Raw genomic sequence first — 115,343 nt, forward strand, 5'->3', positions numbered from 1 at the left:
GACATACCAGCCATAGCCCCAGCCATAGTCGAGCGACCAGCCATATCCGACATACCAGCCGTAGTCCCAGCCATACCCGGTGGTCCAGCCATAGTCGGTGTACCAGCCGTAGTCCCAGCCGATGTTCCAGCCGTAGCTCCAGCCATATTGCCAGCCGAAGTTCCAGTACCAGCCGTAGTCCCAGCCGTAGTACCAGCCGTAATCCCAGCCATAGAACCAGCCCCAATCCCAGGTCCAGCCCCAGCCATAGTTCCAGCCATACATCCAGCCGTAGTCGTAATCCCAGCCATAGCCATAGTACCAGCCGTACTGCCAACCATAGTCATAGGTCCAGCCGTAGCTGTAGTTCCAGCCATAGAGCCAGCCGTAGTCGTATGACCAGCCATAGCCGTAATACCAGCCATATTGCCAGCCATAGTCATATATCCAGCCGGACTGATAGTGCCAGCCGTACTGCCAGCCCCAGTCATAGGTCCACCCGTAGGTGTAGTTCCAGCCATAAAGCCAGCTGTAGTCGTAGACCCAGCCATAGGTCCACCCGTACTGCCAGCCATAGTCGTAGACCCAGCCATAGTCATAATACCAGCCATAATCCCAATGGCCGCCGTAATCCCAATGCCAACCGTATGCCACTTCTTGTTCCTCCCGCAGAGTTCGCACGCCCATGCACAGCGATCATATCAGGTATTCGCAATTTTAACCATGTTTCGGCTTGTCGCGGATACCGGGTTTATTGCGAAAATACCCATGTTTTCATGTCTGATTTGGCCTTTGGGGGTGGTCCGGGCGCCGCGCGGCAGAAATGTTGGATATCTCCGCATCCGTAGGGCGATTCCCTCAGTGAAGACATCGCTCTGAAAGCGACCCTTCCGGACCCGGATTCGGGCCTATTCGGCGGCCATCGCCAGTTGGCGCGGGCCGGCAGCGAACCTGCGAGCGGCGCCGTGGCCCAGATAGGTCAGCACACCGCCCGAGATCGTCATCTCGATGGCCCGTGTCTCTTCGTTGACGGCGATCATATCTGCACGGCGGCCGAAATCGAGGTTGCCACGGTCATACAGGCGGAGGATCTCGGCCGGCCCGGCGGAAATCATCGCCCAGGCGCGGGGCAGGTCGCAGATGCCGCGATCCACCAGCGTCCAGGCCGCCCGGGCGAGGGCCGGGTAATAGTAATCGGAAGCCAACGCGTCGCAGAGCCTTTGCGAGACCAGGTCCGTTGCGCGCATTTCGCCCGACTGGCTGCCGCCGTGCAGGACATTGGGCGCGCCCAGGATCACCGGGTCGTTCGTCGCCTTGGCGGCAGCGGCGGCGGGGCGCGTGGTGGGGAATTCGGCGATGGAGGCGCCGATCATCGAAAAGGTCTCGCGCGTCTCGCCATCGGGGTCGCCATGGCTGCCGTAGCACAGGCCCAACATGTCGAACGCTTCGGCCAGCCGGCACAGGTGGCGCGGCACCTGGTGACGGCGCGATAGCATCTCTTCGACCACCACCATGTGCTGCTCCGGGGTGCGCCCCTCGCGCCGGGCCCGGTGGGCGAATTCTTCGGGCCTGCTCCGGGCCTGCTCCAGCGCTTCGTCGAGGTGGTTGTTGAAGACCACGTAATCCACGCCATGGCGCCGGATCGCGGCGAGCATCCGCTCCGCGCTGTCGATCATGTGGGTTTCGCAGCGCAATTGCACATGCAGGTCCGTGCCCATGTGCGGGCGATAGGCGCTCAGGGCCTCCAGGATACGTTCGGCGGAATCGGGCCCGCGGAAGCCGCCCTCCCACGACCATGAGACGGCCAGCCAGGCGGTGGTCACCCCGTTGACGCCGGCGTCGCGATCGACCGAACCCAGGCCGATGGATGGATCGAAACACGCGTTCGGGCGGGGGGCGATATGGCGCTCTAGGGCGTCGCCATGCAGGTCGATGATCCCCGGCAGCAGCAGGTAGCCGCGCATGTCCACCGCGGGCAGGGGGCCTTTGGTGATCCGGCCGTCTGCAACCGCCAGGGAGCGGCGCTGAAGCTCGCCGTCACGGAGGATTTGTGCGCCGGTGAAGCGCACAGGGGGAAGAGCCGCCTGCATGGATATACTCGGGGTAACTGCCGCTGTCTGTCCGGTGGGGATACAAAAACTCTGTATCGCGCATATGACATCGACTGCGGTTTTCCGGATTTATTCTCGATTGACGGTATGTGGTGCGCGACGGACCGGCCGCTCACGCGCCGTCGTCGTGCAGCGTCCGTGTCAGGCGGTCGCCGGCAAACCGGGCGTGGCCATAGTCTACCGGCGTGCCGGCCGGGGCGACATTGACCGAGCGACCGATTGCGACCCGGTGCGGGACTGGGGGAGTACGATCCTGGGGCGGCAGCGCGGAGCGCGGAATTCGTACTTGCCCAGGCCGACAATCAAAGGTGGGAGAGGTTCGCGGCTCAGTCGCGCGTGTCGATCAGCCAGCCGCCGGGGCCGGCGATCTCGTCCGGCAGGACGATCACGAGGGTTTCGTGGATCAGGCAGCAGGCGAGAAAAGACAGGATCACCTCGCCGACCGTGATCTGGGAAAACCATTCCATGGAAACCTCCTTGACCGCTTGCGCCCGAAGAACTCGCATCGAATTGGGGCAGACTCATGACGAGTGAAGGTCAAAAAGATTACCATTTTCCTTATCAGCACGAGCAGACGCAGCGGATGATCCGCCAGGCGCTGCTCGACGGTCTGGCCATTCCAGCGCGAAGGCTGCGTCTTTCCTGGAGAAAATCGCAAAATCGGTGCGTATCAGGAGCCGGGCGCGTTTACAGCAAGTTCCGAGGGAATTGAGTCCTGACGCCGCTGTGGTCTGTTCGAAAGATCGACAAGCGGTACGGCGCGCGGATCGGCTGCACCGTGGTGTTCTTTGATCTCCATACCGGCGAGGTTCTGTTCGACACACGCGCCGAGGGATTGCGCGACACGGTGAGCCTGCCGGAGCGGAAGCGGCAGGTGCTGGCGTTTCGGTCGATGGTGATGAAGCAAGGGCGCGTTGGAGAGGCGGGTTTGACAGATCAGGTGCTTGACGATCCGCAGCATGGTTATACGCACATACGGGTATCTTCCGTTCTGCAGGTCTGACCCATGTTGCATGCCTTCCGCCTTTCGCAAAACGACATCCTTGCCCTCGACTCCCCGCCGGAGGGGCTCGATGAGGCCATCTGGATCGATCTTTTCGTTCCGAGCCCGGCAGAGGTCGAGACGGTGGAGGCGTTGGGCATGGCGGTGCCGGCGCAGGAGGACATGGAGGAGCTGCAGCTCTCCAGCCGGCTCTATCGGATCGGGGCAACCAAATACATGACGGTGGTCCTGCCGGGGCTGTCGAGCGATGGGCGTCGCCTCTCGCGGCCGCTCTGCCTGGTGCTGGCGCCCGAGCGGCTGCTGACGGTGCGCTACCATGCGCCGGAGGCGTTGGCGGTCTTCCCCGAACGCGCCGCGCGCAGCGGTGCTGGCTGCGGCTCGCCGCTCCGGCTCTGTCTGGGGCTGATCGAGGAGATGGTCGACGAGCTGTCCGATACGATGGAGGAGATCGGCCGCTCGCTAGATGCCACCTCGGTGGAGGTTTTCGATGGAGGGCGGCTGAACCGCAGCGTGACATTGCAGCGCGCTCTGGAGGTGACGGGGCGTTTCGGGGTGCGCATCGCCGCGGTGCGCCAGTCGCTCCTGACCCTCGCACGGGCACTGAACTATCTCGAACAATTTCCCACCGAGGCAGAGGATGCCAAGGAAATAAAACGACTGGTGGCCGGTCAGGCGCGCGATGTCGCCGCGCTGGAGGTGCACGCCGATCACCTTGCGTCGCGGGCCTCGGTGGTGACCGACGCGACCCTCGGCATGATCAGCCTGGAGCAGAACAAGTCGGTCTCGATGCTCTCGGCGCTGGTCGCCCTCTTCGCCCCGGCCATGCTGATCTCCTCGATCTACGGGATGAATTTCACATGGATGCCGGAGCTTGACAGCAAATGGGGCTTTGCCCTCGCGCTAGGGGGCATGGGGGTCTCGGGTATCGCGACGTTTCTCTTCTTCAAGAAACGCGGCTGGATGTGAGGCCGGACGCGGGAAGCCGGGAATGATCGAACTTAAGAACGTGGCCGTAGGCTTCACGCTTCGCAACCGAGGCGCGGCAGTGGTCCCGGTGGCGCGCTTGAAACCTCGGGGTGAGCTTGAATATCGTTTGTTAGTAATTTGATATAAATAAATTTTTTGTTTTTGGGTTGTGTGCCTCTGAGCACGCGTTGGCCGAGTGGCTAGCAGCGAGTGACGGCAGCCGCAACAGCGCGACGCGCGCCTTTCCGTGCGGGGGTCAGCCGGAGAGCGTGTAGCGATGCAGGTGATGGAAACGCCCGTCCTGCCCTTCGCCGAAGAGGCAGATTTCGCGGATGCGGAAGGGGCGCGGCAGCAGCGGCTCTACGACGGGACGCAGGCGCTCGGCCACGGCGTCGGTCAGTGTCTCGGGCAGATTGCCCGAGAGCGTCAGGTGAAAGAGGAATTCTTCCATGACATAGGGGTAGCCCCATTGCTGCAGCAGCACTTCCTGCCGCGCAGAGAGGCCGGGTTTGCGGCGACGGGCGAGCTCGTCTTCCTCGGGGGCGGCGCGGAAGCCGTCCAGCGCCTCGACCAGGCGGGCGGCCAGAAGCGCGAGCTGGGTTGTGTCGCCTTCGGGCACAAGGGCAAGGAAGCCGCCGATGCGGGCGAGTTTCAGCCCGTCGAGCAGAACCGGCGGCAGAGTCGTCGCGAGCGCCTCGGTAGCGTTGTGCAGTTCAGCGACGTCGAAGCCGGGCTTGAGCGTAAAGGGTGGCTTGAGCGTGCCGTGAAAGCCGTATTTGCGCGGCGTCTCGGTGATTTCGGCAACCGGCAGCGGCAGGCCGGGCAGGGCGGGATGCGCCACGCGTTTCCCGTTGCGGGGATCCCATCCAAGCCAGGCGGCGCCAAAATCGGCCAGCGGCCCGGCCGGCGGCGCGTAAAAGAGTGCGTAACGCGTGAATCCATCCATGACATGCCTCCTCATGCGCGCCTAGCATAGAGCGGCCCGCACGGCGAGAGCAGACAGACCGGAGACGGCAGATGAACGAGACTATCCTGGCCAATGCAGAGCTGGTTCTGCCCGACGAGGTGGTGACCGGCAGCCTGCGGATCGCCGGCGGGCGGATTGTCGAGATCGGGCAGGGCGCGGCAGTGCCGGCAGGTGCGCTGGACTGCGAGGGCGACATGGTGATGCCCGGTCTGATCGAGTTGCACACCGATAACCTTGAGCGCCACATCCAGCCCCGGCCAAAGGTCGACTGGCCGCATGCAGCCGCGATGATCGCGCATGATGGCGAATTGGCCAGTGTCGGTATCACCACCGTCTTCGACGCGATGCGGGTTGGCTCGGTGCTGGGCGCGCGCACGGATTACCGGGCCTATGCGCGCCAGTTGGCGACCGAGATGCTGCAGCTGCGCGCCTCGGGGGCGCTCAGGATCAGCCATTTCCTGCATTTGCGGGCCGAGGTCTGTTCACAGACGCTGGTGCAGGAAATGGCAGAGTTCGGGCCGCAGGACCGGGTTGGGATCGTCAGCCTGATGGACCACACCCCGGGCCAGCGGCAGTTCCGGGACCTGTCCAAGCTGAAGGCCTATGTTCAGGGCAAGCACGGGCTTTCGGACGACGGGTTCGAAGAGCATGTCGTGCATATGAAGGGTCTGCGAGAGAAATACGGCGCGCTGCATGAACGCGTCGCCGTGGAGGAAGCGCGCCGCTACGTCGCGGTGCTGGCCAGCCATGACGACACGCTCGCGGATCATGTCGAGACCTCGGCCGCGCAAGGCGTGCGGCTGGCGGAGTTTCCGACCACGCGGGCGGCGGCGGCTGCCTGCCACGAGCGGGGAATCGCGGTGATGATGGGGGCACCGAACCTCATCAGGGGCGGCAGCCATTCCGGCAACGTCGCCGCGCAGGACCTCGCGGAGGCCGATCTGCTCGATATCCTGAGTTCCGATTACGTCCCTTCGGCGCTGCTGACGGCGGCGTTGATACTGGGGGATCTGTGGGGCGATGTCGCGCGCGCTGTGCGCACCGTCACCCGTGCGCCGGCGGACGTGGTCGACCTGCACGATCGTGGGCGGATCGAGATCGGCGCACGGGCGGACGTAATCCGGGTTCACCGTGTGGCTGGGGCCGGCGCCGTTCGCGGCAATTGGGTTGCAGGCCGCCGGGTCGGTTGATCCCAGCGGCCCGTGGCAGAAGACATGACGGGATTAGAGACCGAACTGAACCTCCGTGCGGCTGCTGGGGGAGAGCGCCTGCATGCAGTCCGGCGCGTCGCCCTGGGCGGCGGAGCATTCGGCGATGTCATTGACCAGCAGGCGTGAAATCTCGCTGCAGTCCTGTCCGGCGAGGTCGAATTGCACGACCTTGGTCTTGCCGTCGCGCAGCGCGCCGAATTCAAGGATCAGCAGGCGGCCGACCGCGCCTTCGCCATCGAACACGGCAACTTCGAATGAGGCCGCTTGCAGGTCTGTACCGGTGGCGTTGCGGGCAACGTAGGTCAGCCTGCAGCCGGTCTCGACCGGTTTCAGACTGTTGAGTTCGAGCTCGAACTGCGGTTGCTGGGCGCTGGCCGGCGCTGTGGCAATTCCCGTGGCCATCGCCAGCCCAAGCGCAATTGCAGGTATCGATTTCATCGGACACGCCCCTTCCTTCGGCAAGTCGTTACGACAAATGGCTAACATGCGCATCGCCGGGCGCAAAGCCTCCCTTTTGCAAGCCCTGCGGCACGCCGCGGTGCGGCATTTTCGCCCGAGCGGCCAAAGCCCGCCGCTCACGCCGTTTTCGTTGCGTCGCGCAGGCTTTCCTTCAATTCCCCGACATGCAAAGTCCATATTGGGGAGAAATGTCGAATGGGCGGATAACCGGATGCCGCCCTGTACCTGTTTCGGCACCCGCAATTCGGTAGGGATGGGATGATGACCACATTGAGCAATACGCCGTGGGACAAGTTGGAAATCGGCATGGAAGCCGAGGTTCGACGGGTCTGCCGCGCGGATGATTTCTTCGTTTTTGCCAATATCACCGGCAATATGAACCCCAAGCATTTTCCCCGCATGAAGGAGCTGGAGGGAACCGACGCGTTGCACGAGCCGGTTGCGCCGGCAATGTGGGTTTCGACACTGATTTCCTCGGCGCTCGGCAACAAGTTGCCCGGCCCGGGGACGCTCTACAAATCGCACAAGGTCGAATTCTTCGAGCGGGCCCATGACGGGGACGAACTGATCGTCAAGGTGGTGCTGACCGAGAAGCTCGACAACAACGTCGCGAAATTCGCCTGCCGGGTGGACACGACAAGCGGCAAGAAGCTGCTCGAGGGGTTCGTCGAGGTCTTCGCGCCGCTGGAGCAGATGGATTACAATGTCGACGATATTCCCGGCATGATCGTCCAGCGCCATGTGCATTTCGACAAGCTGCTCAGGGAGGCGGAGCCGCTGCCGCCGATGAAGACATCCGTGGTGGCGCCCGAGTCCGAGGATTCGTTGCTTGGCGCGCTTCTGGGGGCCGATCACACGATCATCGACCCGATCCTGATCGGGGACGAGGTCAAGATCCGGGCAGCCGCCAAGGCCATTGGCCGCGATATTTCCAGCTTCGAGCTGATCCACGAGCCCAACCACAAGCTGGCCGCCGCGATCGGCGTACGCCTTGTCCACGAGGGCAGGGCACAGGCGGTGATGAAGGGCCAGCTGCATACCGACGAGCTGCTCGGCCAGGTGGTCAAGCGCGATGGCGGTCTGCGGACGGGGCGTCGTCTCTCGCATGTCTTCGTGATGGACGTGCCGGGGTTGACCCATCTGCTGCTGATCTCGGATGCGGCGATCAATATCGCGCCGGACCTGGAGACCAAGGTCGACATCACCCAGAACGCGATCGACCTGGCGCATACGCTGGGAATGGAAGTACCCAAGGTGGGCATCCTGTCGGCGGTGGAGACGGTGACCCCCAAGATCCCCTCGACGCTCGATGCCGCCGCCATTTCCAAGATGGCCGAGCGCGGCCAGATCCGCGGCGCGCTGGTCGATGGCCCGCTGGCCATGGACAACGCCATCGATATCGAGGCGGCCCGCACCAAGGGGATCCATTCCATGGTGGCCGGTCAGGCCGAAATCTTGATCGCGCCGAATCTGGAAAGCGCCAACATGCTCGCCAAGGAGTTGACTTTCATCGCCCATGCCGAGGCCGGCGGAGTCGTGATCGGCGCGAAATGCCCGATCATCCTGACCAGCCGGGCCGATGACGAGAAGGCGCGCCTCGTCTCCTGCGCCTGCGCTGCGCTCTATGCCTACAAGAAGCCGCCGGCGTAGGGCCGAAAGGCCGATGGACCGATGAAATGGAAGGGGCGCCTTGCGGGCGCCTCTTTCGTTTTCGGCATCCCGATTGCCGGGAACCCTCCCGCCCGTCGTTGCCCCATCGGTGATGGGACGTCTCTCGTTGGGCCACGCCGCGCACCTGCGGCGCGCGGACGCGTCGATTGACCTCGGCGCTGCGCAGGCAGATAAGGCCTGCGAATTCCGGTTGCCGCCGTCGCGGGCGACCTCATTGGAAAGGATATCCCATGAAGACGAGAATGCTCGGATCAAAAGGTTTCGAAGTAAGCGAAATCGGACTTGGCTGCTGGCAGATCGGTGCCGACTGGGGACAGGGCGTGAACCGCGAGATCGCGCTGGAGATCCTGACCACGGCTGCCGGACAAGGCGTGCGCTTCTTCGACACCGCCGATGTCTATGGATCGGGCCGCAGCGAGGACCTGATCGGTCAGTTCTTCAAGCATTATGAGGGCCCGGAGATCCGGGTGGCGACCAAGTTCGGACGGGGCGCGGATGTCTACCCCGATGGCTACTGCGAGGACGCGCTGCGCCGGGGCGTCGACGCCTCGCGCGAGCGCCTCGGGGTCGAGGCGCTGGACCTGGTTCAGCTGCACTGCATCCCGACGGAAGTGATGCGGCAGGGTGAGATCTTCGACTGGTTGCGCAAGTTGCAGCAGGAGGGGGCGATCCGTCATTTCGGCGCATCTGTCGAGACCGTTGAGGAAGGGCTTCTTTGCCTGGAGCAGGAGGGGTTGCTGTCCTTGCAGGTGATCTTCAACCTCTTCCGGCAGAAACTGGTCAGCGAACTGCTGCCGCAAGCGGAGGCCAAGGGGGTGGGGATCATCGTGCGCCTGCCGCTGGCGAGTGGTCTGCTGAGTGGTCGCTACACGCTGGAGACGGAGTTCGCCGAAGGCGATCACCGCAACTTCAACCGCGACGGCGCGGCCTTCAACGTGGGCGAGACCTTTGCCGGGCTGCCCTATGAAAAGGGGGTCGAGCTGGCCGACCGGCTCAAGGAAATGCTGCCCGAAGGCATGACGCTGGCCAAGATGGCGCAGCGCTGGATTCTCGATCACCCAGCCGTCTCCACGATCATCCCGGGCGCAAGTGCTCCGGATCAGATCCTGCGCAATGCGGGCGCGTCTGACGTGGCACCGTTGCCGAAAGCGCTGCATGACGAGCTGACGGCTTTCTACGAAGCGGAAGTGAAAGATCACATTCGCGGCGCTTATTGAGGGCGGAATCTGCTTGCTTCGCTCGACTGAATGGTCTTGACCCATGAGCGGGCTCAGGGTTCCGTCTGGAGCCGTTGTCTGATCGCGACGGGGGGCTTTGCCCCCCTCGTAGTCTTGCGAGCGTTCCCCCAAGGATATTTCTGGTCAGAAGAAGCATGGTTGGCAGCAACGACTTCTCCTGGTGAAAATACTCATGCCGATGGCACGATCCGGAGGATCGTTTTCGTGCGCGAAGCGCGCGCCGCCTAATAGCTGCAATGCCCGAGGTTGGAAGGTAGTCCTGATCGAGATGATCGCGTGCTTTTGCAACCAGCACGGGACCAGGATTGAGACTAGAGAGTCGCAAATCCCTGGATGAGTTGGCGCAGGCCGAGCCATGCGCCGATTGCGATAGCGCCGAGTGTCAGCGGGGCCGAAAAGGCCAGCAGGGAGAAGGCCGAGAGGCCCTGGCCGACGGAGCAGCCGATTGCGATTGCGCCACCGAAGCCCATCAGGGTCGCGCCGCCGATTTGTCGACGCAATTCGCGCGGGTCTTCGCAGGCTTCCCAGCGGAAATGGCCACGACGGAGGGAGCCGATGCAGGCACCGCAGAGCACGCCGGCCACGGAGCCGACGCCGAAATTGAGCTTCATGCCCGAGGCCAGCATCACGTAGAGCACCGTGTCGCCGAGAGGGGCGGAGAACGTGTGGCTTTCAACCGGGACGGCGCCGAGACTTCTGTCAGCGACGAAGGCGGTCGCCGCCCAGCCGGCGGTGATCGACAGGCCGACCACGACGGCCCAGAACACGGCCCCGCCCTCGCTGCGCATGCGCGCGGGGGCGAGAGACGCGACGAGGATCATTGCGCCGAAGCCCATGCCGATGGGGATTGGGGAGAGGCCGGTTGTCTCCGCGAGCAGATGGGCGAATCCGGCCGGCGCGCCGCTGGCCCACAGACCATCAGGAAAGATCTGTACCCGCAGTGCGGCAAAGGGGCCGGAGATGACGGAATAGGCGGCGATGGCCATCACGAGCACGATGACGAAGGCCCGCAGGTCGCCTCCGCCGACACGTGCCAGCACCCCGTAGCCGCAATTGCCCGCCAGCGCCATGCCGTAGCCAAAGATCAACCCGCCCGCGATATGCGCGACCGGGTTCCAGCCATTGTTGAGATAGAAACTGTCCTGAAGATCCAGCAAGCCGGCGCTGGCCAACCCGAAACTGCCCAGTACGGCCGTGCCGATCGCGATGCCCCACATGCGCAAGCGGATGTCGGAATCGCCATAAAGCGCGTCCTCTATGGCGCCAAGCGTGCAGAAACGGCCCAGCCGAGCCGCGAGCCCCAAGCCAAGGCCGCCGATGAAACCGAGAATGGCCACCAGCGCGGTATCTCCCAGGGTCTCGCCCATTCACAGCCCTCCCCAGCTAGCTGGCCGGGGTCGGGCGCACCCTCTAAAACCGGCCTAGCAGGCGTCGCTGTCCTTGCAGAACAACTCGTAAACGACCTCAAGTATCTTGCGCGGCCGATCATCGGTCAAGCTGTAGTAGATCGTCTTGCCATCACGACGGGGCTGCACGAGCCCTTCGAGGCGCAGCCGGGAAAGTTGCTGGGACACCGCCGCCTGGCGGGCCGAGAGCAGCTGTTCAAGCTCCGTCACCGATTTCTCGCCCGATACCAGATGGCACAGGATCATCAGCCGGCCTTCATGGCTGATGGCCTTTAGAAAGTTCGACGCCTTCGTCGCATTGGTGACGATCCGGTCGATCTCCTCGTCACTGGTAAGGCTATTGATGACCGGGAGCACCGATTCAAGGTTTTGGGGTGTCAGGTCTTCCATGTCGTTTCCATCCCGTTCGCAATCGTCCGATTACATCCGGAGGGCCGCCAGTTCACTTGCGGTCCCTGATTGTCGGCCCTTCGGGCGCGGTTAGAGGCGTTATTGCCCACAAAAAGGCAAAACACCCCGCGAATCTCCCCCTCTCGTCCGATCTCAACTGCCGTCCGTGGACGGCGCGCTGTAATCGGTCTTTTCCAGAAGCATCCGTTCCAGAAGCCCCCAGAAGAAGTCCTCCCCCGGATATCCCTCAAGCCGGGAGATTTCCACACCCGCCGTGTCGACGAGCACGAAAGTCGGGGTGAAGTTCACCCGTCTTTGCAGCGTGAGCTTTTTCATCTCTTTGCCGCCAAGTTCCACGCGACGCAGGGGCGCATGGGCGCCTTCTGCCGTTTTTGGATAGATCGGCCCGATCTCGGCATTCCAGCGGGCGCAGTAATGGCATCCCGCCTGTTGCACCATGACAAGCTCTAACGCCCATGCCGGCAACGCGGCAAAGGCAAATACGATCCCGGCAACGGCCGGGCGCAGGAGCTTGGCGATCTGTGGCATTCTCGTCCAATTGACTGTCGCGCTAACACCAACATAATCTGAATGTGTGAATGGGACAAGGGAGAGGATTCATGCCCGAGGTAACCTGGGCTGGGGCGCTGTTGGCCGGGCTGTTGTCATTCCTGTCTCCCTGCATCCTGCCCATCGTGCCGTTCTATCTGTCCTACATGGCCGGAACGAGCATGAATCAGATCACCGCCGAAGGCGCGATCCCGCCGGATGTGCGGCGACGCGCGGTGATCTCGGCGATCTTCTTTTCGCTAGGTATCCTGACGATCTTCATGGCGCTCGGAGCGTCGGCCTCCGCCTTCGGGCAGTTGGTCGGGCAATACATGGACATCCTGCGCATTGTCGCCGCGGTCATCATCATCGTCATGGGGATGCATTTCCTCGGCGTGGTCCGAATCGGCTTTCTCTATCGGCAGTTCCGGGCCGAGGCGGGCGATACGTCGAACGTCTCCTGGCTGGGCGCCTATGTGATCGGGCTCGCCTTCGCCTTTGGCTGGACGCCTTGCGTCGGCCCGGTGCTGGCGGCGATCCTGATGACGGTGGCCATGGATGGCGGCGGAGCGGGGCAGGGAGCTGGCATGTTGCTGGTCTACGGGATTGGCATGACGGCACCTTTCGTGCTGGCGGCGTTCTTCATCGGCCCCTTCATGCGCTGGATGAAAGGGTTTCGGAAATATCTGCCCGTTGTCGAAAAGGCGATGGGCGTGTTGCTGATCCTGTTCGGCCTGCTGATCGGAACCAACTCGGTCAACCTGATCGCCGAATGGATGCTGAATTTCATGCCGACGATCGGGTGATCGCGGTCCATTTCAAGGGGAGGATGACATGTTGAAGAGGATTCTGGGCGCTCTTGCGGCGCTGATGCTGGCTGCGCCGATGGCGTTGGCCGAGATTGGCGAGGACGGTCTGCACAAGGCGGACTGGATGCGCGATACGTTCAAGGATCTCTCGGAGGATCTCGACGAGGCCAATGCCGAAGGCAAGCGCCTGATGCTGATCTTCGAACAGCGCGGCTGCATCTATTGCAAGCAGATGCATGAAGAGGTTTTCCCGCGCCCTGAGATCGCCTCCTATATCGAGGAGAATTACTTCGTCGTGCAGATGAACCTTTTCGGCGATGTCGAAGTGACCGATTTCGACGGCGACACGCGGACCGAAAAGCAGATGGCGCGCAAATGGGGCATCATGTTCACGCCGACGATCCTGTTCCTGCCCGAGGAAGTGGGTGATGACGCGACTGCGCCGCAGGCCGCCGTGGCGATGATGCCGGGCGCCTTCAAGGGCGGCACCACGCTCGACATGCTCACATGGGTCCGCGAGAAGCTCTATGACGCGGAGGGCGAGGACGCGGAGTTCCAGCGGTATCACGCTCGCAAGATCGAGGAGCGCGCCGCGCAGAAATAACCTGTCCCTGGCGTAGGAGCGGCGCTTGTCCGCTCCGCGCAGCGATTCCCCCAAGCCCTGTGACAAGCCCCGGAGCTAGCGCTTTCATACGGCGGTGTGCGACCCGATCGGCGAGCCTTTCAATCGGGCTTTCCCGGTGCGTCTCCCCGCAATGGGAGAATACAGTTCGAACAGTCTTTGCGCCGTGAAACGCAGCATAACTTCGTGGTTCAGCAAGATATTTTCCGGGAGGCGCAACTTTCGATCATGTTTTCGGGCTCAGTTTGAAATCATTCTTATTGTAGAAGGTAATTCAGATAGTTGAATTTGTTGTTGCCTCGGGGGATTTCGGTGCGCTACGGTGTCCCGAGCGAACGGAGGATAATCGCAGCCATCGCGAGAGCGTCGCTACGGGAGGTACTATGAAACGCGCTATTTCTGCGGCTATTGCCGCTACTATTCTGGCAGCCCCTGCCATCGCCGAGACCGTCGCCCCTGGCGACGTTGCTTATGACGAAGCGGGAGCGGTTGCCGCGTCCCTGTCGGGGATGCCCGGCAACGCCGAAGAGGGCGCGAACGTGTTCGGCTCCAAGTCCATCGGCAATTGCGTCTCGTGCCACGAGGTGACGGCGCTGGCGGACGTGCCGTTCCCCGGAAATGTGGGCCCGTCGCTGGACGGCGTCGCGGACCGTTGGTCCGAGGGCGAAATCCGCGGCATCGTTGCCAATGCCAAGATGACCTATGACGGCACCATCATGCCGTCCTTCTACAAGGTCGAAGGCTTTACCCGTCCGGGTGACGCCTACACCGGCAAGGGCATCGCGCTGGACAAGATCGAGCCGCTTCTGACGGCGCAGCAGATCGAAGACCTCGTCGCGTTTCTCGTGACGCTGAAAGAGTAATCAACGAAATCGGCTCCAGGAATGGGGCTGGCAACCAAGGAGAAAGAGATGAATTTCTCACGACGCGAGACGCTGGCCCTTGGCCTTGGCGCCGCCGCGATGGGCTTCATGCCCTTCCGCGTGAACGCCGCCGTCGACGATGCAATCGCTGCCTTCACCGGTGGTGCTGAAATGGGCGAGGGTGGCCTCACGCTGACCGCCCCCGAGATCGCAGAGAACGGCAACACGGTTCCGATCGGTGTGGACGCCCCTGGCGCCGCCGCGATCATGGTTCTGGCCTCCGGCAACCCGACCCCGGGCGTCGCCACCTTCAACTTCGGCGAACTGGCAGGCAGCCAGGCCGCTTCGACCCGTATTCGCCTGGCAGGCACGCAGGACGTCGTCGCGATTGCGAAGATGGCCGATGGCAGCTTCGTCAAGACTTCCTCGACCGTGAAGGTCACCATCGGCGGCTGCGGCGGCTGATCCTGGCAAGAGATTAGGAGAACAAAGCAATGGCAGATGGTGTCAAACCCCGCGTCAAGGTGCCGAAAAAGGCCGCCGCTGGCGATACGATCACGATCAAGACCCTGATTTCGCACAACATGGAATCGGGTCAGCGCAAGGGCAAGGACGGTGAGCTGATCCCGCGCTCGATCATCAATCGATTCACTTGCGAGTTCAACGGCAAGTCCGTCATCGACATGACGATGGAGCCGGCGATCTCGACCAACCCGTATGTGGAATTCGACGCGCTCGTGCCGGAGGAAGGTGAGTTCAAGTTCACCTGGTACGACGATGACGGGTCCGTCTACGAGGACAGCAAGGCAATCGCGATCGGCTAAGCCCTTTGGGCAACTGCAGGAAACCCGCCCCGGCAAGCAAAGACCGGGGCGGGATGACCCACTGGGAGGACATGACCATGAAATTCAAGGCAATGACGGCGCTCAGCCTGACCCTTGCCGTGGCCGCGGCAGGTAGCGCGAACGCCGACCCGGTCGAAGACGAGCTGATCATCAACGATGAGACAGAGATCGTCACCAAGACGGCGGCACCCGCGCATATGGAAAATATCGACGAGGTGATGTCTGGCTGGCTGTTCCGGGAAAATGACACCCGCGACATGCAGCGCGACGACTTCGACAACCCGGGGATGCTCGCTGTCGAGTCGGCCATGGAAGCCTGGGAAACCGCCGAAGGTTCCGAGGGCAAGTCCTGCGCCGATTGCCATGAGAGCGCCGAGGACAGCATGAAGGGCGTTCGCGCGGTCTATCCGAAGTGGAACGACAACGCGGAAGCCGTCTGGACACTGGAAACGGCGATCAATGGCTGCCGCACCGAGCGCATGGGCGCGGATGCCTGGAAATACGATGGCGATGACATCACCAACATGGTGGCGCTCATCTCGTCCGTTTCCCGCGGAATGCCGATGAATGTGGCCACTGATGGTCCGGCTGCGGCCACCTGGGAGCAGGGCAAAGAGCTCTACTACACCCGCACGGGTCAGTTGGAGTTGTCCTGTGCCAATTGTCACGAAGACAATTACGGCAACATGATCCGGGCCGACCACCTGAGCCAGGGCCAGACCAACGGCTTCCCGGCCTATCGCTTGAAGAACGCCAAGCTGAACTCGGTTCATGCCCGCTTCAAGGGTTGCGTGCGCGACACCCGCGCCGAGACCTATGCGCCGGGCAGCCCGGAATTCGTGGCGCTTGAACTTTACGTCGCCTCGCGCGGCAACGGCCTGTCCGTCGAAGGACCGTCCGTCCGGAACTAACCAAGTCGATCGGAATGGCCCGCAGCGGGGGAGCTCGCTGCGGGTTTTTTCCGGTTAATTATATTCAAAAACGCGCATGTTTGTCGCATTGACACGGCAGGCCGCGCTCTATCGAGGACAAGAATCGCATGATTTCGCGCCGTGACTTCCTCCAGGTCTCCATGGCCGCATCGGCCATCGTCGGCGGCTCCGGATTTGGCAACTGGGCCCGGCTGGCCGCGCAGCAGGCGCTGACGCAGGACCAGCTGCTGGAATTCGACACTTTCGGCAATGTGACGCTGATTCATGTCACCGATATTCACGCGCAGCTCAAGCCGATCTATTTCCGCGAGCCTGAGATCAACCTTGGCGTGGGCGATGCCCGCGGCCAGATCCCGCATGTCACCGGCGCCGATTTCCGCAAGATGTACGGCATCGAGGATGGCTCGCCCTCCGCTTACGCCCTGACCTACAATGACTTTGCCGCCCTCGGGAAGGAATACGGCAAGGTTGGCGGGCTGGATCGCGTGGCCACCGTGGTCAACTCCATCCGCGCCGCGCGCCCCGACGCGCTGCTGCTCGATGGCGGCGACACCTGGCACGGCTCCTACACCTGTTATCACACGCAAGGCCAGGACATGGTCAACGTGATGAACAAGCTCGCGCCCGACGCGATGACCTTCCACTGGGAGTTCACGCTCGGCTCCGACCGCGTGCACGAGATCCTCGAGGATCTGCCCTTTGCCGCGCTCGGCCAGAACATCTTCGACAAGGAATGGGAAGAGCCCTCGGAAAACTTCGAGAGCTACAAGGTGTTCGAGCGGGGCGGCACCAAGGTCGCTGTCATCGGCCAGGCCTTCCCCTATATGCCCATCGCCAACCCCGGCTGGATGTTCCCGGAATACTCCTTCGGTATCCGCGACGAACGTATGCAGGAGATGGTGGACGAGGCGCGCGGCGAGGGTGCCGAGCTGATCGTCGTGCTGTCGCATAACGGTTTCGACGTGGACAAGAAGATGGCCTCCCGCGTGCAAGGCATCGACGTCATCCTCAGCGGCCACACCCATGACGCCGTGCCGGAACCGGTTCTGGTGGGCGAGACGATCATCATCGCCTCGGGTTCCAACGGCAAGTTCGTCTCCCGCATCGACCTCGACGTGCGCGACGGTAAGATGATGGGCTTCAAGCACAAGCTGATCCCGATCTTCGCCGACGTGATCGAGCCGGACAAGGAAATGACCGCGCTCATCGACGAGCAGCGCGCGCCCTATCTCGACCAGCTTTCCGAAGTGATCGGCCAGCTCGACATGGACTCGGTCCTTTTCCGCCGCGGGAACTTCAACGGCTCCTGGGATGACCTGATCTGTGACGCGCTGCTTTCCGAGCGCGAGGCCGACATTGCCATGTCGCCGGGCGTCCGCTGGGGACCGTCGCTGATGCCGGGCCAGGAGATTACCCGCGAGGATATCTGGAACGTCACCTCCATGACATATCCCAACGCCTATCGCACGGAAATGACGGGTGAATTCATCCATGTCATCCTCGAGGACGTGGCCGACAACCTGTTCAACACCGATCCCTATTACCAGCAGGGCGGCGACATGGTGCGTATCGGCGGCATGGGCTACGAGATCGACATCACCAAGCCGCAGGGCTCGCGCATCTCCAACATGACGCTGCTCAAGACCGGAGAGGCGATCGACCCGGCCAAGACCTACATGGTTGCCGGCTGGGCGAGCGTGAACGAGGGCACCGAAGGCCCCGAGATCTGGAACGTTGTCGAGAGCCATATCGGCAAGCTCGGCACCGTGAGTTCAAAACCCAACACCTCCGTGAAGGTGGTTGGCGCCTGATAATCCGACATGTGCCGCCCCGCGAGGGGCGGCGTTTCCACAACAAGGAGGGACATCCCCGATGACCACCAAGCAAAAGGGCAATGGCGCCTCGCGTCGCCAGTTCCTGACCGGGGCCGCGGCTGCCGGGGCCGGTGCCGTGGCTGCCGCCGCCGCCAAGGCCAGCGGACCCGACCCGCTTATCACCGAAATGCAGGACTGGGCTTCGAGCACCGGCGCGGGCGTGGATGCCACCCCCTACGGCCTGCCGATCCAGTTCGAGAGCGACGTTGTGCGCCGCAACGTGGAATGGCTGACCGCCGACACGATCTCCTCGATCAACTTCACGCCGATCCATGCGCTTGACGGCACGATCACGCCGCAGGGCTGCGCTTTCGAGCGCCACCATTCCGGCGCCATCGAGCTGCGCAAGGAAGACTACCGGCTGATGATCAACGGCCTTGTCGATCAGGAGCTGGTTTTCACCTACGAGGACCTGGAGCGTTTCCCGCGCGAAAACCGCATCTGTTTCTGCGAATGCGCGGCCAATACCGGCATGGAATGGGCTGGCGCCCAGCTCAATGGCGCCCAGTTCACCCACGGCATGATCCACAACATGGAATATTCCGGCGTGAGCTTGCGCACGCTTCTGAACGAGGCCGGTGTGAAGCCCGAGGGCAAGTGGGTCTATGTCGAGGGCGCGGATGCCTCCTCCAACGGACGTTCGATCCCGCTCGAAAAGGCGCTCGATGACTGCCTCGTGGCCTTCAAGGCCAATGGCGAAGCGCTGCGCATGGAGCATGGCTACCCGGCCCGCCTTGTCGTTCCCGGTTGGGAAGGCAACATGTGGGTCAAGTGGCTGCGCCGCATCGAGGTAACGGAAGTTGCCGTGGAGAGCCGCGAAGAGACCTCCAAATATACCGATACGCTGGAAAATGGCGTTTCGCGCAAATGGACCTGGGAGATGGATGCGAAATCCGTCGTCACCTCGCCCAGCCCGCAAGCGCCGATCAAGCACGGCCCGGGCCCGCTGGTCATTACCGGCCTGGCCTGGTCGGGCCGTGGCGCGATCACCGGCGTGGATGTGACCATCGATGGTGGCAAGACATGGACCAAGGCGCGTCTGGCAGCGCCCGGCCAGTCCAAGGCGCTGACCCGCTTCTATCTCGATATCGAGTGGAACGGCGAGGAGATGTTCCTGCAGAGCCGCGCCCGCGACGAGACCGGCTATGTCCAGCCGACCAAGAACCAGCTGCGCGACGTGCGTGGCCTGAACTCGATCTATCACAACAACGGCATCCAGACCTGGTGGGTCAAGGCGAACGGGGAGGCCGAAAATGTCGAAATTTCCTAATCAACTTGCGCTGGTGAGCGTGGTCGGCGTTTCGGTCATTGCGCTCTCGGTCGGTCTCTCCGAACGCGCTGCGAACAAGGCCGCAATGGCCGCGCACGAGGCTGGGATGGCTGCCGTACAACATGCCGCCGCCACCCATGACGCGCCTGTCGAACAGGTGGCCGAGGATGTGGAACCGGCAGCGGAAGCCGCTCCCGTCGAGGTGGCTGAAGCCGAGGCCGCACCGGCCGCAGAAGAGGTTGCCGAAGCCGCTCCGGAAGCGGCGGCGCCCGCGGCGGCTGCTGCGGTGGCCGTTGTCGATGGCTCCACGGATACTCTCGAAGGGCAGGGCGATACCGACGTCATGGCCGGCGACGATACCGCAGCGCCCATGGGAAAGCTCGGCCTCGGCCGTCCGGCCCTGCCTGAAGAGGTTGCCGCCTGGAATCACGACATCCTGCCCGATGGCACCGGCCTTCCCAATGGTGAGGGCGATGTCTGGACCGGCGAGGAGGTCTTTGCCGATAATTGCGCCGTCTGCCATGGCGACTTTGCCGAAGGCGTCGACAACTGGCCGAAGCTGGCCGGCGGCATGGACACGCTCGACCGCGAGGATCCGCTCAAGACGGTCGGCTCCTACTGGCCGTATCTTTCGACCGCTTTCGACTATGTCCGCCGCTCCATGCCCTTTGGCGCCGCGCAGACCATGTCGGATGACGATGTCTATGCCATCGTGGCCTATATCCTCTACTCGAACGACCTCGTGGATGAAGATTTCGTCCTGTCGAAGGATACCTTCCTCGATGTCGAGATGCCCAATGCCGATGGCTTCATCATCGACGACCGGGCCGAGACCGAACTGGGTCTGTTCAGTGCGGAACCCTGCATGGAAAACTGCAAGGAAAGCGTAGAGATCACGATGCGCGCCGCGGTTCTCGATGTGACCCCGGATCACGGTGGCGACGAAGACGCCGCCTCCGACGAGGCCCCGGCGGAAACCGAGATGGCAGCTGCGGAAACCGCGCCTGCTGCCGAGGCTCCGGCCGAGGAAGCCGCAGCCACCGAAGAGACCGCTGCCATCGATCCGGCGCTGGTTGCTGATGGCGAAAAGGTCTTCAAGAAGTGCAAGGCCTGTCACCAGGTGGGCGAGGATGCCAAGAACAAGGTCGGTCCGATCCTCAACGGTATTGTCGGGCGCGCGGCCGGCACCGGCGAAGGGTTCAAGTATTCCAAGGCCATGATCGAAGCGGGCGAGGGCGGGCTTGTCTGGAATGACGAGACGCTGGCGGGATACCTCGAAGCCCCCAAGAAGTACATCAAGGGGAACAAGATGTCCTTTGCCGGTCTCAAGAAGGCCGACGATGTCGCGGCGATCACCGCCTATCTCAAGGCCCATCCGTAATGGAGGCGCCGCGGATTATCGCGGCGCTGGCCGTGACGCTGCTTGCCCCGACCTTTTCGGCCGGGGCGAGCGAATTCGGTGATGTGGAACGCGGCGCCGAATACTGGAAACAGTGCCGGACCTGTCACCGCATCGGGCCCAACGCCTCCAACAAGGTTGGCCCCAATCTCAATTTCATCTTCGGCAGACCCTTCGGCGCGGCCGAGGGGTTTCGCTATTCCAAGGCGATGCTGGCCGCTGGCGAGCAGGGACGTGTCTGGGATCTCGATCAACTCGATGCGTATATCACCGATCCGCGTGGCTTCCTGAAGGGCACCAAGATGACCTTCAAGGGCATCACGGACCCACAGGAACGCGCCGACGTGCTGGCCTGGCTGCGGGAAAATTCCGACAATCCGCAGGATATCCCGGAAGCCGCGCCGACAGCGACAGGGACCGATCACAGCGTCGATCCTGCCATTCTCGCCATCGTCGGCGACCCGGAATATGGCGAATACCTTTCCAGCGAATGCCTGACCTGCCACCGCGCAGATGGCGAGATGGAAGGCATCCCCTCGGTCACAGGCTGGCCCGAGGAGGACTTCGTCATCGCCATGCATGCCTACAAGGACAAGGTGCGCGAACATCCCGTAATGCAGATGATGGCCGGACGGCTGTCGAATGACGAGATCGCATCTCTGGCCACCTATTTCAGGGCGCTCGGAGAATAGCCCCGTTTTGGGGCAACCGGTTGGGGAGCCGGTCACATAAAGGGAGGACAATTCATGAAACTGAACAGACGGCATTTCATCGGCAGTTCCGCAGCCATGACGGCAGCGCTTGCAGCGCCAACGGTCTGGGGGGAAAGCCACGGCAAACCCAGGGTCGTCGTGATCGGCGGCGGGGCCGGGGGCGCGACGGTTGCACGTTATCTGGCCAAGGACAGCAAGGGCGGCATCGAGGTCACGCTGGTTGAGCCCAGCCGCAAATACTACACCTGCTTCTTCTCCAACCTCTATATAGCCGGCTTCCGGGATCTGGCCTCCATCGGCCACAGCTACGGCACGCTGGCCTCCGATTACGGCATCAATGTCATCCACGAATTCGCCATCGGCATCGATCGCGACACGAAGACGGTGACGCTCTCCGGCGGATCGGTCCTGTCCTATGACCGCCTGGTGCTGGCGCCGGGCATCGATTTCGTCGACGGCGCCGTGCCGGGATGGGATGTGACCGCCCAGAACGCCATGCCGCATGCCTACAAGGGCGGCTCGCAAACGGAACTGCTCAAGCGCCAGATCGAAGCCATGCCCGAGGGCGGGCTGTTCTGCATGATCGCGCCGCCCAACCCGTTCCGCTGCCCGCCGGGACCCTACGAGCGCATCTCGATGATCGCCCACAAGCTCAGCGAGGTGAACCCGACTGCCAAGATCCTCATCGCGGATCCGAAGGAGAAATTCTCCAAGCAGGCGCTGTTCGAGGAGGGCTGGCAGGCCCACTATGCCGGCATGATCGACCGGCTCGGTCCCGATTTTGGCGGTGGCAATGTCAGCGTGAACCCGCATGACATGACGGTCGATATCGACGGCGAGGTGAACAAGGTCGATGTCTGCAATGTCATCCCGGCGCAGAAGGCGGGGCGGGTCTGCGAGATGGCCGGCGTCACCGAGGGCAATTGGGCCCCGGTTGTTCCGGCAACGATGCAAAGCCGGATCGACGAGAACGTCCATGTGCTCGGCGATGCCACCGATCAGGGCGATATGCCGAAATCGGGCTTTGCCGCCAACAGCCAGGCCAAGGTGGCCGCGATGGCGATCCGTGGAGCGCTGACCGGCTCCAAGGTCTTCCCGGCCAAGTTCACCAATACCTGCTGGTCGCTGATCTCGACCGATAACGGCGTGAAGGTCGGCGCGACCTACGAGGCGACCGAGGAGAAGATCGCCAAGGTGGACGGGTTCATCTCCCAGACGGGTGAGGATGCCGATCTGCGCAAGGCGACCTTCGAGGAGTCTGTCGGTTGGTATTCTGGCATCACCACCGACATGTTCGGCTGATCCGGCAGGATAAAACCGCCGGGGGCGAAGGAGTCGCCCTCGTGCAATCCAGGGGAACACGTAAATTCAGGGGAATGACAGATGAAAAAACTTCTCGCCGCCGCAGTGCTGGTTTCGTCGCCGGCTTTCGCGCAGGACATGGTCCTGACCGAGTTCGATGGAAGCTTTGATGACGCGACCTTTGCGGTCGAAAGCGCGATTGTCGGGCAGGGGCTCGTCATCGACTATGTCAGCCATACCGGCGAAATGCTCGCCCGTACCGCCGCAGATGTCGGCAGCGATGTGAAAATCTTCGAGGCCGCGGATATCTTCCTTTTCTGCTCCGCCAAGGTCTCGCGCGAGGTCATGGAAGCGGACCCGATGAACATCGTGCATTGCCCCTACACGGTCTATGTCATCGAGAAGGACGGCAAGGTCGAGGTCGGGCATCGCAGCTATCCCGATGGCCCGATGCAGCAGGTCGAGGAACTCCTTTCCGGAATCGTCGCCGAGGCCGCTGGCGAGTAACCGTTTCCTTCTGACGCCGCCGGCCCCAAACCCAGGCCGGCGGTGCTTCCCGGCGGTCGCAGCCTTTTGACCAGGAAGGATCGACTGCTCTGAAATTGCATTCGCTTAGGCGATGTTGCACAAGGTGGGCTGAACGGTGAGTTCGCCCTTTCTCCCTCGAATTCAGGTGACAGATTCGATTTCGGCCCTTCAAAGGGCCGAGAAGCGGATCATGATGGAAATGCGGATCTGGATTTCGGCGGTCTGGCGGTCGGGATCTCGTGACATGATCCGTTCGCGGAAGAGTTTCAGACAGTTCATTCTTGCCGCGACCCGACTTCGGACGTGGTAGCCTGCCATCGTTTCCAGAGCGCCCGGCCCAGATGGCGCGTGGCCCGCAGGATCTCGTTTCGTGCAATGGCGGCAGTGCAGTCCTCTTTCCGGGCCCGGTCGTTGCGACGGATCGGTATGACCGCATCGGCTCCGCGCTCGTTGATCGCGCGATGGCATCGCCGCGTGTCATCGGCGCCGTCCGCCGCCCGACAGGTGATTGCATCGCAATCACCGCAAGGGGCGATGATCGTGCCGATCTTTTCCTCCGGCGGGATCTGCGCGAGCAACTCCGGAAGCAACGGGCTGTCGCCCTGGCGGCTCGAGGTGAACTCGACCGCGCGCACATCGACGGTGTCCGCGTCCATTGCGATGTGGACCTTTCGCCATTGCCTGCGCCGCGATGCTCCATGCTTGCGGGCCAGCCATTCGCCATCGCCGCGAAACTTGATGCTGGTGCTATCGACAAGCAGGTTCAGGGGCTGCCCCGATGCACGATACTGGACTTGCACCGCGATCCGCGCCTGTCGGCGGCAAAGCGTCGAATGGTCCGGTACCGGCCAGTCGAGCACCGCCATCCGGATCAGGCTCTCGACCAGCCCGGTTCGCCAGTGGGCTCGAACCAGTGGTGCCTTCACTGGCTCACTCTGCCGAAGAGGCAGGCCGAACAGAACCTTCAGCGTCAGGCAAGTTTGGATTGCAGCATCAGAGAAGATTTCTTGCCGTCCGCGCTTGCAAGTCTTCTCCGCATGCCAGACCATGTTCGGATCGAACCAGACCGACAACGAGCCTCGGCGGCGCAACGACGCGTTATAGTCTGACCAGTTCATCGTGCGGTAGCGGGGTGGTGCAGGCTTCTACATGCGCTTGATCTAACCGACAGGATTCACTCAGTGAATCCCTCTCACGACTTTGTGCAACAAGGTCCCCGGCGCGGTTCAAAGTCCTGAATGCCGAATGGTTCAAAACAACCAAGGAGGCCCGGATCGTAATCAATTACTGGCTCAAGCAGTGCAATCATACCCGCCCGCATCAGGCGCTCGGAATGCGTCCTCCAGTGCCTGAACCTTTACTAAGAAGTGGCCCACAGAAATGGGGCTGGACACTAGCGCTGATAAAAAGGCGTAATCGGATCGAAACCATGTTCGGCAGGCTAAAGGGTTGGCGGCCTGTCGCGATAAGATATGACCGCTGCCCGAAAGTCCTCTTCTTAGCCCTCACGCTCGCAGAAACTGTCATGTTTTAGATATAAGGCTGGAACGCGTCCTGACCCTAGGTGTTTGATCATATGGTTTGATGGTGCGATCCATTCGATGGAATGGAAGGACGCCTTATAGGAAAGGTTCGTCATGGCAGCGCCACGACCACGCACGCCGTCCGAGCAGCAATACAGCGATCGCAAGCTTCGATCGCGGAGTTGAGCCGCGAGCTGGGTATCAATCCCAAGACAGTCGCGAAGTGACGAAAACGACAGACTGTCGAGGATCGGAAGACCGGCCCGACAGAACCGCGCTTAACCGTTTTGAGCGAAGAAGAGGAAGCGATGATCGTTGCGTTCAGGCGGCACACGCTGCTGCCGCTGGACGATTGTCTGTACGCAATGCAGCCGTCGATCCCGCACCTGACGCGCTCTTCTTTGCATCGATGTCTGCAGCGCCACGGTATCTCCCGCCTGCCGGACATGGATGGCGACAAGCCGAAACGGCAGAAATTCAAGCGCTACCCAATCGGTCTCTTTCACCTCTACATTGCCGAGGTGAGGACAGAAGAAGGTAAGCTCCATCTCTTTGTCGCCATTGACCGAACCAGCAAGTTTGCGATGGCGCAACTGGTGGAGAAGGCCAATCGAAAGACGGCCTGGGAGTTCTTGGACTTGCTTCTCGAGGCTGTGCCGTACCAGATTCACACAATCCTGACGGACAATGGCGTCCAGTTCGCTGAGCAACCGCGAAACAGGAATGTAATCGTCTCACGACCAATGCGTTTTGACATGATCTGTGAAGCCAACGGGATCGAGCACCGACTGACCAAACCGAACCATCCTTGGACCAACGGTCAGGTTGAACGCATGAAACGGACGATCAAAGAGGCCACTGTCAAAAGGTATCACCACGAAAGTCACGACCAGCTTCGCATCCATCTGTTCGATTTTCTCGATGCATACAATTTCGCTCGGCGCCTCAAGAAACTCAGCGGCCTGACGCCATATGAATACAAATGCAAAATCTGGACGTCAGAGCCAGAGCGATTCATCCTAAATCCGATCCACCAGATACCGGGACTGAACACCTAGAATAGGTTAACATCTCCCTCGATAGCACTGTCATCGGTTCTTTCGGATACCTCTTCCCTGAAGAGTCTGTATTTAACTCCGCCCAGCCGCAACTGGCTGTTCAAAATCTGAAACGTGGCGGATTTTCCCGCTTGCGATTCGCACGCGATGATACGCGCCGCTTGCGCCAAGTCGTCCAGTGTTTGGGTGGTGTAGTCTAGAGTTTGTAAACGTCGAACCTGACTCGGCGAAATATGAGCGGACTTCAAAATGAGCGACAGATCATTCTGGAATCCGCTCAATGCAACTTCGCATTTTTTTATCTCGTCGGCTAAGCGTTCTAAAAAAACTCGTGTCCAGTTGTCGTTATGTGAACCCTTTGCCCAATCCTGAGTGCCCGACATTACAGACGTCCAACAACTGACTCGATGCATTTTTGAAGATCCGTTGGAGAGAATGGTTTTTTTATAAAGTTGTTCATTCCCAAACGTTGCCCCGCCTCGATTAGAGACTTCTCAGCCTTTCCCGTAATCAGAATAAAACCGGTCCCTTTCAATTGCGGATGTTGACGGAGAGTTTGGAGAAGTTGGAGTCCATCCATTCCCGGCATATTGAAGTCAGAGATAACAAGGTGCGCGGGTTGTGTCTCCAGTGCTTTCAATGCCGAGTTGGCATCCGCTGCGTGCCTCACGTTGCGGATCCCGAAAGCATCGAGAGCTTGTAGGATCAAGCCTCTGCTTGTGGACATGTCATCTACCACAAAAACATGCAAAAGATCTCGAAGGGCCACGGCACTAGTCCTTTCTGCGGCAGTTTGTCATTGCGCGTCGATACGTTGTTGTGCCGCAGGCGTGGAAGTCACCTGTATACAACTCGTCGAGGCGCTCGGAATGGCCAAGAAACAAAAGTCCGCCAGGAAGGCAGGAGTTTTCGAAGCGTGGCCACAAATCGTGTTGAGTGATCTTGTCGAAATATATTACGACATTTCGGCAGAAGATCGCATCAAAGCCACGCCTCATGGGCCATTCGTCAAGAAGGTTCAGGTTTCTGAACGTTACAAGATTCCGTAGTTCTTTGTTGACTTGAAAAGTTGTAGAATTGGTGGAGTCATCGTGGTTCTTACTGAAGAATCGATTTCTACGATTGGGTGAGATCAAGTCGGTTTGTGAGTCATCGAAAATGCCTTCTCTGGCGGTATTCAGGACATTTGAGTCAATGTCAGTCGCGAGTATGCGGATATCGAGATTCGAGGCGTCGGGAATTTTCTCAAGTACAACCATGGCAATGGAGTACGCCTCTGGGCCGGTTGAACATCCTGCAGACCAGAAACGCAGCCCCTCACCCGATCTGACTTTTGGGGCTAAATTAGTCTCGAGCTCCCGGATAAGGGTCTCAAAGTGATGGTTCTCACGGAAGAAACTGGTTACATTAGTCGTCAATGTGCTGATTAGTTCTTTTCGTTCTGATTTTCCGTTGGGTGATGAAACAAGTCTACAATACTCGGATCTTGACGTGATGCCGAGAGCTCTGAGTCTTTTGTTAAGGCGAGCGAAAAGCATCGGTGCTTTTTCAACTGGAATGACAAGGCCGGCATCCGACTTGGCAATTCCTGAAAGAACAGAGAATTGCTTTAGATCTTCTCTTGTCAATGTCGTTGAAGGAGGGAGGCTCATCGCCTCAGATACGTTCATACTGCTTCTACCGATTGTTCCGGAAGGACGGTCTCAAGGTCCAAGACACGCAGCATTCGGCCGTCTACTATTGTCAGTGCTTTGACGAATCCGCGGTCCTTTTCTTCGGTCATTTCAGGAGGCGGCTGCATTTCGGAATCTGGAATGGCTAAAATGTCGGACACTGCGTCAACGAGCAAACCTACCGTTTGGTGGCGAATTTTCGAAACGATTATCACATTTCTTTCGCACGCTTCTTCGACAGACAAGTCCAAGCGTCGCGCAAGGTCCACTATCGGGAGAACCGTTCCCCGCAAGTTGATAACACCACGCACGTAGTCGGCTGAATGGGGAATCGGTGTTGGTCGGGTCCATCCGCGTATTTCTCGGACTGACATGATATCGACCGAGTATTCCTGCTCGCCGACCCGAAATGAAAGCAATTCACGATCGGTGGCTTCGTTTTGAAGGGCAGTTTGTTCGTTCATATCTTTCATCCTGCTATTTGCAGGTCCGCAGAGCGGTACCTCGTTTTTCCATTTGCACTCGACAACAGGTCGACCGGGTCCAGAATGAGGGCAACTTGTCCATCCCCCAGGATAGTTGCAGCCGCGATTCCCGGTACGTAGCCGTAACTCTCCTGAAGGCCTTTGATTACGACCTGTCGTTGCTCGTGGATTCGATCGACGATCAATGCTGAACGCGTGCCGTCTTCCAGTGTGATCAGTAGAACGACACTTCCGTGATAGTCGGACCGTGGCTCGCGGAATCCAAGTTCGACGCCGAGATCCAACAAGGGAACAAAGCTTTGCCGCACCTGCAGAACCTGACTGTCGGCGCCTAGGGCGCGCATGTTTTCGTGTCGTGCCGTCAGTGTTTCGACGATCGAGCCAAGAGGTACGACGAGTGTCTCTCCAGCGGCTTCGACAACCATTCCGTCGAGTACGGCAAGCGTGAGTGGCAAGGAAATGGAAAAGGAGGTACCTTTTCCTGGTGTTGAAGTGATATGGACTTGTCCCCCGAGATCCTGAATGGATTTTCTGACGACATCCATGCCCACGCCACGTCCTGACAGGTTGGAAACTGTTTTTGCGGTGGAAAAGCCTGGTAGGAACAGCAAGGCGTCGGTGTCGCTTTCGGACAGTGACTGGCCGGCTTGAACCAATCCTTTTTCTTCTGCGATGGCCCGAACCTTTTCTCGGTCGATCCCTCCACCGTCATCGCTCACTTCGATGACGACGCGGCCCGAACGATGAGCGGCAGAAAGCGTTATGCAACCTTCCTCCGACTTTCCGGCTTCAATACGAGACTCTGCGGATTCAAGGCCGTGATCGACTGCGTTGCGGATCATGTGGGTCAGAGGGTCTGCCAGTCTTTCGATGACGGTTTTGTCGACCTCAGTCGTTTCGCCGTCGGTTACCAGGCGAACGCGTTTTCCCAGAGAGGCCGAGGACTCTCGAACGATGCGGGCCATGCGTTGGAACAGCGACTTGACCGGCTGGGCGCGGATCATCATCACGCTGTCCTGGATGTCCCGTGTCAATTGCATGAATTCTTCGAGGTCTTGGGCGACAGGTGAGTTTGCAGGGATTCCTGCCTGTGCGACGCTTTGGGACAGCATTGCCTGGTTGATCACCAGTTCGCCCACGAGGTTCACAAGGCGCTCGATACGCTCCAGATCAACGCGGACCGTTGCTGGCGGAGCAGAAGGCGAGCCAGAGCTTCTTTGGGTCTGGCTTTTCGCCGAAGCATGGGCGGGGGCCGGTGTTTCAGAAACCGGTGCCGTTTTTGGTGTTTGGGTTTCCTGTGCTCCCGGAAGAGTCAGGTTCAGGCGTGATATGGGCGGAGCGGAATTGGCGTCCTCGCTTTCGATGCTCTCAGCGGAGTCACCGGGAACTTCTGAGATTTCGGGGAGATCAGGGAGCGGCGGAAGTGAAAAACCTGACAATTCCTCGATCTCCAGGGTGCAGAGGCCTTCGACGAATTCGAAGACTTCCTCGATCTCGTTTCGAGCCCTATTGGTCTCCAGAATTATCTTCCAACTCAGCAAGGCCCCTTCGGCTTCCAGCTTGGAAAGGTCGGGGATGGCGCCGAGCGTGCATTCCGTTTCGGTGTGCCCCAATTCGCCGAGGGCACGAAGAATAAAGAGGGGTTCATTTCCGGAAGCAAACAGCTCCCGTTCCGGTCGAAACCGGATCTCGTAGCGCGTATCGCCTGTATCAACCGCGCCAAGCCCGAGGTCGAGCGACAGGGTCATCGGTTGGAAATCGGCAACTTCCTCTTCTTCCTCCCCCTCGGAGCCTCCGGTGAGCGACTCCAGCTCGCGCAAGGTGGGCTCGACGGCCGTCGCATCGGTCTCTACGTCGTCGCGGCAGTTCCGGACGATATCGAACAGGATGTCGGCGGCGCGCATGAACAGGAGAACGGCGTCGTGATCCAGCGCAAGGCGCCCGCCGCGCACTTCGTCCAGAACCGTCTCGTATCGGTGGGCGAAACGCACCAGATCGTCCAACCCGAATGCTCCCGCGCCCCCTTTGATGGAGTGAACGGCCCTGAAGCAGACATTGACCGTCTCGTCATCGGCCGCACCTTCATCGATCTGGGTCAACCCATCTTGAAGCGCTTCCAGCAGTTCGTCGCATTCAATGAAGAAGGAGGCGCGGATTTCGGCCATCGGGTCCGGACTGGTCATGCTGTCGCTCCCGGCCCGGCAACCATGTGCAGTGCGCGCACGAGTTTCGCCGGGTCGAATGGCTTGACGATCCAGCCGGTGGCGCCCGCGGCGCGGGCCCTTGCCTTGAGTTCGGGAGCGCTTTCGGTCGTCAGAACGAGGATCGGTGTTGCGCGATGGGCGTCTTGCCCGCGCACGGCCTCGATAAAGCCGAAACCATCCAGGCGCGGCATGTTGATGTCGGTAATTATCGCGTCGGGTTGCAGCCCGTCGAGGACCTCGAGCCCGTGCACGCCGTCTTCGGCAAGTTGCGGCTCGAAGCCGGCCTGCGTCAACGCGAGCTTCAGCATGTCCCGGATCGTGCGGCTGTCATCTACGGCCAGAATGCTCAAACTCATGTCTCAAACCTCCCGGCCCGGCGCCGACAGTGCGGCCGAGTCGATCCCAAAAATAGAAAGTTGTTCGGTAAACGCTTCGGAACATGGCTGAAGCGAGAAACTCTTGCCGTCGGCCGCCCAGCTGCGTGCTGCAGACAGCAAGACCTGCAGCCCCGGCGTGCCGAGATGTGTAACGGCCTCGGCGGACATGCGGAGATCCTGGCCGCGTAACGCGGTGATGGCCTCGGCAAGAGGTGTGGCAGCGGGCAGATCGAGGCGGGCCGGCAGGGCGAGTTCGGCGCTCATATCCGGCACCGTGGGTGCTGCTTCGGGTCCGGCACTGGTTTTCCCCTAGGTGATTGTCGTCTTTCCCAAGCCCTAAGGGGTGCCGGTTAACATGCCGTTTCTCGCCGAGATTTTTTAGCCCAGTTCGAGCAGAGCCTGCAAATGAAGGGCCATTCCGATCAACGCGGCGTCGTCATCGGAAACAACCGTAACCGAAAACTGCTCCATGAAGCCGGAAAACCGGCCCTTGTCGCGCAGCGATTCCACGAATCCCATTTCGACCAGATAAGGCGCCATCGCCCGGCCGACACCGCCGATCAGGAACAAGCCGCCAAACGGCAGCTGGGTCAGGGCAAGATCGCCGGCAACCGCGCCGAGAAGGCGGGCGAAGAGACCAGCGGCCTCGCGGCAGAGCGTATCGCCCTCGGCCACAGCGGCCATGATCTGCTTGCCCTTCAGCGTGGCTTTCTCCGGCACGCCCGCCTCAGAGCAGACGAACTCATGCAGCGCCACCAGCCCGCGTCCGGAAAGCGCGTCTTCCACGGCGGCGAATCCATGTGCCTTTTCAAGGAACTGCGCCAGTCGAACGTCGCGCTCGTCGCGGAGCGGCAGAGCGACGTGACCGCTCTCCGAGGGTGGCACGAAGCGTCCCGCGCGGGTATCGAAAACCGGCGCCGCGTTGAACCCGGTGCCGATGCCGATCACCAGCTGCGTTGCCTGAAGGCGCGGCGGGGGGCCGGCGATCACCGGGAAAAGCGCCTCGGAGGGCAGGTGGCCGAGGGCATGGCCCTGCGCCTGCAGGTCGTTCAGCAGTGTCACCGTGCCCGCGCCGGTGGCGTGGGCGAGGGTCGCGGCGTCAAGCGTCCAGTCGAGATTGGTCAGCGTGCCGACGCCCTCGCGCACGGGGCCGGCCATCGCCAGGCAGGCGGCGGCTGGCGTTTCGGTGCCGGTTTCGGCGATGTAGCGGTGCAGGACCGGCTCCAGCGAGTCGAACTCGGCATTGGGGTAGTGGCGGACGGAGCCGTGGATCACCTTGCCGCCGCGCGCCAGCGCGACCCGGGTGTTGGTGCCGCCGATATCGGCGAGAAGGGAAGGGGCTGTCATTTGCGTTTCCTTAGCTTGCCAGCGCGGCTTTCAGGGCATGATAGGAGGCTTTCGGTGTACGCTCCAGCGTATCGAAATCGACATGGATCAGGCCGAAGCGTTTTTCGTAACCGAGGGCCCATTCATAATTGTCCATCAGCGACCACACGAAATAGCCCTCCAGCGGAACGCCCTCGGCGATAGCCTGCTTGGCGGCGTCGAAATGGCGGGCGAGATAGTCGATGCGCACCTGGTCGTCGACCTTGCCGTCGATGACGAGATCCGGATTGGCCATGCCGTTCTCGGTAACGTAGAGCGGCAGGTCGCCGGAGAAATCGGTGTGGCACCGGCGCAGGAAATGCAGCAACCCCTCCGGGTAGATCTCCCAGCCCATCTGCGTCTTGGGCAGCGGGCCTTCGAGGCTCTTGAGCGCGGGCCAGGGGCCGGGATCGGCAGCGATGATCTCGCGCGTGTAGTAGTTCACGCCGAGCCAGTCGACGGGGGTGCCGATGATCTCCATGTCATCCTGCCAGCCTTCGGGGAAGTAGCGGCCAAGCGCGTTCACGATCCGCTCGGGATATTCCTTTCGGAACAAGCCGGAGATGAAGAAATTATTGTAGTAATCGTCGAAGGTTGCGGCCGCCTCGATATCTTCCGGCTTGCCGGAGGCGGGTTGTGAGTAGGTGAAGTTGCACACCGCGCCGATTTCGCCGAAACCCTTCGCGCGCAACGCCTGCGTCGCGCTGCCATGCGCCAGAAGCACGTTGTGCATCGCGCGCGCAGCGCCGCGAATGTCGCGTTGGCCGGGAGCGTGCAGGCCGAGGAAATGGCTCAGGAAGCTCACGCACCACAGCTCGTTGATCGTCGCCGTCTTCCAGACCCGGTCGCCCACGCGGTCCATCAGGATCTCGGCGTAATCGGCGAACCACTTGGCAACGTCCTTGTTGCGCCAGCCGCCCAGATCGGTCAGCGCCGAGGGCATCTCCCAGTGATACAGCGTCAGCATCGGCTTGATGCCACGCTCCAGCATGCCGTCCACGAGACGTTCGTAGAAATCGAGCCCCTCCGGGTTCACCGTCCCGCGCCCCTCGGGCAGTACCCGCGCCCAGGACGCTGAGAATCGATAGGCGTCGAAACCGGCATCGCGGATCAGGTCGAGATCGGCTTCCCAGCGGTGATAGTGATCGCAGGCAATCGCGCCATTCTCGGCCCGGATCACGTTGCCGGGCGTGGCGGCGAAATCGTCCCAATGGGTGGGACCGGCGCCACCGAAGGAATGGCCTTCGATCTGGTAGGCGGCCGTCGAGGCGCCGAACTGAAATCCTTCGGGGAAGTCACTGCGCTTGTACATGGCAGATGTCCTTTAAAGGGTAGGGGCCGGTCCAGAAGAAGGGCCGACCACAAGGGAAGCCTTGAGCTTGGTCTGTATGGGCGGGGTCTTGTCCTGATCGATACGCTTCAGGAGCATTTCGGCGCAGATATTGCCATGCGAACGCACCGGCGACTGCGTGGCGGTAAAGATCGGGGCGTCCTCGGTGCCATTGGGCAAGTAGGAGAGCCCGTCATCATGGGTGACCACCGAGACATCCAGTCCCATCCGCAGCCCGCGCGCTTCGATCGCCCGGTGCGCGCCCATGGCAACCAGCAGCGAGGAGGTCAGAATGGCCGACGGCGGCTCGGGCAAGGCCAGCATCCGCATGGTTTCGTTATACCCGTATTGCTCGGTCATGGTGCTGCTGGCCATGATCTCTGGATCGGCGTTAAGTCCGCGCTCTGAAAGCGCATCAAGGAACCCGTCGCGCCGCCGGTGGGCGAAATCCATCGCCTCAATCCCGTTGAGCAGCGCAACCCGGACATGGCCGAGGTCGAGCAGGTGATCGGTGGCCTCGTGGAAGGCATGGCGGTTGTCCATGTCCATCCAGCAATACTCGTCATCGTGATCCGAAACCCGCCCATGCACGACGAATGGCATGCCGAGATCCTTCAGCAGCGCGATGCGCGGGTCTCCGGTCAGCGGCGCCTGCATGATCATACCGTCCACGCGCCCCTTGGAGAGCATGGAGCGATAGACATTCGTCTGTTCCTCCTCGCTGGCGAGCGAGAGCACGATGTCATAGCCGCGCATGGCGAGCGTCTCGGCGGCGCCGGCAACGAAATCGGCGAAGACCGGGTTCACGATCTCCTGTTTCGCCGTCATCGGCAGCACGAGGCCCACGGCCATGGCCTTGCCGGTGGCGAGCGATCGGGCACGGCTGTCGGGGCGGTATCCATGTGCGAGCGCGGCTGCGGATACCCGCTTGCGTGTTGCTTCGGAGACTTCGGGATAGCCGTTCAGAGCACGGCTGACAGTTGTCTGGCTCAGCCCGAGGCTGGCCGCCAGGTCCTTGAGGTTCATGGGCACAGGTCCGCTAGGTGATGGGCAAGTTACGACTACAGATCGAAACAGTCAAAGGGCTTTGGGCGGAAAATTCGTGCGCCATGATGATTATTTCCACACCGAATCGTAAAAATCGGGCGTAAGCTGAATCCGTTGACAGATCGCGGGGGTCGGTCTAGTGAACGATTGTCCAAAGCGCTTTGGCAGTGATTCCCTCTGCGCGGGCGAAACCGGTCGCAGGGGTATGGGGCCCCGCGATACATTCGGGAGGCTACTCAATGAAATTTCACCTTTTGGCCAGCGTTGCGGGGCTCGCACTTGTCGCGGGCGCAGCCAATGCCGAGCTCAAATTCCCGGTCGGCGAAGGTCCCTTCAGCTGGGACAGCTACACTGCGTGGGCCGACAACGCGCCTGACCTGAGCGGGCAGACGGTCACGGTGTCGGGCCCCTGGCTGAACCCGGAAGACGGCTTTTTCCGCGACGTGCTGGCCTATTTCGAAGAAGCGACCGGCGCCAAGGCCGTCTATACCGGCTCTGACGGTTTCGAGCAGCAGATCGTGATCGATGCCGAGGCGGGCTCTGCCCCCAACATCGCCGTATTCCCGCAGCCGGGCCTTGCCGCTGTGCTGGCCGCCAAGGGCCAGATGACGCCGCTGGGCGATGACATGCGCCAGTGGGTGACCGACAATTACGCCGCCGGCCAATCCTGGGTCGATCTGGGCACCTATCCCGACCAGAACGGCGATCCGCAATTCTACGGCTTCTTCTACAACGTGAACCTGAAGAGCCTCGTGTGGTATTCGCCCGACAATTTCGACGATGCCGGCTACGAAATTCCCGAAACCATGGAAGAGCTGAAGGCGCTGACCGAACAGATCGCCGCCGATGGCGATGTGCCGTGGTGCATCGGTCTGGGCTCCGGCGCCGCGACCGGCTGGCCGGCCACCGACTGGGTCGAGGACATGATGCTGCGCACGCAGTCGCCCGAAGTCTATGACCAATGGGTGACGAACGAGATTCCCTTCAACGACGAGCGCGTGATCGAGGCGATCGAGGAATACGGCTGGTTCGCCCGTAACGACGCCTTCGTCTCGGGTGGTTCTGGCGCGGTTGCCTCCACCGATTTCCGCGACAGCCCGAAGGGCATGTTCACCTCGCCGCCGCAATGCTACATGCATCGTCAGGCTTCCTTCGCCACGGCCTTCTTCCCGGAAGACGTGGTGCCGGGTGAGGATGCGGACTTCTTCTACCTGCCGGGCTTCGCCGAAAAGGATCTTGGCAACCCGGTCCTGGGTGGCGGCACGGTTCTTGCGATCACCGATCCCACGCCGGGTGCTGAGGCGCTCATGGATTTCCTGACGCTGCCGATTGCCAGCGAAGTCTTCATGCACCAGTCCGGCTTCCTTGCGCCGCATACAGGCGTGAATCTTGACGCCTATCGGGACGGCATCCTGCGCAAGCAGGGCGAGATCCTGCTGAACGCCACCACCTTCCGCTTTGACGGCTCCGACCTGATGCCAGCCGCCGTTGGCGCTGGTACGTTCTGGACCGGCATGGTGGATTACACCGGTGGCAAGGACGCCAAGGCCGTTGCCGATGACATCCAGAAATCCTGGGATGCGCTGAAGTAAGCGCAGGCCGGAATGACACGGCGCGGCCCGCCGCAATGGTGGGCCGCCTGAACGCCACCCCGTCAGGGGAACCCGCAGACGTTTGGGGGAGGGAGACCAAATGCATCCGGCCTTGCAAGGGCTTATCACGATCATCATCGGTGTCGGCGGCTGCGTCGGATACTTCTATTTCTCCAATTTCTTGCTCGACAAGTTCCTGCTGCCAGCGCGCGCGCTGAGCGCCGAACAAACGGCGACGCGGCGCCAGATGGGGACGATCTTCCTCTTCGGCATACCGGCCCTTCTGGTCGCGGCGCTCTATGTCATGGCCGTTGGTGTCGGAAGCATCGCAAGTATCGGCGGCATCTTCTGGCTGCTCGTGGCGGCCGGCGTGATCTACGGCCTGTGGCGGCTGAAGGATTTCGTCTTCGCCTCCGGCGCCACCACCGCCGGGCGCAACATCTCGCATGCCAACATGATCCGGCCCTGGCTGTTTCTTGCCCCGGCCATCCTCGCGCTCGGCCTCTACCTGACTTACCCGGTCTTCGAGACGCTCCGGATGTCGCTGGTCACCCGCAATGGCAGCGTCGGCTTCGGCAATTACACCTTCATGTTCGGCGAACAGAAGTTCTGGGAAGCCATGCGCAACAATATGCTCTGGCTGATCGTGGTGCCGGCCATGTCCACGGTGTTCGGCCTGCTGGTCGCGCAGTTGACGGACCGCATCGCCTGGGGCAATATCGCCAAGATGCTGATCTTCATGCCGATGGCGATCTCCATGGTCGGTGCCTCGGTGATCTGGAAACTGATCTACGAAGCGCGCCCCGTCGACGTCGGACAGATCGGCATTCTCAATGCCATCTGGGTCGGAATGGGCGGCGAGCCGCAACAATGGCTCCAATTGCCGGTCTGGAACAATTTCTTCCTGATGGTGGTGCTGATCTGGATCCAGACCGGCTTTGCCATGGTCATTCTCTCCGCCGCGTTGCGCGGTATCCCGGAGGAGACGGTCGAGGCGGCCATTGTCGATGGCGCGAACCCGTTCCAGATCTTCTTCAAGATCAAGGTGCCGCAGATCATGCCGACCATCGTGGTCGTCTGGACGACGATCACGCTGACCGTGCTCAAGGTCTTCGACATCGTCTTCACCATGACGAACGGGCAGTGGGGCACGCAGGTGCTGGCCAACTACATGTATGACAAGCTGTTCCGCGCCAATGACTGGGGCACGGGCTCTGCAGCGGCCATGATCATCATGCTGCTGGTGACGCCAATCCTGGTCTGGAACGTGCGCAATGCGCGCAAGGAAATGCGGTAAGGGGGCCGGCAAATGGACAATATCGCAGGACATAAATCCGGCCTGACATGGGCGGTCCATCTCTCGGTGGCCTTCCTCGTCATCCTCTGGCTCTTCCCGACCATGGGCCTTTTCGTTTCCTCCTTCCGCACGGCGGACCAGATCTCTTCCTCCGGTTGGTGGAATGCGCTGTTCCCGACCGAACAGAATATCGTCATCCGTGGCGCCTCGCCCTCCGATCAGGTTCAGATCGATGGCCTGTACGTCATCGAGGGCTCTGTCTTCGACGGCCGCGCCACGGGCGATATCTCCCATTGGGGCATCTCCTCGCGCGAGATCGACGCCTACAAGCCCGGAGACGTGGTCGAGTTGAACGGTGGCGGCACCATCACGCTGGGCGAGGACGGCCTCTACCGGATGGAGAACGCGGAAGAGTTCGAGGGCTCCCGCGGGCAGCGGATCTTCTTCACCGCCACCACACCACCCGAATTCACCACATCCAACTACGAGTTCATGCTGTTTGATCCGCGGAACTCCGAAGGCATGAGCAAGGCCTTCTTCTCGACCCTGACGGTCACGATCCCGGCCACGATCATCCCGATCCTGATCGCGGCCTTCGCGGCCTATGCGCTGGCCTGGATGGAGTTTCCGGGCCGCGCGATCCTGATTGCCTGTGTGGTCGGCCTGCTCGTGGTTCCACTTCAACTCGCGCTGATACCGCTATTGAAATTTCACAACAATATCGGCATCGGAAAAGGCTATCTCGGTGTCTGGCTCGCGCATACGGGCTTCGGCCTGCCATTGGCGATCTACCTGCTCAGGAACTACATGGTCGGTCTGCCACGCGACATCATCGAAAACGCCAAGGTCGATGGCGCGACCGATTTCCAGATCTTCATGAAGATCATCCTGCCGCTCTCCTTCCCGGCGCTGGCCTCCTTCGCCATCTTCCAGTTCCTGTGGACATGGAACGACCTTCTGGTGGCCATGGTGTTCCTGATCGACAGCTCAGGTGAGACCACGGTGATGACCAAGCAGATCGTCGAAATGCTCGGCACGCGCGGCGGCGACTGGGAAATCCTCGCCACGGCGGCCTTCATCTCCATGGCGGTGCCCATCGCGGTCTTCTTCGCCATGCAACGCTACCTCGTGCGCGGCCTGCTGGCCGGCTCTGTCAAGTAAGGCAGCTAAATGACTGATATCAAAAAAACATCCGCCATCGATACGGATTGGTGGCGGGGCGCGGTGATCTACCAGATCTATCCGCGCTCCTATCAGGACAGCAATGGCGATGGCGTCGGGGACATTCCCGGCATCATCCAGCGGCTGCCCTATATTGCCCGGCTCGGCGTGGATTGCATCTGGATCTCGCCCTTCTTCACCTCGCCGATGCTCGATTTCGGTTATGACGTCTCGAACTACCGCGACATCGACCCGATGTTCGGAACGCTCTCGGATTTCGACCGGCTGATTGCCGAGGCGCATGGGCGTGGCATCAAGGTGATGATCGACCTCGTGCTCTCGCACACGTCGGATCAACATCCGTGGTTCAAGGAAAGCCGCGCAAACCGTTCCAACTCCAAGGCAAACTGGTATGTCTGGGCGGATCCGAAGCCCGACGGCACGCCGCCCAACAACTGGCTCTCCATCTTCGGCGGCTCCGCCTGGGAATGGGATGGCGAACGGATGCAGTACTACCTGCACAACTTCCTGATCGAACAGCCGGACCTGAACTTCCACGAACCGGAAGTGCAGGAAGCACTGCTCGACGTCGCGCGCTTCTGGCTTGATCGCGGCGTGGACGGGTTCCGGCTCGATACTGTCAATTTCTACGTGCATGACAAGTATCTGCGCGACAATCCCCCGCTGGCCCCGGAGGAGATCAACGACAAGACCGCGCCGGCAGTGAACCCCTACAATTTCCAGAACCACCTGTTTGACAAGTCCCGCCCGGAAAACCTCGATTTCCTGCGCAAACTTCGCCGCGTGATGAACGACTACAAGGGCATCACATCGGTCGGCGAAGTGGGCGAAAGCCAGCGCGGCGCCGAAGTGCAGGCCGAATACACATCTGGCGGCGACAAGCTGCATATGTGTTACGATTTCGCACTTCTTTCCAACGAGATACCGAGTGGAGTTCACCTCAATTCGGTGATCGAGACCTTCGACGCCATGTCGTCGGATGGCTGGGCCTGCTGGGCGTTCTCCAACCATGACGTGGTACGCCACACGACCCGTTGGCACCTCAATGGAACGCTGCAGCGGCTCTATGCGGCGGTGCTCATGGCGCTCAAGGGCACGGTCTGCCTCTACCAGGGCGAGGAGCTTGGCCTTCCGGAGGCGGATGTCGCCTTCGAGGACCTTCAGGACCCCTATGGCAAGCGCTTCTGGCCCAAGTTCAAGGGTCGCGACGGGTGCCGGACGCCGATGAGCTGGACCTCTGGAAAGGCCAATGTTGGTTTCAGCGACGGCAAGCCATGGCTGCCGGTCGCGCCCGAGCATCGGCGCCTGTCCGTGGCCGCGCAGGAGGGCGATCCAAACGCGATTCTTGGGTTCTATCGCCGCATCATCGCGCTCAGGAAAGCGCTGCCGGCTCTGCAAAAGGGCAGCTACATCCCGCTTGTCGCCGAGGAAGATTTCCTGGTGTTCATCCGTGAGTATCAGGGCACACGCGTCTTCTGCGCCTTCAATCTCGCAGACGAGGCACGGCGGCTGGAGCTTCCTGCGGGCAATTGGGCGCATGTCCCGGATGCGCCATTCAACTCGACAATCGAAGCCGGCAGGGCCACCCTGCCGCCATATCAGGCGGTCTTCGCCACCGCCCGCGACGCCTGAGGAGGGGAAACATGGCTGGATTGAAACTCACGAATGTCGCCAAGAGCTATGGCGATGTAGATGTCCTCAAGGACATCAATCTCGACGTCGATGCGGGCGAGTTGATCGTTTTCGTCGGCCCCTCGGGCTGCGGGAAGTCCACGCTTCTGCGCATGATCGCGGGGCTGGAAAAGATCACAGGTGGCGAGTTGCAGATCGACGGGCAGGTGGTCAATGACGTGCCGCCCGCGCAACGCGGCATCGCGATGGTCTTCCAGAGCTACGCGCTCTACCCGCACATGACCGTCTACGACAACATGGCCTTCGCGTTGAAACTGGCGAAGATGAGCAAGGAAGAAATCGAGGCCGCCGTGAAAAAGGCTGCCGATATTCTCCAGCTCACCCCCTATCTTGACCGCCTGCCCAAGGCGCTCTCGGGTGGCCAGCGCCAACGCGTCGCCATCGGTCGTTGCATCGTGCGCGACCCGAAGGTCTTCCTCTTCGACGAGCCGCTCTCAAACCTCGACGCCGCCCTCCGAGTCGCCACCCGGCTTGAGATTGCGCAGCTCAAGGAGAGCATGCCGGACCGCACGATGATCTACGTCACCCACGACCAAGTTGAAGCCATGACTCTGGCAACCCGCATCGTGGTGCTGGCCAACAAGGGCATCAGCCAGGTCGGCACTCCGCTGGATCTCTATGAACGGCCACAGAACGAGTTCGTGGCGCAGTTCATCGGCTCGCCCGCCATGAACCTCTTCCCCGGCGAGATCGTGGGCACCGGCGAGCAGACCTCCATCGTGCTCGAAGGCGGCCACGGCACGGTTGTTTCGGCCTATCCCTCGCAGGAGGCGGATATGGGCGCGAAGGTCAATGTCGGGATCCGTCCCGAAGACATGACCGTTTCCGAAGATGAAACTGGCTATGCCGGGACCGTCGATGTACAGGAAAATCTCGGCGAAGTGACCCTGCTTTTCTTCAAACCCACCGAGCCCGGCAAGGACCCGGTCATTGCCAAGCTTCCCGGCATCCACCGTGGGCTCAAGGGACAGGTGCTGCACATGACGTCCGCGCCCGGCAAGGTCCACGTCTTCCTGAACGGCATTTCGCTGCTCTATCGCTAAGGCGACGGGGGAGAGCGGCGCCGCCCTCCCCATACATCATTCCGAAAAACCTCCGCCGGAGGCACGATCCGCAGGATTGTATGCCGTCCGCCCTTGGTGGGCGGCCCCCGACGTGTTTCTCCAGCGGTCCGGGGGGCGCGACCGTGCGACCAATGTCATCACCGCCATCCGCGCGCTAGACAACGCGGGAAGGGCGCGCCCTTCCGTTCCCTCATCCTCCTGCAACACCGCCTTCGAGCGGATGGAAAATGCTTATGCCTGCCCCCAAAAACACCATCAAACAAGCCCTTGCGGAAGATCGCCTGCAAATGGGCTGCTGGCTGAATCTCGGTCATCCCGCCATTGCCGCCATCGCTGCCAGCGCCGGTTTCGACTGGTGCCTCGTCGATGCCGAACACGGCCCCAACACGCTGGAAATGATCCACGCGCAGCTCAACGCGATGCAGGGCCATCCTGTCGCCACCGCCGCGCGGGTCCCCTGGGGCGAGGGCTGGATCCTCAAGCAGGTTCTCGATCTCGGCGTGCAGACCGTGGTTGTGCCCATGGTCGACACTCCCGAACAGGCAGCGCAGGTCGTGGCCGCGTGCAAATACCCGCCGGAGGGCATCCGTGGCCGGTCCGGCGGCTTGTCGCGCTGTTCGAACTGGGGACAGATCACCGATTACGAGCCGACGGCAAATGACGAAATCTGTGTCATCGTTCAGGCCGAGACCGAGACCGCGCTCAGCAACCTGACCGAGATCACCAAGGTGCCCGGCGTCGACTGCGTCTTTGTCGGCCCGGCGGATCTGTCGGCCGATATGGGGTTCCGCGACCGGATGGACGCGCCGGAGGTGAAGCAAGCCATCGAAGATGCGATCGTGACGATCCACAAGGCCGGTAAGCCGGCAGGCATCATCTCCTACGATGCTGCGGATTATCGGCGCTTCGTTGAGCTTGGCGTGCGCTTCATCGGCGTGGGCGCCGATGCCGCTATCTGTGCCAAGGCGATCCGCAGCCAAGCGGCCGCGATGCGCGAACTGCTCTCCTGAGGCCCAACCTCTGCAAACTGTCTCCGGCGCAAGCGATGACCCGTTTCCGCCGGGGCCACCCGCCTTACGGCAGGGAGACCTTGAGCACGTAAACCGGCACGTCCATGATCGCGACAATGCTCTCGGATCCGTCGAACATTTCTGCCAGCTCTGCGATGGAAACCGACACCGCCACGTCGCCAGACAGCGGCTTGCCAAGCGATGCGCTCGACAGCACTTCGATCAACCGATCATAGCGGTAGATCCTGTAGCTCTCCGGCTTGACGCTGGAGAACGGCTTCACCTCGCCGTTGACCCAGCCCGCCATACCGGGGGTGAAATCGAGCGATACCTCGAACGCGCCGCCATCCGGCACGACAGTTCGCCATGCCAGCGACTTCTTTTGTGCTCCGGCGGCATCTACGCTCATCATCCTTTCGAAGCCGGTTTCGGCCTGAACAGAGTTCCCGTAGGGTCCTTCGCCCGGTTTCGATGAATAGACCCGGAAAACCATGACGCGCGGCGGACCGCCATTGCTGGCCAGTGTCAACATGCCGACCGAACGGCTTTGGGGCGGATCCATCGGCTTGCCGTCGGCGTCTGTCTCCAGTTCCCGGTTGACGAGGGACACGACGCAATCGGCCCCGGCAAGCGGCCCTTTCGGGAAGGGAACGGATTTCCACCCTTCCGGCAGGAATTTCGCAAATGCGGTGTCCGGCACGTCAAATCCCAGAAGAACGCGGCTCTCGACGCTGGATGACTGCAACGTTTCACCCGACGCTGTCATAGTCGATGCCGCCAGGCTGATCGCCATTACGACGGGGGCGATCAGAAATCCCGTTGATCTGCGTTTCATCTTGTCCTCCCTCGAGATCCCGCCCGGGGCCGCGGGCGGACACCGGCGGGTGACCTAGGGTAACCTACGAGACGGAGGGGGGCGATGATGCAGATCAACCGCCTGAAATCCTCCGCGCGGGCGGCCGGCTGCAACAACATGTTCCACCCAAGCATCCGCTATGTCCAAATACGGGGTTTCATGCAGCGGATATCCGTGTATAGGGGATGCGCCAAACGACCCCCCTCTAGGAGAGTGTGATGGAGATTCGTGAGGCGCTGACCTTCGATGACGTTCTGCTTGTTCCTGCCGAGAGCTCCGTGCTGCCCTCGACTGCGGACACATCGACCTGGGTAACCAAGACGATCAGGATGAATATACCGCTGCTGAGTTCGGCGATGGACACCGTAACCGAAGCCAGGATGGCGATTGCCATGGCCCAGGCCGGCGGTATCGGGGTGATCCACCGCAACCTCGACATCGAGGAGCAGGCCAAGCAGATCCGCCGCGTGAAGCGGTTCGAGAGCGGGATCGTCTACAACCCGATCACCCTGACCCCTGATCAGACGCTGGCCGACGCCAAGGAGCTGCAGGAGCGCTACAATATTTCCGGCTTCCCGGTGGTGGATGCGAACGGCCTAGTGGTCGGGATCGTGACCAACCGCGACATGCGCTTTGCCAATGACGACGCGACCCCGGTCAAGGCGATGATGACCGCCGAGAAGCTTGCCGTTCTGACGGAACCGGCCGATCTGGGCGAGGCGCGTGCAATGATGCGCGAACGCCGGATCGAGAAACTGCTGGTGACCGACAGGAAGGGCAAGCTTACCGGTCTGCTGACGCTGCGCGATATCGACCAGGCGGTGCTCAACCCACAGGCTTGCAAGGACGATCTTGGCAGGCTGCGCGTGGCTGGCGCCTCGACCGTGGGCGATGCCGGCTATGAGCGCTCCCAGGCGCTCGTGGATGCCGGTGTGGACATGATCGTGATCGACACGGCGCATGGCCATTCCGCAGGCGTTGCCAAGGCCGTGGAGCGGGCCAAGATGCTCTCCAACAACGTCCAGATCGTGGCCGGCAACGTTGCCACGGGCGAGGCGACGCGGGCGCTGATCGGGGCAGGGGCCGACGCGATCAAGGTCGGTATCGGGCCGGGTTCGATCTGCACCACGCGGATGGTGGCCGGTGTCGGCGTGCCGCAGCTGACGGCGATTTCCGACAGTGCCATTGCCGCAGGCGAAAGCGGAACGCCGGTGATCGCCGATGGCGGCATCAAGTTCTCCGGAGATTTCGCCAAGGCCATCGCCGCCGGGGCCTCCTGTGCCATGGTCGGCTCCATGCTGGCGGGCACCGACGAATCCCCCGGCGAGGTGATCCTCTACCAGGGCCGCAGCTTCAAATCCTATCGCGGCATGGGCAGCCTCGGCGCCATGGCGCGCGGCTCGGCCGACCGCTACTTTCAGAAGGACGCGGCCAGCGACAAGCTGGTGCCGGAAGGGATCGAGGGGCAGGTGCCCTACAAGGGCTCTGCCGGCGCGGTGATCCACCAACTCGTCGGCGGCCTGCGCGCGGCCATGGGCTACACCGGTAATCCGACGGTCGAAGCGATGCGCGGTGGCTGCGAATTCGTGAAGATCACCGGGGCAGGCCTCAAGGAGAGCCATGTCCACGATGTCCAGATCACGCGCGAGAGCCCGAACTACCGGCTTGGATAATCAGCGGCCCGCAGCGCTTCCCTGAGGGATGTGCTGCGGTGCCTTCGCCTGCAAACGGCAAGACACCGGCGTCAACTGTGGTTCGCCAATCCTGCGAGCATGTCGAGGCAGCGTTCAAGCTGCGCAATCTCCAGGAATTCGTCCGGCTGGTGGGCCTGCGCGATCGATCCCGGACCGCAGATCACCACCGACATCCCCAAGCTCTGGAACAGCCCCGCCTCGGTGCCGAAGGCGACGAGATCGGCCGCGTATTCGCCGGTCAGCCGCGCAACGAGGTCGCGCGCCGCATTGTCCTTCATCGGGATCAGCCCCGCGATTTCGCCGATGATCTCGGTCTCGATAGCGGCGTCGGGCGCGATCCGGCGCATCTCTGGCAGTAGGACATCCTCGCAGAACTCCCGCACCGCCGCGCGCGCATGCTCGGCATCCGCCGCCACGACCGGCCGGGTCTCCCATTCGACCTCCGCTGCGCCGGCCAGCACATTGCGCGCCGTGCCGCCATGGATCTGTCCGACATTCAGCGTGCTCCAGGGCGGGTCGAACGTGCTGTCTCCCGGCACCCGTTCCCGCAATTCCTCCCGGAGCACCAGCAGGCGGCTCACAAAGCGCGCCGCGTATTCGGCGGCGTTCACGCCTTTCTCGGGCGCGGAACCGTGCCCCTGCGTGCCGGTGAAGCGGGTGGTGTATTCGTTGCAACCCTTGTGCCCGTCGATGATCCGCATTTCCGTCGGCTCGCCGATAATCGCCATGGCGGGGGCGATGTCTCGTGCCCGCAATTCCTCGACCAGTTGCTGCGCGCCGAGGCAGCCCACCTCCTCGTCATAGGTGAAGGCGAAATGCAGCGGGCGGCGCAGATCGGCGGCGGCAAAATCCGGCAGGCAGGCGAGGGTGGCGGCGATGAAGCCCTTCATGTCGCAGGTTCCGCGACCATAGAGCCGGCCGTTTTCCTGCCGCATCCGGAACGGGTTCCCGCTCCAGCCCGGCCCCTCCACCGGCACCACATCGGTGTGGCCGGAGAGCACGATCCCGCCGGGCGCGTCGGGCCCGAGCGTGGCGAAAAGGTTGGCCTTGCGGCCCGTGCTGTCATGGAACAGCTCGATCTGCGCGCCGACTTCCGACAGGAGCGAGGCAAGGTGGACGATTATCTCAAGGTTGGATTCCGAGGAGACCGTCGGATAGGCAATCAGATCGTCGAGGATCGCGATGGCGCGGGCGAGCCGGTCCATGCTCACGCCTTCACGAAGAGCTTGCGGGGCCGGTCGCAGAAACATTCCGCCGGACCGTCGGGGCGGATCAGGATGCTTTCGGTGATCTCCAACCCCCAATCCTCCATCCAGAGGCCGGGCATGAAGTGGAAGGTCATTCCCGGCTCCAGGATGGTCTCGTCCTCGGGCCGGAGCGAGATCGTGCGCTCGCCCCAGTCCGGCGGATAGCTCAGGCCGATCGGGTAGCCGCAGCGCGCGCCGCGCTCGATTCCGGCGCGTTCCAGCGGGGCGGCGAGCGCATTGGCGATGTCGCAAGCCCGATTGCCCGCGCGCGCCGCCTCCAGCCCGGCTTCCAGCCCCTCGACCAGCGCCGCCTCGGCCCGCCGCAAGGCGTCGGTCGGCGCGCCCAGAGAGACCGTTCGGCAGAAGGGCACGTGATAGCGCCGGTAGCAGCCGGCCAGCTCGAAAAACGTCGCCTCGCCGGTTCGGAAGGGTGCGCCATTCCATGTCAGATGGGCCGCGGAGGCGTCTGGCCCGCTCGGCAGGAGCGGCACTATAGCCGGGTAGTCACCCCAGTCCTCGCCATTTCCGAGCACTTGGTCGCGAAGGATCTCCGCCACCAGCACGTTCTTGCGCATCCCCGGTTCGATCCGTTCGATCACCCCGTCCATCACCCGCTCGGCGATCCCCGCCGCCTTGCGCAGGAAGGCGATCTCCTCGTCCGATTTTACCCCGCGCTGCCAGTTGACCAGCGCGGTGGCATCGACCAGTTCCGCCTCCGGCAGTTCGGCCAGCAACGTGGTATAGGCCTTTGCCGAGAAGTAGTAATTTTCCATCTCGACGCCGATCCGGCCGCGCCCGCCACCCGCCTCGCGGATGATCGCGGCGAGGTCCTGCATCGGGTGGCGCTCGGTCGTTTGCACGAAATGGTCGGCATAGCCGCGCACATGCTCTGCCGTCATCCAGACCGTGCGCAGCGCGCCATTGGCATCCATGCGCCGCCCCCACCAGAGCGGGTCGCGGTCGCCAGAGACCAGCACTCCCTGGTGGACATAGAAGGACCAGCCGTCATACCCGGTCAGCCAGGCCATGTTGGACGGATCCTCGACAAAGAGCATGTCGAGCCCGGCCGCCGTCATCGCGGCGCGGGTCTTGTCGAGGCGGCGGGCATATTCGGCCCGGCTGAAGGGAAGGTCCTGGGCGGTCATGCGGGGGGCTCCTTTCAGCCCCGGGGCGGAGCCTTGTCAATGGGGTGCGGAGAGCCGCGCTGCCCGGTCGCGGGAATGGGGCCAGGACAGGCGTGATCTGTCGGCCAGAATAGCGGGCGGCGCGCTCTGCCTGTCAAGCCAAAGCCAACGCGCGAGGCGACATGCAGCCGCAAATCTCCGAACATCATGCTGTTCGTGCCGTTTTGCGCGGCACGGTGAAAAATGCGGGAGCGGGCAGGGGATTGGGTGGGGCGGCAGGCTCGGGGCCGGCTGTGTGGCGGAGGCGCCGAAGCGCCTGCCGCCGTAATCTGCATCAACCTCGGCGCCAATACGGCGCAGCGGTGGAACGCTTGGCGCGCCGTGTGTGACGGCGCGCCGGGGCGAGGTCAGTCGGCGAGGGACCAGCGCTCCATCCAGCGCTCGCCATCTTGGTCGAAGTTCGAAGCCATATCGCCATGCACAACCCGCTTGCCGGTGGCGAAGACGAAATTGGCGAACATCGGAAGTACGGTGCCGCCATCGGTCGAGACGATTTCCTGCATCTCGTAATACATCGCCCGGCGCTTGTCTTCGTCGAGCTCGGCCCGTGCCATGACCAGCAACTCGTCGAAGCGGCCATTCGCCCACATGCTGTCGTTCCAGGCAGCGCCGCCCTCGAAGGCGGTGGTGAAGATCTGGTCCTCGGTCGGACGACCGCCCCAGTAGACCGCGCAGAACGGGTGCTTCAGCCAGACATCGGACCAGTAGCCATCATTCGGCACCCGCTTGACGTCAACGGTGATACCGGCGGCCGCAGCGGAGTTCTGGTACAGAACGGCGGCGTCCACGGCCCCCGGGAAGGCCGCATCGGCTGCCGAGAGCTGAACGGTCAGCGCGTCGAGCCCGGCCTCCTTGAGGTAGAACTTGGCCTTGTCCGGATCATAGGGCGTCTCCGCCAGGTCCGGGTTGTGGAAGCGGTAGCTCGGCCCGATGGGTTGGTCCTTGCCCACGGTGCCGTGGCCGAAGAGGATCTTGTCGACCAGTTCTTGCCGGTTGATCGCGTGTTTCAACGCCCGGCGCACATTCACATCGTCGAGCGGCGCGGTATCGGCACGCGCGGCGAAGCTGTAATACTGCGGACCGGCGACGGAATGGATCGCGATTCCGGGATTGCGGCCCAGCAGCGCGACGGTCTTGAGGTCCAGCTTGTCGATCGCGTCGACATCGCCGGAGACCAGCGCCGTGGTCCGCGCATTCAGGTCCACGATGGACAGCATCTCGATCGCGTCCATGAAGCCGCGTTCCTGGTTCCAGTCGTCCTGGAAACGCTCGAAGCGGGCCACGACGCCGGGATCGAACTCGACCAGCTTGTAGGCGCCGCACCCGTCGCCGGAGCGCCAGTCGATCGAGCCCGCGCCGTCGGAGGGGCAGATCGCCATGTGGTAGTCGGTGAAGACGAAGGGGAAATCGGCGCTGCCGGTCTCCAGTTCGAAGACGACCGTGTCTTCGCCTTCCTTGGTGATCGACACAATCGGGGCGACGAGCGGTTTGGCAACCGATTTGGAATCCTCGCCACGGTGGTAGTCGATCGAGGCGATCACATCGTCGAGCGTCACCGGCTTGCCGGAATGGAAGGTCATGCCGGAGCGGATCTTGAATCGCCAGGTCTTGGCGTCGGGGCTTGCCTCCCAGCTCTCCGCGACGTCCGGTTCCAGCGACCCGTCAACACCGACCTTGGTCAGGAAACCGTTCATCCCATAGGTCAGCGCCACGGTGAAACCGTTGGTCCAGGTCGCCGGGTCGAGTGTGTCGCCGGTATTGCCATGGCCCTTGGCGACGCGAATGGTGCCGCCGCGCGATTGCGCGCGGGCGCGCCCCGTGCCCAAAAGTGTACCGGTCGATGCGAGTCCTGCAAAAGCAGCCGTGGTGCCGAGAAATCTGCGGCGTGTCGGCTGTGCGAAGGTCGTTGTTTTCCTATTATCGCTCATGCGTCCCTGTCTTTCTTCCAAATGAGGCGGGCGGCACCCGTGGGTGTCCTTTTTGCGACATGCAAAGTCGCTTTCGTACATAGCTGTGCACAGTCCGGATAGATAGCCTCTCCCAATATCTTCCCGTTCTGACGCGGCCATCAAAGACCTCCTCCATCGTATCTTAACGTTTTCTAAAAGCAATTTTTTTCAGAAAATCGGCGCTTAAGTTGCATGGCGCAAAAGAAAAACGCAGCGAACCGCCCTGCGCCTCTGGCGGGTTGCCCTCGGGGAAGGTAAAGTTTCTCTTGTGCCGGGGTAGAACTCTGCTGCTGTTCGTGATTGTTTTACCGGATGTCGTTTTTGAGCATTTCTCCCCCGTCAGTGCAGGAACGCTCCGACTCTGAAGGCGCATCAACGTCGCCAGTCCAAAAAAACCAACAGGAGACACGAATGTCGAAGAAGGACGAAATCCTGATAAATCGTATCGCAAGGGCGGCCCGCACCGGTCGGATCTCGCGACGTGATTTCATTAATACCTCTATTGCCGCGGGCCTGACCGCGACCACGGCCACCGGGCTGTGGACGACGAAAGCAGCCGCGCAGCCCAAATCCGGCGGGAGCTTCCGCTGGGGCCTGCATGACGGCAATACCTCCGATACGCATGATCCGGGCACCTATGTGTCCCGCCAGATGATCTACCTGGCGCATACCCACCGGTCCTACCTGACGATGATCAATGGCGACGGCTCGCTTGGCCCGGACCTTGCCGACAGCTGGGAGGCCTCCGCCGACGCTTCCGAATGGACCTTCAAGCTCAGCGAGAACGCGTCTTTCCACAGCGGCAAGAAATGTACCGCCGATGACGTCATCGCCTCGTTGAACCACCATCGCGGCGAAGCATCGACTTCGGCGGCCAAGGCGCTGCTGAGCGACGTGGTCGATATCACCAAGGATGGCGACTACACGGTCAAGATCGCCCTGACGGGCGGAAATGCCGACCTGCCATGGCTGATGACCGATTATCACTTTGCCATCTGCCCGGCCAAGGATGACGGCACGATTGACTGGCAGTCCGGCGACGGCACCGGCCCTTACAAGATCGACGGCGGCGAGTTCGGCGTGAGCTGGCAGCTTTCCCGCCATGACGGCTGGCACCGCGAAGGCGCCTGGTTCGACAAGGTCGAGATCATCGTGCTGAACGATCCGAACGCGCGCCAGACCGCGCTGGTCACCGGCGATGTGGACGCGGTCTCGATCATCGAGCTCAAGACGATGGCGCTGCTGCAGCGGGACCGGAACATCAACATCCACAACATTCCCTCGGCAGGCGCCATCACCATGCCGATGCATTGCAACAAGGCGCCCTTCGACAATCCGGACGTGCGCAATGCGCTCAAGCTTGCGATGAACCGCGACGAGATCATCGAGAAGATCGCCTTCGGAGCGGCCACCAAGGGCAATGATTTCCACCATTCGCCGGCACAGCCCTATTGGCCCGCCGACATCCCGCAGCGCGACTACGATCCCGACCAGGCCAAGGCGCTGCTAAAGAAGGCCGGTGCCGAGGGGCTGGAAGTCAGCCTGAGCACGGCCGACAGCGTCTATGCCGGCGCGGTAGATATGTGCGTGCTCTATGCCGAGCAGGCCAAGGCTGCGGGCATCAAGGTCAACGTCGTGCGTGAACCGAATGACGGGTACTACTCCGATGTCTGGCTCAAGAAGCCGTTCACGCTCGTCTCCTGGGGCGCGCGCCCGACGCCGGACGTGATGTACACTCTGGCCTACAAGTCGGATGCGGCCTGGAACGAGAGCTACTGGGTCAATGAGCGCTTCAACGAACTGCTGTTGATGGGCAAGGCCGAACTCGATGACGCCAAGCGCGCCGAGATCTACCGCGAGATGGGAATGCTTGCCCGCGACGATGGCGGCACCATCATCCCGTTCTTCAATAATTTTGTCTATGCCAGCCGCTCAAATATCGGTACGCCCGATACTATGGCTGCGAGTTGGGAATGCGACGGGGCACGTGCGGCGAGCCGCTGGTGGTCCACAGCCTGATGTGAATGATTTCGGCCCCCGGCGTGGTTTCGTGCCGGGGGCTCTCGATCCGGCGGCACTGGGCGACCGAGCCGATGGCCATGCCCCGGAGGGCGTTCCCGGCGAAACGGGATGCACGCCATGACAACTAGGAACACGCATCCGGCTGCCGGTCGTCATGCGGAGCTTCGGAGGGACATATGGGCGACCTCACCAGGCTGGTCTTCAAAAGGCTGGGACTTGGCCTCCTCACCATTTTCGTGGTGTCGGTGCTGATCTTTTTCGCGGTGGAACTGCTTCCAGGCGACATTGCCGAAGCCGTGCTCGGACAGGGCGCGACAGAGGAAACCGTGGCCGCGATGCGCGAGCAGCTTGGGCTCGACCGGCCCGCGCCCGTGCGCTATTTCGAATGGCTCGCCGGCGCCGTAACCGGCGATTTCGGCGTGTCCCTGGTGTCCGGCGAACGGGTGAGCGAGGCAATTTCGGACCGTTTCGTCAACACGCTCTTCCTGGCCTCCTACGCGGCGGTGATCGCGGTGCCGATCTCGATCATGCTCGGCGTCTTCACGGCGCTGTACCGCAACACGATCTTCGACCGCGTCGCCAATGTCATGACGCTGACGACGATCTCCTCGCCGGAATTCTTTCTCGGCTACATCCTCATTCTCTTCCTGGCTGTCCGCACGACGATGTTTCCGGCCATTTCGAGCCTCAGCGGTGACATGAGCCTTTTCGATCTTCTCGAAAGGACATTTTTGCCAATGCTGACGCTGGTGCTCGTGGTGACCGCACACATGATGCGCATGACCCGTGCCGCGATCATCAACCTGCTGGCCTCGCCCTATATCGAGATGGCCCGCCTCAAGGGCACGCCGCCCTGGAAGGTGATCGTGAAACATGCCCTGCCGAATGCCTGGGCGCCGATCATCAACGTGGTGGCGCTGAACCTGGCCTATCTCATCACCGGCGTCGTGCTGGTCGAGGTGGTCTTCGTCTATCCGGGTATCGGTCAGCTGCTGGTCGACGCGGTTTCCAAACGCGACTTCCCGATCGTACAGGCATGCTGCCTGATCTTTGCAGCGACCTTCATTCTTCTCAACCTTGCTGCGGATGTCGGGGCGATCCTGACCAACCCGCGTTTGCGGCATCCGAAGTGAGGGCGGGAACATGAGTACCTTCGTCATTGTCTACTATTCCGCCCTGATCGGCGCTTCCTGCCTCGCGGCATACTACAAGCAACGATCGGTCTTCATGCTGATCTTCACGCTGACGCTGATCTCCTTCGTTCTGGGGATCATCGGCGGGGCGGGCGCGCTGCGTTTCGTGGCGACATCCGCCTTCGTGCTCGCGCTTGCGGCCGGCACCTCCTATGCCTTTCGGGAATTCCTTATCCTGATCTCGAAGCCCGGTCTGGCCAAGGAACTGCGCACCGCGCCGCTCACCGCGGCTTTCGGCATGTTCGTGATCTTCACCTATGCCATCGCCGGCATCTTCGCGCCCTGGATCGCGCCGCATGGCGAGGCCGAGATCATCGGCCAGGCCTTTGCGCCGGCGGACGAGAACATGCTTCTGGGCGCCGACCAGCTCGGCCGCGACATGTTCAGCCGCATCATCTATGGCGCGCGGAACTCGGTCGGCCTGGCGCTTGTCGCCACCTTGCTGGCCTTCCTGATGGGTGCGACGGCGGGGCTACTGGCGGCCGTGAAAGGCGGCTGGTTCGATCAGCTCATGGGCCGCACGGCGGATGTGATCATGTCGATCCCGTCGCTGATCTTCGCGCTGCTGATCCTGTCGATCTTCGGCACCGGTCTGCAGGTCATCGTGATCGTGGTGGCGGTGATCTATTCGCCACGCGTCTTCCGCCTGACACGTGCGGTTGCGGGCAATATCGTCGTTATGGACTTTATCGAGGCGGCGAAACTACGGGGCGAGGGGGACTGGTACCTGATCCGCAAGGAAATCCTGCCCAACGCCACAGCGCCGCTGATCGCCGAGTTCGGTCTGGAGTTCTGCTTCGTCTTCCTGCTCATCGCCGGCCTGAGCTTCCTTGGTCTCGGCATCCAGCCGCCCACGGCGGATTGGGGCTCGATGGTGCGCGAGAACGCAACGCTGATCTCCTTCGGTGACATCACGCCACTGATACCGGCGGCGGCAATTGCACTTCTGACGGTGGCGATCAATTTCGTCGTCGACTGGATGCTCTTCCGCACCTCCGGCCTGAAGGAGCAATAAGATGAATGACAAGTTCAAGAACGCCGAGGTCCTGCTCGAGATCAGGGATCTTAAGATTGAAGGCTACTCCGACGAGACCTGGGTGCCGATCATCAAGGGCGTGGACCTTACCTTGCATCGCGGCGAGGTGCTTGGCCTGATCGGAGAGAGCGGCGCGGGCAAATCCACGATCGGCGCCGCCGCCATGGGCTATGCCCGTGACGGAACCCGCATTTCCGACGGCTCGATCGAGTTCGACGGGATGGAACTGACGACGGCCACCGAAGCCGAGCGACGCGCCTTGCGGGGCTCGCGTATCGCCTATGTGGCGCAATCGGCCGCGGCGTCCTTCAACCCATCCCACAAGATCATCGACCAGCATACCGAAGCGCCGGTTCATTATCGGATCAAGAAGCGCATGGAGGCGCAGGAAGACGCGATGGAGCTCTATGAGCGCCTGCGCCTTCCGAACCCCAAGGAGATCGGCTTCCGCTATCCGCACCAGGTTTCGGGCGGCCAGCTTCAGCGGGCGATGACCGCGATGGCCATGTCCTGCCGGCCGGACCTGATCATCTTCGACGAGCCGACAACGGCGCTCGACGTGACCACCCAGATCGAGGTTCTGGCCGCGATCCGTGACATCGTCGATCAGTTCAACACCGCCGCCATCTACATCACCCACGACCTCGCGGTGGTGGCCCAGATGGCCGATACGATCAAGGTGTTGCTCAAGGGCGAGGAGGTCGAACAGGCGCCGACGCAAGTGATGCTCGACAACCCGCAGGAGGATTACACCAAGAGCCTCTGGGCGGTCCGCTCGTTTCATTCGCCGCAGCGCCACCGTCCGGCCGACGGAACCGAGCCGCTGATCTCGGTGCAGAACGTGGACGCGGCCTATACCGGCGGCGTCAAGGTGCTCGACGATGTCTCCTTCGATATCTACCCGGGTATGACCGTGGCGGTGGTGGGCGAGTCCGGTTCCGGCAAGTCGACCACGGCGCGCTGCATCACCGGGTTGTTGCCGCCGATGTCCGGCCAGATCCTGTGCAAGGGCGAGCCGCTTCCGCCGCGCTACAAGGACCGCACCCGCGACCAGCTCCGGCAGGCGCAGATGATCTACCAGATGGCCGATACGGCACTGAACCCGAAGGTTCGCATCAGCGAAATCATCGGCCGGCCCGCGCAGTTCTATGGCGGACTGCACGGCCCTGCGCTGAAACAACGGGTAGATGAGTTGCTGGACCTGATCGAGCTGGAACCGTCCAAGTATTACAGCCGCTATCCGCCGGAGCTGTCAGGCGGTCAGAAGCAGCGGATCGGCATCGCCCGGGCGCTGGCAGCCGAGCCGGAATTCATCATCTGCGACGAGGTCACCAGCGCGCTCGACCAGCTCGTGGCCGAGGGTATTCTCAAGCTACTCGACCGGTTGCAGGACGAGTTCGGCCTGGCCTACATGTTCATCACCCACGACCTGGCGACGGTGCGGTCGATTGCCGACGAGGTGGTGGTTATGCAGCACGGCAAGGTGGTGGAGCAGGGGCCCAAGGACGAGATGTTCACCCCGCCGCACCATCCCTACACGGACCTGCTGCTGTCCTCGGTGCCGGAGATGGACCCCGAATGGTTGACCACCGTGCTGGAAGAGCGCGGTGTCGACAATATCGGCGAGTCCGCAGGCAACTGAGCGCGGCCACGAGAAAACCGGCCGTTCCCATCGCGGGGACGGCCATCAATCAGAGATCCACAAACCAAAGCGCCGCTTGCGGTGACGCAGCGATTAACGGTCCGGGTCTGGGTGGTAATCTTGGGCGCTGGCGCTTCGCTCAGAGTATGGCGTTTGCTGACAACGCCAGCGTACTGACAATGGCGGCATAGATCAGCAGCAGCGCGGGCAGGGTGCCTGCACGGGAACGGTATTCGCGGATCATGTCGTCGCGTGTCAGCATCGCAACCTCCGGGGCCTCGGGTCTTACGGCAGCCATCAGGTGCCGCCATATGTCGGAAAGGGCGTCGTTCGCCGCCCGTACAGCACCGTATTCATCGATTGGTAGATATTTCTTTGATCTGCGTCACCGACAGGAAATTGGCCTGACCACTGTTGCAATCCCGCGACAAAACATGCCCCGAGGGGCTCTGACCTTGGCGTGGATCCAGGAAATACCAGGGGTACGAATGGGCGCACGCGGCTGAAGGGCCATAGATTCGGGGTTTGACCTGCCCGAAATGCCGAAAAACGCCCCCATTGCGACGCTGCATGGCACGGCTCTGTGCCTGCGGTGGATACTCTTTCTTGCAAAACAAACGCGCCGCCAACCAACGCGCCGCTGAAGGAACGACGATGACACAGCCGAATATACTGATCTTCATGGTCGACCAACTCAACGGAACGCTCTTTCCCGACGGGCCGGTGGAGTGGCTGCATGTCCCCAATCTCAGGCGGTTGTCGGAAAACGCAGTCCGCTTCGAGAATTGCTATACCGGCTCGCCGCTCTGCGCGCCGGGGCGGGCGGCCTTCATGTCGGGTCAACTGCCCTCGCGCAACGGGGTCTATGACAATGCCGCCGAGTTCCGCTCCGACATTCCGACATTCGCCCACCACCTGCGGCGCGCGGGCTATCAGACCTGCCTGTCCGGCAAGATGCATTTCGTCGGACCCGACCAGTTGCACGGTTTCGAAGAGCGCCTGACCACCGATATCTACCCTGCCGATTTCGGCTGGACGCCGGATTACCGCAAGCCCGGTGAGCGGATCGACTGGTGGTATCACAACATGGGTTCGGTCACCGGTGCGGGCGTGGCGGAGATCACCAACCAGTTGGAATATGACGACACTGTCGCCCATGAAGCGAAGATGAAAGTCTACGATCTGGCCCGTGCGCAGGACGACCGGCCATGGTTGCTGACCGTCAGTTTCACCCATCCCCACGACCCCTATGTCGCCCGCCGGGAATACTGGGATCTCTATGAAGACTGCGAACACCTTCTTCCGGATGTCCCTGCGTTTGACTACGAGGATCAGGACAATCACTCCAAGCGGATCTTCGGCGCCAATAACTGGCGCGATTTCGACATCACCGAGGAGCATATCCGTCGTGCGCGCCGCGCCTATTTCGCCAATATCTCCTATTGCGACGCCAAAATCGGGGAGGTTCTCGATGCACTGGAAAAGACTGGCCAGGAGGCCGTGATCCTGTTCGTCTCGGATCACGGCGACATGCTCGGCGAGCGCGGCTTGTGGTACAAGATGAGCTTCTTCGAGGGATCGGCGCGGGTGCCGCTGATGATCTCTGCGCCAAATCTCACACCCGGGCTGGTCTCCGGTCCCGTCTCGACCATCGACGTTACGCCCACCTTGTGCGATCTGGCCGGGGTGTCCATCGACGATATGGCGCCCTGGATCGACGGGCAGAGCCTGTTGCCGCTTGCAGCCGGCACGCCCCGGCAGGCGCCGGTTGCGATGGAATATGCGGCCGAGGCGTCCGAGGCGCCGCTGGTCTGCCTGCGCAAGGGGCGCTGGAAACTGACCTTATGCGCGCTGGACCCCGATCTGCTTTATGACATCGAGGCCGATCCGCTTGAACTGCACAACCGAGCGCAGGACCCGTCCTGTACCGCCACTCTGAAGGCGCTGAAGGAAGAAGCCCTTGCGCGCTGGAACCTCGACGTGTTCGACGCAGAGGTGCGCGCCAGCCAGGCCCGTCGCCTGCTGGTCTACGAGGCGTTGCGGAACGGCGGCTACTACCCCTGGGACTACCAGCCGCTCAAAAGGGCCAGTCAGCAATATATGCGGAACCACATGGACCTGAATGTCCTGGAAGAGACCAAACGCTACCCGCCGGGAGACTGAACCCGCGCCATCCACGGCTTGTCTGCCAGCGGCGGCTGCCGGGCGTCTCAACCGCTCCCTGCGATCCGCACTCAACAAATAACCGCAACACCGTTACGGGCGTTGCGGTCGCGTTGAAACAGGAAGTTGAATGCGGCTCCGGAGGCCGTCCCCGGCCTACAGAATGGCGCTCGCCGACAGCGCCAGCGTACTGAGCAGAACGGAATACACCAGCAAGAGCGCCGGCAGGGTGCCTGCGCGCGAACGGTATTCGCGGATCATGTCGTCGCGTGTCAGCATGGTAACCTCCACCAAAAGGGGAATCCCGTCCTCGAACCGGGCTCAATTCCGAACTAGGAGTTCAGAACGACCCAATCAAGGAGTTTTCCGAGAAATCGTGAATGTGTAATTGATCGTCATTCGACGACGTCGCAAAGCGTCCAGCGCGTGTCGCAATCGGGAACCGTGAGCGGCGCGATTTTGCCGATCGGCAGACTGCCCGAGCAGCCGGTACCAAAAAACGCGGTGGCGAGAGCGAATCAACCCAAGCAGAAAACTTCGGGAAAATGGCTCATCAACCGGCGTTCTGGCCGACCCGGCTCAGCTGCCCCAGATCTTCTTCACGTAACGCTTGGTTTCGCGGTAGGGCGGCACGCCGCCATATTTGTCCACCGCGCCGGGGCCGGCGTTGTAGGCCGCCAGTGCCAGCCGCCAGCTGGAATAGCGCTCATACATCATCCGCAGGTAGCGCGCGCCGCCATCCAGGTTCTGTTTTGGATCATTCGGATCGACGCCAAGATTGGCGGCGGTTTCCGGCATGAGCTGGGCCAGCCCGATCGCCCCCTTGTGCGACACCGCGCCGATCCTCCAGTTGCTCTCCTGCTGAACGAGGCGCAGGAACAGGTCCTCGGGCACGTTGTGGCGCCGGGCGGCATTCTTGGCGAGCTGGAGATAGGGGCCGGAATAACGGCCGCGATAGCTGGGGACCGCAGCGGACTCGAGCGCTGCCTTGGCCGAGGGCGGCTGCAGCCGGACCGAATTTTCATATTGCTGGGCGGCGCGGCTATCGAGAAGACGAGTCTGGGAGGCAAACAGCTTGGCGCGGGCCTTGGAGGAGACGGAGGTTTCCGCCCAACTCGGCGCAACCGTCGTCACTGCCAATCCTGCAGCCAGGACGGCCGCAATGAGCCCTGTCTCGACACCCCTCAACATGCACTTTGTCCCAAATACCACTTGTTCTTGGCGGCGCAGTATAGCCAAAACTCCGCGTCGCGCCAGCCTGCGAACTCCGCAGCCCGGATATTGGCGGTTTTGCACCGTCCTCAGGTGGTGTAGCGTCTGGCTCCAATCGGAATCGGTGCGCCCGTGAGCGCACGCGCAAAAAACGAGGAGCAGCGCATGGCCGGATCGGTGAACAAGGTGATCCTGGTGGGCAATCTGGGCCGGGACCCCGAGGTGCGCACCTTCCAGAACGGTGGCAAGGTTTGCAACCTGCGCATCGCGACATCTGAGACCTGGAAAGACCGCAATAGCGGCGAGCGCCGCGAGCGGACCGAGTGGCATTCGGTGGCGATCTTCTCCGAGCCGCTGGCCCGCGTTGCCGAGCAGTACCTGCGCAAGGGCTCCAAGGTCTATATCGAAGGCCAGTTGGAAACCCGCAAATGGCAGGACCAGTCCGGCCAGGACCGTTACTCGACCGAGGTCGTCCTGCGCCCCTATCGCAGCGAGTTGACCATTCTCGACAGCCGCGGTGGCGGTGGCGGCGATACTGGCGGCTTTGGTGGCGGTGACGGCGGCTATGACGACCGCGGCAGCTATGGCGGCGGCGGTGGTGGTGGCGGTCAGCCCGGCGGCGGCTATGGCGGCGGCGGGAAGAGTGGCCCGGGTGGCCCCGGCGGTGATATCGACGACGAGATTCCGTTCTGAGCCGATAGCGGCTTTTCAGCTATACCACTGGCAAGGCGCACCCGGTTCCGGGCGCCTGACCCCTGTGTCCCTGTGGGGCACAGGCCAAGTTCCTGCGACCAATCCAACGGACTGAGATGAGCACAGAAACTTCCGCCCGCATCACCCGCACCATCGCCAGCGAGATCGGTGCGCGCCCCGAACAGGTCACCGCCGCGGTGGGGCTTCTGAACGAGGGGGCCACGGTGCCCTTCATCGCGCGTTACCGCAAAGAGGTGACGGGAGGGCTCGATGACACACAGTTGCGGGACCTCTCCGAGCGGCTTGCCTACCTGACGGAGATGGAGGCGCGGCGAAAGACGATCCTCGACAGCATCCGTGAGCAGGGCAAGCTCAGCGACGAGTTGCAAAAGAAGATCGCCGGGGCGGATACGAAAGCCGCGCTGGAAGACCTCTATTTGCCCTACAAGCCGAAACGGCGCACCCGCGCTATGATCGCCCGCGAGCGGGGCCTTGACGGGCTGGCCGAGGCAATCCGGGTGGATCGCTCCGCCGAGCCGGCAAATCTCGCCGAAGGTTTCCTCGGCGAGGAGGTGCCCGACACAAAGACCGCGCTCGCTGGCGCACGTGACATCATCGTCGAGGAACTGGCCGAGAATGCCGACCTGCTGGGCCGGCTGCGCGGTTTCATGCAGGAACGCGCCTATCTCTCCGCGCGTGTGAACGAGGGCGAAGAGACCAAGGGCGCCAAGTTCTCTGACTATTTCGACCACCGAGAGCTTTGGGCCACTGTCCCGAGCCACCGCGCGCTGGCCATGCTGAGGGGCTCCAACGAGGGCATCCTGCGGCTTGAAATCGCGCCGGACCCGGACGTGGACCTGCCCAAGGTCCAGGCGATGGTCTGTGCCGCGCTGGACACGGCGGGCGAGGGGCCGGGCGACCGCTGGCTGCGCGATGTGGCCGGCTGGGCCTGGCGGACGAAACTGAGCCTGAGCCTGCTGCTCGACCTGATGGGCGAGATGCGTTCGCGTGCGCAGGAGGAGGCGATCCGGGTTTTCGCGCGCAACCTCAAGGACCTGCTGCTGGCCGCCCCGGCGGGCGCGCGGACAACCATCGGCCTCGATCCCGGCATTCGGACCGGCGTCAAGGTGGCGGTTGTCGATGCCACCGGCAAACTGCTCGATACCGACACGATCTATCCCTTCCAGCCCAAGAACGACCTGCGCGGCGCACAGGCGACGCTCGCGCGGCTGATCCGGGCGCATGGCGTGAGCCTCATTGCCATCGGCAATGGCACTGCCAGCCGCGAGACCGAACGCATGGTGGCCGAACTGATCGGGGACCTGCCGGGGCAGAAGCCCACCAAGGTCGTCGTCTCCGAGGCCGGCGCCTCGGTCTATTCCGCCTCCGAGCTGGCGGCGCGGGAGTTTCCCGGCCTTGACGTCTCGCTCCGCGGCGCGGTTTCCATCGCCCGCCGCCTGCAGGACCCGCTGGCCGAATTGGTCAAGATCGAGCCCAAGGCCATCGGTGTCGGCCAGTACCAGCATGACGTGGACCAGTTCCGCCTGTCCCGCGCGCTGGACGGCGTGGTCGAGGACGCGGTGAACGCGGTCGGCGTCGACCTCAACATGGCCTCCGCGCCGTTGCTGGCGCGGGTCTCCGGCCTCGGCCCCACGCTGGCGGAATCCGTGGTGGCGCATCGCGACGTGAACGGCGCCTTTGCCTCGCGCAAGGAGCTGCTCAAGGTCGCCCGCCTCGGTCCGCGCGCGTTCGAGCAATGCGCGGGCTTCCTGCGCATCACTGGCGGCAGCGAGCCGCTCGATGCCTCCTCCGTCCACCCCGAAGCCTATGACGTTGCCCGCCGCATCGTGTCGGCCTGCGGGCGCGACCTGCGGCAGGTGATGGGGGACGAGGCCGGGCTGGCGAAGCTGCGGGCAGAGGATTTCGTGACCGAGAGCTTCGGCCTGCCCACGGTGCGCGATATCCTGGGCGAACTGGCCAAGCCCGGCCGCGACCCGCGCCCTGAATTCAAGACCGCCAGCTTCGCCGACGGGGTGGAGGCGATCACGGATCTCAAGCCTGGTATGCTGCTCGAAGGGACGGTCACGAACGTCGCGGCCTTCGGGGCCTTCGTCGATATCGGCGTGCACCAGGACGGGCTGGTCCATGTCTCGCAACTGGCGGACCGCTTCGTGAAGGACCCGCATGAGGTGGTGAAAGCCGGCGACGTGGTCAAGGTGCGCGTCATGGAAGTGGACGTTCCTCGCAAGCGGATCGGCCTGTCGATGCGCAAGGACGCAAAGCCCGGCAACACGCGCCCGGAACGCTCGCAGCCGCCGAAAGGCCCGCGCGGCAAGGGGCCGTCCGGGCCGAGCGGGAAGGGCGCGCCGCGCAATCAGGGCAAATCCGTCTCGACTGACAACGCTTTCGGCGCCGCCCTGCGCGATGCGATGAAAAAGACATAACTGGCAGCCTGGCTCGCCGTCGCGCCTCAGGCGCGGCGCGCGGCCATGATCCAGATCCCGATCAGCACGGCCGACAAGGCCACGTTGATGTTTGCAAAGGACAGGCCGAGAACCGAGAAGGAAATCTCGTCGCACATCACGACCGGCGCGCCGAAATCCATGCTGATCAGGTCAGACCCCGACATTCCCGAAAGGTCATGCCCGCCGGTGCAATCGCTCGGCCCAGCCCAGAGCTTGCGCTCCACGCCGCTGTGATAGATCGCGAGGCCAAAGCTGTAGAGCGCGATCGGTACCCCGAGCCATGCCAGCCGAAAACGCCCGCTCAGAAGGATGACGACCCCGAGTGCTGCAAGGATCCAGTGCGGATAGCGCTGCAACAGGCACAGGTGGCAGGGCAGAATGCCCACCACGTGCTGAAAGAAATACGCCCCTGCGACGGAGCCGGCGGAGGCGACTGTGGCCAGCGCGACAAGGATTTTGGCGTTCATAGGTACTTCACCAGGTAGAAGGCGCCGAACAGCAGCACGCAGAAGATGATCGTCAGCAACCCGAGCCGCTTTTCAATGAAATACCGGATCGGTTCGCCATATCGATGCAGGAGCCACGCCACGAGGAAAAACCGCCCGCCGCGCGCAATGATCGAGGTGATCATGAAGGTCAAGAAGGGCATGCCCGTCCAGCCGGACATGATCGTGATGACCTTGTAAGGGAACGGCGTCAGCCCGGCGACCAGCACCGCCCAGAAGCCGAAATCGTTGAACCGCTGGTTGAACTCGGCCATCGAATCCGCCTTGCCGAGGCTTTCGAGGATCGGCTGCCCGATCTGTTCGAAGGCGAACATGCCGATCGCATAGCCCAGCATACCGCCGAGAACAGAGGCTACCATGGCCACGCCCGCGATCAGGAAGGCGCGGCGCGGTGTGGCGATGATCATCGGGATCATCAACACGTCCGGCGGGATCGGGAAGAAGGAACTCTCGATGAATGCGACGGCCGCGAGAACCCAAAGAGCGTAGGGCCCGGCCGCGAGGGAAATGGTCCAGTCATAAAGTTTTCGCAGCAATGGTCCGTATCCTGTAATGATCACAGTGCAAACATCACGGAGAAGGCTCAGGGTCAAGCGAGGGAGTCGAGGATGAAGTGGCAAGGTCGGCGCGGAAGCCGCAACATCGAGGACCGACGCGGCAGGCGGGGCGGCGTTTCGACCGCGGGCGGCGTCGGCGGCGTCGGTCTTCTGTTCATCCTGGTGATTGGGTGGTTTCTCGGAATCGATCCGTCTTTTCTGTTACAGGGCAATGATCGGCCGGCCGATTACGCCACGGGAGCGGCCCCGTCGGCAGAGGAAGAAACCGCAGCTCAATTCGTGTCGGTTGTGCTGGCCGACACCGAGGAGGTCTGGGGTAACATCTTCGCGAGCCAGATCGGTGAAACCTACAATCCGCCCATCCTCGTGCTCTTTTCCGGCGTCACGCAATCTCCCTGCGGCAATGCCTCCGGCGCGACGGGGCCGTTCTACTGCCCGGTCGACCAGAAGGCCTATCTCGACACGGCCTTTTTCGCCGAGTTGCGCGACCGTTTCGGCGCAAGCGGCGATTTCGCGGCCGCCTATGTCGTCGCGCACGAGATCGCCCACCACGTCCAGAACGAGCTTGGCATCCTCGGCAAGGCAAACAGCCTGCGCAGCCGGGTCAGCGAAGCCGACAGCAACGCCATCTCGGTACGGATCGAGCTGCAGGCCGACTGCTTGTCCGGCATCTGGGCCCGCAATGTCGAGGCACAGCTCGGCACGCTGGAGCAGGGCGACATCGCCGAGGCGCTGAACGCAGCCAGGCAGATCGGCGATGACAGGTTGCAGCGCCAGGCTGGCAGGGTCCCGCAGCCGCACACGTTCACCCATGGCAGTTCCGAACAACGGCAGAGGTGGTTCGCGACCGGTTTCAAATCCGGCAATATCGAGGTGTGCGACACGTTCGGAACGGATCGGCTCTGACTTCTAGACCTGCACGGACTGCCATGCAGTCAATGCAACTCGGCTTGCAAGCCAATCCCCGGTTGCAATTTGCAGCGCTAACACCGCATAGGAAGGCGAAACCGGCCCTTACCACGGCCAGATGCCATGAACGGAGGCGTATCCGATGACTGTCCTTATTGCCGGAGCCGGTGTTGCCGGGCTTACCCTTGGTCTCTCCCTTCACCAGGTCGGGGTGCCCTTCCGCATCATCGAAGCCATCGCCGAGCTTCGTCCGCTCGGCTTCGGCATCAACCTGCAACCCCATGCCGTGCGCGAGCTCTATGATCTCGGCCTCAAGGACAAGCTTGAGACGATCGGCGTGCAGACCGAACGCACGGCCTATTTCAACAACAGGGGCCAGGAGGTCTGGTCCGAGCCGCGCGGCCGCGAGGCTGGATACAAGTTTCCGCAGATCTCGATCCACCGCGGCAGCCTGCAGATGATGCTGCACGAAACGCTGCTGGAGCGCTGCGGCCCCAAGGCGATCCTTGCCGGCGCCAAGGTGTCCGAATGGTATGAAACCCCGCGCGGGCTGGAGGTCGTCCTGACGGATCGCCAGTATGGCTACGAGCTGGACCGGCTCCGCGGCTCGGTGCTGGTCGCCAGCGACGGCGCCCGTTCCTCCATTCGCGAGACGCTCTTTCCCGATGCGGGCATGCCAAACTGGCGCAAGTCTATGATGTGGCGCGGGGTTGCCCGCGCGCCGAAGTTCCTCGGTGGCAGAACGATGACGATCTCCGGAACCAAGGGCATGAAGTTCGTTGCCTATCCCATTGGAGAAAGAGGAAAAACACAAAGCTTTGTTCACTGGATCGCGGAGCTTCCCGTGGCCCCCGAGCGAGACTGGGAGAAACAAGACTGGAGTCGTCGCGGCGAGATCGACGATGTGTTGCCGAGCTTTGCCGACTGGAAGTTCGAATGGCTCGACATTCCGGCGCTGATCGGTGGCACCGAGGCGGTCTGGGAATGGCCGATGATCGATCGCGATCCGCTTCCCTCCTGGACCGAGGGGCGTATCGCCCTGCTGGGCGACGCCGCGCACCCGATGTACCCGATTGGCTCCAACGGTGCCTCGCAAGGGATCCTCGATGCCCGAGTGATCGCGCGCTGCCTGCGGGACAATGGCGAAACGACGCTGGCCCTGCAGGACTACGACGAAGAGCGCCGCGAGGCCGTCAACGCGATTATCATCGCCAATCGCGGGCAGGGCCCCGATGCGGTGCTCGACGCGGTGGACGATCTGGCGCCGGACGGATTTGACAATATCGACGACGTGATGCCCGACGCCGAACGCCGCGTCTTCGCGGACCGCTACAAGGAGGCCACCGGCCTGACTGTGGAAAAGCTCAACACCCAGCCGTCGATCATCGGGGCCGGCGAAGGCAAGCCCTTTACCGGCAAGATCGGGGACTGACGCAGCCCGGGTGCGGGAGGAGACCTCCGCCTCCGGTTCGTTCGGTTGGTCCAGATTCTGGAGAAAGTTTGCACGGGTGATCTTGTGAAGCCGCGAAGCCGGCGCTAAACCACCGGTCGTTGGCCCGAGTGGCGGAATGGTAGACGCAGGGGATTCAAAATCCCCCGTCCTAGCGGGCGTGCCGGTTCGAGTCCGGCCTCGGGTACCAACTTGATAAAAGAGAAAACCGGCCCCAAATCACGGGGCCGGTTTTCTCTTTTGGGTGGGGTGTTCCCGCATATTGTTCTCACCGTCACGTCTGGACCCGTTCTGGTCCCGTCGATTCTGCGAGGATCGAGAGAGTTTTCCTGTGCAGGCTTTGCGCCGTCGGCCGGGAGCTGCGCAGAACCGCGGAACGGTGGGAAGTTTGCCGTGATCCCGTTCCTGTCGCCACCACATGGAAAGTCCGTCCAGCGCATCGCCACAAATGACAAAACTATACCCAGGCCAAGGTAGGTTCCCGCAGTATCACGCGCTCCACCCTTCAATGGTCATATGATTGAATCGGTATTTGTCGGTCTTGAGGTCGAACTGCCCCGGCTCGCGCGGGATGGTGTGGAAATCCAGATAGCCCCAGCACTCCTGCATCGGGCCGCGGCTCGTCGGCCAGGTCGCGCCATCGTCCGGCACGTAGGTCTCCAGGCGTCGATGCAGATCCGGGTAGAAATCCCCGAGCCAGAACCAGTCGCAAAGATAAACGGCTTCGGTCTGTCGCGCCTCGCTCACGGGAGGCCTCTTCCTGTAGGGCGGAATCCGGTCGCCAACGGTTTCTGAGACAGGAAACAATGCCAAGACGGCGGCGACATCCCGCCAGAGCAGGCGGCAAGTCTCTGGTGTGAAGGTGTGGAAGGCACCACATTTCGACGTAGCTCCAAAGCGCGGCTTGTGTTGCCCGACCTGGTAGCCCCAGCCGTAGTCGAAATACTCGGCATAAAGCGGGTGCATAAAAGACGGGAAATCGGGCGCGACTTTTCGGATCGCACCAATTGGCCAGAACCTGGCTCCATCGCCAAGATCTGCCCAGTAGTTGAACGGTTCTCCCCTGAAAGCCCGGTTTGAAATCGGCGAGTGAACGAAACCATTCACAGTTCCTGCCTCCGCTCCCGGTGTCGCACGCGTTGCACAACTCAAGCGATCTCTGAAATCCTCGCTTTTCTCCCAAACTTCTGGAATGCCGAAGTGAAAGCGATCCATCAGTGCTTCGATATCCGCTGTCTTGAGAATCGGAATGTCGAGAAAGAACCGCTCGAGGGTGCGTAGGCGGAACTCCGCCCTGTCTTCGAAGCTCGTGAGTTCAGCAAACTCGTTTGGCCCGGAGACGAGATAGGTGGTCCTGGAAAGATCGACGCCGTAGTACTTCCGGGCCTCGTCCGGCGTAGGTCTTCTGAACCGGTTGTCCGTGTCAGGGTGGCGTCTGGAGAAGCTTGCGTTGGAGTAAACGAGATCCGTACCTGGAACTATCTTCGCGTCACCGCGATAGACCTTCCTTATCCACCGCTCCGGCACTGAATCCAGCGGCGCCAAGGGCGGAGGGGCGGGGGCCACAGGGCCGGAGCGTCGTTCTTTCAGCGCCCATTGCACCACGTCCTGCGAGAAGGTCCAGGTCGAACGCTTGAGCCCGCCCTGCCAGCACCCGTTGAACCAGCCGCCATGCAGGACCAGCCGCCCCTGCCCATCGCTCTGCTGTCGCGCCGAGGGCCAGATCCGGAACGCCTCCAGCGCCGCGTCATCGACCCGGCAGAAGGCGCCGTAGCGCGGGTATTCCTCGGCGGCCCCCGTCTCCGCGCGCCACAGCGCCGCCGAAGCGGTGTGATCCAGCTCCAGTCGGGAGAAATCGGGTGTTACGGAAAGGACCAGCGGGTAGTCGAGCTCTTCGTGCCGGTAGTCGAACCGGTGCAGCGTCGCGGCCTCCCGCAGGTCCGCGTGCAGATCCGCCCCGAGCAAGGCGCGTTGCGCTGGATCAATGTGCCCGCGATGCACCAGGCGCTCACCCGTGTGGATGTGCCACATCTGCCCCAGGTCACCGGCGCCGTCGCCACCCGCCCATTGCCACCACCCGAGATCCACCGCCGAAACACTCATCCTGCCCATCTCCCTGCCAGCGCGACCGTATCACGATGAAACAACGTGTCATCTCTCGTTTGGCCGAGGCTGATCAGCTTCAGTCGCCGCCCGCCGAAAGAATACTCGGTATGGCGTCAAAGGACTGTCGGGCGAAGCTTCTTCTTGGGGATAACGGGGCTCCTTTTGCATTGTGCGAAGGGTTTCACGCAAGCGGCCGGAATGAAGCGCGCGATGGGCTGGTAAATCTCCTGGATCCGCTCATCTCCCTGTAAGGAACACATCACGCTGCGGAAGGCTCTCACCGAGTTTGGGGGACGGCTACGGGGGGCATGTCACGGGGGCCTGAGCCCAATCGCTCCCTTTTTCTTGAAGGCGCATCCGTGTCGGTCCCTTCGTCAGGGCACAGCGCAATCCGGTATCTCGGGCAAAGTGATCTTAACAAAAGTCAAGGATGCCGCCTTGGATTCAGTGTTGTTGAATGGTGAAGCACTCGATTTGGTTCAGGATGCAACAACACTCGCATATCCCCGGAAAGCAGCAGCGGCTGCAAAGGAGCAGGCGGAATTTCCTTTCCGTCTTGCTCTGCATGCTTGTGGCCATGCAGGCAGTGTTGCCTGTACCGGCCGCAGCCAATGCCGGTGGCGAGTTGACAGAGATCTGTTCCGAATTCGGTGTCTCGGTCCTTCGCATCGATCCCGATGGGAACGTAACCGATCCCGAAGATGCTCCCTGTCCAGAGTGCGACGATTGTCAACTCTGTGCGAACGTCGCCCTCGGTGATCAGCCGGTTCAATCGCGGATAATTCCTGAAACTGACCATTCAGGACGGCCCGATTGGATTGCTGCACAGCCGGTCAAAGACAATCCGGCCCAGTTCTGGGCAGACAACCGCGCTCCCCCATTCCGCAGCGAAAAGGCAACAGACTTGGCTATGATCCCGTTCATGGGGCTGCCCTTTACCGAGGGGAGGGCGTCCTGGATATGAAACGCGCCTTCACCTTCTGGCTTTGGGTTTTCGGCTTCACGCTCTCCGTTATCGGTTCTCAGGCAGACCGCGCAGCCGCCGAAACCCTCGCCAGCTTCCTTCCCGACCTGACAGCTTCCGATTTTCATCCCGAGGCCGATTCCTTCGGTCCTGTGCGGAACGACATCTCCGTTGCCCCCTTGCTGAAAGGCGGTGAACGGGTCGCATGGGCGTTTCTCACATCGGATTTCGTCAGCACGACAGGATATTCCGGCAAGCCGATTCACGTCGTCGCGGCCGTCGATGACGATGCCGTGCTGACCGGCGTGCAACTGGTCAAGCACTCGGAACCCATTGTCCTGATTGGCATCCCCGACCGCAAGGTGAAGGCGCTTACCGAGTCCTATGCCGGGCTGGATCTCAAGGCCGAGGCCGAGGCGGGCGGCTCTGCGCATGATCTCGACATCATCTCGGGCGCGACAGTCACGATCATCGTGATCGACGATTCCATCGTTCGTGGCGGTTTGAAGGTTGCCCGCGCACTCGGCCTTGGCGGGCTGGCGCTGGAAACGACCGGGCCGAAGCGCGAACTGGACCTGTCCATCACCGGCACGGAGAATTGGAAGTTTCTGTCGGGCGACGGGTCGATCCGACGCCTGACACTCGATGTCGGACAAGTCAACGCGGCCTTCGAGGAGACGGGCGACGAACGCGCCATCAAGCGGCCAGAAGCGGGCGAGCCGGGCGATACCTTCATCGACATGCACATGGCGCTGGTCTCGGTGCCCTCGATCGGCCGGTCGCTTCTGGGCGACAACGAATACCGCAACCTCACGGAATGGCTGGAGGAAGGCGAGCACGCGATCCTCGTACTCGGGCGTGGCACCTATTCCTTCAAGGGGTCCGGCTATGTGCGCGGCGGCATCTTCGACCGGATCCAGTTGATCCAGGGTGACAGTTCCGTGCGCTTCTTCGACAAGCAACACCGGCGACTTGGCGATCTGGCAACCGGCGATGCTCCGACATTTTCCGAAATGGACCTTTTCCGGATCCCCGCCGATGCCGGGTTCGATCCCGCCGAGCCATTCCGCCTGCAACTACTGGTCCAGCGAGCCGTCGGGGCGATCGAGAAAAGCTTCCTGACATTCGATCTCGGCTACAAACTGCCGGAGCACTACCTGCTGCCGGCGTCCACGCTGCAAATGGTCGATGCGCCCGAGGACGAAGCCGCCGCCAAGGCCGCGCTCTGGCAACGGATCTGGAAGGACAAGACGGTTGAGATCGCCGTTTTGTGCGTGATGTTGCTTGTTCTGACGGCGACCTTCTTCTTCCAGTTCCAGGCGACGGTGAATGCCCGCGTCTTCTACTGGTTCCGCATCGGGTACCTGACGATGACGCTGGTGTTTGTCGGCTGGTACGCAAATGCGCAGCTCTCGGTCGTCAACCTCATGGCGCTGGCGGGGCAGATGCGCGCGGGCTTCTCTTGGGACGCCTTCCTGATGGACCCGCTGGTTTTCATCCAGTGGTTCGCTGTCGCCGCAGCGCTGCTCTTCTGGGGGCGCGGAGCCTATTGCGGCTGGCTCTGTCCGTTCGGCGCACTTCAGGAACTCACAAACCAGATCGCGCGGTTCTTCAAGCTGCCGCAATGGGAACTGCCGTGGGGGCTGCATGAACGGCTCTGGCCGATCAAGTACATGATCTTCCTCGGGCTGTTCGGCGTCTCGCTGGCCTCGATCCCGTTGGCCGAACATCTGGCCGAGGTGGAACCTTTCAAGACCGCGATCATCCTGAAATTCGTGCGCGACTGGCCATTCGTCGTCTTTGCCGTGTCATTGCTGGTCGCGGGACTGTTCGTGGAGCGGTTTTACTGCCGCTATCTCTGCCCGCTCGGCGGCGCATTGGCGATCCCGGCGCGGATGCGAATGTTCGACTGGCTGCGCCGCTACAAGGAATGCGGATCGCCCTGCCAGATCTGCGCGAACGAATGCCCGGTGCAGGCGATCCACCCAACCGGCGAGATCAACCCGAATGAATGCGTCGACTGCCTGCATTGCCAGGTTCTGTACCAGTCTGAAGCCAAGTGCCCCGTTGTCATCCGGCAGATAAGGCGGCGCCAGAAGGTCGGCAATCCGCTGGAAATGCCGCCCACCAATCACCCCAACGCAAAGAAAATGAAACCTGAAGGAGGGAACGCCCATGTCTGAGAAAATGAAGCAACTGGCGATGACACGTCGCGGAATGCTCGGCGCCACGGCCACGGGGGCGGTGCTCGCCTCCGCCGGCTTCGGCGGAACGATGATGGCTGCCACCCCCGCGAAGGCCGCGGCCGGAAATGCCAGCCTCGAGCCGGGCGAACTGGACGACTATTACGGCTTCTGGTCCTCCGGCCAGACGGGCGAGCTGCGCATCCTCGGTGTGCCGTCTATGCGCGAGCTGATGCGGATCCCGGTGTTCAACCGCTGCTCGGCCACCGGCTGGGGCCAGACCAACGAGAGCCTCAAGGTGCTGACCGAGGGCCTGACCGAGGAGACGAAGAAGTTCCTCGCCTCAAATGGCAAGAAAACCTACGACAATGGCGACCTGCACCACCCGCACATGTCCTTCACCGACGGCACCTATGACGGCCGTTACCTGTTCATGAACGACAAGGCGAACACCCGCGTGGCCCGCGTGCGCTGCGACGTGATGAAATGCGACAAGATCCTCGAGATCCCGAACGCGCATGACATCCACGGCATGCGGCCGCAGAAATTCCCGCGCACGGGCTATGTCTTTGCCAATGGCGAGCACGAGGCGCCGCTGGTCAATGACGGCAAGATCCTCGACGATCCGTCGCAATACGTGAACATCTTCACCGCCATCGACGGTGACACGATGGAGATCGCCTGGCAGGTGATCGTCTCGGGCAACCTCGACAACACCGATTGCGACTACCAGGGCAAATACGCCTACTCGACCTCCTACAACTCGGAAATGGGCATGAACCTGGCCGAGATGACCGAGAACGAGATGGACCACGTCGTCGTCTTCAACCTCAAGGAGATCGAGGCCGGTGTCGCAGCGGGCGATTACCAGGAGCTGAACGGCGTCAAGGTGATCGACGGCCGCAAGGGGCAGAACAAGAAATACACCCGCTACGTTCCGATCCCGAACAGCCCGCACGGCATCAACACCGCGCCCGACGGAAAGCATGTCTGCATCAACGGAAAGCTCTCGCCGACGGTTTCGGTGATGGATGTGACCAAGCTCGATGCGCTCTTCGACTCCGACGCCGATCCGCGCTCCTGCATCGTGGCCGAGCCGCAGCTGGGCCTTGGGCCGCTTCACACCGCCTATGACGGTCAGGGCAACGCCTTCACCACGCTCTTCCTCGACAGCCAGGCCGTGAAGTGGAACATCGAGAAAGCGATCGAGCAGTATAACGGCGCCGACGTGGACCCGATCATCGAGAAGATCGACGTACACTACCAGCCGGGCCACAACTCGACCTCCATGGGCGAGACCAAGGAGGCCGACGGCAAGTGGCTGGTTTCGATGAACAAGTTCTCCAAGGACCGGTTCCTCAATACCGGCCCGCTGAAGCCTGAGAACGAACAGCTCATCGACATCTCAGGCAGCGGCATGAAGCTCGTGCATGACGGGCCGACCTTTGCCGAGCCGCACGACTCGATTATCGTTCGCCGGGATATCGTCAACCCGCGCAACGAATGGGACCGCAACGACCCGATGTGGGAAGATGCCCGCAAGCAGGCCGAAGCCGATGGCGTCGATCTGGACTGGGGGCACGAGGAACTCATCCGCGACGGCAACAAGGTGCGGGTCTACCTCTCCTCCGTGGCACCGGAATTCTCGATGGAGAAATTCACCGTCAAGCAGGGCGACGAGGTCACCATCTATGTCACCAACATGGACGATATCGACGACCTGACCCACGGCTTCTGCCTGGCCAATTTCGGCGTCGCGATGGAAGTCGCGCCGCAGGCAACGGCCTCGGTGACCTTCGTCGCCGACCGCCCGGGTGTGCACTGGTACTATTGCCAGTGGTTCTGTCACGCGCTCCACATGGAGATGCGCGGCCGGATGTTCGTCGAGCCGAAGGGCGCGTAAGCCATGCGTATGCTCTGGGCTATCCTGCTGCTGATCGCCTCGCCGCTTGCCGCGGCCGAGTGGGACGTGCCGCCGCGGCCCGGGGCGATTGCCGAGACACTGGCCCGGGCCGCGGAGGGCGACGTGCTTCGCCTGCTGCCCGGGACCTATCCCGAAACCGTCGAACTGGCCTTTCCGGTCACGCTCGACGGACAGGGCCACGCGATCCTCGACGGACAGGACCGGGGAAGCGTGCTCACCGTGACCGGCGCGGACGTCACGGTGACAGGGATCACGATCATCGGATCGGGGTCCGCCCATGAGGAGATCGATTCCGGCATCAAGTTGACCAAGGGGGCCACTCGCGCCCGTGTCGTCAGCAACGTGCTGGAGGGCAATCTCTACGGGGTCGACATCCACGGCGCGCGCGACGCCGTGGTTGCCGGCAACACCATCACCGGACGCACCGACCAGCGGATGAACGATCGCGGCAATGGTGTCTATGTCTGGAACGCACCCGGCGCGGTGGTCGAGGACAATGACATCCGGCTTGGCCGCGACGGGATTTTCGTGAATTCCTCCAAGAAGAACATCTTCAGGAACAACACCTTCCGCGACCTGCGCTTTGCCGTGCACTACATGTATGCCAACCAGTCCGAGGTGACGGGCAATGTCTCCATCGGCAACGATCTCGGCTACGCGGTGATGTTCTCAAGGCAGGTCAAGGTGGCCAACAACGTCTCCATCGATGACCGCGAGCATGGCGTGATGATGAACTACGCCAACCACAGCGAGATCACCGGCAACTACGTGAAGGGGACGGAGCAGAAATGCGCCTTCCTCTACAACTCCAACAAGAACCTGTTTTCCGACAACCATTTCGAAGGTTGCGGCATCGGCATCCACTTCACCGCCGGCTCCGAGGGCAACCGGATCCTTGGCAATGCCTTCATCGCCAACCGGACCCAGGTGAAATACGTCTCCTCCCGCTGGGTGGAGTGGTCCGAGGAGGGCAGGGGCAACTACTGGTCCGATTTTGCCGCCTATGACCTGAATGGCGACGGCATTGCCGATGCGCCTTACCGACCCAATGACAGCATGGATCACGTGCTCTGGACGCAGCCGGCGGCCAAGCTGCTGCTCGGCTCCCCGGCGGTGCAGCTCGTACGCTGGTCGCAATCTGCCTTCCCGGCGCTCTTGCCGGGCGGGGTGATCGACAGCCACCCGTTGATGCGACCGCGAGAGATCGACCTGACCGGATGGGAGGGACTGAATGACTGATATCCTGACAATCGACAGTGCCAGCAAGCGCCGCGCCGGGCAGTTGACGCTCGATGCCGTGAGCCTGGCGCTGGCCCCAGGTGAGCGCGTGGCGCTTCTTGGCCATAATGGCGCCGGCAAGTCCACGCTGATGAAGCTGATCCTCGGGCTGACGCCGCTGGATGGCGGCACAATCCGCGTCGCGGGTGTGGCTCCGGGCAGCAATGCCGCCCGCCTCGCCACAGCCTTCCTTCCGGAAGCGGTGAGCTTTCACAAGTCACTCACGGGACGTGACCAGCTTTCGCTGTTCGCGCGTCTCGCCGGCGTCGGATGCGTGCCGGTGGCCGGCCTGCTGGAGCGGGTCGGCCTTGCCGATGCGGCGGACCGGCGCATCGGCACCTATTCCAAGGGGATGCGCCAGCGGCTCGGGCTGGCGCAGGTTCTGCTCGGCAAACCGGCCGTGGCGCTGCTGGATGAACCGACAAGCGGGCTGGATCCGCTTTCGCGCCAGGAGCTTTACACGATCATCGACGAGTTGGCCGAACAGGGGACCGCAGTGCTGGTGGCCTCGCACGCGCTGACCGAGGTCGAGGCGCGGACCGACCGCATTGCGATCCTGCGCAAGGGGCGGCTGGTGGCTAACGACACGCTGGCGAGCCTGTCGCACAAGGCGGGCCTGCCAACGAAACTGCGCATTCGAGCCCGCCAGGGTGCGGCCGACCGGTTCGCCGCGGATACCGGCGGGCGGCGCATAAACGGCGCCTCCGTCGAGCTTTCCTGCGCGCCCGAAGCCAAGATGGAGCAGCTCCGCCGTTTCGCCGCCATGACCGATACGGTGGAGGACATCGAGATGACCCCGCCACGGCTGGAGGACCTCTATCGCCACTTTGCACAGGAGGAAGGCGCATGATCGGCCGTGTTCTTGCCGTCGCCCGTACCGAATGGCTCATTGTCCGCCGCAACCGCTGGCTGTTCCTGGCCACGCTCATCATGCTGCTCTTCGCTTTGGCGCTGACCTTCGCCGGCTCCGCGCCGACAGGAACGCTCGGCGTCGACCGGCTGACCGTGGCCGTGGCTTCGATGACCACGCTCTCCGTCTATCTCGCGCCGCTTCTGGCGCTGATGATGAGCTTTGACTCCATCGCCGGAGAGGCCGATCGCGGCAGCCTTGCGCTGTTGCTCTCCTACCCGGCCGGGCGGGGCGAGATCCTCGGGGGCAAATTCCTCGCCCATCTGGCGGCGCTCGGTTTTGCCATGAGCGTAGGCTTCGGCACCTCCGGTCTCGTCGTCGCGGCCACCGGCGGGGCGTCATTGGAAAGCGCGCTGGCGGTCGGGCGCCTGATCGGCACGTCGATCCTGCTCGGGGCCGTCTTTCTGGCATTCGGCTACATGCTTTCGAGCCTTGCAGGAAGCCCGGCCGCGGCTGCGGGTCTGTCCGCAGCACTGTGGCTGGTGGTGGTTGTTCTCTATGATCTCGGCCTGCTGGGTGCTGTTGTGGCCGATGCGGGTGGTTACTTCACGCAGAATGTCTTCCCCTGGGTGTTGACCGCCAATCCCGCCGACGCGTTCCGGCTCTGGAATGTCGCGGCCTCAACCGATGTGGCGCTTGCCACGGGGATGGCCGGCGTGTCCGGAAGCCTGCCGGACTGGGCCGCACCGGCCTCGCTCGCTTTCTGGCTGATCGCCGGCTTCGCCATGGCCCGCACCGCGTTGCGGAGGTTGGAGCCATGAAGCACATCCTGATCCCCTGCCTGCTGTTGCTGCTGACCGCCTGCAAGGAAGAGGTCGCAGAGGCCCCGGATCCGTCCCCCATGACCGATGCCGCTCTAAGCTATTTCTGCCAGATGAACGTGGCCGAACATGGTGGTCCCAAGGGACAGATCCATCTTGAGGGCTACCCGGCGCCGATCTTTTTCGCGCAGGTGCGGGACATGGTCGCCTATCTCAAGAGCCCGGAACGTGACGCCCATATCCTCGCGATCTATGTCAGCGACATGGGCGCGGCGCCCTCCTGGGCGGAGCCCGGCGCCGAGAACTGGATCGCTGCCGATACCGCCCATTTCGTCGTTGGTGCCGGGGTCGCGGGTGGTATGGGCGCACCTGAAATCGTGCCATTCGCACAACCTGCCAAGGCGCAGGCCTTCATCGATCGATATGGCGGCGCCGCGATGCCGCTGGGCACTATCCCGGACGAGGCCGCCCTGGGCTCGGTCGACCTGAACCAGCCGTTGGAGCAACCCTCATGATCTCGTCCCTGACGCGCCGGCGTTTCCTTGCAATCTCGGCCAGTGCCGCCGCCGCGCCAGCACTGGCCGGCCAACCGGCCGCGCATTGGCGTGGGCTGGCGCTTGGTGCCGGGGCAAGCATGCAGCTTGCAGGGCTCGCGCCAGATCGGGCCGCGCCCGTCTTCTCATCGGTGGAGGCGGAACTGCGTCGGCTGGAAGCGATCTTCAGCCTCCATCGGCGCGGCTCGGCCATCGACAGGTTGAACCGCGACGGCCGGCTGGATCACCCCCCCGCCGAACTTCTGGAAGTCCTGACACTGGCTGGACGCCTGCACGACGTGTCCGGCGGCGCCTTCGATCCAACGATCCAGCCGCTCTGGCAACTACAGGCGGCGGGCGCAATTTCTGGACACCCGCCAGGGGTCGGTGATCTGTCGGCGACGTTGAGAAGAACAGGGTGGCGGCACCTGCGAATGGACACAGGGCAGATTGCCTTCGCCCGTCCCGGCATGGCGCTGACGCTCAACGGCATCGCGCAGGGCTACATCACGGATCGGGTTGCATCGCTGCTGCATGCGCGGGGCCTGCAAGACATCCTGATCGACATGGGTGAGATCGTGGCAAGCGGGACGCGCTCCGACGGGTCTGCCTGGGTGGCCGGTGTCGCGCGGCCGGACGGCCGTGTTGTCCACAAGGTGCAACTGCGCGACCGGGCGCTTGCGACGTCGTCGCCGTCGGGCACGCTGCTGGATCCGCGGGGGGAGGTTGGCCACATCCTCCATCCCGCGACGGGTCTGTCGGCGATGGGGCAGGGGGTGGTCTCGGTAAGTGCGCCACGCGCGGCGCTTGCCGATGGCCTGTCGACCGCCTGCTGCCTGCTGAGCGCAGAAGGGGCCGCGACCGCTGTTGCTGCATTTCCGGATGCGCGCCTGGAGGTGATCGCCTGAACCGGGCTGTCCGGGTCTATCCCTTCCGACGTGGCCTCCGCTCGGCCTCGTCCATCAGCCCGCGCACCCATCGCGCGGCCATCCAGCCAGCGGGTATTCCCAGGGGCAGGCTTACCCAGATCGCCAGGGCCGGCGAGATCGCGGGCAGGCCGATCGTCTGTCCCATCAGGCCCAGCATGAAGAGGTTGATCGCCACGGCTGCCGCGGCAAACGGATAGAGCAGGACGGCAAGCTTTCGGATCGACCAATTGCCATCCGCACCGCCTGCGCTGTCCTGCTTGCCAGCCTGTGCCCGACTGGCTTTGGTGCACGGCATTTCTGTTGCTCCGCCCCGATTGGTGGTGATGTCTCAAAATCCCACGGCGCCTGGCTAGTTTCCTTGACTTTCGTTAAGGTGCTGGGCCTGCCGGACGTCTATTCCCGCAACATGATCCGGACAGCGCTTGTCGCGCGGTCCGAAGATTCACCTTTCGCAGGCACCACGAGGACAGAACCGCCATGACTCCCCGCATGAACATCTTCTTCTCGGAGGGCTTTCGGGTCTTTTTCCTGTCGGCGGGGCTCTATGCTGTTTTCGCGGGGGTCATCTGGGTGATCTGGCTGACAGACCCGTTTCCGGGCGGCGTGCTCGGTGCACCGCAATTTGCCGTACCGCCGCAGCAATGGCACGCGCATGAGATGATTTTCGGCTATGCCAGCACGGCGCTCGGCGGTTTCCTCCTGACGGCCGTGCCCAACTGGACCGGCACCCAGGCTGCGCGCCACCTGTTCGTTATCCTTACAGCCAGCATCTGGCTGGCCGGACGTGTGGCGGTATGGTTTGCGATGGTGCTGCCCGCAGGGCTGGTGGCATTGCTGGATCTCGCCTTCCTGCCCATCCTGATCGTCAAGATCGCCCAGCAATTGATGAAACGGCCCAAGCCACAGAACGTTCTGTTCGTGCTGTTCCTTTCCATCGTGTGGGCCGGGAACCTGATGGTGCATCTTGAGTGGATGGGGATCACGGCTGACACGCTCGACAGCGGGATGCGCGTCGGGCTGCTGGGGCTGTGTTCGATGATCGGGGTGCTCGGTGGCAGGGTCACGCCGGGCTTCACACGCAATGCCATGAAACGCGCGGACCTGCCCGAGCAGGCCTGGCCCCGGTCAACGGAGAGGCTGGACAAGGCCGGGCTTGCCCTGGCGGTCATACTGCCGCTTGCCTTGCTTATCGGGGTGCCAGCCGTCCCGGTCGGCGGACTCGCGATCCTGTCGGGGGGCGTGCAACTTGTCCGGCTCTCGCGCTGGAGCGGGCGTTGGACCCTGAACCAACCCATCCTGCTGGCCCTGCATCTCGGGATGGCCATGCTTGGCCTTGGCCTGGTTCTCTGGGGGCTGGCATGGATTGGGTTCGGCGATGAAGTCGCGGCGCTGCACCTGCTTGGAATCGGGGCCGTCGGCGGTATGACGCTCGCTGTCATGAGCCGCGCGGTGCTCGGCCATACCGGCCGGGAACTGATCGCTCCGGGGCCGGTCGCGGCGAGCTATCTTATCATCGCGGCGAGCGCCGTTCTGCGCTGGATCGGCTCGGAACTGTCCGGGGACTGGTATTCTCCGCTGGTAGTCGGCTCCGGTCTTTGCTGGGTGCTTGCCTTTGCGCTGTATACCGTCTCCGTTCTGCCGCTCGTGACTACCCCACGTCTGCCAAGGGCCGGCTGAATTTCCTCGATCCACGCATCGCCCGCGCCCTGCATCCTGCAGCGCGATTCTTCGGTGTGCCGTAAGCCCTCTGGCGAGCCCAATCTCGCGTGCCACGAGCATTTTCACATCCTTGACTTTCGTTAAGGCGAGTCGGGCTTACACCTTTCATCCTTTCTTCATCACCAACGCTTCGCAAAGGAGCGCGCAATGCGCGAAGTCATGACAAAAAGCATGGCCCGCAATATCTTCTATGGCGGGTCATTGTTCTTCATCCTCATCTTCCTGGGCCTCTCGGTCCACTCACATCGCTACATCGTCAACCAGTCGACCGACGCGAATACGCTCAACGAGAGCGTGGCGGCGGGCAAACGTGTCTGGGAACACAACGCCTGCATCAACTGCCACACAATACTTGGCGAGGGCGCCTATTACGCTCCGGAAGTGGGCAACGTGATGACCCGCTGGGGTGTGCTGGACGATCCCGAGGCCGCTTTCGAAACCCTCAAGGGCTGGATGGAAGCGATGCCGACGGGCATCGAGGGCCGCCGGCAGATGCCGAACTTCCACCTGACGGATGACGAGATCCGCGACCTCACCAATTTCCTGATCTGGACCGACAAGATCGACGCGCAGGACTGGCCGCCGAACGACGCCGGCTGAAGGAAAGAGAGAACAGAGATATGAAATACCAATCACAGAAAATCGCCCTTGCCTACTTCGCTGTTGCAATGGGGCTTTTCGCGGTGCAGGTGACGATGGGGCTCGTGCTGGGCTGGGTCTATGTCTCGCCCAATTTCCTGAGCGAGTTGCTCCCCTTCAACATCCTGCGGATGCTGCACACCAATTCGCTGATCGTCTGGTTGATCTGCGGCTTCTTCGGAGCGGCCTATTTCCTGATCCCGGAGGAGGCGGAGCGCGAGATCCACTCCACCAAGCTCGCCTATCTGCAACTTATCATCCTGGTCGTGGGCACGCTGGGCGTGGTGCTGACTTACACGTTCAACCTCTTCGAGGGCAACTGGCTGCTCGGCAAGGAGGGCCGCGAATTCATCGAACAGCCCAAATGGGTCAAGATGGGCATCGTCGTTGCGGCGCTGATCTTCCTCTTCAACGTCACGATGACGGTGCTGAAGGGCAAGAAGACCGCCATCACCAATATCCTGCTGTTGGGCCTCTGGGGGCTGGCGCTGCTGTTCCTGTTCTCCTTCTACAACCCGGAGAACCTCAGCCTCGACAAGCAGTACTGGTGGTACATCGTGCATCTGTGGGTCGAGGGCGTCTGGGAGCTGATCATGGCGTCGATCCTGGCCTACCTGATGCTCAAGCTCACCGGCGTCGATCGCGAGATCGTCGAGAAATGGCTCTATGTCATCGTCGCCGCCGCGCTCTTCTCCGGCATCCTTGGCACCGGCCACCACTATTACTGGATCGGCACGCCGGGTTACTGGCAGTGGATCGGCTCGATCTTCAGCGCGCTGGAAGTCATCCCGTTCTTCGCCATGATGGCCTTTGCCTTCGTCATGGTCTGGAAAGGCCGCCGGGACCACCCGAACAAGGCCGCGCTCCTGTGGTCGCTCGGCTGCGCCACGCTGGCCTTCTTCGGTGCCGGCGTCTGGGGCTTCCTGCACACGCTGCACGGGGTGAACTACTACACTCACGGCACACAGATCACGGCCGCGCACGGACACCTGGCCTTCTTCGGCGCTTACGTCTCGCTCAACCTCGCCATCTTCACCTATGCCATGCCGATCCTGAAAGTACGCGACCCCTATAACCAGGTGCTCAACATGGCCTCCTTCTGGCTGATGGCCGGTGGAATGACCTTCATGACCTTCGTGCTGACCTTCGCCGGCACCCTGCAGACGCATCTGCAGCGCGTCCTCGGGGAATACTTCATGGACGTGCAGGACCAGCTGGCATTGTTCTACTGGATGCGCTTCGGCTCCGGTATCGCCGTTGTGCTCGGGGCGTTGCTCTTCATCTACGCCGTGGCCATGCCCCGCAAGGAGATCATTGAACCCGGCAAGACCGCCGAAGTACCGGCGGAGTGATCGAAATGGATGGATCCATGACACATGCGAAAGGGGCGGCCGACGCCCCCTTCTACCTGCCCCAGTCTGACGAATGCACGGTCTTCGAGGCAGCCCATGAAAACGGCCTGCCGGTTCTGCTCAAGGGGCCGACCGGCTGCGGAAAGACACGCTTCGTCAGCCACATGGCGGAACGTCTGGGCCGAAAGCTCTACACCGTCGCCTGCCATGACGACCTGGCAGCGGCGGACCTGATCGGACGCTATCTGCTGAAAGGCGGCGAGACCGTCTGGGTGGATGGCCCGTTGACCCGTGCGGTCAGGGAGGGCGCGATCTGCTATCTCGACGAGGTGGTGGAAGCGCGCAAGGATGTGACGGTCGTGCTGCACCCCCTCACGGACGACCGTCGCATCCTTCCCATCGACCGCACGGGCGAAGAACTGCTTGCGGCGCCGGGCTTCATGCTCGTGGCCTCCTACAACCCCGGCTACCAGAATATCCTGAAGACCTTGAAGCCGTCCACGCGACAGCGTTTCATCTCTGTCGAATTCGGGTTCCCCAGGCCGGACTTGGAAGTGCGCGTGGTCGCGCAGGAGAGCGGGCTTGACGAAGACCGTGTTCGCGCACTCGTGCGCCTCGCCGGCAAGCTGCGTGCGCTCAAGGGGCAGGACATCGAAGAGGGTGTCTCGACCCGTCTGGTCGTCTATGCAGCGACGTTGATCCGGCAGGGAATGGGCATTGAACGGGCCATTCTCGCGGCGATGATCGAACCGCTCACCGATGATGAGGACGTGAAGGGCGGCCTTCTCGATCTTGTCACGGCGGTCTTCGGATAAGGTCATCCAGATGAGCAGGATCGAATTCGAGCCGTGGGAACCCGAGGAAACCGTCGGAAAACTGTGGCACGCCTTTGCCAGCCGTCTGGATGCGCCGGAGGTGCATCATGGCGCCGCGGTTGACCTTTCGGAGGTCTCGGGGCGGCTGGCGGTCCTGTTCCGCGGATTGGGGGGCAGCCATTCGGTCGAGCTGCGCGCCGCTTCCGACGAAATCTCCCGCCACCGGCTGAGTTTCCTGCGTCGCCTGGGAACCGAGGTCGAGGCCACACCAAGGGCGAGTTTCGACGGCGAGATCCTCCGTCTTCCCGCGCGTCTGGCGGTGTTCCCGACGCGCGAGGCGAATGCGGCGCTCTATCTGTGGTTGACGGCGGCTGTGGCCCATGCGCCCGACCGGATCGCGGAGGACGATCCGCTGCGCTCGGACCTGCGCGCACTTATGGCGGCTCAGGCGATGGTCTCTGCCGCGCTGGAGAACGCGCCCGGCCTGCGCGATCTCTATGCGGCCCTGTGCGAGGGCACGCTCTATCAAAGACCGACTCCCATGTTGCCGGTTGTCGAAGCCCGCATTGAGGGGCTCCTGCGGCACATGCTGGGCGATCGGGCGGCTCTCTCGCCCGAGGTGAAGGCGCTGCAAGACGCCATGATCTCGGGGGAGCTTGTTTCCATTTCCGCACCGCGCGGTTACCGACCCTTCCGCCCCGTGCCCCTCTGGCCGGATCTGCGCGAGGTCGTCTTCTCGGCGGGGGACGAGGTGGAAACGCGCGAAACCGATGGTACCCCGGAAGAGGCGGGCGACAAGACATTCCGTGCCCGCCGCCGGCAGGCAGATCAGGCCGAGCGGGCCGACAGCCTGATCCTGCACAAGTTCGAGGCGATCCTGAGCTGGGCGGAGTTCCTCAACCTCAATCGGCGTGTCGATGACGACGACAATGACGATGCGAAGAAGGCGGCGGAGGATCAGGACGAGATCGGCCTGGGGCAGATCTCCAAGGCGCCCGCGACGCGGCTGAAGCTGCATCTGGACCTCGCGCCGGAGGACGTGGACCGGGAGCGGCTCTCCGCGAAGCTGACCTATCCCGAATGGGACGCCCGCTCGGGCAGCTACCTGCCGGACCATGTCCGTGTGCTGGCCAGCACCGCGGAAGCAGGGGAGGAATACGAGGACTACGCCAAAGACCCGCGCACAGCGCGACGGATCCGCTCGGTCAGGCGGCAGTTCGAAGCGCTGAGGCCGGGCAGGGTCGTGACCCGAGGGCATCTGGATGGCGACGCGCTCGACCTCGACGCCACCGTGCGGGCCCAGGTCGACTGGAAGGCGACCGGGCAGGGCACAGAACGGATCTGGACACAGACGCGGCCGGAGGCGCGTGATCTGGCGGTTTTGATCCTGCTCGACGTGTCCCGCTCCACCGAGAGCGCTGTTTCGGGGCGCGCGGTGATCGATATCGAACGCGAAGCGCTGGACGCGATGGCATGGGGGCTCGACGCCTGCGGCGACGATTTTGCCATCAATGCCTTCTCCTCGCTCAAGCGCCACCGCGTCTACGTGCAAAACTGCAAGCGTTTCGACGAACCTATGTCCCGCATCGTCGAGGAACGGATCGGCGGGTTGAAGCCCGGCTTTTACACCCGTCTCGGGGCGGCCATTCGGCACGCAAGCGCCGGGCTGGCCACGCAGGCCCGAAAACGCAAGCTGCTTCTGGTCATCACCGACGGCAAACCGAACGATCTGGACCATTACGAAGGCCGTCACGGGATCGAGGACACGCGCATGGCGGTGCGCGAAGCACGCCGCGCTGGTCAATCGGTTTTTGGCGTCACGGTCGACAGGACTGCCAAGAGCTGGTTCCCGCGTCTTTTCGGGCAAGGCGGGTTCGAGGTCGTTGCCGACCCGGACAAGCTCACCCAGGCGCTGCCGCAGATATACCGGCACCTGGTCGGAGCCTGACCATGACCGAAACGCAAGCCCGGACCGAGCCGCGCAATGCGCTGGACGAGCTTCCCGGCGAGCTTCTCATGTGGGTGCTCATCGTCAGCGAATTGCTGGTGTTCGGTGCCGGGCTTGCGGCCTTTCTGGGCGTGCGGATCTCCGATCCCTCCGGCTTCGCCGAGGCGCAGGACCACCTTCACCGTACCGGAGCCGCTCTCAATACGGTGGTTCTGATCACAAGCGGCTTCCTGGCCGCGCGCGCGGTTCATTTGCGGCGGAATGGACAGAGGGCCGTGGCCCGCAGGCACCTGATTGCCGCGATGCTGCTTGGCGGGATTTTCCTCTGGATCAAGGGGGGTGAATTTGCCGAGAAAGTCGCGCAGGGGATCGGGGTCGAAACCCATCCGTTCTTCATGTTCTACTATCTTCTGACCGGGTTTCATGCCGCGCATGTCGCCGCCGGAATCGTCATCCTCGGTCTTGTCGCGATCTGGGACGAGGCGCACACCATCGAGGTCGGCGCCGCTTTCTGGCACATGGTCGACCTGGTCTGGGTGCTGCTCTTCCCCGTCATTTACCTGCTTGCGTGAGGTGCCATGTCGATGAAATCACTTACACGCGCCTGGTTTGCCCTGATCCTCCTGAGCGGCGCCTCGGCGGCCAATGCCGTCATGGTTTCCCGGAACGCGGTGCCCACCATCGCCGGCGTCGCCATCCTGTTGGTCGCCTGGATGAAGACGCGCGTGATCCTGTCGCGGTACCTTGGTCTCTGGCAGGCCCCGTCATGGAGAGCGGGCTTCAACGGGGTTCTTGGGGTCTACTGCCTGTTTTTGCTCGGGCTCTACGTGGTCCCGGTGCTCGCGAGCTGACATCTTCTGCCGGGGAACAACGAATTTCGGGACGAGAAGGGAGAAATGAAGATGCGTTGGCACATTCTCATCGGGGGCGCTGCGATTGCGTTCGGAACATTGACTATCCTGTCCGGCGGTGCGGTGCTCTGGGGACCGGAGGCCGTTCGAGAGGGGGCGGGTGACATCGTTCTTCCCGTGCTCTGGTTCAACGCTCTTTCCGGACCGGCATATGTGGCAGCCGGCGTGGGAATGGTCTTCCGGCGTGCCTGGGCCGTGACGCTTTCCCGCGTGATTGCCGTCGCGATTGCAATCGTGCTGGGCGTATTCGTTGCCCTGATCCTGGCAGGTTCTGCCTGGGAGGCACGCACGCTTGTGGCGATGCTCGTGCGGCTGGCCTTCTGGATCGTCGCGGCGCGGATCGCGTCTATCGCAAGAAACGAGATTGCCGGCTGACCGGCGAGACCATTGGCCCGACAGAAGTTGCCCTGGCAGGCGCGCCGAGCTCCGGCAGGTCTGATCTACCTGTTCCAGGAGTCCGCGGGATCCGACATCGCAAACTTCCGCAGCTGTTCGATGTTCTCGATCGCCGCATCGTAACGGTTCACCTTGACCCCGAAGGTTCTGAGCTTGGCAAACGCCCGTGACAGGCTTTCCGGCTTCATTCCCAGACGACCGGCAATCAGCACCTTGTCATAAGGAAGCGTTACCACGCAGCTATTTTCGTCGCTGTCGGAGATTTCGAGCAGGAATTCCGCAAGGCGTTGGGCACCCGTCTGGGCCTTGAGTTGTTCGAGCTGATCGACGAGCGAATGGAGGTGGGTGAACGTGGAGGCAAGGATCGAAACGCTCACCTCCGGATCCTTCCGCATCGTTTCGAGCAATGCGCTGGTCGGGATCTGGAGGAGATGGCAATCCGTGACGGCCTCGGCGGAAACGGGGTATTTCTTGTTGCGGAAGGCAACGGCCTCGCCAAAACTTTCCCCCCTTGTGAAGACCGAAACGACCGTCTCGCCGCCGTTCGGCGCGACACGAAACAGTTTGACCCACCCGTCGATGACAATGTGGATAGACCGCGCGGTTTCTCCATGAAGGAACAGCGTTTCGCCACGTTCATGCCTGTGCCAGCTCGATTTCGCGATCAGTTGTTCGACATGCTCGTCTGGAAGGCTCTGCATCAACAAGGACTCGCGGGCGATATTTCTGCGTTTCTCGTAGGGCAAGGGATCTGTCCTCGATTAGCTGGGAGGTTGCTGGAGGGAGCGTGGCTGATCTGGCAGCGTCCGGAGTGCCGTTCAGCAAATACCCAACTGCCTCGAGAGGTCAACGCTCATTCCGGCACCCGGCCTGCGTGCGGGGTGGCCATTGTCATGTAAGCCCTCGGGCGCGCGCCCTGCCATCCCCGGTGCAAATGACGGTGGCGATGAAATGCATACATGGCAGGCGCCATTGATCGCCTGACAGGCGGCGCTCCGATATACGATGGCCGCTGCCTGTGCTTATCTATGCGCCCGGTCGCCGGGATTTTCCGAAGCCTGCCGCACCGGCACCTGCAAGGACGGACAAGTCGCAAGACCGCGCCTGATACCCGTGCCGTTTGCCAGAAATGGCGAGAATTCCGCGCGTTGCATGAATGCGCGTTATGCCGACTTCGCAGCGTGCGCGAATTCGACGGGCCCACGAACCCTGAGTTCGCTGAGACGGGCAGACACCGGTAATTCGCTGCGGGTTGGAGAAATGGCGGCTTCCAAGCCGTGCAATGTGGCCGGCCCCCGTGGTGGCCTTTGCGATTTGAGTCCGTTTGCGGCAAGCTCGTGGATGTATCTCCTCCACGAACCGAAACCCAGGACAAACGACCAGAGAGAATGGCCAAGACAATACCGCTCATCCGTGCCGCCAATGTGTTGCCCTTGGTCCGCTTCCTTGAAGCCAACGGGGGCGACAGCATGCGTTACCTCGAAGGTGCCGACCTCGGGTACTGGTTCGCACTGGCGCCGATTGATCCAATTCCATTGCTCAATGCCATCCAACTCTTGCGCGACATGTCCCGCTCGCACGGGGCGGATGTCGGCGCCGCTATCGTTTCACAGGCCAGCATCGGTGAGTTGGCTTTCATCGGGCATGTCGCGCTAGGGGCGCGAACGCCGGCAGAAGCCGTGCGACGCGTTGCGATCGCGCTTCCTTTGCACTGCAGTCACGAGTTGATCCGGGTCGAAGAGACCCGGAACGGCCTGACGATCCTCCATAAGCTGTCGGTCAGGATCGATCCCGAGGCACTGCACGCGGTCCACGTGCTCTTCTGTTCGATGGTGGCCCAGATCTGTCGATTCACGGGGCACCAGCCGCCGCTCATTCAACGCATCGAAGCCGAGCCGCATCCTGAATCCGGGCTGACCGCTCTCTCCACCCATTTCGGCGATGTCGTGACGCCAAGCGGCGATCACAGCCTGCGTATAATGCTCGACGCAAACGTGGCGCAAAACCCGTTTCGTGTGATCGCGCGAGACAGGCTCGCCAATGCTGCCGGTCGCTCCATTCCACCTCTCGCGGAGGATTTGAGCCTTGCGGCTTCTGTCCGACCGGTGATTGCCGCCATGCTCCATGGCGGCGAGCCCACGATAGAACGGGTCGCGCGGGCCGGGGATATGAGCGTACGGACGTTGCAACGGCGGCTGTCGGAGGAAAACACGACGTTCTCGGGCGAGCTCGACCGGGTCCGGCGCCATCTGGCCGTGTCGCTGCTGCAATCCCGGGAGCTTGAGCTCGCGGACCTTTCCGAACGCCTCGGCTATTCAAGCACATCGACCCTGTCGCGGGCGGTCCGCCGGCTTGTTGGAAACAGTCCGTCGGAAACCCGAACGGGCGCAGCTGGCTGATCCGCACCGCAAAAAAAAGTGGCGCGCAAAGCAAAATCCGAACGACTTCGCCCCTGTATTCTCCGTGAAGGGAAAGCAGAACAGGAGCCGGATTGCGATGCCCGGATATCGTTTTTTGAGTATTGTTGCACTCGTCGTGGCCACGTCGGCGTTTGCACAGCAGGATGGACCTGGCCCGATCCCACCGGAGCTGGGCAGGATCGCGGAGGAGTGGGCCTGCGCGCAGGCGCGCGAGACGCCGGGGTATTTCGCTTCGTTGAACGGGGCTGAAGTGAGCGATTCCGAGCGCAGTCAGCTCTATGCCTGCGCCAGTTTCCTGGGGGATATGGGGGGCGGGAACACCGTCCATGCCTCCCCGAGCGCCGACAGCTATCAAGGCGTGCTCTTCATGAGCAACCGGCGGCCGGGGGAGCTCTACCTCACGGGGGGCAACAACCCGCCGCCGCAGGGGAAGGTTCCACCAGGCCCCTATGTTGCGCGGGTCGATGACACGACAGGACGGCAAATCTGGCGGACTTATCTCCAGAATGGCAATGTGAGCGGAGAATGGGTCGGGGCGGCCAACCTCAACATCCTGCCTGATGGCACCATTCCCATTGCGTTCGGAAATCACCTGGTGAAGCTCGACGGCGATACCGGTCGCATCCTGCAATACACAGCCCTGCCGACAGGTGCCGCGCCGCCAGAGGGAAGCAATTTCAAGCATTTGACCATTGCGCCAGACGGCACGCTGATCGTCAAGAACCAGACCCGGGCGACGCCATGCGGTATCCAGGGAACATTGGCTGCCTTCCAATGCCCCGGTGGTGTGGCGGCCTCGCCCGGCTCGACCATCGTTGCTGTCGACCCGGAGAGTTTCGAGTTGCTGGACCAGATCGGCGTGCCGGAAAACACGGTCGTGCCGCACACGATCACGCGTTTGGACGGACGTATCGCGATCTATGCACCCTCGATCCTCAAAGCCTATCGGTTCTTCTGGGATTCCGAAACCAGGACCCTCTCGCAGGACCCGGACTGGACGACGCCCTATCTCGATCCGGGACAGACAACAGGTGATGCACCCGCGATCCTCGGGGATTGGGTCCTGTTCCAGACAAACGGTCTGCCGACCACCAAGGCCGCTTCCTCGATTGCCGCGATCAACCAGCGCGACGCCACCCGGATCACGCGGATCTACCCGTTCGGGACGGAGCTGCCGACAGGCCAAAGCTGGGCGCCGCCGAAATCCGCCGTGGACGCCGAAAACGGCCTCGTTTTCTCCGCCGACCAGAACATGATGAAGATCGGCGCCGTCCGGCTCGATCAGGCGAGCGGCGAAATGGAAGTGGTCTGGACCCTCGACGGGGCGACCACCGCGCTGCAGGCGCTTTACGGTCCCGCTGAAGCCCGTGTGCTCGGCACCGCGCGCGCCGCGCCTGGCACGACGGTGGAGCAGCTGAATCAGACCAACGCACCGAGCTACACCCAGACGGCGCTATGGTTGAACGCTCTGACCGGGGAGGTGCTCGCCGAATCCGATCCGCTGCCGCCGATGGCTTTCAACACACTTCTGTCGTCGGGCTATGGCGGGCGGTTCTACTACATGCACGACCAGGGTTTCTACGTGCTCAAGGTCCTGCCCCAGCAGCCATGAAGTTGGCGATCGGACATTCAGAACGAAGGGAAATAAAATGTACTCTTTGAAAATGGCGGGTATAGCCGCGGCTTTGATCTGTCTTGCGGCTCCGCTGACCGCTCAGTCACCCAAGCCTGTGGAAGCGGTGACGATCTCCGACATACGCGGCATGCGGTTCTGCGAAGTGCTTTTGATCTTTGAGGATCGCGTGGAGATCTACAATACGTCTGCCTCCGCCGGTTGCCCCGAAGAGACCTGGGAGAAGCTCGACACGGCGGCCATTGCCGAGGACCATGGGGCGAAGGCGGCCCAGCTCAACGGTCCGCATTTCTGGACAATGGATGCGCAGACGGTTGGTCTGGGCGCGGAGGCCGATTTCGGGGGGATCGCCGCCCGCTATGGCGCGACCCTGCCGCTTTCCGCACTTGGCGCCGGCAAGGGAGCCGATCCCTACAAGCCCTATACCAGCGCAAAGCTGCAGACATTCCTCTTCGAAGCCGGCAAGCCCGTCTATGAACTCGTCGATGCCGCGGGAAATACCTACATCCTGAATGCCTATGGCAATGAGGTGAAAGATGGCGATCCCGCGAACCTGGCCGAACAGCTCTCGCCCGCGGAAGGTTGGCACTTTCGAACGCAGATCCTTGAACAGGACATGACGCTCGCAGGAACCGCCGATACGCCGGTCGACATGGTCGGGGACGATCTCCACCAATACTACACGCGACTGCGGGGGGACGAATGACGCGCCGCTGCAATATCGCGGGACGCGTGGCGCGATCCCTGCTGCTGCTCCACGCATGTCTCTGTGCAAGCGCGGTATCCGCTCAGGATAGCACAGCGACATCAGGCACCTATTCGGGCTATGCGAGCGATGCAAAAAGCCTCGAAGGTGGAGATTCCGTCACCGAGGACTTGTCCCTCGACGATGTCGATGTCGGCGGCGTGCTCGAATTCCCGAAGGTAGAAAGTGTCTTTCAGCCGTTCTTTGACTGGAAGAAGCGATTGAACGACCGTACCGGCCTGCAGCTTCAGTTCAGCTACCAAACGCTCTATCAGACCACCGATGATGAGAAGGCCCTGTATTCCGACGCATTCGCGGGCCGGGGACAGATCCAGGGCGCCTGGACGCTGCTGAACCGCGGCGGCGAGAACCCGGGCAAGCTCACGTTCCGGCTGGAGAACCGCTACAAGATCGGCAGCGAGATCCCGCCCAGCCAGTTCGGCTACCAGTTTGGCAGCGTCACGCCCTCCGGCACCGGCTTCAGTGATTTCGGCTCCGCCCTGACCGAGCTTGCCTGGCGGCAGACGTTGGCCGGGGGCAAGGTGAAGTTTATCATAGGCAAGATCAGTGCCATCTCATGGTACAACGTGCATGCGCTGTCCTCCTCCATGCGCGGCTTTCAGAACACTGCGTTGCAGAGTTCGCTTTCCAAGCCGGCGCCGGGCCGCGGGATCGGCGGTGGCATTGGTGTCGAACTCACGCCGAAATTCGTTGTGGTCGCCGGCATTCACGACGCCAATGCAAAAACGACGGACAACCCGTTCGACACCATCGGAGAGAGCGAATTCTACCGCTCCGTGGAGTTCCGCTACTACCCGACCACGCCCGACCGATGGCGCTTCGACCAGGTCCGGTTGCAATTCTGGCAGCAAGACGCCCTCAGCGCGAAAGGAACGCCGGCCAGCCAAGGTATGACACTCTCCGCAAGCCGTTTGCTCAAGGATCGCTACTTTGTCTTTGGCTTCGGCGGGATCTCCGACGGGGAGGCGACCCTGTTCAAAGCCGACGCGGCAGCAGGTCTTGGCGTTGCCATCGACACCCGCCACAGGGCGGCGCGCGATGCGCTTGGGGTCGGCCTCGCCTGGGGCCGTCCTTCCAATGAAAGGCTGCGAGAACAATACACTGGCGAAGTATTCTGGCGTTTCCAACTCATCGACCGCGTGGCCCTTACCCCGTCCTTTCAATACGTGAGGAACCCGGCAGCAAACCCGGACAGGGAAGATGCTTTCATTTTTGGATTGCGTACGCGGATCACATTCTGAGCCTGTGTCTCATGGACAAAGCGACGGATAAAAAATGACGGGTTCGGGATCCAACCGTGAAAGCCGCCGATCGTCCCAATCGTCTGCACGGCCGGAAATGGGACGAAAACGGTGGTTTGAATTTCCTTGGCTGAAGGTTTGGACTGTCGAGAAGCCCGTTCATGACCTGTACGGAGCTGAGTGTCCGATTGTGGAGGATTCTCGATTGCGTTTCCTTGACGATCTGGCGAACTGTCAGTGGTCGGTCCAGAGGCCGAGGAAAAAGGCAGATCCGTCGCCTTGAGACGGCGCCGACCGCCAGAGACGATAGCCGGTCCTGTCGGAAAAGTGCCATGGGCATCTGGGTGACCCATATTTTCTGTCGTCTCAACGAATGACAATGGTGGTCATCAGACTCCCACAGGCGGATTGGATTGCGTCGATTTATATGGGTGCCGTGGATCGTAACAGAATGATTTTAAATCATATCGTGAGAATTCAAGATCCCCCGTCCGCGCGGACGTGAGAGTTCGAATCTCTCCTCGGGCACCAATCAATTCAGGGTATTGATATGCGCGCATTGTGCCAAGCGGGAAGATTACCTGAGGGACGCTTATTCCTCATGTCTGTCAACGTTTTGGCTAACAGGAGCTTCTGCGCATGTCCAGTTTTGAGTGACGGAATGCCGGGTGTGCCGAAGCGCAAGACGCGTGGGGGGCGAAACAGTACCAGAGCGGTCTACTCGACAGAAAAGCCGGAGCAGGCGGGCCGCTCCGGCTTTTCCGATTTCAATCCAGCGAGGATTTGTCAGGCACGCATCGTTTTCTTTTCAAGGAAACGCTGATGCCAGGAGAGCGCCTCGCTGGGCAGCATCGGCGTGTGCAGGCCGAGTGCGTTTTTCTTGGCGCGCTCGTAATAGTCTTCGAGTTGCGGCTTGTAGTCCGGGTGAGAACAGTTGGCGATGATCAGTTCCGCACGCCTTTTCGGCGAAAGTCCACGCAGGTCGGCAAGGCCCTGTTCGGTCACGATCACCTGAACGTCCTGAGTGATGTGGTCGGCATGGCTGACATGCGGCACGATCGTCGAGATATCGCCTTTCTTGGCGATCGACGGCGACACGAAGCAGGACAGGTAGGCATTGCGGGTGAAGTCGCCCGAGCCGCCGATGCCGTTCATGATCCGCGAGCCCATGACGTGGGTCGAGTTGATGTTGCCGAAGATATCGGCCTCGATCATGCCGTTCATGGAGATCGTGCCGAGGCGGCGGATCACTTCCGGATGGTTCGAGATTTCCTGCGGGCGCAGGATGATCTTGTCGCGATAGAAGTCGAGCTTTTCCCGGAACCGGATGGCGGCCTTGTCGGACATACCGAAGGCGGTCGAGGAAGCGCAGAGCATCTTGCCGTCGTCGATCAGGTCCATCATCCCGTCCTGGATAACCTCGGTATAGGCCATCAGGTCATGGAACGGCGAATCCCGCAGGCCGGCGAGCACGGCGTTGGCGACATTGCCCACACCGGATTGCAACGGCAGCAGCCTGTTGGTCAGGCGGCCTTTCTGCACTTCCCATTTCAGGAATTCCATCAGGTGGCCGGCGATCGTCTTGGAGACATCGTCGAGTGGCGGGAAGGGGGCGTTCTTGTCGGGAAGGTCGGTCTCGATGATGCCGACCACCTTGTGCGGGTCGCAACGCAGGGTCTGTTGGCCGATCCGGTCATTGGCATGGACCATCGGAATCGGCACCCGGTTCGGAGGCAGGGCGGTGCCGTAATAGATGTCGTGCATACCCTCCATGCGCTCGTCATGCCAGGTGTTCACCTCCAGGATCACCTTGTCCGCGCAATCGATCCAGGTCTTGTTGTTGCCGATGGAGGTGGCGGGGATCAGCGAGCCGTCTTCCTTTACGCCGGTCACTTCGATCACGGCGACGTCCAGATTGCCGAAGAAGCCTTCCCAGACCATCGGGGCAACGTGGGAGAGGTGCAGATCGAAATACTCCATCTCGCCGCGGTTGATCTTCTCGCGCTCGATCGGATCGGAGTTGTAGGGCAGGCGGTATTTGATCGCGTCTGCCTTGGCGAGGGCGCCGTCGAGTTCGGGGCCGGTGGAGGCGCCGGTCCAGAGGCCGATCTTGAAGGGGTCGCCGGCTTTGTGGGCTTCCTCGATTTGCCCGGCAAGGGCCTGCGGCAGAGCCTTGGGGTAGCCGGAGCCGGTAAAGCCGCTCATGCCGACCGTGTCGCCGGACTTGATCAGTGAAGCCGCGTCATCGGCGCTCATGACCTTTGAGCGGAGGTAGGAGTTCTGGATACGATCTGTCGTGGCCACGATTGGTGTCTCCTTATTCTGATCCGTTATCGACAACGGTTTCAGCTACTTTAACGCACGACGACAGGCCTCGTCATCGGCCGGTATTCGCTCTCAAATGGTGTTTTTTCTCTGCAAACAACCGAATTGGAACGTTGTACCCGTGCCTTATGCCCAATACGACGACACGATCAATGCGACCATAAAGCGTTGTGGCGTCAAAAAGTACCCGCTTGAACGAAGTTAGTCTAAGGTATTGAAGTAGATAAAAAATACCCGTGTTGCGCATGGTGCAATGCCATATCCCAGCGACGTGGCCGTATCAGGGCTGTCTTGTCACGGAGAATTGTCGCCCGCGAAACAGGATCTTTCGTTCAAAGACGACGGTTGGTGCGCCAGGATCCCCCCCCAGAGTTACGATCATCCGCCTCCATCCGACCTTGCAGGGCGGATGGAGGCGTTCATGGCTGGGTCGCTTTCAAGGTCTCTGTTGTATAGCGAACAGTGGCATTCCGCTGTCGTCAGGCTGCATGACCAGACATGCTCTGGTTCGGGTCCGAGCCTTCGGACCATGACCAATCGTCCTCCCTGGTTCGGAAGGTTGACAAGGTCTTGCTGAGCCCTTCGGCATCCTGTTGCAGGACGGAGCTGGCGGCGGTTACCTCTTCAGAGGACGAGGCATTCGCCTGGGTGCTCGCATCGAGTGTCGTAATGGCTGTATTGATCTCGGCAATGCCCGTAGACTGTTGCTCCATGGAGGCGCTCACACTGTTCATCTGCTCGCTGACCCGGCTGGCTGCCGTCACGATGTTGTCGAGCGCCTGCTGTGTCTTGCCAACATTCTGAACACCAGCCTCCACTTTCTCCCGCGCTGTCGAAATCACTTGAGAAATGTCTGCCACGGCTTCGGTCGAGCGTTGGGCCAAGGACCGAACTTCGGAGGCCACCACGGCAAACCCTCGGCCGGCCTCACCGGCGCGGGCCGATTCCACACCGGCGTTGAGTGCCAACAGATTGATCTGGAATGAAATATCCTCGATGATACCAGCGATCGACTCCATCTTCTTGGAGGCCTCGGTGATTTCGGAAAGCGCCGTCACGGCTTCGCGGCTGACTTCGGCTCCGGCACGAGCGGCCTCGGCGGCGGACTGGGCGTCGGAACTGGCCTGCCCAATGTTTCCGGCCACCTGACAAACACCCGCGGACATCTCTTCCAACGCTGCCGATGTCTCTTCCAGAGAGGCCGCGTTCTGTTCGGAACGCCGAGACATCTGTTGGGCGGCCGATTGCAGTTCTGAGGCTTTCCCGTTCACGCTGTGGCCGCGATCGGAGAGATCCCCGATCAATCGGTTCATGGAGGCAAGCGTATGATTGACGTCGTTCTGCAGGCGGGCGAAGGCGCCCTTGAAGTCTCCCGACATGTTGCCGGTCAAGTCGCCTTCGGCCATCTTCTGTACGACGCGCGCGGTTTCCGACACGCCGGTATCGACGGTTTCAAGCAGCGTGTTGATTGCGTCGCCTAGCTTCGAGAGCGCTGCATTGGAGCTTTCCGTGGCAACGCGGGCGGTGAAGTCGCCCTCTCCGGCCAAGGCGATGACGGCCTCGACGGATTGCTGGAATGACTCGGCTTCCTCCAGTTGACGTCTCTCCTGCTCGGCACGGCGCTGCAGGGCTTCGGCCGCCTTCCGGTCGCGCTCGGCCTGTTCGGCCTGAAGCTGCTTCTCACGCTGGTCGGCGGCTTCCTTCTCGGCTTCGAGGCGTCGCGTTTCCTGGGCGTTCTCGCGGAATACTTCCAGGGCACGGGCCATTTCGCCAAGCTCGTTCTGATTGGCGGAACCTTCGATTTCGACATCCAGATTGCCATGGGCCAATTCGCTCATGGTTGCCACCGAACGTCTCAGGTTCCCGGAGAGAAGACGCCCGATGCGCCAGCCCATGACGATCGCTGCAAGCACCGAGATTGCCGCAAGGATTTCGATTGTCCGCGTTACCAGATGGACAGCTTCGCTGCCGGCAGGCCCGAGTGTATTCTGGCGATCGACCTCGATTTCGAGAAAATGCTCCAGGGCTTGCTGGATCTGGGGGCCCAGCTCGTCCATCTTGGCATTGAAATCGTTGCGTTGCTTGACCGCCTTCTCAATTCGATCCGCGCGCGTGCGCAATCCGAATATCGTTTGCTGGGCGTCCTTTGCGCGTTGTTCAAGCTGGGGCCAGGAGAGTGCTTTCATCAGGGCGCTGTTCGTCTTCAGCGCGTTATCGAAATGTTCCGTGGCTTCGACAAAGGCTTCCTGCTCGTTTTCCAGCATGTAGGTTTCGAGGTGAAGGCGCCCCTCCATGACATCGACAAGAATCGTCGTGGCGGCGGCCGTGGCCTGAGGGTCATTGAGCCGGCGGGCGTCTTCCAGGAATTCGGTAACGTCGTCGAGCGCCTTGGGGCCGATCTCGTTGATTTCCCGCATCGCGTCCAGGCGACGCTCCTGAAGAAGCGCGACGGCTTCGAAATTGCTTCGGTATGAGTCGGTTTTTTCCACGACCTCGGCGAAGAGCGCGGCCAGTTCGGGGTCGTCCGCGTGCTCTTCCATCAATTCCTGGCCGTGCTCGAGCACCTCGTTGATGATTGCAAGCATTTCGGTCTTGGTCTCTTCCTCGCCCGAAATCCTGTATTGGACGGCGGACAGGCGGACATGGACAAGATCGTCGCCGATGTCGCTCGCCGTGAGGCTATTGCTGGCGGCGTCCCGGAATTCGGTGAAAATCGTGCCGACCTTGTAGCTGAGCAGCGTCGAGATCACCGAGATCACCAGAAGCAATACCCCCACGCTGCCCATCGCGAAATTGATTTGCGTGCGGATGCTCCAGGTATTCCAGGCCAGGTTGATTTTCTTGGAAGACATCGCGAACTGTTCCGTTACTTGTGACAGGGATCCTGGCACGAGCTAGAACACACAAGTCCTAATGTTTCGGAAACCGCCGCAGGTCCCAGCCGACGAATTCTCGCCTCAACTCAGGGAAGCTGGTCGCGCAGGGCCAGCAGATCCGGTGCTTCCGGATTGCGGGCCAGCGCTGCGTCGAGCGTCTCCTGTGCGTCTTCCATCCGGCCTGAGGCGGCCTGAAGGCGGACGATCATGGACCAGGCGCTGGTCATTTGCGGGTCCAGCCGAACCGCTTCACCGAAGGATGCCAGCGCGCCTTCGAGGTTGCGCGTGGTCAGCGCGATGCCACCAAGCACAAGCTGGGTCTCCGGAAAATCGGCGGTCCCGGCGAGGGTTTGCTGCCATTCGCCCATCGCCGCCTGCATGGCCCTGGCCTGTCTGTCTGGCAGGTGGGCGATCGGTGCGGCGAGAAGCTCGCGTACGGCGGCATTGCGCACAAGGCGCGTGCCGTCCTCCAGAAGGGGCAGCAGGCGCACGGTCATGTCGGTGGGAGCGGCGGCGCGTTGAAGACCGGCCGCATTGGCGCGCACCATCGGGTCAGGATCCGACAGCAGGCCCAGCATCCGGTCGGCCAGTTCGGGCGAGCCAAGGGGCAGCAGCATCTCGAGCGCGGTGGCGCGGACAATCGCCGGCAGGTCCGACAGTGCGATTTCCGCGAGATTCTCCAACTCCGAAGCATCGCCCTTGCGGATCGCGGCGAAAGTGGTGGCGAAATGCGGGCCGCGATATTCGGAATCCGGGAAACGCTTCTCCAACTCCTGCTGTGCCCAGAACGGGCCCTCTGTTGCGTGGCAATCGGTGCAGGCATTCGGCGCGCCCGTGCTCACCGACAGGTCCGGCCGCGGCACGCGGAAGGAATGGTCGTGGCGGCCGTCCACGCCCATGTAGACGCGCTCGATCATGTGGCAGGAGACGCATTGCGCGCCCTCGCTTTCGGGTTCGTGGAAGTGGTGCTCCTCGCTGTCATACTCGGCCAGCTTCAAGCTGGGGAAATCCGGGTTGCCGGCCGGCGAATGGCACGTCAGGCAGACGCCGTTGCCTTCATTGTAATGTGTGGCGCTGTGCACGTCGTGGCAATCGGAGCACTGCACGCCGGCGGCATACATCTTCGATTGCAGGAAGGAGCCATAGACATAGACCTCATCGAGGATCTGGCCGTCGGCGTGATAGAGCGGGTCGCGCAGGGTGGAGAGGCGATAGGCGTCGTGGAAGGGCGTGCCGGGCAGGGGGGAGCCGTCCTCCAGCGGGCCGCGCCGGGAGTGGCAGGCGGCGCATTGCTGGATCTCGGTCTCGGCATCGCCGGTGGTGAAATCGGCGGAGAAGCCGGTCGGGCTCAATCCGTCCAGCGGCCATCCGGGCAGATCGCCATCGGCCTCGGCCCAGTCCAGGTGCAGGGAGCCGGGGCCGTGGCAGGCCTCGCAGCCGACGCCGATCTCGGAATAGGTGGAGTTGTAGCGCTTCTCCTGCGCATCGTAATTGCGCTGGTAATCGGTGGAATGGCACTCCGCGCAGCGGTTGTTCCAGGTCTTGTAGGGGCCTGTCCAGTGGAAGGCCTCCGAAGCCGGCAGATGCTGGTCGGGATACATGTGAAACCACTCGTTGCGCTCGGTATCCCAGGGGATGTCGAATGTCTGGAACCGTCCCGGCTCGGTCTCGACGAAATATTGCTGCAGCGGAGCGATACCGATCACGCCGGCAACGGGCCAGCGCGTCATGGCGCCGTCGGGGCCGTCGCTTTCGATGAAAAGCTGTTCCCCCTCGCGGCTGAACTGGGTGGTCACGCCGCGATGGGTGAAGCTCGCGTCGTCGAAATCGCCCAACACACCTTCACCCGTTTCCGTCCAGGCAAGATCGTGGTGGGAGCCTTGCCAGTCTTCCCATTCCGACGCGTGACATTCCGCGCAGGCGGGGCTGCCGACATATTCGGGCGGATCGGACGGCTCCTGGGCCGGCGCGGGGCCCGCGACAAGGCAGGCTACCAACAGGGCGCCGGCTGCGCTTGCGAGCCCGGAAAGGCCAGAAGCCTTTGCGGCAGAGCGGAGGGATGCGGCGGCTGACATGGGGATTCTCCTGTTGTCTCCGGCCACGCTATCCTTGCGAAGGCCGGCGAGGCCAGAGGCGAAGTTGCGAAAGGGCTGCCGTGTCGTCACGGGCAGGGGGCCTCAGTCGCTTGCGAAACGGAACAGCCCGTCGCGGTCCAGCAGCCGCAACCGGCCATAACCGAGCTCGATCGCGTCCATCTCCGAGAGCAGCCGAAGGCAACGCTGGACCGTCGGAAGCGAGACGGCGGTGTGCTCGGCCAGTTCCTCCTGCGAAAGCTCGATCCAACCGTCGGGGGGGGTGATGGACTCGGCGATATGCAGAAGACGCAGCGCTATGCGGCTGTTGGACCGCGTGACCGAGAGGTTGGCCAGCAGCCGAAGCGCGGTTTGCATGTTCGCATGGGTTAGCGCATAGAAATCGCGCATCATATCCGGATGTTGCCGCACAAGCTCCCGCAGCTTTGTACTCGGCAGGAACAACGCCTGCACCGGCCCTCGCGCCACAACGCTCACCAACCGCCGCTGGTCCGAGAACAACGCAAGGTCGCCCACCCAGAATCCCGCCTCGGCGCGATGGGGGGTCAGCATTTCCTTGTTCTCGCCCGGGATCAGGATCTGGACCACGCCGGAAACGATACCGAACAGGCCGTTTGGTGGATCGCTCAGGTTGTAAAGCGGCTGGCCGGATTCGAAACTGGCCAAACGCCCGATGTCGAACAGTGCCTCGCGCGTTGCGCTATCCCGCGCGGCCAGCCATCCACGTTCGAAAAGGACGGACCTGGCTTGGTCAAGCGGTTGAGGTTTGGCGACTTTCTTTTGGGAAACATTCATTTGATGGGATAGCCAAAATGATATCGGACTAGAAATAACGAGCAACGAGAGCTTAGAGTTGCTTTGTGCGCCTGTCGACGCCGCTGATGGGCGTGCAGTGTTTTTGTTCGAGTGGACCGGCGCGGTGATGCCCCGGTCATGCAGAGATGGTATGTTCAAAGAAGGCGGTTTGTCAGAAACCGCTGTCCAGGGAGAAATTGAATGCGATCAAGATTTTCATTACGAGCCGTGCTCGGCGCGTCGTTCATGGGGCTTGCGCTGAGCGCGACAGGCGCCTGGGCACAAGACGCCGACAAGCCCAACATCCTGGTGATCTGGGGGGATGACGTTGGCCAGTCCAACATCTCGGCCTACACAATGGGCCTGATGGGATACCGGACGCCCAATATCGACCGGATCGCCGAGGAGGGGGTCATCTTCACCGACTATTACGGTGAACAATCCTGCACCGCCGGCCGCTCCTCATTCATCATGGGGCAGTCGGTCTTCCGCACCGGGCTCTCCAAGGTCGGCCTGCCGGGCGCAAAAGAAGGCATGATGGTCGAGGATCCGACCATTGCCGGCCTGCTCAAGGCCGAAGGCTACGCTACCGGTCAGTTCGGCAAGAATCACCTCGGCGACCGCGACGAGCACCTGCCGACCAACCACGGTTTCGACGAGTTCTTCGGCAATCTCTATCACCTCAACGCCGAGGAAGAGCCGGAGAACGAGGATTACCCGGGCGAAATGGTTCTGCCCGATGGCTCCACCTTCCGCGACAAATGGGGGCCGCGCGGTGTGATCAAATCCTCCGCCGACGGGACCATCGAGGATACCGGGCCGCTGACCATCAAGCGGCAGGAAACCGTCGATGATGAAACCGTCGCCGCCGCCATTGATTTCATCCAGCGCTCGGAAGACGCCGACACGCCGTGGTTTGTCTGGTGGTCCGGCACCCGGATGCATTTCCGCACCCATGTCAGCGAAGAGCGCCGCGAGATGGCCGACGAGATCGTCGGCAAGCATGTCGACGAGTACCAAGCCGGCATGATCGAGCATGATATGCACATCGGCATTTTCCTCGACAAGCTGGACGAGCTTGGCATCGCCGACAACACCATCGTGTTCTACTCCACCGACAATGGCGTCCACATGAACACGTGGCCGGATGCAGGCATGACGCCGTTCTGGGGTGAGAAGAACACCAACTGGGAAGGCGCGTGGCGCGTTCCGTCGATGGTCCGCTGGCCTGGCAAGATCGCCGAGGGCGAGGTGATCAACGAGATCGTCCATCACATGGACTGGCTGCCGACCTTCCTGGCCGCAGCCGGCAACGAAACCATCAAGGAAGACCTGCTGGAAGGCGTCACCGTTGCCGAAGTGGGCGGCGGTCGTGACTACCGGGTGCATCTGGACGGATACAATATCCTTCCGCTGCTGACCGGAGAGGCCGAGGAGAGCCCGCGCAAGGAGATCTTCTACTTCACCGATGACGGCGACCTTGCCGCGCTGCGCTACATGGACTGGAAGATCACCTTCCTGGAGCAGAAGGCCTGGGGAACTTTCCGTGCATGGATGGAGCCGCTGACACCGCTGCGCGTTCCGCTCATCTTCAACCTGCGCCGCGATCCGTATGAGCGCGGTTACCGGACCTCCAACACCTTCTACGACTGGATGCTCGACCGCGCCTACATGCTGGTACCGGCACAGGCCTACGTGGCCAGCTTCCTTGAGACCTTCAAGGAATACCCGCCGCGTCAGGAAGCAGCCTCCTTCAGCCTTGACAAGGTGATGGAGACGCTGTCGCAGCCGGGCGGCGCCCAGTAAGCTCCGGGCATAGAAACACCGAGGAAGGCCGCCCGCTGGCGGCCTTCTTTGGAAATAAAAGATCGTGCTGAAGATTCTTTTTGAAACGACTCGATTTCACGCCAATCTTCTGACTTATGCCCGCGAGGAATTGCGCGGGATAATCAGGGAGGATTACATGACCAATCGTATCTCCGCACCATGGCGCAGCCTCGCTGCCGCCGCCGTGCTGGCGGGGCTGGGAAGCGGCGCCGCGCTGGCGCAGGACAGCGACCAGCCCAATTTTCTGATCATCTGGGGCGACGACGTCGGCTACTGGAACGTCAGCGCCTACAACCAGGGCATGATGGGCTACGAGACGCCCAATATCGACCGCATCGCCAATGAGGGCATGCTATTTACCCATGGCTATGGCGAGCAGAGCTGTACCGCCGGCCGCGCGTCCTTTGTCACCGGCCAGTCGGGTTTCCGTACCGGCCTGCTCAAGGTCGGCCTGCCGGGCGCCAAGGAAGGCATGTCCGAAAAGGATCCGACCATAGCCGAATACATGAAGTCCAAGGGCTACATGACCGGCCAATACGGCAAGAACCATCTGGGCGACCGGGACGAGCATCTGCCGACGAACCATGGTTTCGACGAGTTCTTCGGTAATCTCTATCACCTCAATGCCGAGGAGGAGCCGGAGAACGCCGACTATCCGAAGAACCCGGAATTTCGCGAGAATTTCGGCCCGCGCGGCGTGATCAAATCGTCCGCCGACGGATCGATCGAGGATACCGGCCCGCTCACGCGCAAGCGGATGGAGACGATCGACGAGGAGGTCACCGCCGGAGCGCTCGATTTCATCGACCGCGCGGTCGCGCAGGAGAAACCCTTCTTCCTTTGGTACAACACCACGCGGATGCACATCTTCACCCACCTGAAGGAAGAGAGCCAGGGCGTTACCGGTCTCGGCGTCTATCCCGATGGCATGGTCGAGCATGACAAGATGGTCGGCCAGATGCTCGACAAGCTCGACGAGCTGGGCATCGCCGACAACACCGTGGTGATGTATTCCACCGACAATGGCGCCGAGGTGTTCAGCTGGCCCGATGGCGGCACAACGCCGTTCCGGGGCGAGAAGAACGACAACTGGGAAGGCGGCTTCCGCGTTCCGATGATGATCAAGTGGCCGGGCGTCATCGAGCCGGGCCGCAAGTCCAACCAGATCATCAGCCATCTCGACTGGTTCCCCACCTTCATGTCCGCCCTCGGCGATACCGACATGAAAGAGCGGATGCTGACCGAGGCACCCTTCGGCGAGGGCAACGAGCCGGTGCATCTGGACGGATATGACTTCATGCCGTTCTTCAGGGGCGAGGCCGAGAAGGGCCCGCGCCGGGAGTTCTTCTATTTCTCCGATGGCGGCGACCTGATGAATCTGCGCTATGACCAGTGGAAGGTCGTCTTTGCCGAACAGCGCGCGCATGGTTTCGATGTCTGGCAGGAACCGCTCACTTTCCTGCGTTTGCCGAAGGTGATGAACCTCTACAGCGATCCGTTCGAGCGGGCCGATCACGAGGCGATCAACTATCCGCAATGGCGTCTGGAGCGGGCCTATCTGCTTGTACCTGCGCAGGCCTTCGTGGCGCAGTTCCTGTCGACCTTCGAGAAATTCCCGCCGCGCCAAAAGCCGGCGAGCTTCTCCATCGACCAGGTGCTGCAATCGCTGCAGACCGGCGGCACGTCGAGCAACTGATCGAAGCCAATCGGGGGCGCAGTGCCGTCGCGCCCCCTTCAAACCGCCCCAATTTCTGAACCAGCGAGTTTCCCGATGATCCGGACCCTTCTTTCCGCCACCGCCCTGAGCCTGGCCGCAACCGCCCTCTGGGCCGATCCGCTGCCCTCCTGGAACACGGGTGAGACCAAGTCCGCCATCATTTCCTTCGTCGATGCGGTCACCGATCCGGCCTCCGAAGACTATGTTACACCCGAGGACCGCATCGCCGTAATCGACAATGATGGTACACTCTGGTCTGAACAGCCCGTTTACTTCCAGCTTTTCTATTCCATCGACATGGTCAAGAAGATGGATCCGTCTGCGCTGACATCCGATGCACTCAACGCCGCCGCGGCGGAAGACATGGAAGCGCTGCTGGCGACAGGCGAGGAAGGTTTGATGGAGGTAGTCGCTGCTGCCCATACCGACATGAGCGTGGCGGAATTCAAGACCAAGGTCGCGGAATGGCTCGAGGAGGCAAGGCACCCAACTACCGGCAAACGCTACACCGACATGGTCTTTCAGCCGATGCTGGAACTTCTGACCTATCTGCGCGATGAAGGGTTTGCCACCTATATCGTTTCGGGCGGTGGGATCGATTTCGTGCGCGTCTTCTCCCAGGATGTCTACGGTGTGGACGCAAGCCAGGTCGTCGGTTCATCCCTGGTCAGCGAGTATGTCGTCAACGACGGTGTGCCTATGCTGATGAAGAAACCCGATCTGTTCTTCATCGACGACAAGGTCGGAAAACCGGTGGGGATCAACCACCACATCGGCAAGCGTCCGATCTTTGCAGCCGGCAATTCGGATGGCGATTTCGAGATGTTGGAATGGACTACCTCGGGCGACGCGCCCGGCTTTGGCCTCTATGTCCATCACACGGACGCAGAGCGCGAATGGGCCTATGATCGCGAGGGCCATATCGGCGTGCTGAACCGCGGGCTGGACGAGGGCGCCGAGCGTGGCTGGCATTTCGCCGACATGGCGAAGGACTGGGCCGTGGTTTTCCCCGCCTCGGAATGAGACCATGGCCGGCGAGTTCACATCGATCCTTCGGAGCGCGCCTCCGACGGGTGCAGCACTCCCGACCAAGACGTTTGTGACCGGGTTGTCCGGTGAGGAGAGATTTCCATGACCGCACTTGAGCAGATCACCGCGCTTCACGCGCGCATGGGCGAAAGCATCATCGGCCAGAAAGACGTGATCGAGCGGCTTGTCATCGGGCTTCTGGCCAATGGCAACCTGCTGATCGAGGGCCTGCCCGGGCTGGCCAAGACCCGTGCGGTCAAGGCAATGTCGAAAAATCTCGAAGCCGATTTCTCGCGCATCCAGTTCACGCCGGACCTGCTGCCATCGGACGTGACGGGTACGGAGGTCTATCACCAGACCGCCGAGGGCGCGCAGTTCCGTTTCGAGGCGGGTCCGATCTTTGCCAATATCGTGCTGGCCGACGAGATCAACCGGGCGCCCGCCAAGGTGCAGGCGGCGCTGCTGGAAGCGATGGAGGAGCGGCAGGTGACGGTTGCGGGCACCACGCACAAGATGCCGCCGCTCTTCATCGTCATGGCGACCCAGAACCCGATCGAGCAGGAGGGCACCTATCCGCTGCCCGAGGCGCAGATGGACCGGTTCCTGATGCATGTGCAGGTGCTCTATCCGCCGGTCGAAGACGAGGTGGAAGTGATCCGGCTGGTGCGTGGCGAGGAGCAGGACACGCATTCCGGCGGTGGTGGCGAGGCGCCGCCCGCGATCCCGCAGCAAGCCGTCTTCGACGCCCGCGCCGAGATCGGTCAGATCCATGTCGCCGATGCGATGGACCGCTACATGGCCGACCTGGTGCAGGCCAGCCGCACGCCGGGGGCGCTCTCCGAGGATCTCGCCCGCTGGATCGAGATCGGCGCTTCGCCGCGTGGCTCTCTGGCGCTGGACAAATGTTCCCGTGCCCACGCCTGGCTCAAGGGGCGCGACTACGTGGACCCGGCCGATGTGCGCGCCATCGTCCATGACGTCTTCCGCCACCGGATCGCGCTTTCCTACGAGGCGCAGGGAGATGCCGTCTCCACCGACCGGGTGATCGACGAGATCGTCAGCCTCGTCGCGCTGCCCTGAGGCGCGGGCGATGCCGGAGCCCACCACACCGCGCGACCCGCGCATCCACACCGATCTTGCCCATCTGCGCAAGCTGGCCGGTTCCGCCCGCGCGCTTTCCTTCCTGCCGCGCCAGCCCGCGCGTTCGGCGCTCAATGGCCGCCATGCCAGCCGACTGCGGGGCCGGGGGCTCAATTTCGAGGAGCTGCGCAACTACCAGGTGGGGGACGACCCGCGCACCATCGACTGGAAGGTGACCGCGCGCACCGGCGAGCCCTATGTGCGTGTCTATACCGAGGAGCGTGACCGCCCGGCGCTGCTGCTGGTCGATCAGCGCATGTCGATGTTCTATGGCAGCCAACGCAACATGAAATCGGTCACCGCCGCCGAGGCGGCCGCGCTCGCCGCCTTCCGCATCCGCGCGCAGGGGGATCGCGTCGGCGGCATCGTCTTTACCGACGACACCCTGGCCGAGCTTCGCCCCAAGGCGTCGAATGTCGCGCTGAACCGGCTGCTCACCTGCATTGCCGATGCGAATTGCGCGCTCCATGCCGAACGGGAAGTCACCCGCTCCATGCCGCTCAATCGCCCTCTGGAGGCCGCCGCGCGCATCGCCACCACCGGCAACCTGATCCTCGTCTTTTCCGATTTCGCCGAAGTGGACGACAAGACCGAGCGGCTGGTCCGGCGGCTCGCGCAGCATAATGACGTGATCCTCTTCCCGGTCTCCGACCCGTCTGGCCTCAGCTTGCCGGAGGATTTCCGCATTGTTGCCTCGGATGGCACCTTGCAGGTCGAGCTTGATGCGCGTGAGGCCGAGACGATGCGACGGGTCGAGGAGGTCGTAGGCTCCCGCATCGCGCGCGCCATTGGCTGGACGCGGAAATACGGCGTGCCGGTGCTGCCGCTCTCGGCCGGGCGCGAGACGCTGCCGCAGCTGATGGAGCTGATGGGCCTGCGGGGAGGGCGCTGATGGCGGACCTTCCCGAGACGGACGGCAAGAACCTCGTCGAGATGCTCGACATGCTCAAGCCGATCCCGGAACCCGAGCCGATCTCGATGATCCCGGCCACGACGGGCTGGATCTGGCTCGGCCTCGCGGTGATCGGCCTGCTGTGCTTTGTCGGCTACCGCGCGTGGCGGTATTGGAACGCGAATGCCTATCGCCGCGCCGCACTGGCCGAACTGGAACGGGCGGGCGACAAGCCGGAGACTATTGCCGCCATCCTGCGACGTGCCGCGCTCGTGGCTTATCCGCGTGCAGATGTGGCCAGCCTGACCGGACCGGATTGGTGCGCCTTTCTCGACCAGAGCTACGGCGGGGACGGGTTCTCGGGTGACCTTGGCGCCGCGCTCACCCGCGCCCCGTGGCGGGAGGTGCCGGCGGATCCGGCCGTGACCGCACTGGTACGGCGCTGGCTCAAGAGCCATAAACCGGCGGGGCGCGTGAAATGACGCTGTCACTGGCCTTCCCCTGGGCGCTCCTGCTGCTGCCTGTGCCGCTGCTGGTCTGGCGTTTCGCACCGCCGCATCGGGACCGCACACGCGCGCTGCGCATTCCTTTCTTCCGCCAGATCACGGAGGCCGCCGGGCTGGAGCCACGCCCCGGTTCCGTCATCCTGCAACGCCGAAAGGTACAGATGCTCGCCGCTATCCTGTGCTGGCTTTTGCTTGTGCTGGGCCTCGCGCGGCCGGAACTGCTTGGCCAGAAGGTGGTGGTAGAAAAGGCCGCGCGCGACATGGTGCTGGCGGTGGATATTTCCGGCTCGATGGATGCGCGCGATATGCAAAACGCGGCGGGCGAGCGCCAGCAGCGCCTGCAATTGGTCAAGGACGTCGTGGGCGGATTCATCGAGGCACGCGACGGCGACCGCATCGCGCTCATCGTCTTCGGCACCCGCGCCTTCGTGCAGACGCCGTTCACCGAGGATCTCGACTCCGTGCGCGAATTGCTCGACAGCACGCAGGTCGGCATGGCCGGGCCGGATACCGCGATTGGCGACGCTATTGGGCTGGCCATTCGCACATTCGAGACCTCGGAGGTGGAGCAACGCCTGCTGGTGCTGCTCTCCGATGGCGCGGACACGTCGAGCCGCATGTCTCCCGTCAACGCCGCCGAGATCGCCGCGCAGGAAGGTGTCACGATCTACACCATCGGCGTGGGCGACCCGAAGGGGTCTGGCGATGACAAGGTCGATCTCAAGGCGCTCGAAGACATCGCGGACCGCGCGGGTGGCCAGTTTTACTATGCAACCGATGGCGAGGGCTTGCAGGCGATCTATGCCGAGATCGAGCGGCTCAATCCGCGCATCACCGAATCCGTCAGCTTCCAGCCAAAACAGCCGCTGGCCTGGATTCCCTTCGCGCTGGCCGTGCTGATCATAGTTCTGGCGAGTGGCTGGATGCAGGCGACAAGCCGCAGGGGGACGGCATGATGGGCGGCTTCCTCGACGCGCTCGGTGCATTCCACCTGCTCAGACCGTGGGCTTTGCTGGCGCTGCTCCCGCTGGCCTTGCTGTGGTGGCGCATCCGGGCCGTGCGCGGCGATGACGGCAAACCTGCCACCGGCATCGCGCCGCATCTGGCCGAAGCCCTGACAGTCGGGCAGGGGGGCGAGCGCCGCCTGCAGCCGATCGACCTCGTGATGATAGCGTCCATCCTGCTCGTTCTCGCCGCGTCCGGGCCGACATGGAGCCGCGTGCCCAACCCGCTGCTGGCGCAGAGCGCGCCGCTCGTGGTGGCGTTGGAGGTCTCCGAGAGCATGGAGGCGCCGGATCTGCCACCGAACCGGCTTGACCGGGCGAAGTTCAAGATCCTTGATCTGGTCGAGGACCGCGCCGGCGCGCGCACCGCGCTCATCGCCTATGCCGGCACCGCCCATCGCGTCGCCCCGTTGACCGAGGATCCGAACATCCTGCGCTCCATGCTGGAAGCGCTCACGCCCGAAGTGATGCCGCAGACAGGCGACAATGCCACCGCCGCGCTGGAACTGGCAAAGGAAGAACTGGCGAAATCGGAGACGCCCGGTGCGATCCTCTTCGTGCTGGACGCGTTGAACCAGTCCGATGCGGCGGCGTTTGCCGATCTGGGCGAGATCCCGGTGATCTTCCTCCTTGGCGCCCCCGAAGGCAGCCCGCGCGAGGCGCTGGATGCGCTGCCCGGCGCGCAGGTGATCCAGCTCACGGCGGACGATACCGACATCCGCGCCATCGACCGCGCCGCCGCCTCGGCCTATCGCGCCGCACTTCTGGGCGATGAACGGCTCGACTGGGATGATCGTGGCTGGCTGCTCGGCTGGTTCGCCCTGCCGCTTCTGCTGCTGTGGTTCCGCCGTGGCTGGACGATGCGATGGGCCGCCCTGCTGGCACTTGGACTGAGCTCTGGCGCGCCGGACGCGGCACGGGCGGATGTGGCGGACTGGTTCTTCACGCCCGATCAGCAAGGGATGCGCGCCTATCGGCAAAAGGACTTTGCCCGCGCCGCAGAGCATTTCCAGGACCCGATGTGGCGCGGCCTCGCGCTGTTCCGCTCGGGGCAGTACCCGGATGCGGCGGACCTCTATTCCCGGCTGGACACGCCCGAGGCCGCCTTTGGCGAGGGCATGGCGCGGACGCGCAACCGCGAATACCGCCCCGCCATCGCGGCCTATGAAAAGGCGCTTGAATTGCAGCCGGATTTCCCGGAGGCGGAATGGAACCTGGAAGTCACCAAGGCGATCCTGACCTATGTCGAGGACGCGCGCGAGGCGGGCGATACTGGCGAGGAGCGGGGGATCGGGGCCGACGATGTCGTCTTTGACAACGAGGCGGAGCGGGGTGCGGAGACGCAGAAAGACTATTCCGAGCAGGAAGAAGGCCAGGGTTTCCAGACCGCCGAGCAATGGATGCGCTCGGTCGATACCGATATGGGGGATTTCCTGCGCACGCGCTTCCTGCAGGAGAACGCGAGCGGGGGGCAGCCATGAGAGTGGTCGTCCTCGCTCTGAGCCTTCTGCTGTTCCCTCTCGGTCTCCTTGCCCAGACAGAGAACGCGGACACGCAATCGGCGGTCGAGCCGCTCGTCCGGGTCTCGCTGGAACCGGAAACGGGCGTGGTGGGCCAGCCGCTGGTGCTGCGCATCTCGATCCTGGTGCCGACCTGGATGCCGCAGCCGCCCGCCTTCCCGAGCATGGAGGCGCCCAATGTCATTGTCCGCTTGCCCGAACGCGCGTCAGGACCGATCAGCGAGCGGGTCGATGGCGAGACATGGTCCGGCGTCAGCCGCGCCTATCGGCTCTACCCGATGCTGGCGGGCGAGGTGAGCCTGCCAGCACAGAACATCACCGTGACCTATGCCGACCCCGATACCACCCAGCCCGTGACGTACGAGGCGCCGCTGGAGCCGATCCGCTTTCAGGTGCGCGTGCCGGAGGGCGCGGAGGGTCTGGACCCGCTGATCCTGGCCAGTGGCTTCACGCTGGAGCAGAGCATCGAGGGCGCGGATGGTCCGCTGGGGCAGGGAGAGGCGGCAACCCGCACCGTTACCGCCCGGATAGAGGGCACCTCGCCGCTGTTCATTCCGCCCCTGTTACCGGGCGTGCAGACCGATGCAGTCAAAGCCTATCCCAAGGATCCGGTCGTGCAGGAGAAGGAGGAGCGCGGCGTGCTTTCCGGCAGCCGGACCGAACTGGAAACCTATGTCGCGCAATATGGCGGGGTGGTGGAACTTCCGGCGATCTCCATCGACTGGTTCAATACCGAGAGCGGCAAGGTGGAAACCGCGCGCCTCGAAGGGGCGCGGCTGGAGGTGGACGCGCCCTCGGCACCGGTTCAGCCGAAGATCAGCCCGCGACAGGTCGCAATGCTGGTGGGGGCAGGGCTGTTGCTCGGGCTGCTGCTGTGGGCCGGCAACCGTTGGCTCCTGCCGCCGCTGAAGAGCCGTCAAGCCGAACGCCGTGCAGCGCGGCTGGCCAGCGAGAGGTTTGCCGCCCATGAAGTGGAGAAGGCCATAGCGCAAAAGGACCTGTCGGGCGTTGTAACGGCGCTGGCGCTCTGGTCGCAGCGCTGCCCGGGCGACGAGGATGCGCTGGAACCCGCGCTGGCCGCGATTGGTGCCGAACGTTTCGGGCGAGGCGGTGGTGCGGCCGGGCAGGGGGCGTGGCAGGTGTTTCGAAGCGCCTTTCAGGCGGAACGCAAGCGCCGCTTGCAGAGCGCGGGAGGGCGTGGTGCGCTGCCGCCCCTGAACCCGACCTGAGAGAAATGGGCACTGACGCGCGCTGCGGCGCTCTTTCGCATGGCGTCGCGCGCGAGCTTGGCCATTCTCGGGCAGGGCAAAGAGAAAGGGATACGACGTGACCGACAAGACGGAAATCCGCGACGGAGAGCGGCTGCTCGACTTCGATCCCGCCCAGCGCACGGAGGCGGGCGTTGCCTTCATCGGCCATATCCGCAGCCCCTGGACGGCCCGGGCGGAGTGCCCCCGCAACATCTCCACCGCCCGCGAGGACGGGCGCGGCGCGCGTATCGTGTTGCGGGAGGGTTATGCGGAGGGGCTGGCCGGGCTGGAGGCCGGGCGGCACCTGATGGTGCTCTACTGGATGGACCGGGCGCGGCGCGACCTGATCGTGCAGAACCCGCGCCACACCGAGGCTCCGCGCGGCACCTTCGCCCTGCGTTCGCCCAACCGGCCAAACCCAATCGCCATGTCGGCCGTGACCATCCGTTCCATCGATCTGGCGTCCGGAGAGATCGAGATCGACGCCATCGATTGCCTCGACGGGACCCCGGTTGTGGACCTCAAGCCCTGGCTGCCAGGCATCGATATCCCGGCAGGCGTTTCGGTGCGCGAAGAGGCGTGACGGGCCGGCGCATGATTCGCGCAACCTCGGCAACGCGAGGCGGCTTTGCCGGTACAATCTCACCCCGGACCCGGAAATTGGTGCCTGAACGATAACGATCCATTAACCGTTTTGACGAAACCCATTCGATTTGTGGCGAGATCTGGGCGTTGACGTGACGTCTTCTTGATTGTCGCCGAACTTGAAACGATGCCGTCAATATATGGTAGCGGAACCACAGGTTTGCTGGGGGTGCAGGGCCGAAATGTGTCAAAAACATGGTTTAGGGGTCTCGGAAAGCCGCGAAACAGGAAACAATAGGGTCCTTGTCGTGGTCAGGCCTTTCCCAAGAAATATAGGATTTCCACGGTATTGCCCCATTTCCGACGCCATTTTTCCGACAATTTTCGCTTCCTTGGCTGCATCCTGACGCGGTATAGCTGAATAGCCTGACTGGGGGGCGTTAACTTTTGGCCACGGGGGCGGCCGCGCGCAGGAGCATGGCCGAAGGTCGTGGGTGAAACATGCGATTGTTCGATCGCGTGCGGATATGCGGGACGTTGGTACGGGAATTACACCGTGCAGGCATCCGGGCAGATTTCGAGCATTCATTCCACCTCGGTACAGGTTCGGCAGATCCTTGAGGGCCATTTGCCCTGTCTGGGTTTGTTGGTGTGAAAGTGAACGGATTGGAGTTGGCCAAATGGCAACCGGTAAGACACAGACGAGACCCGAAGGCAGCGCGGTGCCTGTGCGTCGTTCCGTTCGCATTCGGAACACGAAATCTAGTTTTAATCGTCACGGGTCCAATATGCCGCGACCCCACGGCTTTAATTGATAGGAGGCGGCTATGACCAATGTCCTTTTGGATTTCAACGATCTGGCCACAGGCGCCATCGTTGGCGATCAGTTCAACGACCTCGGCGTCACGATTACTTCCGGAAATACCGGCAACCCGCCGATGATTTTCGACACGGCCAACCCGACCGGCGGGGACTATGATCTCGCCTCGGACACGGCCGGCAAGGCGCTGATCCTGTCGGAAGACGGCGACTCCAGCGACCCTGACGACAATGCCGGCGGCGGCACGATGAATTTCGAATTCGACAGCGCGGCGCATGTGCGCAGCCTGAACCTGATCGACTTCGAACATGGTGGCGAGATTCGCTGCTATGACGACAATGGCGACCTGATCAAGACGGTCACGCTTGGCGGTACGGCCGATGGCGGCCAGTTCCTCGTCGATATCGACTGTGAGGGCGTCTCCAAGATGGAGGTCGATTTCGCGGCTTCCGGCGCGATCGACGACATCGCCTATTCCATCGACCTTCCCGACAATCCGGACGGGATCGTCGAGGGCACCGCGGGTGACGACTATATCGACGACGCCTATACGGGCGATCCCGAAGGCGACATGATCGACAATGGCGATGCCATCCTGCCGGGCGAGGGCCCGGACGATGACATCGTCTATGCCGGTGCGGGCAACGATACCGTGCGGGGCGGCGAAGGGGATGACGAAATCTGGGGCGACCGTGCCCAGGTTGAGAATGACAGCGTCACCATCATGCTGGGCGAGGGGACGACCGTCTCCTATCCGAACAAGCTCTTCGTCTACACGATCGACCCGGATACGGGTGAGATCTCCAACTTGGAGATGCTGAGCTCGAATGCATTGCACGAGGGTGGCAATGTTTATGAATACGATGTGGAGCCGGGCGCTATCGTGGGCGTCGGCATCTACAGCCCGGACGGAACCTTCCTGTCTTCCGGCTATGGCAGCAATGTCGATCTGAACAGCGACGGTATGGAGCACACGACGCTTGTCGGCGTTGGTTCCGACGGCGAAGTGACGATTGCCTTCGAGGACATGGGGAACCTGGGCGACCAGGATTTCAACGACGTGGTTGTGACGGTGGATCTTGGCAATTCCGGTGCCACCTTCGACAACGCCCATGTCGACTACTCTTCCGACGCGCCCGATCCCGATGACAGCGCGGCGGGCGACGACGTGCTCGACGGCGGTGTCGGCGATGACGAGATCCATGGCGGTGGCGGCAATGACACCATCACCGGCGGCGACGGCTCCGACACGGTCTATGGCGACGATGGCGATGACGTGATCGACACCTCCTCGACCGGCATTCCGCTGCCGGATCTGGGCTTCGGTCCCTATGGGCCTGTCCCAGAGATCCCGGCAGACGGCGACCCGACGGACGATATGGACACCGTCTATGGCGGCGCAGGCAACGATACGATCACCACCGGTGACGATGCCGACTATATCGATGGCGGCGAAGGCGACGACACCATCGACGGCGGGCTGGATGCCGACACGATCTTCGGTGGCGACGGTGCAGATACGATCATCGGCGGCGAAGGCTCCGACGAGATCGACGGTGGCGCCGGCGATGACGTCATCTATGGCGGGCTCGGCTCCGATCCGGCGCTCGATCCGGCGAACATCAAGGATGACGGCACGGACACCTTTGGTGCCGACCCGACACCGGATAACGGCATGGATGTTATCCATGGCGGTGATGGCAATGACACCATCTACGGCCAGGACGACGACGACACGATCTATGGCGATGCAGGCAACGACTATATCGATGCCGGGATCGACGATGACTATGTCGAAGGCGGCGAGGGTGACGACACCATCCTGGGCGGTCAGGGCGATGACGAGCTGCATGGCGGCGACGGCGCCGACAAGGTGTTCGGCGGCGAAGGCACCGACACGATCACTGGCGGTACCGGCGACGACATCCTCTTTGGCGGTTTCGACAGCGACACGGATACAATCAATGGCGGCGACGATGCAGACATCATCGGTGCGCTGGCCGGCGATGTCGTCGTAGGCGGCGAGGGTGGCGACGATAACGACGCGTTGGTCGTCGGTGGCCTGGCCACGGTCGATTACGACGACACGGACCCCGAAGCCGGCACTGTCACCTTCTATGACGAGGATCTGAACGAAGTTGGCACGGCCGAATTCTCGGAAATCGAGGATGTCTATGTGGTTGGCGGCGACACCAGCCCGGTTCTTGCCAGCACGACGGCGGGCGGCCTGAACTCGATCGATGGTGTGGTCGAGGGAACGGATGGCGATGACCTGATCGATGTCAATTACACCGGCGATCCCGATGGCGACCTTGTCGACGGCGACGACGCCGTGGCACCGCTCGTCGACGAACAGGATGTGATCCTGGCTGGAGACGGAAACGATACCGTCTACAGCGGAGAAGACTCAGACCTCGTCTTTGGCGGTGATGGCGACGACACCATCTTTGGCGAAGGCGGCGGCGACGCGATCGATGGCGGCGACGGTAACGACACCCTGAGCGGTGGCGAAGGTCGTGACATCGTCTTTGGCGGTGATGGCGACGACGCCATCTCGGGCGACTCCAGCGTGGCCGGCGATGGCGGCGACTTGCTCTATGGCGGCGACGATCAGGACACGTTTGTCGATGTCGGCGACGAAGACGTGGTTGTTGGCGGCGAAGGCGGCGTCGATAATGACACGCTCGACCTGACGGGCCTCGGTCCGCTCAAGGTGACCTATACCAACGACGATCCGACCACCGAATCCGGCATCGTCGAGTTCTTCGACGCTCCTGGCGGCAACGTTATCGGCACGACCGAGTTCCGTGAGATCGAGAATGTCATTCCCTGCTTCACCCCGGGTGCCCGCGTGGCAACTCCCTCGGGTGAAAAGCTGGTGGAGGATCTCTGCGTCGGCGACAAGGTTCTGACGCGCGACAACGGCGTTCAGGAAATCCGCTGGTACGGCCAGAAGCGGCTCGATTATGGCAAGCTTGCCTCGGTGCCGCATCTCCAGCCGATCCTGATCCCGGCGGGCTCGTTGGGGGATAATCTGCCCGAGCGGGACATGATGGTCTCTCCGAACCACCGCATGTTGGTGGCCAATGACCGTACCTCGCTCTATTTCGCCGAGCACGAGGTTCTGGTGGCGGCCAAGCACCTGGTTGGCCGGAACGGGATCAAGCGTCTGCCGCAATTGCAGACGACCTATATCCACCTCATGTTCGACCGCCACGAGGTCGTGCTGGCCGATGGTTCCTGGACGGAGAGCTTCCAGCCGGGCGACTACACGCTGAACGGCATTGACAGCGAGCAGCGGGGCGAGATCCTGGAAATCTTCCCGGAACTCGGCACGGTGCAGGGGCGCGACGATTACGCCGCCGCCCGCCGCACGCTGAAGAAGCACGAGGCGCTCCTGCTGCAGGAGTAATCGCCCATTACCGGGGCAACGGAAACACGGGGGAGCGGAGACGCTCCCCCGTTTTCGTTTAGGGGCGTATTGTGCAAGCTGCTGCGATCACAGGGGAAAGTGGCCCAAAAGACTCACTCGCGGGCAGAGAAAGAATCGATTGGTTTTCGGCCTGCCATAACGAGCCGACGTGGTGTTACCTGTTTTTAACGGACGGCCGAACAAGAGCCGCCGAAGAGGCAGGAATGATAGCAGAACACAAGCTGGCCGCAGAACGGCCGGACCCAGACGCGTCGGCGCACCCCACGCTGCGCGTCTTTCAACCCGGTGATACGGTCATGACAAGAGCCGGAGAGCTGCCGGTCGAAAGATTGCGGCCCGGAGACCGCGTTGTCATGGAGACGCTGGAAGCCGGCTGCGCTGTTCAATGGATGGAGTTGCGCCGCTGCAGAACCTCCGGACGTCTCCGGATCCAGGTCATGTTCGGTCGGCAAGCGCATCGAAAGACGGCGCCGACGGCCCTGCCTGTTGGCGGACGGGTTTCCTCGAAGACGGGAAAACTCCAACTCGACGCGGGATACGCTTCGGCGGCTGTGGCAGGCAAACGGGTGCACTGAACCCGCGCCGAACTGTAGCGTAGGTGGGCGCGCCTCCCGCTTGCTGGCATTCAGCCTCTCATGCGTGCGCCATCCGGATCGAAGAGCGGTTTTGTATAGAGCGTGGCCGGGCGCATTGCCCCCAGGATCTCGATCTCTGCTCGCAGTCCTTCCGCGATCCGCTCTGTCGGTACGAAGCCAATGGCGACCGATTTCCCTGTCAAATGCGAATAGCCGCCTGACGTGCAGAAACCTTCCACCTTGCCGTCTATCCAGATCGGTTCGTAGGCCACCACATCGGCATCCTCAGCCTCGACGAGGAAGGTGCAGAGCTTGCGGCGCGGCCCCTTGGAACGCTCGTCCTCGGCGGCTTTCCGGCCAATAAAATCTTCGGGCTTCTTCCAGTTGATGAAACGGTCCAGCCCAGTTTCCGCAGGCGTGTAGTCTGGCGAGTATTCCCGCAGCCATGAGCCAAATCCCTTGTCGAGCCTGAGTGACATCATCGCCCGCATCCCGAAGGGGCGCAGGCCGAGGTCTTGTCCGGCCTCGGTCAGCACATGCCACAGGTGTCGCTGGCTTTCTGGCGCGACGAAGATCTCGTAGCCCAGATCGCCCGTATAGGAGAGACGCTGCACGACCGCATCGGCCATGCCGATCGTCATGCGGCGGACATCCATGAACCGGAACACCTCGGCCGATACATCCGCGCGCGTGACACGACGGAGCAGTTCACGCGCATTCGGTCCGGCGATCTGGAAGCCCGTA

Annotated in this window: 98 protein-coding genes, 1 tRNA gene and 6 pseudogenes (1 of these 105 running past the window's edge); 69 read left to right on the plus strand and 36 right to left on the minus strand. The window is 62.4% G+C overall.

What is annotated here, in order from left to right:
- The 3 genes and pseudogenes from AX756_RS25535 to AX756_RS25540 all read right to left on the minus strand — a co-directional run.
- Positions 1-633 (minus strand): annotated as a pseudogene (locus AX756_RS25535) (hypothetical protein); the annotation flags it as partial.
- A gap of 254 nt (positions 634-887) precedes the next feature.
- Positions 888-2,069: an alpha-D-ribose 1-methylphosphonate 5-triphosphate diphosphatase gene (locus AX756_RS06220; protein WP_068309606.1), complete on the minus strand. Its 1,182-nt coding sequence runs from the start codon at positions 2,067-2,069 to the stop codon at positions 888-890.
- Positions 2,070-2,416: 347 nt separating this feature from the next.
- Positions 2,417-2,557, minus strand: coding sequence for a hypothetical protein (locus AX756_RS25540; RefSeq protein WP_156461405.1), 141 nt, complete (start codon positions 2,555-2,557; stop codon positions 2,417-2,419).
- Positions 2,558-2,961: 404 nt separating this feature from the next.
- Here AX756_RS25540 and phnK point away from each other — a divergent pair.
- Positions 2,962-3,093 (plus strand): annotated as a pseudogene (gene phnK, locus AX756_RS26855) (phosphonate C-P lyase system protein PhnK); the annotation flags it as partial.
- Between the two features lie 3 nt (positions 3,094-3,096).
- Entirely contained in the window at positions 3,097-4,059 is a 963-nt protein-coding gene (locus AX756_RS06230; protein WP_068309608.1) for a CorA family divalent cation transporter, read from the plus strand.
- A gap of 256 nt (positions 4,060-4,315) precedes the next feature.
- Here AX756_RS06230 and AX756_RS06235 read toward each other — a convergent pair whose 3' ends face one another.
- On the minus strand, positions 4,316-5,005 hold the full coding sequence (locus AX756_RS06235) for a DUF1045 domain-containing protein (protein ID WP_068309609.1): 690 nt from the start codon (positions 5,003-5,005) through the stop codon (positions 4,316-4,318).
- Between the two features lie 71 nt (positions 5,006-5,076).
- On the opposite strand from AX756_RS06235, the gene AX756_RS06240 reads away from it, so the two are divergent.
- A complete protein-coding gene (locus tag AX756_RS06240) occupies positions 5,077-6,216 on the plus strand; it encodes an alpha-D-ribose 1-methylphosphonate 5-triphosphate diphosphatase (RefSeq protein WP_068309610.1) in 1,140 nt (379 codons plus the stop codon).
- Positions 6,217-6,249: 33 nt separating this feature from the next.
- Here the strand turns inward: AX756_RS06240 and AX756_RS06245 are convergent, their stop codons facing one another.
- The gene (locus tag AX756_RS06245; protein WP_231700992.1) at positions 6,250-6,675 is read right to left on the minus strand and encodes a hypothetical protein; all 426 of its coding nucleotides are present in this window, start codon (positions 6,673-6,675) and stop codon (positions 6,250-6,252) included.
- Positions 6,676-6,957: 282 nt separating this feature from the next.
- Between AX756_RS06245 and AX756_RS06250 the strand changes: the two genes are divergently transcribed.
- Both AX756_RS06250 and AX756_RS06255 read left to right on the plus strand, forming a co-directional pair.
- Complete coding sequence (locus AX756_RS06250; protein WP_231700993.1) at positions 6,958-8,346, plus strand: bifunctional enoyl-CoA hydratase/phosphate acetyltransferase; 1,389 nt, start codon at positions 6,958-6,960, stop codon at positions 8,344-8,346.
- A 251-nt stretch (positions 8,347-8,597) separates the two neighbouring features.
- Positions 8,598-9,584, plus strand: coding sequence for an aldo/keto reductase (locus AX756_RS06255; RefSeq protein ID WP_068309612.1), 987 nt, complete (start codon positions 8,598-8,600; stop codon positions 9,582-9,584).
- Positions 9,585-9,916: 332 nt separating this feature from the next.
- Here AX756_RS06255 and AX756_RS06260 read toward each other — a convergent pair whose 3' ends face one another.
- The 3 genes from AX756_RS06260 to AX756_RS06270 form a co-directional block, all read right to left on the minus strand.
- Complete coding sequence (locus tag AX756_RS06260) at positions 9,917-10,972, minus strand: YeeE/YedE family protein (RefSeq protein ID WP_068309613.1); 1,056 nt, start codon at positions 10,970-10,972, stop codon at positions 9,917-9,919.
- A gap of 54 nt (positions 10,973-11,026) precedes the next feature.
- Positions 11,027-11,401, minus strand: a complete 375-nt coding sequence (locus AX756_RS06265; protein WP_068309614.1) for an ArsR/SmtB family transcription factor — start codon at positions 11,399-11,401, stop codon at positions 11,027-11,029.
- Positions 11,402-11,554: 153 nt separating this feature from the next.
- Positions 11,555-11,950, minus strand: coding sequence for a thioredoxin fold domain-containing protein (locus AX756_RS06270; protein WP_068309615.1), 396 nt, complete (start codon positions 11,948-11,950; stop codon positions 11,555-11,557).
- 71 nt (positions 11,951-12,021) lie between these two features.
- Between AX756_RS06270 and AX756_RS06275 the strand changes: the two genes are divergently transcribed.
- From AX756_RS06275 to AX756_RS06330, 12 genes are all read left to right on the plus strand, one after another.
- Positions 12,022-12,756: a cytochrome c biogenesis CcdA family protein gene (locus tag AX756_RS06275; protein WP_068309616.1), complete on the plus strand. Its 735-nt coding sequence runs from the start codon at positions 12,022-12,024 to the stop codon at positions 12,754-12,756.
- Positions 12,757-12,784: 28 nt separating this feature from the next.
- Positions 12,785-13,363, plus strand: coding sequence for a thioredoxin family protein (locus tag AX756_RS06280; RefSeq protein WP_194247539.1), 579 nt, complete (start codon positions 12,785-12,787; stop codon positions 13,361-13,363).
- A 401-nt stretch (positions 13,364-13,764) separates the two neighbouring features.
- Positions 13,765-14,244 (plus strand): sulfur oxidation c-type cytochrome SoxX, encoded by a 480-nt coding sequence (gene soxX / locus AX756_RS06285; protein WP_068309617.1) that lies wholly within the window; start codon positions 13,765-13,767, stop codon positions 14,242-14,244.
- A 48-nt stretch (positions 14,245-14,292) separates the two neighbouring features.
- Complete coding sequence (soxY, locus tag AX756_RS06290) at positions 14,293-14,709, plus strand: thiosulfate oxidation carrier protein SoxY (protein ID WP_068309837.1); 417 nt, start codon at positions 14,293-14,295, stop codon at positions 14,707-14,709.
- A gap of 29 nt (positions 14,710-14,738) precedes the next feature.
- Positions 14,739-15,068 (plus strand): thiosulfate oxidation carrier complex protein SoxZ, encoded by a 330-nt coding sequence (gene soxZ / locus AX756_RS06295; protein WP_068309618.1) that lies wholly within the window; start codon positions 14,739-14,741, stop codon positions 15,066-15,068.
- Between the two features lie 77 nt (positions 15,069-15,145).
- Positions 15,146-16,000, plus strand: a complete 855-nt coding sequence (gene soxA / locus AX756_RS06300; RefSeq protein ID WP_068309838.1) for a sulfur oxidation c-type cytochrome SoxA — start codon at positions 15,146-15,148, stop codon at positions 15,998-16,000.
- Between the two features lie 128 nt (positions 16,001-16,128).
- Complete coding sequence (gene soxB / locus AX756_RS06305) at positions 16,129-17,832, plus strand: thiosulfohydrolase SoxB (RefSeq protein WP_068309619.1); 1,704 nt, start codon at positions 16,129-16,131, stop codon at positions 17,830-17,832.
- A 61-nt stretch (positions 17,833-17,893) separates the two neighbouring features.
- Complete coding sequence (gene soxC / locus AX756_RS06310; protein ID WP_068309620.1) at positions 17,894-19,165, plus strand: sulfite dehydrogenase; 1,272 nt, start codon at positions 17,894-17,896, stop codon at positions 19,163-19,165.
- 343 nt (positions 19,166-19,508) lie between these two features.
- Entirely contained in the window at positions 19,509-20,546 is a 1,038-nt protein-coding gene (locus tag AX756_RS06315; protein ID WP_068309839.1) for a c-type cytochrome, read from the plus strand.
- Positions 20,546-21,256 carry a c-type cytochrome gene (locus AX756_RS06320; protein WP_068309621.1) on the plus strand — a complete coding sequence of 237 codons (711 nt, stop codon included), beginning with the start codon at positions 20,546-20,548 and terminating at the stop codon, positions 21,254-21,256. Before AX756_RS06315 ends, AX756_RS06320 begins: the two co-directional genes overlap by 1 nt.
- Positions 21,257-21,310: 54 nt before the next feature.
- Positions 21,311-22,579 carry an NAD(P)/FAD-dependent oxidoreductase gene (locus AX756_RS06325; RefSeq protein ID WP_068309622.1) on the plus strand — a complete coding sequence of 423 codons (1,269 nt, stop codon included), beginning with the start codon at positions 21,311-21,313 and terminating at the stop codon, positions 22,577-22,579.
- An 81-nt stretch (positions 22,580-22,660) separates the two neighbouring features.
- Positions 22,661-23,086, plus strand: coding sequence for a DUF302 domain-containing protein (locus tag AX756_RS06330; RefSeq protein WP_068309623.1), 426 nt, complete (start codon positions 22,661-22,663; stop codon positions 23,084-23,086).
- A gap of 189 nt (positions 23,087-23,275) precedes the next feature.
- On the opposite strand, the pseudogene AX756_RS06335 reads toward AX756_RS06330, so the two are convergent.
- A pseudogene (locus AX756_RS06335) lies at positions 23,276-24,225 on the minus strand (IS5 family transposase).
- Positions 24,226-24,341: 116 nt separating this feature from the next.
- Here AX756_RS06335 and AX756_RS26765 point away from each other — a divergent pair.
- The 3 pseudogenes from AX756_RS26765 to AX756_RS06340 all read left to right on the plus strand — a co-directional run.
- Positions 24,342-24,440 (plus strand): annotated as a pseudogene (locus AX756_RS26765) (integrase core domain-containing protein); the annotation flags it as partial.
- A 72-nt stretch (positions 24,441-24,512) separates the two neighbouring features.
- Positions 24,513-24,641: pseudogene (locus AX756_RS26020) on the plus strand (IS5/IS1182 family transposase); the annotation flags it as partial.
- Between the two features lie 87 nt (positions 24,642-24,728).
- Positions 24,729-25,688: pseudogene (locus tag AX756_RS06340) on the plus strand (IS481 family transposase).
- Here AX756_RS06340 and AX756_RS06345 read toward each other — a convergent pair.
- The 10 genes from AX756_RS06345 to AX756_RS06390 all read right to left on the minus strand — a co-directional run bounded on the left by AX756_RS06345 (position 25,685) and on the right by AX756_RS06390 (position 34,148).
- Positions 25,685-26,071, minus strand: a complete 387-nt coding sequence (locus AX756_RS06345; RefSeq protein WP_068309624.1) for a hypothetical protein — start codon at positions 26,069-26,071, stop codon at positions 25,685-25,687. The pseudogene AX756_RS06340 and the gene AX756_RS06345 sit on opposite strands and share 4 nt — an antisense overlap.
- Positions 26,071-26,457, minus strand: coding sequence for a response regulator (locus AX756_RS06350; RefSeq protein ID WP_068309625.1), 387 nt, complete (start codon positions 26,455-26,457; stop codon positions 26,071-26,073). The genes AX756_RS06345 and AX756_RS06350 overlap by 1 nt, the downstream gene beginning before the upstream one ends.
- A gap of 4 nt (positions 26,458-26,461) precedes the next feature.
- Positions 26,462-27,358, minus strand: coding sequence for a CheR family methyltransferase (locus AX756_RS06355; protein ID WP_082738976.1), 897 nt, complete (start codon positions 27,356-27,358; stop codon positions 26,462-26,464).
- Entirely contained in the window at positions 27,355-27,825 is a 471-nt protein-coding gene (locus AX756_RS06360; RefSeq protein WP_082738989.1) for a chemotaxis protein CheW, read from the minus strand. Before AX756_RS06360 ends, AX756_RS06355 begins: the two co-directional genes overlap by 4 nt.
- Before the next feature lie 5 nt (positions 27,826-27,830).
- Complete coding sequence (locus AX756_RS06365) at positions 27,831-30,029, minus strand: chemotaxis protein CheA (RefSeq protein WP_231700994.1); 2,199 nt, start codon at positions 30,027-30,029, stop codon at positions 27,831-27,833.
- Positions 30,026-30,406 carry a response regulator gene (locus AX756_RS06370; protein ID WP_068309628.1) on the minus strand — a complete coding sequence of 127 codons (381 nt, stop codon included), beginning with the start codon at positions 30,404-30,406 and terminating at the stop codon, positions 30,026-30,028. The genes AX756_RS06365 and AX756_RS06370 overlap by 4 nt, the downstream gene beginning before the upstream one ends.
- 3 nt (positions 30,407-30,409) lie before the next feature.
- A complete protein-coding gene (locus AX756_RS06375) occupies positions 30,410-30,691 on the minus strand; it encodes an STAS domain-containing protein (RefSeq protein WP_156461406.1) in 282 nt (93 codons plus the stop codon).
- A gap of 114 nt (positions 30,692-30,805) precedes the next feature.
- Complete coding sequence (locus tag AX756_RS06380; RefSeq protein ID WP_068309630.1) at positions 30,806-31,774, minus strand: glucokinase; 969 nt, start codon at positions 31,772-31,774, stop codon at positions 30,806-30,808.
- A 10-nt stretch (positions 31,775-31,784) separates the two neighbouring features.
- The gene (locus AX756_RS06385; RefSeq protein WP_068309631.1) at positions 31,785-33,104 is read right to left on the minus strand and encodes a GH1 family beta-glucosidase; all 1,320 of its coding nucleotides are present in this window, start codon (positions 33,102-33,104) and stop codon (positions 31,785-31,787) included.
- Between the two features lie 12 nt (positions 33,105-33,116).
- A complete protein-coding gene (locus tag AX756_RS06390) occupies positions 33,117-34,148 on the minus strand; it encodes a LacI family DNA-binding transcriptional regulator (protein ID WP_068309632.1) in 1,032 nt (343 codons plus the stop codon).
- A gap of 260 nt (positions 34,149-34,408) precedes the next feature.
- Here AX756_RS06390 and AX756_RS06395 point away from each other — a divergent pair, with 260 nt between their 5' ends.
- The 6 genes from AX756_RS06395 to AX756_RS06420 all read left to right on the plus strand — a co-directional run bounded on the left by AX756_RS06395 (position 34,409) and on the right by AX756_RS06420 (position 42,006).
- On the plus strand, positions 34,409-35,761 hold the full coding sequence (locus tag AX756_RS06395; protein WP_068309633.1) for an ABC transporter substrate-binding protein: 1,353 nt from the start codon (positions 34,409-34,411) through the stop codon (positions 35,759-35,761).
- A 100-nt stretch (positions 35,762-35,861) separates the two neighbouring features.
- Positions 35,862-37,058, plus strand: a complete 1,197-nt coding sequence (locus AX756_RS06400) for a carbohydrate ABC transporter permease (RefSeq protein ID WP_231700995.1) — start codon at positions 35,862-35,864, stop codon at positions 37,056-37,058.
- Positions 37,059-37,070: 12 nt separating this feature from the next.
- Positions 37,071-38,219: an ABC transporter permease subunit gene (locus AX756_RS06405; RefSeq protein WP_068309634.1), complete on the plus strand. Its 1,149-nt coding sequence runs from the start codon at positions 37,071-37,073 to the stop codon at positions 38,217-38,219.
- A 9-nt stretch (positions 38,220-38,228) separates the two neighbouring features.
- Positions 38,229-39,872, plus strand: coding sequence for an alpha-amylase family glycosyl hydrolase (locus tag AX756_RS06410; RefSeq protein ID WP_068309635.1), 1,644 nt, complete (start codon positions 38,229-38,231; stop codon positions 39,870-39,872).
- 11 nt (positions 39,873-39,883) lie between these two features.
- Positions 39,884-40,975: an ABC transporter ATP-binding protein gene (locus AX756_RS06415; RefSeq protein WP_068309636.1), complete on the plus strand. Its 1,092-nt coding sequence runs from the start codon at positions 39,884-39,886 to the stop codon at positions 40,973-40,975.
- Between the two features lie 254 nt (positions 40,976-41,229).
- The gene (locus tag AX756_RS06420; RefSeq protein ID WP_068309637.1) at positions 41,230-42,006 is read left to right on the plus strand and encodes an HpcH/HpaI aldolase family protein; all 777 of its coding nucleotides are present in this window, start codon (positions 41,230-41,232) and stop codon (positions 42,004-42,006) included.
- Between the two features lie 64 nt (positions 42,007-42,070).
- Here AX756_RS06420 and AX756_RS06425 read toward each other — a convergent pair whose 3' ends face one another.
- Positions 42,071-42,841 carry a hypothetical protein gene (locus AX756_RS06425; protein ID WP_068309638.1) on the minus strand — a complete coding sequence of 257 codons (771 nt, stop codon included), beginning with the start codon at positions 42,839-42,841 and terminating at the stop codon, positions 42,071-42,073.
- Positions 42,842-43,080: 239 nt separating this feature from the next.
- Between AX756_RS06425 and guaB the strand changes: the two genes are divergently transcribed.
- Complete coding sequence (gene guaB, locus AX756_RS06430) at positions 43,081-44,535, plus strand: IMP dehydrogenase (RefSeq protein ID WP_068309639.1); 1,455 nt, start codon at positions 43,081-43,083, stop codon at positions 44,533-44,535.
- Positions 44,536-44,606: 71 nt separating this feature from the next.
- On the opposite strand, the gene argE is transcribed toward guaB, so the two are convergent.
- From argE to AX756_RS06445, 3 genes are all read right to left on the minus strand, one after another.
- Entirely contained in the window at positions 44,607-45,761 is a 1,155-nt protein-coding gene (argE, locus tag AX756_RS06435) for an acetylornithine deacetylase (RefSeq protein ID WP_068309640.1), read from the minus strand.
- 2 nt (positions 45,762-45,763) lie between these two features.
- On the minus strand, positions 45,764-46,948 hold the full coding sequence (locus AX756_RS06440; RefSeq protein WP_068309641.1) for a M24 family metallopeptidase: 1,185 nt from the start codon (positions 46,946-46,948) through the stop codon (positions 45,764-45,766).
- A gap of 386 nt (positions 46,949-47,334) precedes the next feature.
- Entirely contained in the window at positions 47,335-48,915 is a 1,581-nt protein-coding gene (locus AX756_RS06445) for an ABC transporter substrate-binding protein (RefSeq protein WP_068309642.1), read from the minus strand.
- 432 nt (positions 48,916-49,347) lie between these two features.
- Between AX756_RS06445 and AX756_RS06450 the strand changes: the two genes are divergently transcribed.
- The 4 genes from AX756_RS06450 (at position 49,348) to AX756_RS06465 (ending at position 54,829) form a co-directional block, all read left to right on the plus strand.
- Positions 49,348-50,955, plus strand: a complete 1,608-nt coding sequence (locus AX756_RS06450; RefSeq protein WP_068309643.1) for an ABC transporter substrate-binding protein — start codon at positions 49,348-49,350, stop codon at positions 50,953-50,955.
- Between the two features lie 179 nt (positions 50,956-51,134).
- Positions 51,135-52,091 carry an ABC transporter permease gene (locus tag AX756_RS06455; RefSeq protein ID WP_068309644.1) on the plus strand — a complete coding sequence of 319 codons (957 nt, stop codon included), beginning with the start codon at positions 51,135-51,137 and terminating at the stop codon, positions 52,089-52,091.
- A 10-nt stretch (positions 52,092-52,101) separates the two neighbouring features.
- The gene (locus tag AX756_RS06460; protein WP_068309645.1) at positions 52,102-53,166 is read left to right on the plus strand and encodes an ABC transporter permease; all 1,065 of its coding nucleotides are present in this window, start codon (positions 52,102-52,104) and stop codon (positions 53,164-53,166) included.
- Between the two features lies 1 nt (position 53,167).
- On the plus strand, positions 53,168-54,829 hold the full coding sequence (locus AX756_RS06465; RefSeq protein ID WP_068309646.1) for an ABC transporter ATP-binding protein: 1,662 nt from the start codon (positions 53,168-53,170) through the stop codon (positions 54,827-54,829).
- Between the two features lie 139 nt (positions 54,830-54,968).
- Here the strand turns inward: AX756_RS06465 and AX756_RS25545 are convergent, their stop codons facing one another.
- Positions 54,969-55,127: a hypothetical protein gene (locus tag AX756_RS25545; protein WP_156461407.1), complete on the minus strand. Its 159-nt coding sequence runs from the start codon at positions 55,125-55,127 to the stop codon at positions 54,969-54,971.
- A 356-nt stretch (positions 55,128-55,483) separates the two neighbouring features.
- Between AX756_RS25545 and betC the strand changes: the two genes are divergently transcribed.
- Positions 55,484-56,992, plus strand: a complete 1,509-nt coding sequence (gene betC / locus AX756_RS06470) for a choline-sulfatase (RefSeq protein WP_068309842.1) — start codon at positions 55,484-55,486, stop codon at positions 56,990-56,992.
- A gap of 156 nt (positions 56,993-57,148) precedes the next feature.
- Here the strand turns inward: betC and AX756_RS26620 are convergent, their stop codons facing one another.
- Both AX756_RS26620 and AX756_RS06475 read right to left on the minus strand, forming a co-directional pair.
- A complete protein-coding gene (locus tag AX756_RS26620) occupies positions 57,149-57,271 on the minus strand; it encodes a hypothetical protein (RefSeq protein ID WP_269432944.1) in 123 nt (40 codons plus the stop codon).
- A 300-nt stretch (positions 57,272-57,571) separates the two neighbouring features.
- Positions 57,572-58,183, minus strand: a complete 612-nt coding sequence (locus AX756_RS06475; protein WP_068309647.1) for a lytic transglycosylase domain-containing protein — start codon at positions 58,181-58,183, stop codon at positions 57,572-57,574.
- Between the two features lie 186 nt (positions 58,184-58,369).
- On the opposite strand from AX756_RS06475, the gene ssb reads away from it, so the two are divergent.
- Both ssb and AX756_RS06485 read left to right on the plus strand, forming a co-directional pair.
- The gene (gene ssb / locus AX756_RS06480; RefSeq protein WP_068309648.1) at positions 58,370-58,897 is read left to right on the plus strand and encodes a single-stranded DNA-binding protein; all 528 of its coding nucleotides are present in this window, start codon (positions 58,370-58,372) and stop codon (positions 58,895-58,897) included.
- 116 nt (positions 58,898-59,013) lie between these two features.
- A complete protein-coding gene (locus tag AX756_RS06485; RefSeq protein ID WP_068309649.1) occupies positions 59,014-61,341 on the plus strand; it encodes a Tex family protein in 2,328 nt (775 codons plus the stop codon).
- A gap of 26 nt (positions 61,342-61,367) precedes the next feature.
- Here the strand turns inward: AX756_RS06485 and AX756_RS06490 are convergent, their stop codons facing one another.
- Positions 61,368-61,829 (minus strand): disulfide bond formation protein B, encoded by a 462-nt coding sequence (locus tag AX756_RS06490; RefSeq protein ID WP_068309650.1) that lies wholly within the window; start codon positions 61,827-61,829, stop codon positions 61,368-61,370.
- Positions 61,826-62,404, minus strand: coding sequence for a YqaA family protein (locus tag AX756_RS06495; RefSeq protein ID WP_068309651.1), 579 nt, complete (start codon positions 62,402-62,404; stop codon positions 61,826-61,828). The genes AX756_RS06490 and AX756_RS06495 overlap by 4 nt, the downstream gene beginning before the upstream one ends.
- Positions 62,405-62,476: 72 nt before the next feature.
- On the opposite strand from AX756_RS06495, the gene ypfJ reads away from it, so the two are divergent.
- The 3 genes from ypfJ to AX756_RS06510 all read left to right on the plus strand — a co-directional run bounded on the left by ypfJ (position 62,477) and on the right by AX756_RS06510 (position 64,974).
- Complete coding sequence (gene ypfJ, locus AX756_RS06500; RefSeq protein WP_068309652.1) at positions 62,477-63,331, plus strand: KPN_02809 family neutral zinc metallopeptidase; 855 nt, start codon at positions 62,477-62,479, stop codon at positions 63,329-63,331.
- 145 nt (positions 63,332-63,476) lie between these two features.
- Positions 63,477-64,766: a flavin-dependent oxidoreductase gene (locus AX756_RS06505; RefSeq protein WP_068309653.1), complete on the plus strand. Its 1,290-nt coding sequence runs from the start codon at positions 63,477-63,479 to the stop codon at positions 64,764-64,766.
- A 122-nt stretch (positions 64,767-64,888) separates the two neighbouring features.
- Positions 64,889-64,974: transfer RNA gene (locus AX756_RS06510), tRNA-Leu, on the plus strand.
- 299 nt (positions 64,975-65,273) lie between these two features.
- On the opposite strand, the gene AX756_RS06515 is transcribed toward AX756_RS06510, so the two are convergent.
- A complete protein-coding gene (locus AX756_RS06515) occupies positions 65,274-66,887 on the minus strand; it encodes a hypothetical protein (RefSeq protein ID WP_068309654.1) in 1,614 nt (537 codons plus the stop codon).
- 460 nt (positions 66,888-67,347) lie between these two features.
- On the opposite strand from AX756_RS06515, the gene AX756_RS06520 reads away from it, so the two are divergent.
- Genes AX756_RS06520 through AX756_RS06555 form a run of 8 tightly spaced genes read left to right on the plus strand, consistent with a single transcriptional unit; the run spans position 67,348 to position 76,351 of the window.
- Entirely contained in the window at positions 67,348-67,854 is a 507-nt protein-coding gene (locus tag AX756_RS06520; protein WP_068309655.1) for a hypothetical protein, read from the plus strand.
- A complete protein-coding gene (locus tag AX756_RS06525) occupies positions 67,851-70,037 on the plus strand; it encodes a NosR/NirI family protein (protein WP_068309656.1) in 2,187 nt (728 codons plus the stop codon). Before AX756_RS06520 ends, AX756_RS06525 begins: the two co-directional genes overlap by 4 nt.
- Complete coding sequence (nosZ, locus tag AX756_RS06530; protein ID WP_068309657.1) at positions 70,030-71,940, plus strand: TAT-dependent nitrous-oxide reductase; 1,911 nt, start codon at positions 70,030-70,032, stop codon at positions 71,938-71,940. The genes AX756_RS06525 and nosZ overlap by 8 nt, the downstream gene beginning before the upstream one ends.
- A 3-nt stretch (positions 71,941-71,943) precedes the next feature.
- Positions 71,944-73,200, plus strand: coding sequence for a nitrous oxide reductase family maturation protein NosD (locus AX756_RS06535; protein ID WP_068309658.1), 1,257 nt, complete (start codon positions 71,944-71,946; stop codon positions 73,198-73,200).
- Positions 73,193-74,089, plus strand: coding sequence for an ABC transporter ATP-binding protein (locus tag AX756_RS06540; protein ID WP_068309659.1), 897 nt, complete (start codon positions 73,193-73,195; stop codon positions 74,087-74,089). Before AX756_RS06535 ends, AX756_RS06540 begins: the two co-directional genes overlap by 8 nt.
- Entirely contained in the window at positions 74,089-74,910 is an 822-nt protein-coding gene (locus tag AX756_RS06545) for an ABC transporter permease (protein ID WP_082738991.1), read from the plus strand. Before AX756_RS06540 ends, AX756_RS06545 begins: the two co-directional genes overlap by 1 nt.
- Positions 74,907-75,425, plus strand: coding sequence for a nitrous oxide reductase accessory protein NosL (locus AX756_RS06550; RefSeq protein WP_068309661.1), 519 nt, complete (start codon positions 74,907-74,909; stop codon positions 75,423-75,425). Before AX756_RS06545 ends, AX756_RS06550 begins: the two co-directional genes overlap by 4 nt.
- Positions 75,422-76,351 carry an FAD:protein FMN transferase gene (locus AX756_RS06555; protein WP_170307800.1) on the plus strand — a complete coding sequence of 310 codons (930 nt, stop codon included), beginning with the start codon at positions 75,422-75,424 and terminating at the stop codon, positions 76,349-76,351. The genes AX756_RS06550 and AX756_RS06555 overlap by 4 nt, the downstream gene beginning before the upstream one ends.
- A 16-nt stretch (positions 76,352-76,367) precedes the next feature.
- On the opposite strand, the gene AX756_RS06560 is transcribed toward AX756_RS06555, so the two are convergent.
- Positions 76,368-76,667 (minus strand): hypothetical protein, encoded by a 300-nt coding sequence (locus AX756_RS06560; protein WP_231700996.1) that lies wholly within the window; start codon positions 76,665-76,667, stop codon positions 76,368-76,370.
- 182 nt (positions 76,668-76,849) lie between these two features.
- On the opposite strand from AX756_RS06560, the gene AX756_RS06565 reads away from it, so the two are divergent.
- The 8 genes from AX756_RS06565 (at position 76,850) to AX756_RS06600 (ending at position 84,131) form a co-directional block, all read left to right on the plus strand.
- The gene (locus tag AX756_RS06565) at positions 76,850-78,049 is read left to right on the plus strand and encodes an NnrS family protein (protein WP_068309662.1); all 1,200 of its coding nucleotides are present in this window, start codon (positions 76,850-76,852) and stop codon (positions 78,047-78,049) included.
- Positions 78,050-78,238: 189 nt separating this feature from the next.
- Complete coding sequence (locus tag AX756_RS06570; RefSeq protein WP_068309663.1) at positions 78,239-78,691, plus strand: c-type cytochrome; 453 nt, start codon at positions 78,239-78,241, stop codon at positions 78,689-78,691.
- A 20-nt stretch (positions 78,692-78,711) separates the two neighbouring features.
- Positions 78,712-80,082, plus strand: coding sequence for a cbb3-type cytochrome c oxidase subunit I (locus AX756_RS06575; protein WP_068309664.1), 1,371 nt, complete (start codon positions 78,712-78,714; stop codon positions 80,080-80,082).
- Positions 80,083-80,087: 5 nt separating this feature from the next.
- Positions 80,088-80,897, plus strand: coding sequence for a CbbQ/NirQ/NorQ/GpvN family protein (locus AX756_RS06580; RefSeq protein ID WP_068309845.1), 810 nt, complete (start codon positions 80,088-80,090; stop codon positions 80,895-80,897).
- Between the two features lie 10 nt (positions 80,898-80,907).
- A complete protein-coding gene (locus tag AX756_RS06585; protein ID WP_068309665.1) occupies positions 80,908-82,845 on the plus strand; it encodes a nitric oxide reductase activation protein NorD in 1,938 nt (645 codons plus the stop codon).
- Positions 82,846-82,847: 2 nt separating this feature from the next.
- Positions 82,848-83,417 carry a cytochrome c oxidase subunit 3 gene (locus AX756_RS06590; protein ID WP_068309666.1) on the plus strand — a complete coding sequence of 190 codons (570 nt, stop codon included), beginning with the start codon at positions 82,848-82,850 and terminating at the stop codon, positions 83,415-83,417.
- A gap of 12 nt (positions 83,418-83,429) precedes the next feature.
- Complete coding sequence (locus tag AX756_RS06595; RefSeq protein WP_156461408.1) at positions 83,430-83,696, plus strand: nitric oxide reductase F protein; 267 nt, start codon at positions 83,430-83,432, stop codon at positions 83,694-83,696.
- A 51-nt stretch (positions 83,697-83,747) separates the two neighbouring features.
- Positions 83,748-84,131: a hypothetical protein gene (locus tag AX756_RS06600; protein WP_231700997.1), complete on the plus strand. Its 384-nt coding sequence runs from the start codon at positions 83,748-83,750 to the stop codon at positions 84,129-84,131.
- Between the two features lie 65 nt (positions 84,132-84,196).
- Here the strand turns inward: AX756_RS06600 and AX756_RS06605 are convergent, their stop codons facing one another.
- Positions 84,197-84,898 (minus strand): Crp/Fnr family transcriptional regulator, encoded by a 702-nt coding sequence (locus AX756_RS06605; RefSeq protein WP_068309669.1) that lies wholly within the window; start codon positions 84,896-84,898, stop codon positions 84,197-84,199.
- A gap of 642 nt (positions 84,899-85,540) precedes the next feature.
- Between AX756_RS06605 and AX756_RS06610 the strand changes: the two genes are divergently transcribed.
- The 4 genes from AX756_RS06610 to AX756_RS06625 all read left to right on the plus strand — a co-directional run bounded on the left by AX756_RS06610 (position 85,541) and on the right by AX756_RS06625 (position 90,212).
- On the plus strand, positions 85,541-86,551 hold the full coding sequence (locus tag AX756_RS06610) for a helix-turn-helix transcriptional regulator (RefSeq protein WP_068309670.1): 1,011 nt from the start codon (positions 85,541-85,543) through the stop codon (positions 86,549-86,551).
- 115 nt (positions 86,552-86,666) lie between these two features.
- Entirely contained in the window at positions 86,667-88,184 is a 1,518-nt protein-coding gene (locus tag AX756_RS06615; protein WP_156461409.1) for an NHL repeat-containing protein, read from the plus strand.
- A gap of 37 nt (positions 88,185-88,221) precedes the next feature.
- Positions 88,222-88,911: a hypothetical protein gene (locus AX756_RS06620; protein WP_156461410.1), complete on the plus strand. Its 690-nt coding sequence runs from the start codon at positions 88,222-88,224 to the stop codon at positions 88,909-88,911.
- Positions 88,912-89,111: 200 nt separating this feature from the next.
- Positions 89,112-90,212, plus strand: a complete 1,101-nt coding sequence (locus tag AX756_RS06625; protein WP_197431062.1) for a carbohydrate porin — start codon at positions 89,112-89,114, stop codon at positions 90,210-90,212.
- A 786-nt stretch (positions 90,213-90,998) separates the two neighbouring features.
- Here AX756_RS06625 and scpC read toward each other — a convergent pair.
- From scpC to AX756_RS06645, 4 genes are all read right to left on the minus strand, one after another.
- On the minus strand, positions 90,999-92,516 hold the full coding sequence (gene scpC / locus AX756_RS06630; RefSeq protein WP_197431063.1) for a succinyl-CoA:acetate CoA-transferase ScpC: 1,518 nt from the start codon (positions 92,514-92,516) through the stop codon (positions 90,999-91,001).
- Positions 92,517-93,016: 500 nt separating this feature from the next.
- The gene (locus AX756_RS06635) at positions 93,017-95,389 is read right to left on the minus strand and encodes a methyl-accepting chemotaxis protein (protein ID WP_068309674.1); all 2,373 of its coding nucleotides are present in this window, start codon (positions 95,387-95,389) and stop codon (positions 93,017-93,019) included.
- A 110-nt stretch (positions 95,390-95,499) separates the two neighbouring features.
- Complete coding sequence (locus AX756_RS06640) at positions 95,500-97,488, minus strand: multiheme c-type cytochrome (protein ID WP_082738977.1); 1,989 nt, start codon at positions 97,486-97,488, stop codon at positions 95,500-95,502.
- Between the two features lie 102 nt (positions 97,489-97,590).
- Positions 97,591-98,301 (minus strand): Crp/Fnr family transcriptional regulator, encoded by a 711-nt coding sequence (locus AX756_RS06645; RefSeq protein ID WP_068309675.1) that lies wholly within the window; start codon positions 98,299-98,301, stop codon positions 97,591-97,593.
- Positions 98,302-98,547: 246 nt separating this feature from the next.
- Between AX756_RS06645 and AX756_RS06650 the strand changes: the two genes are divergently transcribed.
- From AX756_RS06650 to AX756_RS06705, 12 genes are all read left to right on the plus strand, one after another.
- Complete coding sequence (locus AX756_RS06650; protein WP_068309848.1) at positions 98,548-100,107, plus strand: arylsulfatase; 1,560 nt, start codon at positions 98,548-98,550, stop codon at positions 100,105-100,107.
- A 157-nt stretch (positions 100,108-100,264) separates the two neighbouring features.
- The gene (locus AX756_RS06655) at positions 100,265-101,824 is read left to right on the plus strand and encodes an arylsulfatase (protein WP_068309849.1); all 1,560 of its coding nucleotides are present in this window, start codon (positions 100,265-100,267) and stop codon (positions 101,822-101,824) included.
- A 78-nt stretch (positions 101,825-101,902) separates the two neighbouring features.
- Positions 101,903-102,868, plus strand: a complete 966-nt coding sequence (locus tag AX756_RS06660; protein WP_068309850.1) for an HAD family hydrolase — start codon at positions 101,903-101,905, stop codon at positions 102,866-102,868.
- A gap of 108 nt (positions 102,869-102,976) precedes the next feature.
- Complete coding sequence (locus tag AX756_RS06665; protein WP_068309676.1) at positions 102,977-103,954, plus strand: AAA family ATPase; 978 nt, start codon at positions 102,977-102,979, stop codon at positions 103,952-103,954.
- A gap of 10 nt (positions 103,955-103,964) precedes the next feature.
- Positions 103,965-104,906 (plus strand): DUF58 domain-containing protein, encoded by a 942-nt coding sequence (locus AX756_RS06670; RefSeq protein ID WP_068309677.1) that lies wholly within the window; start codon positions 103,965-103,967, stop codon positions 104,904-104,906.
- The gene (locus AX756_RS06675) at positions 104,906-105,388 is read left to right on the plus strand and encodes a DUF4381 domain-containing protein (protein ID WP_068309678.1); all 483 of its coding nucleotides are present in this window, start codon (positions 104,906-104,908) and stop codon (positions 105,386-105,388) included. The genes AX756_RS06670 and AX756_RS06675 overlap by 1 nt, the downstream gene beginning before the upstream one ends.
- Positions 105,385-106,368, plus strand: coding sequence for a VWA domain-containing protein (locus AX756_RS06680; protein ID WP_068309679.1), 984 nt, complete (start codon positions 105,385-105,387; stop codon positions 106,366-106,368). The genes AX756_RS06675 and AX756_RS06680 overlap by 4 nt, the downstream gene beginning before the upstream one ends.
- Entirely contained in the window at positions 106,365-107,897 is a 1,533-nt protein-coding gene (locus tag AX756_RS06685) for a VWA domain-containing protein (protein ID WP_231700998.1), read from the plus strand. Before AX756_RS06680 ends, AX756_RS06685 begins: the two co-directional genes overlap by 4 nt.
- Positions 107,894-109,165, plus strand: a complete 1,272-nt coding sequence (locus AX756_RS06690) for a BatD family protein (RefSeq protein ID WP_163887128.1) — start codon at positions 107,894-107,896, stop codon at positions 109,163-109,165. Before AX756_RS06685 ends, AX756_RS06690 begins: the two co-directional genes overlap by 4 nt.
- A gap of 97 nt (positions 109,166-109,262) precedes the next feature.
- Positions 109,263-109,769 (plus strand): tRNA (N6-threonylcarbamoyladenosine(37)-N6)-methyltransferase TrmO, encoded by a 507-nt coding sequence (tsaA, locus tag AX756_RS06695; RefSeq protein WP_068309681.1) that lies wholly within the window; start codon positions 109,263-109,265, stop codon positions 109,767-109,769.
- An 829-nt stretch (positions 109,770-110,598) separates the two neighbouring features.
- Positions 110,599-114,003: a Hint domain-containing protein gene (locus AX756_RS26025; protein WP_068309682.1), complete on the plus strand. Its 3,405-nt coding sequence runs from the start codon at positions 110,599-110,601 to the stop codon at positions 114,001-114,003.
- Between the two features lie 224 nt (positions 114,004-114,227).
- On the plus strand, positions 114,228-114,599 hold the full coding sequence (locus AX756_RS06705; protein ID WP_068309683.1) for a Hint domain-containing protein: 372 nt from the start codon (positions 114,228-114,230) through the stop codon (positions 114,597-114,599).
- Between the two features lie 50 nt (positions 114,600-114,649).
- Here AX756_RS06705 and AX756_RS06710 read toward each other — a convergent pair whose 3' ends face one another.
- Positions 114,650-115,343 carry the end of a GcvT family protein gene (locus tag AX756_RS06710; RefSeq protein WP_068309684.1) on the minus strand. It continues 1,727 nt past the right edge of the window, so only the last 694 of its 2,421 coding nucleotides appear in the window; the start codon falls outside the window, past its right edge; it ends in the stop codon at positions 114,650-114,652.

The organism is Aliiruegeria sabulilitoris (assembly GCF_001558155.1).
In the GTDB taxonomy this organism is placed as follows: domain Bacteria; phylum Pseudomonadota; class Alphaproteobacteria; order Rhodobacterales; family Rhodobacteraceae; genus Tropicimonas; species Tropicimonas sabulilitoris.

Bases quoted from the DNA above. Each gene is read 5' to 3' on its own strand.
- soxB (WP_068309619.1), top strand. From the start codon at position 16,129: ATGATTTCGCGCCGTGACTTCCTCCAGGTCTCCATGGCCGCATCGGCC.
- AX756_RS06385 (WP_068309631.1), bottom strand. From the start codon at position 33,104: ATGTACAAGCGCAGTGACTTCCCCGAAGGATTTCAGTTCGGCGCCTCG.
- nosZ (WP_068309657.1), top strand. From the start codon at position 70,030: ATGTCTGAGAAAATGAAGCAACTGGCGATGACACGTCGCGGAATGCTC.
- AX756_RS06540 (WP_068309659.1), top strand. From the start codon at position 73,193: ATGACTGATATCCTGACAATCGACAGTGCCAGCAAGCGCCGCGCCGGG.
- AX756_RS06380 (WP_068309630.1), bottom strand. From the start codon at position 31,774: ATGACAGCCCCTTCCCTTCTCGCCGATATCGGCGGCACCAACACCCGG.
- AX756_RS06595 (WP_156461408.1), top strand. From the start codon at position 83,430: ATGAAATCACTTACACGCGCCTGGTTTGCCCTGATCCTCCTGAGCGGC.
- AX756_RS06535 (WP_068309658.1), top strand. From the start codon at position 71,944: ATGCGTATGCTCTGGGCTATCCTGCTGCTGATCGCCTCGCCGCTTGCC.
- AX756_RS06395 (WP_068309633.1), top strand. From the start codon at position 34,409: ATGAAATTTCACCTTTTGGCCAGCGTTGCGGGGCTCGCACTTGTCGCG.
- AX756_RS06690 (WP_163887128.1), top strand. From the start codon at position 107,894: ATGAGAGTGGTCGTCCTCGCTCTGAGCCTTCTGCTGTTCCCTCTCGGT.
- AX756_RS06590 (WP_068309666.1), top strand. From the start codon at position 82,848: ATGACCGAAACGCAAGCCCGGACCGAGCCGCGCAATGCGCTGGACGAG.
- AX756_RS06635 (WP_068309674.1), bottom strand. From the start codon at position 95,389: ATGTCTTCCAAGAAAATCAACCTGGCCTGGAATACCTGGAGCATCCGC.
- AX756_RS06420 (WP_068309637.1), top strand. From the start codon at position 41,230: ATGCCTGCCCCCAAAAACACCATCAAACAAGCCCTTGCGGAAGATCGC.
- AX756_RS06365 (WP_231700994.1), bottom strand. From the start codon at position 30,029: ATGACCAGTCCGGACCCGATGGCCGAAATCCGCGCCTCCTTCTTCATT.
- argE (WP_068309640.1), bottom strand. From the start codon at position 45,761: ATGGACCGGCTCGCCCGCGCCATCGCGATCCTCGACGATCTGATTGCC.
- AX756_RS06325 (WP_068309622.1), top strand. From the start codon at position 21,311: ATGAAACTGAACAGACGGCATTTCATCGGCAGTTCCGCAGCCATGACG.
- AX756_RS06240 (WP_068309610.1), top strand. From the start codon at position 5,077: ATGAACGAGACTATCCTGGCCAATGCAGAGCTGGTTCTGCCCGACGAG.
- AX756_RS06270 (WP_068309615.1), bottom strand. From the start codon at position 11,950: ATGCCACAGATCGCCAAGCTCCTGCGCCCGGCCGTTGCCGGGATCGTA.
- AX756_RS06455 (WP_068309644.1), top strand. From the start codon at position 51,135: ATGGGCGACCTCACCAGGCTGGTCTTCAAAAGGCTGGGACTTGGCCTC.
- AX756_RS06585 (WP_068309665.1), top strand. From the start codon at position 80,908: ATGAGCAGGATCGAATTCGAGCCGTGGGAACCCGAGGAAACCGTCGGA.
- AX756_RS06465 (WP_068309646.1), top strand. From the start codon at position 53,168: ATGAATGACAAGTTCAAGAACGCCGAGGTCCTGCTCGAGATCAGGGAT.
- AX756_RS06450 (WP_068309643.1), top strand. From the start codon at position 49,348: ATGTCGAAGAAGGACGAAATCCTGATAAATCGTATCGCAAGGGCGGCC.
- AX756_RS06260 (WP_068309613.1), bottom strand. From the start codon at position 10,972: ATGGGCGAGACCCTGGGAGATACCGCGCTGGTGGCCATTCTCGGTTTC.
- AX756_RS06670 (WP_068309677.1), top strand. From the start codon at position 103,965: ATGCCGGAGCCCACCACACCGCGCGACCCGCGCATCCACACCGATCTT.
- ypfJ (WP_068309652.1), top strand. From the start codon at position 62,477: ATGAAGTGGCAAGGTCGGCGCGGAAGCCGCAACATCGAGGACCGACGC.
- AX756_RS06460 (WP_068309645.1), top strand. From the start codon at position 52,102: ATGAGTACCTTCGTCATTGTCTACTATTCCGCCCTGATCGGCGCTTCC.
- AX756_RS06390 (WP_068309632.1), bottom strand. From the start codon at position 34,148: ATGAACCTCAAGGACCTGGCGGCCAGCCTCGGGCTGAGCCAGACAACT.
- AX756_RS06505 (WP_068309653.1), top strand. From the start codon at position 63,477: ATGACTGTCCTTATTGCCGGAGCCGGTGTTGCCGGGCTTACCCTTGGT.
- AX756_RS06245 (WP_231700992.1), bottom strand. From the start codon at position 6,675: ATGAAATCGATACCTGCAATTGCGCTTGGGCTGGCGATGGCCACGGGA.
- AX756_RS06445 (WP_068309642.1), bottom strand. From the start codon at position 48,915: ATGAGCGATAATAGGAAAACAACGACCTTCGCACAGCCGACACGCCGC.
- betC (WP_068309842.1), top strand. From the start codon at position 55,484: ATGACACAGCCGAATATACTGATCTTCATGGTCGACCAACTCAACGGA.
- AX756_RS06525 (WP_068309656.1), top strand. From the start codon at position 67,851: ATGAAACGCGCCTTCACCTTCTGGCTTTGGGTTTTCGGCTTCACGCTC.
- AX756_RS06655 (WP_068309849.1), top strand. From the start codon at position 100,265: ATGACCAATCGTATCTCCGCACCATGGCGCAGCCTCGCTGCCGCCGCC.
- AX756_RS06330 (WP_068309623.1), top strand. From the start codon at position 22,661: ATGAAAAAACTTCTCGCCGCCGCAGTGCTGGTTTCGTCGCCGGCTTTC.
- soxZ (WP_068309618.1), top strand. From the start codon at position 14,739: ATGGCAGATGGTGTCAAACCCCGCGTCAAGGTGCCGAAAAAGGCCGCC.
- ssb (WP_068309648.1), top strand. From the start codon at position 58,370: ATGGCCGGATCGGTGAACAAGGTGATCCTGGTGGGCAATCTGGGCCGG.
- AX756_RS06515 (WP_068309654.1), bottom strand. From the start codon at position 66,887: ATGAGTGTTTCGGCGGTGGATCTCGGGTGGTGGCAATGGGCGGGTGGC.
- AX756_RS06675 (WP_068309678.1), top strand. From the start codon at position 104,906: ATGGCGGACCTTCCCGAGACGGACGGCAAGAACCTCGTCGAGATGCTC.
- AX756_RS06580 (WP_068309845.1), top strand. From the start codon at position 80,088: ATGGATGGATCCATGACACATGCGAAAGGGGCGGCCGACGCCCCCTTC.
- AX756_RS06415 (WP_068309636.1), top strand. From the start codon at position 39,884: ATGGCTGGATTGAAACTCACGAATGTCGCCAAGAGCTATGGCGATGTA.
- AX756_RS06250 (WP_231700993.1), top strand. From the start codon at position 6,958: ATGACCACATTGAGCAATACGCCGTGGGACAAGTTGGAAATCGGCATG.
- AX756_RS06360 (WP_082738989.1), bottom strand. From the start codon at position 27,825: ATGAACGAACAAACTGCCCTTCAAAACGAAGCCACCGATCGTGAATTG.
- soxX (WP_068309617.1), top strand. From the start codon at position 13,765: ATGAAACGCGCTATTTCTGCGGCTATTGCCGCTACTATTCTGGCAGCC.
- AX756_RS25540 (WP_156461405.1), bottom strand. From the start codon at position 2,557: ATGGAATGGTTTTCCCAGATCACGGTCGGCGAGGTGATCCTGTCTTTT.
- soxY (WP_068309837.1), top strand. From the start codon at position 14,293: ATGAATTTCTCACGACGCGAGACGCTGGCCCTTGGCCTTGGCGCCGCC.
- AX756_RS06555 (WP_170307800.1), top strand. From the start codon at position 75,422: ATGATCTCGTCCCTGACGCGCCGGCGTTTCCTTGCAATCTCGGCCAGT.
- AX756_RS06680 (WP_068309679.1), top strand. From the start codon at position 105,385: ATGACGCTGTCACTGGCCTTCCCCTGGGCGCTCCTGCTGCTGCCTGTG.
- soxC (WP_068309620.1), top strand. From the start codon at position 17,894: ATGACCACCAAGCAAAAGGGCAATGGCGCCTCGCGTCGCCAGTTCCTG.
- AX756_RS06375 (WP_156461406.1), bottom strand. From the start codon at position 30,691: ATGAGCGCCGAACTCGCCCTGCCGGCCCGCCTCGATCTGCCCGCTGCC.
- soxA (WP_068309838.1), top strand. From the start codon at position 15,146: ATGAAATTCAAGGCAATGACGGCGCTCAGCCTGACCCTTGCCGTGGCC.
- AX756_RS06560 (WP_231700996.1), bottom strand. From the start codon at position 76,667: ATGCCGTGCACCAAAGCCAGTCGGGCACAGGCTGGCAAGCAGGACAGC.
- AX756_RS06705 (WP_068309683.1), top strand. From the start codon at position 114,228: ATGATAGCAGAACACAAGCTGGCCGCAGAACGGCCGGACCCAGACGCG.
- AX756_RS06685 (WP_231700998.1), top strand. From the start codon at position 106,365: ATGATGGGCGGCTTCCTCGACGCGCTCGGTGCATTCCACCTGCTCAGA.
- AX756_RS06425 (WP_068309638.1), bottom strand. From the start codon at position 42,841: ATGAAACGCAGATCAACGGGATTTCTGATCGCCCCCGTCGTAATGGCG.
- AX756_RS06600 (WP_231700997.1), top strand. From the start codon at position 83,748: ATGCGTTGGCACATTCTCATCGGGGGCGCTGCGATTGCGTTCGGAACA.
- AX756_RS26620 (WP_269432944.1), bottom strand. From the start codon at position 57,271: ATGCTGACACGCGACGACATGATCCGCGAATACCGTTCGCGCGCAGGC.
- AX756_RS06405 (WP_068309634.1), top strand. From the start codon at position 37,071: ATGGACAATATCGCAGGACATAAATCCGGCCTGACATGGGCGGTCCAT.
- AX756_RS25545 (WP_156461407.1), bottom strand. From the start codon at position 55,127: ATGGCTGCCGTAAGACCCGAGGCCCCGGAGGTTGCGATGCTGACACGC.
- AX756_RS06355 (WP_082738976.1), bottom strand. From the start codon at position 27,358: ATGAACGTATCTGAGGCGATGAGCCTCCCTCCTTCAACGACATTGACA.
- AX756_RS06220 (WP_068309606.1), bottom strand. From the start codon at position 2,069: ATGCAGGCGGCTCTTCCCCCTGTGCGCTTCACCGGCGCACAAATCCTC.
- AX756_RS06640 (WP_082738977.1), bottom strand. From the start codon at position 97,488: ATGTCAGCCGCCGCATCCCTCCGCTCTGCCGCAAAGGCTTCTGGCCTT.
- AX756_RS06275 (WP_068309616.1), top strand. From the start codon at position 12,022: ATGCCCGAGGTAACCTGGGCTGGGGCGCTGTTGGCCGGGCTGTTGTCA.
- AX756_RS06320 (WP_068309621.1), top strand. From the start codon at position 20,546: ATGGAGGCGCCGCGGATTATCGCGGCGCTGGCCGTGACGCTGCTTGCC.
- AX756_RS06440 (WP_068309641.1), bottom strand. From the start codon at position 46,948: ATGACCGCCCAGGACCTTCCCTTCAGCCGGGCCGAATATGCCCGCCGC.
- AX756_RS06650 (WP_068309848.1), top strand. From the start codon at position 98,548: ATGGGGCTTGCGCTGAGCGCGACAGGCGCCTGGGCACAAGACGCCGAC.
- AX756_RS06345 (WP_068309624.1), bottom strand. From the start codon at position 26,071: ATGTCGGGCACTCAGGATTGGGCAAAGGGTTCACATAACGACAACTGG.
- AX756_RS06610 (WP_068309670.1), top strand. From the start codon at position 85,541: ATGGCCAAGACAATACCGCTCATCCGTGCCGCCAATGTGTTGCCCTTG.
- AX756_RS06255 (WP_068309612.1), top strand. From the start codon at position 8,598: ATGAAGACGAGAATGCTCGGATCAAAAGGTTTCGAAGTAAGCGAAATC.
- AX756_RS06315 (WP_068309839.1), top strand. From the start codon at position 19,509: ATGGCCGGCGACGATACCGCAGCGCCCATGGGAAAGCTCGGCCTCGGC.
- guaB (WP_068309639.1), top strand. From the start codon at position 43,081: ATGGAGATTCGTGAGGCGCTGACCTTCGATGACGTTCTGCTTGTTCCT.
- AX756_RS06620 (WP_156461410.1), top strand. From the start codon at position 88,222: ATGTACTCTTTGAAAATGGCGGGTATAGCCGCGGCTTTGATCTGTCTT.
- AX756_RS06400 (WP_231700995.1), top strand. From the start codon at position 35,862: ATGCATCCGGCCTTGCAAGGGCTTATCACGATCATCATCGGTGTCGGC.
- AX756_RS06665 (WP_068309676.1), top strand. From the start codon at position 102,977: ATGACCGCACTTGAGCAGATCACCGCGCTTCACGCGCGCATGGGCGAA.
- AX756_RS06485 (WP_068309649.1), top strand. From the start codon at position 59,014: ATGAGCACAGAAACTTCCGCCCGCATCACCCGCACCATCGCCAGCGAG.
- AX756_RS06520 (WP_068309655.1), top strand. From the start codon at position 67,348: ATGGTGAAGCACTCGATTTGGTTCAGGATGCAACAACACTCGCATATC.
- AX756_RS06280 (WP_194247539.1), top strand. From the start codon at position 12,785: ATGTTGAAGAGGATTCTGGGCGCTCTTGCGGCGCTGATGCTGGCTGCG.
- AX756_RS06575 (WP_068309664.1), top strand. From the start codon at position 78,712: ATGAAATACCAATCACAGAAAATCGCCCTTGCCTACTTCGCTGTTGCA.
- AX756_RS06570 (WP_068309663.1), top strand. From the start codon at position 78,239: ATGCGCGAAGTCATGACAAAAAGCATGGCCCGCAATATCTTCTATGGC.
- AX756_RS06235 (WP_068309609.1), bottom strand. From the start codon at position 5,005: ATGGATGGATTCACGCGTTACGCACTCTTTTACGCGCCGCCGGCCGGG.
- AX756_RS06475 (WP_068309647.1), bottom strand. From the start codon at position 58,183: ATGTTGAGGGGTGTCGAGACAGGGCTCATTGCGGCCGTCCTGGCTGCA.
- AX756_RS06410 (WP_068309635.1), top strand. From the start codon at position 38,229: ATGACTGATATCAAAAAAACATCCGCCATCGATACGGATTGGTGGCGG.
- AX756_RS06370 (WP_068309628.1), bottom strand. From the start codon at position 30,406: ATGAGTTTGAGCATTCTGGCCGTAGATGACAGCCGCACGATCCGGGAC.
- AX756_RS06230 (WP_068309608.1), top strand. From the start codon at position 3,097: ATGTTGCATGCCTTCCGCCTTTCGCAAAACGACATCCTTGCCCTCGAC.
- AX756_RS26025 (WP_068309682.1), top strand. From the start codon at position 110,599: ATGACCAATGTCCTTTTGGATTTCAACGATCTGGCCACAGGCGCCATC.
- AX756_RS06565 (WP_068309662.1), top strand. From the start codon at position 76,850: ATGACTCCCCGCATGAACATCTTCTTCTCGGAGGGCTTTCGGGTCTTT.
- AX756_RS06490 (WP_068309650.1), bottom strand. From the start codon at position 61,829: ATGAACGCCAAAATCCTTGTCGCGCTGGCCACAGTCGCCTCCGCCGGC.
- AX756_RS06645 (WP_068309675.1), bottom strand. From the start codon at position 98,301: ATGAATGTTTCCCAAAAGAAAGTCGCCAAACCTCAACCGCTTGACCAA.
- AX756_RS06550 (WP_068309661.1), top strand. From the start codon at position 74,907: ATGAAGCACATCCTGATCCCCTGCCTGCTGTTGCTGCTGACCGCCTGC.
- AX756_RS06265 (WP_068309614.1), bottom strand. From the start codon at position 11,401: ATGGAAGACCTGACACCCCAAAACCTTGAATCGGTGCTCCCGGTCATC.